This is a genomic window from Roseateles aquae (assembly GCF_032337115.1).
In the GTDB taxonomy this organism is placed as follows: Bacteria; Pseudomonadota; Gammaproteobacteria; order Burkholderiales; family Burkholderiaceae_C; genus Roseateles_C; species Roseateles_C aquae.
In genome coordinates this window covers 112662-225840 of record NZ_JAVXZY010000009.1, presented here as the reverse complement: position 1 = coordinate 225840, position 113179 = coordinate 112662, and the positions used below count along the sequence as shown (strand labels likewise).

94 protein-coding genes, 1 tRNA gene and 1 pseudogene (2 of these 96 only partly in view) are annotated in these 113179 nt (G+C 66.7%); 50 read left to right on the top strand and 46 right to left on the bottom strand.

Annotated features, from left to right (window positions below):
- The 7 genes in view from RQP53_RS19975 to RQP53_RS19945 are tightly spaced (at most 9 nt apart) and all read right to left on the bottom strand, a layout consistent with a single transcriptional unit that may run on beyond the window.
- Positions 1 to 664, bottom strand: the 5' portion of a protein-coding gene (locus tag RQP53_RS19975) for an ABC transporter ATP-binding protein (protein WP_315652448.1). The gene continues 380 nt to the left of window position 1, outside the view; 664 of the gene's 1044 nt are visible here — the first part of the coding sequence; its start codon is at positions 662 to 664; its stop codon lies beyond the left edge, outside the window.
- The gene (locus RQP53_RS19970; RefSeq protein WP_315652447.1) at positions 661 to 2028 is read right to left on the bottom strand and encodes a GH1 family beta-glucosidase; all 1368 of its coding nucleotides are present in this window, start codon (positions 2026 to 2028) and stop codon (positions 661 to 663) included. The genes RQP53_RS19975 and RQP53_RS19970 overlap by 4 nt, the downstream gene beginning before the upstream one ends.
- Positions 2029 to 2031: 3 nt before the next feature.
- Positions 2032 to 2943: a glycoside hydrolase family 16 protein gene (locus tag RQP53_RS19965; RefSeq protein ID WP_315652446.1), complete on the bottom strand. Its 912-nt coding sequence runs from the start codon at positions 2941 to 2943 to the stop codon at positions 2032 to 2034.
- 9 nt (positions 2944 to 2952) lie between these two features.
- Positions 2953 to 4305 carry a GH1 family beta-glucosidase gene (locus RQP53_RS19960; RefSeq protein WP_315652445.1) on the bottom strand — a complete coding sequence of 451 codons (1353 nt, stop codon included), beginning with the start codon at positions 4303 to 4305 and terminating at the stop codon, positions 2953 to 2955.
- A complete protein-coding gene (locus RQP53_RS19955; protein ID WP_315652444.1) occupies positions 4305 to 5207 on the bottom strand; it encodes a carbohydrate ABC transporter permease in 903 nt (300 codons plus the stop codon). Before RQP53_RS19955 ends, RQP53_RS19960 begins: the two co-directional genes overlap by 1 nt.
- Positions 5207 to 6103, bottom strand: coding sequence for a carbohydrate ABC transporter permease (locus RQP53_RS19950; RefSeq protein WP_315652443.1), 897 nt, complete (start codon positions 6101 to 6103; stop codon positions 5207 to 5209). Before RQP53_RS19950 ends, RQP53_RS19955 begins: the two co-directional genes overlap by 1 nt.
- Entirely contained in the window at positions 6100 to 7368 is a 1269-nt protein-coding gene (locus RQP53_RS19945; protein WP_315652442.1) for an ABC transporter substrate-binding protein, read from the bottom strand. The genes RQP53_RS19950 and RQP53_RS19945 overlap by 4 nt, the downstream gene beginning before the upstream one ends.
- Positions 7369 to 7525: 157 nt before the next feature.
- Between RQP53_RS19945 and RQP53_RS19940 the strand changes: the two genes are divergently transcribed.
- The 6 genes from RQP53_RS19940 (at position 7526) to glk (ending at position 15992) form a co-directional block, all read left to right on the top strand.
- Positions 7526 to 8608, top strand: a complete 1083-nt coding sequence (locus RQP53_RS19940) for a LacI family DNA-binding transcriptional regulator (RefSeq protein WP_315652441.1) — start codon at positions 7526 to 7528, stop codon at positions 8606 to 8608.
- Between the two features lie 158 nt (positions 8609 to 8766).
- Complete coding sequence (locus tag RQP53_RS19935) at positions 8767 to 11748, top strand: TonB-dependent receptor (protein ID WP_315652440.1); 2982 nt, start codon at positions 8767 to 8769, stop codon at positions 11746 to 11748.
- Positions 11749 to 11762: 14 nt separating this feature from the next.
- Entirely contained in the window at positions 11763 to 12464 is a 702-nt protein-coding gene (locus RQP53_RS19930) for a SapC family protein (protein WP_315652439.1), read from the top strand.
- The gene (locus RQP53_RS19925) at positions 12439 to 13455 is read left to right on the top strand and encodes a cupin-like domain-containing protein (RefSeq protein WP_315652438.1); all 1017 of its coding nucleotides are present in this window, start codon (positions 12439 to 12441) and stop codon (positions 13453 to 13455) included. The genes RQP53_RS19930 and RQP53_RS19925 overlap by 26 nt, the downstream gene beginning before the upstream one ends.
- Before the next feature lie 10 nt (positions 13456 to 13465).
- A complete protein-coding gene (locus tag RQP53_RS19920) occupies positions 13466 to 14980 on the top strand; it encodes a tryptophan halogenase family protein (protein WP_315652437.1) in 1515 nt (504 codons plus the stop codon).
- Positions 14981 to 15008: 28 nt separating this feature from the next.
- On the top strand, positions 15009 to 15992 hold the full coding sequence (glk, locus tag RQP53_RS19915; protein WP_315652436.1) for a glucokinase: 984 nt from the start codon (positions 15009 to 15011) through the stop codon (positions 15990 to 15992).
- Between the two features lie 3 nt (positions 15993 to 15995).
- Here glk and RQP53_RS19910 read toward each other — a convergent pair whose 3' ends face one another.
- From RQP53_RS19910 to hutU, 6 genes are all read right to left on the bottom strand, one after another.
- Entirely contained in the window at positions 15996 to 17084 is a 1089-nt protein-coding gene (locus tag RQP53_RS19910; RefSeq protein ID WP_315652435.1) for an ABC transporter substrate-binding protein, read from the bottom strand.
- Positions 17085 to 17138: 54 nt separating this feature from the next.
- Positions 17139 to 17924 carry an ABC transporter ATP-binding protein gene (locus RQP53_RS19905; protein WP_315652434.1) on the bottom strand — a complete coding sequence of 262 codons (786 nt, stop codon included), beginning with the start codon at positions 17922 to 17924 and terminating at the stop codon, positions 17139 to 17141.
- Positions 17921 to 18700 (bottom strand): ABC transporter permease, encoded by a 780-nt coding sequence (locus RQP53_RS19900; protein WP_315652433.1) that lies wholly within the window; start codon positions 18698 to 18700, stop codon positions 17921 to 17923. The genes RQP53_RS19905 and RQP53_RS19900 overlap by 4 nt, the downstream gene beginning before the upstream one ends.
- A gap of 13 nt (positions 18701 to 18713) precedes the next feature.
- Positions 18714 to 19670, bottom strand: a complete 957-nt coding sequence (locus RQP53_RS19895; protein WP_315652432.1) for an ABC transporter substrate-binding protein — start codon at positions 19668 to 19670, stop codon at positions 18714 to 18716.
- A 250-nt stretch (positions 19671 to 19920) separates the two neighbouring features.
- Positions 19921 to 21468 (bottom strand): histidine ammonia-lyase, encoded by a 1548-nt coding sequence (hutH, locus tag RQP53_RS19890; protein WP_315652431.1) that lies wholly within the window; start codon positions 21466 to 21468, stop codon positions 19921 to 19923.
- Positions 21469 to 21577: 109 nt separating this feature from the next.
- The gene (gene hutU / locus RQP53_RS19885) at positions 21578 to 23284 is read right to left on the bottom strand and encodes a urocanate hydratase (RefSeq protein ID WP_315652430.1); all 1707 of its coding nucleotides are present in this window, start codon (positions 23282 to 23284) and stop codon (positions 21578 to 21580) included.
- Positions 23285 to 23394: 110 nt separating this feature from the next.
- On the opposite strand from hutU, the gene hutC reads away from it, so the two are divergent.
- From hutC to RQP53_RS19855, 6 genes are all read left to right on the top strand, one after another.
- Positions 23395 to 24117, top strand: a complete 723-nt coding sequence (gene hutC / locus RQP53_RS19880; protein WP_315652429.1) for a histidine utilization transcriptional repressor HutC — start codon at positions 23395 to 23397, stop codon at positions 24115 to 24117.
- Entirely contained in the window at positions 24114 to 24662 is a 549-nt protein-coding gene (locus RQP53_RS19875; RefSeq protein ID WP_315652428.1) for a HutD/Ves family protein, read from the top strand. Before hutC ends, RQP53_RS19875 begins: the two co-directional genes overlap by 4 nt.
- Positions 24659 to 25864 carry an imidazolonepropionase gene (gene hutI, locus RQP53_RS19870; protein WP_315652427.1) on the top strand — a complete coding sequence of 402 codons (1206 nt, stop codon included), beginning with the start codon at positions 24659 to 24661 and terminating at the stop codon, positions 25862 to 25864. The genes RQP53_RS19875 and hutI overlap by 4 nt, the downstream gene beginning before the upstream one ends.
- 34 nt (positions 25865 to 25898) lie before the next feature.
- Positions 25899 to 26723, top strand: coding sequence for an N-formylglutamate deformylase (gene hutG / locus RQP53_RS19865; RefSeq protein WP_315652426.1), 825 nt, complete (start codon positions 25899 to 25901; stop codon positions 26721 to 26723).
- Entirely contained in the window at positions 26720 to 28108 is a 1389-nt protein-coding gene (locus RQP53_RS19860; RefSeq protein ID WP_315652425.1) for a formimidoylglutamate deiminase, read from the top strand. The genes hutG and RQP53_RS19860 overlap by 4 nt, the downstream gene beginning before the upstream one ends.
- Before the next feature lie 127 nt (positions 28109 to 28235).
- Complete coding sequence (locus tag RQP53_RS19855) at positions 28236 to 29792, top strand: methyl-accepting chemotaxis protein (RefSeq protein WP_315652424.1); 1557 nt, start codon at positions 28236 to 28238, stop codon at positions 29790 to 29792.
- A gap of 62 nt (positions 29793 to 29854) precedes the next feature.
- Here RQP53_RS19855 and RQP53_RS19850 read toward each other — a convergent pair whose 3' ends face one another.
- On the bottom strand, positions 29855 to 31531 hold the full coding sequence (locus RQP53_RS19850; protein WP_315652423.1) for a diguanylate cyclase: 1677 nt from the start codon (positions 31529 to 31531) through the stop codon (positions 29855 to 29857).
- Positions 31532 to 31627: 96 nt separating this feature from the next.
- On the bottom strand, positions 31628 to 33124 hold the full coding sequence (locus RQP53_RS19845; protein WP_315652422.1) for a S10 family peptidase: 1497 nt from the start codon (positions 33122 to 33124) through the stop codon (positions 31628 to 31630).
- A gap of 54 nt (positions 33125 to 33178) precedes the next feature.
- Here RQP53_RS19845 and RQP53_RS19840 point away from each other — a divergent pair, with 54 nt between their 5' ends.
- A complete protein-coding gene (locus tag RQP53_RS19840) occupies positions 33179 to 34009 on the top strand; it encodes a DUF429 domain-containing protein (RefSeq protein ID WP_315652421.1) in 831 nt (276 codons plus the stop codon).
- A 134-nt stretch (positions 34010 to 34143) separates the two neighbouring features.
- Here the strand turns inward: RQP53_RS19840 and rocF are convergent, their stop codons facing one another.
- The 4 genes from rocF to RQP53_RS19820 form a co-directional block, all read right to left on the bottom strand.
- Positions 34144 to 35064, bottom strand: coding sequence for an arginase (gene rocF / locus RQP53_RS19835; protein ID WP_315652420.1), 921 nt, complete (start codon positions 35062 to 35064; stop codon positions 34144 to 34146).
- Positions 35065 to 35099: 35 nt separating this feature from the next.
- Positions 35100 to 35978, bottom strand: a complete 879-nt coding sequence (locus RQP53_RS19830; RefSeq protein WP_315652419.1) for an LOG family protein — start codon at positions 35976 to 35978, stop codon at positions 35100 to 35102.
- Between the two features lie 62 nt (positions 35979 to 36040).
- The gene (locus RQP53_RS19825) at positions 36041 to 36796 is read right to left on the bottom strand and encodes a HesA/MoeB/ThiF family protein (protein ID WP_315652418.1); all 756 of its coding nucleotides are present in this window, start codon (positions 36794 to 36796) and stop codon (positions 36041 to 36043) included.
- Positions 36796 to 37758 carry a LysR family transcriptional regulator gene (locus RQP53_RS19820; protein WP_315652417.1) on the bottom strand — a complete coding sequence of 321 codons (963 nt, stop codon included), beginning with the start codon at positions 37756 to 37758 and terminating at the stop codon, positions 36796 to 36798. Before RQP53_RS19820 ends, RQP53_RS19825 begins: the two co-directional genes overlap by 1 nt.
- A 127-nt stretch (positions 37759 to 37885) precedes the next feature.
- Between RQP53_RS19820 and RQP53_RS19815 the strand changes: the two genes are divergently transcribed.
- Positions 37886 to 39067: an MFS transporter gene (locus RQP53_RS19815; protein WP_315652416.1), complete on the top strand. Its 1182-nt coding sequence runs from the start codon at positions 37886 to 37888 to the stop codon at positions 39065 to 39067.
- 85 nt (positions 39068 to 39152) lie between these two features.
- Here RQP53_RS19815 and RQP53_RS19810 read toward each other — a convergent pair whose 3' ends face one another.
- From RQP53_RS19810 to RQP53_RS19800, 3 genes are all read right to left on the bottom strand, one after another.
- Positions 39153 to 40586 carry a S41 family peptidase gene (locus RQP53_RS19810; protein WP_315652415.1) on the bottom strand — a complete coding sequence of 478 codons (1434 nt, stop codon included), beginning with the start codon at positions 40584 to 40586 and terminating at the stop codon, positions 39153 to 39155.
- 240 nt (positions 40587 to 40826) lie between these two features.
- Complete coding sequence (locus RQP53_RS19805; RefSeq protein ID WP_315652414.1) at positions 40827 to 42302, bottom strand: S53 family peptidase; 1476 nt, start codon at positions 42300 to 42302, stop codon at positions 40827 to 40829.
- 138 nt (positions 42303 to 42440) lie between these two features.
- Positions 42441 to 43250 carry an IclR family transcriptional regulator gene (locus tag RQP53_RS19800; protein WP_315652413.1) on the bottom strand — a complete coding sequence of 270 codons (810 nt, stop codon included), beginning with the start codon at positions 43248 to 43250 and terminating at the stop codon, positions 42441 to 42443.
- A gap of 103 nt (positions 43251 to 43353) precedes the next feature.
- Between RQP53_RS19800 and RQP53_RS19795 the strand changes: the two genes are divergently transcribed.
- From RQP53_RS19795 to ntrC, 10 genes and pseudogenes are all read left to right on the top strand, one after another.
- A complete protein-coding gene (locus tag RQP53_RS19795) occupies positions 43354 to 44166 on the top strand; it encodes a TIGR00266 family protein (protein WP_315652412.1) in 813 nt (270 codons plus the stop codon).
- Positions 44167 to 44328: 162 nt separating this feature from the next.
- Positions 44329 to 45333, top strand: coding sequence for a YncE family protein (locus RQP53_RS19790; RefSeq protein WP_491572051.1), 1005 nt, complete (start codon positions 44329 to 44331; stop codon positions 45331 to 45333).
- Positions 45330 to 46079, top strand: a pseudogene (locus RQP53_RS19785) (polysaccharide deacetylase family protein); the annotation flags it as partial. The gene RQP53_RS19790 and the pseudogene RQP53_RS19785, both read left to right, overlap by 4 nt.
- A gap of 167 nt (positions 46080 to 46246) precedes the next feature.
- On the top strand, positions 46247 to 47200 hold the full coding sequence (locus RQP53_RS19780; protein WP_315652409.1) for a sterol desaturase family protein: 954 nt from the start codon (positions 46247 to 46249) through the stop codon (positions 47198 to 47200).
- A gap of 78 nt (positions 47201 to 47278) precedes the next feature.
- Positions 47279 to 48181, top strand: coding sequence for an EI24 domain-containing protein (locus RQP53_RS19775; protein ID WP_315652408.1), 903 nt, complete (start codon positions 47279 to 47281; stop codon positions 48179 to 48181).
- Positions 48182 to 48214: 33 nt separating this feature from the next.
- Entirely contained in the window at positions 48215 to 49009 is a 795-nt protein-coding gene (locus RQP53_RS19770) for a competence/damage-inducible protein A (RefSeq protein WP_315652407.1), read from the top strand.
- Between the two features lie 270 nt (positions 49010 to 49279).
- Positions 49280 to 50695 (top strand): type I glutamate--ammonia ligase, encoded by a 1416-nt coding sequence (gene glnA / locus RQP53_RS19765; protein ID WP_315652406.1) that lies wholly within the window; start codon positions 49280 to 49282, stop codon positions 50693 to 50695.
- Positions 50696 to 50884: 189 nt separating this feature from the next.
- The gene (locus RQP53_RS19760) at positions 50885 to 51430 is read left to right on the top strand and encodes a hypothetical protein (protein WP_315652405.1); all 546 of its coding nucleotides are present in this window, start codon (positions 50885 to 50887) and stop codon (positions 51428 to 51430) included.
- 93 nt (positions 51431 to 51523) lie between these two features.
- Entirely contained in the window at positions 51524 to 52612 is a 1089-nt protein-coding gene (gene glnL, locus RQP53_RS19755; RefSeq protein ID WP_315652404.1) for a nitrogen regulation protein NR(II), read from the top strand.
- Between the two features lie 31 nt (positions 52613 to 52643).
- Complete coding sequence (gene ntrC, locus RQP53_RS19750) at positions 52644 to 54116, top strand: nitrogen regulation protein NR(I) (RefSeq protein ID WP_315652403.1); 1473 nt, start codon at positions 52644 to 52646, stop codon at positions 54114 to 54116.
- Positions 54117 to 54131: 15 nt separating this feature from the next.
- Here the strand turns inward: ntrC and RQP53_RS19745 are convergent, their stop codons facing one another.
- Positions 54132 to 55109: an MBL fold metallo-hydrolase gene (locus tag RQP53_RS19745; protein WP_315652402.1), complete on the bottom strand. Its 978-nt coding sequence runs from the start codon at positions 55107 to 55109 to the stop codon at positions 54132 to 54134.
- Between the two features lie 60 nt (positions 55110 to 55169).
- Between RQP53_RS19745 and def the strand changes: the two genes are divergently transcribed.
- Both def and RQP53_RS19735 read left to right on the top strand, forming a co-directional pair.
- Positions 55170 to 55709 carry a peptide deformylase gene (gene def / locus RQP53_RS19740; protein WP_315652401.1) on the top strand — a complete coding sequence of 180 codons (540 nt, stop codon included), beginning with the start codon at positions 55170 to 55172 and terminating at the stop codon, positions 55707 to 55709.
- 115 nt (positions 55710 to 55824) lie between these two features.
- Positions 55825 to 57930 carry a DUF6600 domain-containing protein gene (locus tag RQP53_RS19735; RefSeq protein WP_315652400.1) on the top strand — a complete coding sequence of 702 codons (2106 nt, stop codon included), beginning with the start codon at positions 55825 to 55827 and terminating at the stop codon, positions 57928 to 57930.
- Positions 57931 to 57994: 64 nt separating this feature from the next.
- On the opposite strand, the gene RQP53_RS19730 is transcribed toward RQP53_RS19735, so the two are convergent.
- A complete protein-coding gene (locus tag RQP53_RS19730) occupies positions 57995 to 58633 on the bottom strand; it encodes an arylesterase (RefSeq protein WP_434064129.1) in 639 nt (212 codons plus the stop codon).
- Between the two features lie 24 nt (positions 58634 to 58657).
- Between RQP53_RS19730 and RQP53_RS19725 the strand changes: the two genes are divergently transcribed.
- Positions 58658 to 59326 carry an ABC transporter ATP-binding protein gene (locus RQP53_RS19725; RefSeq protein WP_315652398.1) on the top strand — a complete coding sequence of 223 codons (669 nt, stop codon included), beginning with the start codon at positions 58658 to 58660 and terminating at the stop codon, positions 59324 to 59326.
- Between the two features lie 156 nt (positions 59327 to 59482).
- On the opposite strand, the gene RQP53_RS19720 is transcribed toward RQP53_RS19725, so the two are convergent.
- The 5 genes from RQP53_RS19720 to RQP53_RS19700 all read right to left on the bottom strand — a co-directional run bounded on the left by RQP53_RS19720 (position 59483) and on the right by RQP53_RS19700 (position 63349).
- Complete coding sequence (locus tag RQP53_RS19720) at positions 59483 to 60283, bottom strand: peptidylprolyl isomerase (RefSeq protein WP_315652397.1); 801 nt, start codon at positions 60281 to 60283, stop codon at positions 59483 to 59485.
- 121 nt (positions 60284 to 60404) lie between these two features.
- On the bottom strand, positions 60405 to 60680 hold the full coding sequence (locus tag RQP53_RS19715) for a BolA family protein (protein ID WP_315652396.1): 276 nt from the start codon (positions 60678 to 60680) through the stop codon (positions 60405 to 60407).
- Positions 60677 to 61333, bottom strand: a complete 657-nt coding sequence (locus RQP53_RS19710; protein ID WP_315652395.1) for a septation protein A — start codon at positions 61331 to 61333, stop codon at positions 60677 to 60679. The genes RQP53_RS19715 and RQP53_RS19710 overlap by 4 nt, the downstream gene beginning before the upstream one ends.
- A 34-nt stretch (positions 61334 to 61367) precedes the next feature.
- A complete protein-coding gene (gene msrB, locus RQP53_RS19705) occupies positions 61368 to 61787 on the bottom strand; it encodes a peptide-methionine (R)-S-oxide reductase MsrB (RefSeq protein WP_315652394.1) in 420 nt (139 codons plus the stop codon).
- The gene (locus RQP53_RS19700) at positions 61784 to 63349 is read right to left on the bottom strand and encodes a protein adenylyltransferase SelO (protein WP_315652393.1); all 1566 of its coding nucleotides are present in this window, start codon (positions 63347 to 63349) and stop codon (positions 61784 to 61786) included. The genes msrB and RQP53_RS19700 overlap by 4 nt, the downstream gene beginning before the upstream one ends.
- A gap of 113 nt (positions 63350 to 63462) precedes the next feature.
- Here RQP53_RS19700 and RQP53_RS19695 point away from each other — a divergent pair, with 113 nt between their 5' ends.
- The 6 genes from RQP53_RS19695 to RQP53_RS19670 all read left to right on the top strand — a co-directional run bounded on the left by RQP53_RS19695 (position 63463) and on the right by RQP53_RS19670 (position 70671).
- The gene (locus RQP53_RS19695; protein ID WP_315652392.1) at positions 63463 to 65121 is read left to right on the top strand and encodes a 3-(methylthio)propionyl-CoA ligase; all 1659 of its coding nucleotides are present in this window, start codon (positions 63463 to 63465) and stop codon (positions 65119 to 65121) included.
- Positions 65122 to 65286: 165 nt separating this feature from the next.
- A complete protein-coding gene (locus RQP53_RS19690) occupies positions 65287 to 66492 on the top strand; it encodes a branched-chain amino acid ABC transporter substrate-binding protein (protein WP_315652458.1) in 1206 nt (401 codons plus the stop codon).
- A gap of 314 nt (positions 66493 to 66806) precedes the next feature.
- Positions 66807 to 67766 carry a branched-chain amino acid ABC transporter permease gene (locus RQP53_RS19685; RefSeq protein WP_434064130.1) on the top strand — a complete coding sequence of 320 codons (960 nt, stop codon included), beginning with the start codon at positions 66807 to 66809 and terminating at the stop codon, positions 67764 to 67766.
- A gap of 123 nt (positions 67767 to 67889) precedes the next feature.
- The gene (locus RQP53_RS19680) at positions 67890 to 69197 is read left to right on the top strand and encodes a branched-chain amino acid ABC transporter permease (protein ID WP_315652390.1); all 1308 of its coding nucleotides are present in this window, start codon (positions 67890 to 67892) and stop codon (positions 69195 to 69197) included.
- A complete protein-coding gene (locus RQP53_RS19675) occupies positions 69194 to 69961 on the top strand; it encodes an ABC transporter ATP-binding protein (RefSeq protein ID WP_315652389.1) in 768 nt (255 codons plus the stop codon). Before RQP53_RS19680 ends, RQP53_RS19675 begins: the two co-directional genes overlap by 4 nt.
- Positions 69958 to 70671 carry an ABC transporter ATP-binding protein gene (locus RQP53_RS19670; RefSeq protein ID WP_434064128.1) on the top strand — a complete coding sequence of 238 codons (714 nt, stop codon included), beginning with the start codon at positions 69958 to 69960 and terminating at the stop codon, positions 70669 to 70671. Before RQP53_RS19675 ends, RQP53_RS19670 begins: the two co-directional genes overlap by 4 nt.
- Before the next feature lie 132 nt (positions 70672 to 70803).
- On the opposite strand, the gene RQP53_RS19665 is transcribed toward RQP53_RS19670, so the two are convergent.
- Positions 70804 to 71352 carry an NUDIX hydrolase gene (locus RQP53_RS19665; protein ID WP_315652388.1) on the bottom strand — a complete coding sequence of 183 codons (549 nt, stop codon included), beginning with the start codon at positions 71350 to 71352 and terminating at the stop codon, positions 70804 to 70806.
- A gap of 86 nt (positions 71353 to 71438) precedes the next feature.
- Here RQP53_RS19665 and maiA point away from each other — a divergent pair, with 86 nt between their 5' ends.
- Together maiA and pgeF are read left to right on the top strand one after the other, a co-directional pair.
- Positions 71439 to 72077: a maleylacetoacetate isomerase gene (gene maiA / locus RQP53_RS19660; RefSeq protein ID WP_315652387.1), complete on the top strand. Its 639-nt coding sequence runs from the start codon at positions 71439 to 71441 to the stop codon at positions 72075 to 72077.
- A gap of 8 nt (positions 72078 to 72085) precedes the next feature.
- A complete protein-coding gene (gene pgeF, locus RQP53_RS19655; protein WP_315652386.1) occupies positions 72086 to 72856 on the top strand; it encodes a peptidoglycan editing factor PgeF in 771 nt (256 codons plus the stop codon).
- On the opposite strand, the gene RQP53_RS19650 is transcribed toward pgeF, so the two are convergent.
- Positions 72788 to 73081 carry a hypothetical protein gene (locus RQP53_RS19650; protein ID WP_315652385.1) on the bottom strand — a complete coding sequence of 98 codons (294 nt, stop codon included), beginning with the start codon at positions 73079 to 73081 and terminating at the stop codon, positions 72788 to 72790. The genes pgeF and RQP53_RS19650 overlap by 69 nt on opposite strands.
- 118 nt (positions 73082 to 73199) lie before the next feature.
- Between RQP53_RS19650 and phaC the strand changes: the two genes are divergently transcribed.
- The 3 genes from phaC (at position 73200) to phbB (ending at position 77435) form a co-directional block, all read left to right on the top strand.
- Positions 73200 to 74948: a class I poly(R)-hydroxyalkanoic acid synthase gene (gene phaC / locus RQP53_RS19645; RefSeq protein ID WP_434064127.1), complete on the top strand. Its 1749-nt coding sequence runs from the start codon at positions 73200 to 73202 to the stop codon at positions 74946 to 74948.
- A 110-nt stretch (positions 74949 to 75058) separates the two neighbouring features.
- A complete protein-coding gene (locus tag RQP53_RS19640; protein ID WP_315652384.1) occupies positions 75059 to 76240 on the top strand; it encodes an acetyl-CoA C-acetyltransferase in 1182 nt (393 codons plus the stop codon).
- 457 nt (positions 76241 to 76697) lie between these two features.
- The gene (phbB, locus tag RQP53_RS19635; protein ID WP_315652383.1) at positions 76698 to 77435 is read left to right on the top strand and encodes an acetoacetyl-CoA reductase; all 738 of its coding nucleotides are present in this window, start codon (positions 76698 to 76700) and stop codon (positions 77433 to 77435) included.
- Between the two features lie 167 nt (positions 77436 to 77602).
- Here the strand turns inward: phbB and RQP53_RS19630 are convergent.
- The 5 genes from RQP53_RS19630 to RQP53_RS19610 form a co-directional block, all read right to left on the bottom strand.
- Positions 77603 to 77677 (bottom strand) — tRNA-Arg (locus RQP53_RS19630).
- A gap of 80 nt (positions 77678 to 77757) precedes the next feature.
- Entirely contained in the window at positions 77758 to 79329 is a 1572-nt protein-coding gene (locus RQP53_RS19625; protein ID WP_315652382.1) for an eCIS core domain-containing protein, read from the bottom strand.
- Positions 79330 to 79444: 115 nt separating this feature from the next.
- On the bottom strand, positions 79445 to 83722 hold the full coding sequence (locus RQP53_RS19620; RefSeq protein WP_315652381.1) for a translocation/assembly module TamB domain-containing protein: 4278 nt from the start codon (positions 83720 to 83722) through the stop codon (positions 79445 to 79447).
- A complete protein-coding gene (locus RQP53_RS19615; RefSeq protein ID WP_315652380.1) occupies positions 83719 to 85620 on the bottom strand; it encodes an autotransporter assembly complex protein TamA in 1902 nt (633 codons plus the stop codon). Before RQP53_RS19615 ends, RQP53_RS19620 begins: the two co-directional genes overlap by 4 nt.
- Positions 85617 to 86798: a vWA domain-containing protein gene (locus tag RQP53_RS19610; RefSeq protein ID WP_315652379.1), complete on the bottom strand. Its 1182-nt coding sequence runs from the start codon at positions 86796 to 86798 to the stop codon at positions 85617 to 85619. The genes RQP53_RS19615 and RQP53_RS19610 overlap by 4 nt, the downstream gene beginning before the upstream one ends.
- Positions 86799 to 86938: 140 nt before the next feature.
- On the opposite strand from RQP53_RS19610, the gene RQP53_RS19605 reads away from it, so the two are divergent.
- Positions 86939 to 88216 (top strand): sensor domain-containing phosphodiesterase, encoded by a 1278-nt coding sequence (locus tag RQP53_RS19605; protein WP_315652378.1) that lies wholly within the window; start codon positions 86939 to 86941, stop codon positions 88214 to 88216.
- A 1-nt stretch (position 88217) separates the two neighbouring features.
- Here the strand turns inward: RQP53_RS19605 and RQP53_RS19600 are convergent, their stop codons facing one another.
- From RQP53_RS19600 to RQP53_RS19585, 4 genes are read right to left on the bottom strand one after another with little or no spacing between them, the layout of a single operon-like run.
- On the bottom strand, positions 88218 to 90293 hold the full coding sequence (locus tag RQP53_RS19600) for a S9 family peptidase (RefSeq protein WP_315652377.1): 2076 nt from the start codon (positions 90291 to 90293) through the stop codon (positions 88218 to 88220).
- 36 nt (positions 90294 to 90329) lie between these two features.
- Entirely contained in the window at positions 90330 to 90929 is a 600-nt protein-coding gene (locus RQP53_RS19595; protein ID WP_315652376.1) for a GNAT family N-acetyltransferase, read from the bottom strand.
- Positions 90930 to 90949: 20 nt separating this feature from the next.
- A complete protein-coding gene (locus tag RQP53_RS19590) occupies positions 90950 to 91171 on the bottom strand; it encodes a hypothetical protein (RefSeq protein WP_315652375.1) in 222 nt (73 codons plus the stop codon).
- Positions 91171 to 92025, bottom strand: coding sequence for an AAA family ATPase (locus tag RQP53_RS19585; protein WP_315652374.1), 855 nt, complete (start codon positions 92023 to 92025; stop codon positions 91171 to 91173). The genes RQP53_RS19590 and RQP53_RS19585 overlap by 1 nt, the downstream gene beginning before the upstream one ends.
- Positions 92026 to 92111: 86 nt before the next feature.
- Here RQP53_RS19585 and RQP53_RS19580 point away from each other — a divergent pair, with 86 nt between their 5' ends.
- From RQP53_RS19580 to RQP53_RS19535, 10 genes are all read left to right on the top strand, one after another.
- Positions 92112 to 92756, top strand: coding sequence for a c-type cytochrome (locus RQP53_RS19580; protein ID WP_315652373.1), 645 nt, complete (start codon positions 92112 to 92114; stop codon positions 92754 to 92756).
- A gap of 139 nt (positions 92757 to 92895) precedes the next feature.
- Positions 92896 to 94134, top strand: coding sequence for a cyclic di-GMP phosphodiesterase (locus tag RQP53_RS19575; protein ID WP_315652372.1), 1239 nt, complete (start codon positions 92896 to 92898; stop codon positions 94132 to 94134).
- A gap of 92 nt (positions 94135 to 94226) precedes the next feature.
- Positions 94227 to 95798 (top strand): ABC transporter substrate-binding protein, encoded by a 1572-nt coding sequence (locus RQP53_RS19570; protein ID WP_315652371.1) that lies wholly within the window; start codon positions 94227 to 94229, stop codon positions 95796 to 95798.
- A gap of 131 nt (positions 95799 to 95929) precedes the next feature.
- Complete coding sequence (locus tag RQP53_RS19565; RefSeq protein ID WP_315652370.1) at positions 95930 to 97870, top strand: hypothetical protein; 1941 nt, start codon at positions 95930 to 95932, stop codon at positions 97868 to 97870.
- Between the two features lie 149 nt (positions 97871 to 98019).
- A complete protein-coding gene (locus tag RQP53_RS19560; protein WP_315652369.1) occupies positions 98020 to 98544 on the top strand; it encodes a hypothetical protein in 525 nt (174 codons plus the stop codon).
- Between the two features lie 118 nt (positions 98545 to 98662).
- A complete protein-coding gene (locus tag RQP53_RS19555) occupies positions 98663 to 100291 on the top strand; it encodes an FAD-binding oxidoreductase (protein WP_315652368.1) in 1629 nt (542 codons plus the stop codon).
- On the top strand, positions 100288 to 101928 hold the full coding sequence (locus RQP53_RS19550; RefSeq protein WP_315652367.1) for a glycerol-3-phosphate dehydrogenase/oxidase: 1641 nt from the start codon (positions 100288 to 100290) through the stop codon (positions 101926 to 101928). The genes RQP53_RS19555 and RQP53_RS19550 overlap by 4 nt, the downstream gene beginning before the upstream one ends.
- Positions 101925 to 103502: an FGGY-family carbohydrate kinase gene (locus RQP53_RS19545; protein ID WP_315652366.1), complete on the top strand. Its 1578-nt coding sequence runs from the start codon at positions 101925 to 101927 to the stop codon at positions 103500 to 103502. Before RQP53_RS19550 ends, RQP53_RS19545 begins: the two co-directional genes overlap by 4 nt.
- A 77-nt stretch (positions 103503 to 103579) precedes the next feature.
- Entirely contained in the window at positions 103580 to 104659 is a 1080-nt protein-coding gene (locus RQP53_RS19540; protein WP_315652365.1) for an AraC family transcriptional regulator, read from the top strand.
- Between the two features lie 86 nt (positions 104660 to 104745).
- Entirely contained in the window at positions 104746 to 105609 is an 864-nt protein-coding gene (locus RQP53_RS19535) for an urease accessory protein UreD (protein ID WP_315652364.1), read from the top strand.
- A gap of 13 nt (positions 105610 to 105622) precedes the next feature.
- Here the strand turns inward: RQP53_RS19535 and RQP53_RS19530 are convergent, their stop codons facing one another.
- The gene (locus RQP53_RS19530; RefSeq protein ID WP_315652363.1) at positions 105623 to 106855 is read right to left on the bottom strand and encodes an MFS transporter; all 1233 of its coding nucleotides are present in this window, start codon (positions 106853 to 106855) and stop codon (positions 105623 to 105625) included.
- Positions 106856 to 107000: 145 nt separating this feature from the next.
- Between RQP53_RS19530 and RQP53_RS19525 the strand changes: the two genes are divergently transcribed.
- Positions 107001 to 108122 carry a GGDEF domain-containing protein gene (locus RQP53_RS19525; protein ID WP_315652362.1) on the top strand — a complete coding sequence of 374 codons (1122 nt, stop codon included), beginning with the start codon at positions 107001 to 107003 and terminating at the stop codon, positions 108120 to 108122.
- A 35-nt stretch (positions 108123 to 108157) separates the two neighbouring features.
- On the opposite strand, the gene RQP53_RS19520 is transcribed toward RQP53_RS19525, so the two are convergent.
- From RQP53_RS19520 to urtB, 5 genes are all read right to left on the bottom strand, one after another.
- Positions 108158 to 110056, bottom strand: a complete 1899-nt coding sequence (locus RQP53_RS19520; protein WP_315652361.1) for a GGDEF domain-containing protein — start codon at positions 110054 to 110056, stop codon at positions 108158 to 108160.
- 196 nt (positions 110057 to 110252) lie between these two features.
- Positions 110253 to 110981 carry an urea ABC transporter ATP-binding subunit UrtE gene (urtE, locus tag RQP53_RS19515; protein WP_434064126.1) on the bottom strand — a complete coding sequence of 243 codons (729 nt, stop codon included), beginning with the start codon at positions 110979 to 110981 and terminating at the stop codon, positions 110253 to 110255.
- Between the two features lie 14 nt (positions 110982 to 110995).
- Positions 110996 to 111874, bottom strand: a complete 879-nt coding sequence (gene urtD / locus RQP53_RS19510) for an urea ABC transporter ATP-binding protein UrtD (RefSeq protein WP_315652360.1) — start codon at positions 111872 to 111874, stop codon at positions 110996 to 110998.
- A complete protein-coding gene (gene urtC / locus RQP53_RS19505) occupies positions 111871 to 112980 on the bottom strand; it encodes an urea ABC transporter permease subunit UrtC (protein ID WP_315652359.1) in 1110 nt (369 codons plus the stop codon). Before urtC ends, urtD begins: the two co-directional genes overlap by 4 nt.
- Positions 112977 to 113179, bottom strand: partial view of an urea ABC transporter permease subunit UrtB gene (gene urtB / locus RQP53_RS19500; protein WP_315652358.1) — the final stretch only. It continues 1411 nt past the right edge of the window; only the last 203 of its 1614 coding nucleotides appear in the window; the start codon falls outside the window, past its right edge — the gene reads right to left on this strand; the stop codon is at positions 112977 to 112979. The genes urtC and urtB overlap by 4 nt, the downstream gene beginning before the upstream one ends.

Genomic DNA, 113179 nt, shown 5'->3' with positions numbered 1-113179 from the left:
AGACCTCGGCCGGCGTGCCGATCTGCTGGATGGCGCCCTCGTGCATGACGACGATGCGGGTGGCCAGCGTCATCGCCTCGACCTGGTCGTGGGTGACGTAGATCATCGTGTTGCCCAGCCGCGCGTGCAGCTGCTTCAGCTCGCGGCGCAGCTCGGTGCGCAGCTTGGCGTCGAGGTTGGACAGCGGCTCGTCCAGCAAGAGCACGCCGGCCTCGCGCACCACCGCGCGGCCGATGGCCACGCGCTGGCGCTGGCCGCCGGAGAGCTGGGCCGGGCGGCGCTGTAGCAGGGCGTCGAGCTGCAGCATGGCGGCGGCGCGGGCGACGCGGCTGTCGATCTCGGCCTTGGGCAGGCCGGCCATCTTGAGCGGGAAGGCGAGGTTGTCGCGCACGCTCATATGCGGGTAGAGTGCATAACTCTGAAAAACCATGCCCACGCCGCGCTCACTGGGCTCGGCCTGGCTCATGTCTTGTTCGCCGATCAGGATGCGGCCGCCGCTGATCGGGTTCAAGCCCGCAATGCTGTGCAGCAGCGTCGACTTGCCACAGCCGGAAGGCCCGAGCAGCACGAGGAACTCGCCGGCCTGGACATCGAGATCGAGGTGTTGGATGACCTCATGGCCGCCAAAGCGGATGTTCAGGCCCTGGATGCAGACGCGGCTCAAGACATGACCCTTTCGGTACGGAGGAAGGAACGCAGCCACTCGCCGCTGGCCTTGAGCCGGCGTTGCTGGGTGGCGTAATCGACATGAACCAGGCCGAAGCGCTTGCCATAGCCTTCGGCCCACTCGAAATTGTCGAGCAGGCTCCAGACGAAATAGCCTTTCAACGGCACGCCCACGCGCAGGGCCTGGTGAGCGGCGGCGATATGGTCGGCCAGAAAGCGCTGGCGCTGCAGATCGGTGACGCGGCCATCCTGGCCCATCACATCCTCGTAGCAGGCGCCGTTCTCGGTCAGGTAGAGGGCGGGCGGCGCGTAGTCGCGTTGCACGCGCTCCAGCAGCTCGACCATGCCTTGCGCATCGACCGGCCAGCCCATCGCCGTGTGCGGGCCGTCGCCGCTCTCGATCACCTGGGTGCGCAGCGCGCCGCCCTCTGGCGCATCGGCCACGGTCTCGGGGAAGTAGTAGTTGACGCCGAGGAAATCGCAGGGGCTGGCGATGCGGCAGAGATCGCCGTCGACGATGCGCGGCGCCTCCTCGCCCAGCGCGCTCAGCACATCGTCCGGATAGCCCTTGCCGAACAGCGGGTCCAGGAACCAGCGGTTGCGCAGGCCGTCGTGGCGCACCGCGGCGGCCAGATCGGCGGGTCGGTTGCTGGCCGGGCGTATCGGGTGCAGGCTCAGCGTGATGCCGACCTTGGCGCTTGGTGCGGCGCTGCGCAGCGCGCGTACCGCTTCGCCATGGCTGACCAGCAGATGATGGCTGACCTGCATGGCGGCGCGGAAGTCGCGCAGGCCCGGCGCATGGACGCCGAGGTGGTGGCCCAGCATGGCCGTGCACCAGGGCTCGTTGTGGGTGATCCAGTGCTGAACGCGGTCGCCGAGCTGGTCGCCCATCACGCGGGCGAAATCGCTGAAGGCGCCAATGGTGGAGCGGTTCAGCCAGCCGCCTCGTTCCTGCAGCGCCTGCGGCAGATCCCAGTGGTAGAGCGTGGCCCAGGGCTGCAGGCCGCGCTTGAGCATGCCGTCCACCAGCCTGGAATAAAAGGCCAGGCCCTCGGGATTGGGGCGCGAACCAATGCCGTTAGGAAAGATGCGCGGCCAGGCGATCGAGAAGCGGTAGGCGCGGACGCCCAGCGCGGCGGCCAGGTCCAGGTCTTCCTCCCAGCGGTGGTAGTGATCGCAGGCCGGCTCGCCGCTGCTGCCATCGCGGATGGCGCCGGGCTGGCGGCAGAAGCGATCCCAGATTGACTCGCCACGGCCGCCATCGGCCGTGCCGCCTTCGATCTGGTAGGACGAGGTGGCGCAGCCCCAGAGGAAATCGGCGGGGAACTCGCGGCTGAACGGGGGCCTGACGGGGCTCAGCATGGCTCAGTTTTCCTTGTAGATGCGCACCCAATCGACCCGCATCTCGGCCGGGAAAACGGTGCTGGCATCGGGGCTGCCTGGCCAGTCGCCGCCGACGGCGAGGTTGAAGATCAGGAAGAAGGGGCGCTCGAAGACCCAAGGCGCGCCGGCCGGCAGCGAAGCCGGGGTGAGGCGGTGGTAGGGAATGCCGTCGATCTGCCAGATGATCTCGTTGGGGCGCTTGATCACGGTATAGACGTGATAGTCAGCGGCCAGCGGCGCAGGGGCCACATGGTTGTTGCCCAGGCCATGGGCGCCCGAGTAGCCGGGGCCGTGGGCCGTGCCGTAGGCGGTGTTGGGCGTGCGGCCGATGTTTTCCAGCACATCGATCTCGCCGGCTGCGGGCCAGGGGAGCTGATCCTCGCCCAGCGTCCAGAAGGCCGGCCAGATGCCTTGGCCGGCGGGGATCTGGATGCGCGCTTCCAGCTTGCCGTAGCTGAAGTTCACCTTGCCATTGCTCTTGATGCGGCCCGAGGCGAAGGCGCAGGGCTTGCCGTCCCAGCAGGGGCCGGGATTGACCGCGCGTTCGGCGCGCAGCAGCAGATGGCCCTGGCCATCGAGCGCGGCATTGCGCGGTGCGGCGGTGTAGTACTGCAGCTCGTGATTGCCCCAGCCCTCGGCTTCCTGGTTGCCGAGATCGTCGTTCCAGTAGGCGCGGTTGGGCGCGCTGCCGGCGGCGCCCTCGAACTCGTCGGACCAGACCAGGGTCCAGCTCGGGCTGGGCGTTGGAGTGGGACTGGGAGCGGGCGCCGGCACAGGGCTTGGCGCAGGGGCTGGAGCCGGTGCCGGGGTCGGCGCTGCAGTGGCGCCGCCACCACCGCAGCCGACCAGCAGGGCAGCCACGGCTGGCATCAAGCGCAAGAAGGTAATGCTCATGGCGACTCCTTACCGTTGACGCCACTGGCGCAGGAAATCGCGATACCAGAGCGCGCTGGCTTTGGGCGTGCGCACTTGGGTGGCGTAGTCGACATGGACGATGCCGAAGCGTTTGCTGTAGCCGAAGGCCCATTCGAAGTTGTCCATCAGGCTCCAGACCATATAGCCGTCCACCCGCACGCCGCGGCGCCGCGCCTCGGCGACGGCAGCGATATGGGTTTGCAGATAGTCGAGCCGGTCCAGATCCTGCACCACGCCGTTCTGCATGGCCTGATCGGGAAAGGCGCCGCCGTTCTCGGTGATGTAGAGCGGGGGCAGGTTCGGGTAGTCGGCGTGCATCTGGCAGAGGATGTCGGTCAGGCCCTCGGGGTAGATCTCCCAGTCCATGTCCGACACCGGCAGGCCTTCGGCGCGCGCATTCCAGTGGGCGCCGCTGGCGCTGACCACCTGGCGCGAGTAGTAGTTGATGCCCATATGGTCGATGGGCACGGCAATCGCCTGCAGATCGCCGTCGTGGATGGTCGGCGCGTCGGCGCCCAGCTCGGCGAGGATCTCGGCCGGGTACTGGCCGCGCATCACCGGGTCGCTGTACCAGCGGCGGAAGCGGGCGTCATAGAGGCGGGCGGCGGCGATGTCCGCCGGGTGGGCGGTGGCGGGCATGCTGGGGCCCATATTCAGCACGATGCCGAGGCTCTTGCAGCCGCCATCGGCGCGCATCGCCTGCACCGCCAGGCCATGGCTGAGCAGCAGATGGTGCGAGACCTGGGCCGCCAGCGCGCGGTTGCGCAGGCCCGGTGCATGCACGCCGGTCTCATGCCCCAGCGTCGCGGCGCACCAGGGCTCGTTGTGGGTCGACAGCGCGTAGAGCCGGTCGCCCAGATGCTTCTGCACATGGCGCGCGTAGTCAACGAAGTGGTGCACGGTATCGCGCATGGCCCAGCCGCCTTGGTCTTGCAGCGCCTGCGGCAGATCCCAGTGGTAGAGCGTGGCCACCGGCTTGATGCCGCGTTGCAGCAGGCCATCAACCAGACGCTCGTAGAAGCCGAGGCCGGCGGCGTTCCAGGCGCCCTGGCCCAGCGGCTGCACGCGCGGCCAGGCGATCGAGAAGCGGTAGCAGTTGACGCCCAGCGAGGCGATCAGGTCCAGATCCTGCTCCAGGCGCTGGAAGTGCTCGCAGGCGATGTCGCCATTGCTGCCATCGGAGATGGCGCCGGGCTGGCGGCAGAAGCGGTCCCAGATCGATTCGCCCCGGCCGTCGGCCTGGGTGGCACCTTCGATCTGGAAGCTGCTGGTGGCGGCGCCCCACAGAAAGCTGTTGGGGAAGTCGCCGGCTTGTGCGGTGGAGGAGAGGGCAGCGGTCATTATTTGACGGCGCCGGTGGTCAGGCCGGCGATCAGTTGACGGGAGGAAATCACAAACAGAACGATCAGCGGCAGCGTCGCAATGGCTGAGCCGGCCATGATGGCGCCCCACTCGGTGTTGACGGTGCTCTGCAGGCTGCGCAAAGCCAGCGGCAGCGTGTAGCTCTCGGCCTGGCGCAGCACCACCAGCGGGGCCATGAAGTTGTTCCAGGAGGCGATGAAGGTGATCAGCCCCAGCGTGCCCAGCGCCGGCCGCAGCAGCGGCAGGGCGATGCGCCAGTAGATGCCGAACTCGCTGCAGCCATCAATGCGCGCGGCCTTGAGCAATTCCACCGGCACCGAGGCGGCGGCGAATTGGCGCATCAGGTAGATGCCGAAGGCGCCGGCCGCGCCGGGGATGTAGAGCGCGCGGTGAGTGTCCAGCCAGCCCAGCGCATCCATCACCATGAAGTTAGGGATCATGGTCATGAAGGGCGGCACCAGCAGCGTGCCCATCACCAGCAGGAACAGCGGCTGCTTGAAGCGGAACTCCAGCAACGCAAAGGCATAGCCGGCCATTGAGCAGAACAGCAGCGTCAGCGCGGTGGACATCAGCGCCACATAGAGGCTCCAACCGAGATTGCGCCAGAAGGGAATGCGCGCGCTCAGCGTGGCCATGTTCTTGCCCAGCTCATCGCCAAACCACAGCGGCGGCGGCACATTGAAGATGGCCGCGTTGGACTGCGTGGCGAACACGAACATGAAGTAGAAGGGCGCCAGCATCAGCAGGGCACCACAGCCGACCAGCAGGTAGGCAAAGAGCCGGGATGCTTTCTTCCCAGCGGCGCCCGGGGATCCGGCTTTGCCGGTCCCACGGGCGCGCCCCCTTGAGGGGGCCTGCGAAGCAGGTACGGGGTGGGTCATCAGTGCTTTTCCTTGAAGGCTTTGTTGGTGACCCAGGTGAGCAGTGCCAGCAGCGCAAACAGCAGCCACGAGATCGCATTGGCGGCGCCGAAGTCGCTGAAGTCAAAGGCCAGGCGGTAGACGTACATGGCCACCGTCATTGCGGCCTGATCGGGGCCGCCGCGGCCGTTGGTGAGGATGAAGGGCTCCTCGAACAGCTGCATGCCGCCGATGATGGACAGCGTGATGCCGAACAGCATCATCGGCTTGAGCGCCGGCAGCGTGATGTAGCGGAAGCAGGACCAGGCACCGGCGCCATCGAGCCTGGCCGCCTGGTAGAGCTCGCGCGGAATCGTCTGCAGCGCGGCCAGGTAGAGCACCATATTGAAGCCCACGTAACGCCAGAACACCACCATGGCGACGGCCGGCTTCAGCGTCTGCGGCTGCCACAGCCAGTTGATAGCCTCGATGCCGAAGGCGGCCTGCAGCGCGGCGTTGATCAGGCCGTAGTCGGTCGACAGCAGCGAGGTGAACATCATCGCGATGGCCACTGTCGAGGTGATGTAGGGCAGGAAGTAGGCGGCCGCCACGCTATGGCCCCAGCGGCCGAAGGCGCGGTTGATGAACACCGCCAGCGGCAGCGCCACCAGGTGCTGGGGCAGGCCCGACACCACGGCCAGCCAGAAGGTGTTGCGCAGCGCCTTCCAGAACCAGACGTCACCCAGCACGAAGACGAAGTTCTCCAGCCCGGTGAAGCGCATCGCCTCCAGCCCGGCGGTGGGCTCCCAGCTCTGGAAGGCCATCCACAAGGAGAACAGCAGCGGGAACAGGCCGAACACCGCGAATAGCCCCAGGAAGGGCGCCAGCAGCAGATAGGGCACCCAGGCCCGCGGCAAGGTGAATGCTTTGGCTTTCATCGCGTGGCCCTGTGCAGCAGCAGCGCCTGGGCATCGCCCAGCGCCTCGGGAATGGCTTTGCCGTAGATCAGCACGTTGTCGAGCTCACCATTGACCACCTCCTCGGCGAACTTGTTCTGCCGGTGCAGCGGCCGCGCTGGAATGCGCCGCGCGGCGTCGCGCCACAGCTGGCGGGCGCGCTGGCCGCCGAGAAACTCGACCGGCTCGTCGAAGAAGGGATCGTCTTGCGCGGCGAGCAGGGCCGGGAAGGCGTCCTGGTTCTTGAAGGCATTGAGCTGCAGCTCGCGATTGACCGTCAGGTACTGGATCAGCGACCAGGCCAGCGCCTTCTTGGCCGGATCGGCGCGGCGCGGAATCGCGTAATAGGTGCCGCCGTAGCCGGCAAAGCTCTGCCCGGGCAGATGAGCGGCTCGCCACTGGCCGCGCGTGTTGGGCGCCACCACGGTGGCCATCTGGCTGGCCATCCAGGCGCCCGACAGCTCGGTGGCCAGCTTGCCGCGGCGCAGATGCTCGCTCCAGTCATTGCGCCAGGTGTCGACGATGGCGTCCAGCCCCAGGCGGCGCACCTTCTGGGCCAGCTCGAAGGCGCGCTGGAACACCGGGCTGGCAATGCTGGGACGGCCCTGCGGGTCGAAGTAGATGCTCTGCCCGGCCGGCGTGGTGGCGTAGAGCACGATGTCTTTCAGATAGCGGGCATGGGCCAGCAGATAGGCGCCGGTGCGCGCCTTCAGCTGCACGCCGGCCTGCACATAGGCTTCCCAGCTCTCGCTCAGATCGGCCAGCTTGAGGCCGGCGCGGTCGAGCAGATCGGTGCGGTAGAACATCGAGCCGGGGCCGATATCGGCCGGCAGTGCGACGACAGCGCCCTGGCTGTTGCGGGCCTGCTCGAAGGCAAAGGGCACGAAACGATCGCGCAGGGTCTCGGCTTGGTAGGGTGCGATGGACAGATCCTGCAGCCCGGCGCCCAGCGAGAAGCGGCCCATATACATGGTCTCCAGCGCGATCACATCGGGCAGGTGGCTGGCGCTGGCCGAGGACAGGGCCGTCGTCATCGCCGTGTGATGATCGTCGTACTGGCGGCTGATCACCTCCACCTCGATGCCGCCATGGGCCTGCTGCCACTCGGGCAGCGCGCGCTTGACGATCTGGTCGACCAGCGGGAAGGCGGCCACCACGAGCTTTCGCGGCTGGCTTTGCGCTTGGGCCGAACATGCCAGCGTGGACATGGCAGCGGCAAGCAGCTGGCGACGGCGGGTGTCTGGCATTGTCTCGTCTATTGTTGTTGAAAGCGCTTTCATAATTCTGCTTCCTGCGATTTGGATCACCAAGGCGCGTAAACCCTAGTGCGGCGCGGCATGCGGCGACTGCTTCACGGCGGATCGGCCCTCTACACTGGGAAGACACCGCGTCCAAGGACTATTCGTGCCTACAAAAACAGCAGCCAAGAAAGCGCCGTCAAAACCTGCCGAGCGCAGTGAACGCACGGAGCGCGCCGATCGTCCGTCTGGCGTCGTCACGCTGGAGCAGGTGGCCGCCCGTGCCGGCGTCTCGCCCAGCACAGTCTCACGCATTCTGAACGGCACGGCCACCGTCAGCGAGGTCAAGCGCGCCGCCGTCGACGAAGCGATACGCACGCTGGGCTTCCGTCCCAACCCGGTCGCTCGCGGCCTGGCCGGCGGGCGCACGATGAGCATCGGCGTGGTGACCCAGCGCATCAGCAGTCCCTTTTATGGCGAGGCGCTCAGCGGCATCGAGGTGGCGCTGGAGTCGGCCGGCTATGTGCCGCTGTTCGTCAGCGGCAACTGGAACGAGGCCGACGAGCGCAAGGCGATTGAGACCCTGCTGTCGCGCCGCGTCGATGGCGTGATCGTGCTGGCCGGCCGGCTGGACAACAAGGAGCTCGCCGCCCTGTCGGCCAGCGTGCCGATGGTGGTGGTGGGGCGGCAGCTGGCCGGCGAGCGGCTGTTCAGCTTCAGCTTCGACAACCGCGCCGGCGCCCGGCTGGCCACCGAGCATCTGATCTCGCTGGGCCATCGGCGCATTGCGCTGCTGCTCGGCGATCTGGTGCACGACGATGCGATCGACCGCCAGAGCGGCTATCTGGATGCGCTGGCCGCCGCCAATATTCCGGTCGACCCCGAACTGATCCTGCAGAGCGATTACACCGAGGCGGGTGGCATGCTGGCGGTCAGCCGGCTGATGGAGCGCGATGTGGCCTTCAGCGCCATCTTCAGCTCCAACGACCAGATGGCCTATGGCGCCATCCTGGGCCTGGCGCGGCGCAATCTGCGCGTGCCGGATGACGTTTCCATCGTCGGCTTCGACGATCTGATCATGTCGCGTTACACGATGCCGCCGCTCACTACCGTGCGCCACGCCGTCTATGAAACCGGCGCGCAGGCTGCCAGCGCCATGCTGGCCCTGCTGCAGGGCGAGAAGCCGCGGGTGCAGCTGGCTGCGCCGGAGCTGGTGATGCGCGAGTCGGCGCGCCGCGCCGTGCGCTGAATCGTCCAATCGGCAGTCCAAAACCGTTGCTCTGAACTCGCAACCTAGGGTCAAGCCTAATTTGAAAGCGCTTGCAAATGCGCGATTCTCCAAATCAATGAAAGCGCTTTCATGCGTTTCATTCGGCAGACCCTAAAAAATGCACCGGAGACAAGTTCATGAGAAATCCTCGACCCGTCACCCGTTTGTCACGTCTGGCAAGCGCCGCCGGCCTGCTGGTGGCCGGCTTGGGCGCGCAGGCGCAGCAAGCCGATGCCCCCGCCAGCAGTGCGCCAGGAGCCCAACTTGATGCGGTGGTTGTTACCGGCATTCGGCAGAGCCTGGAGACCTCGCTCAACCTGAAGCGCAATGCGCGCGGCCTGGTCGATGGCATCGTGGCCGAGGACATCGGCAAGTTCCCCGACGCCAACCTGGCCGAGTCGATGCAGCGCATCTCCGGGGTGTCGATCGACCGCAGCAATGGCGAGGGTTCCAAGATCACTGTGCGCGGTGTCGGCCCGGACTTCAATCTGGTGCTGCTCAACGGCCGACAGATGCCGGCGTCCAGCATTGGCAACACCTTTGCCTCGAACTCGCGCTCGTTCGACTTTGCCAATCTCGCGTCCGAAGGCGTGGCCGCGCTGGAGGTCTACAAGACCAGCCGCGCCGAAACGCCCACCGGCGGTATTGGTGCCACCATCAATATCAAGACCGCCCGTCCGCTGGACAGCAACCGGCGTGTCGCCAGCGTCGGTGTGAAGCTGGTCAGCGACGATTCCAACAAGCGCCTGCCCGAGATGAGCCGCGGCAGCCAGGTGACGCCCGAAGTCTCCGGCATCTACAGCGATGTGTTCGCCGATGGCCGCTTCGGCATTGCCCTGGTCGGCAGCGTGCAAAAGCGCAATGGTGGCTACAACCAGGCCGCCGTCGATGCCGGTTGGCGCACCTTCAAGGGCGATGAGCAGAACTGGGGCACGATCCCGCTGCCCGGCCAGCCGGGTGCCGACAAGATCGTCAACCGGCCCAAGCCCGGCGATCTCTATGTGGTGCCGCAGGAAATGCGCTACAGCCTGAATGCCTTCGAGCGCACCCGCACCAATGGCCAGCTCGTCATGCAGTTCAAGCCGATGGACAGCATGGTCGCCACGATGGACCACACCTATTCGGAAAACAAGGTCCATTCCAAGCGCCATGAGCTGTCAGCCTGGTTCAACTTCGGCCCGTCCGCCTCGAGCTGGAACGACGGCCCCATCGCCGCACCCAAGACCTATACCGAGCCCTATGCCTCGCCGGCCGACGTGGCCATGGCTGGCAGCATCTACGGCACCAAGAACAAGAATGAGTCCACCGGCCTGAACGTGGCGTGGAAGGCGTCCAAGGCACTGTCGTTCGAACTGGATGCCCACCATTCCACCGCCACCTCGGGCGCGGACAGCCCCTATGGCAGCAATTCCACGCTGGGCGTGTCGATGCAGAACCGTGCCAGCGCTACGGCCGACTTCACGCAGAAGTTTCCGGTCTTGAGCATCGACATCGCGGGCGATCCGGCCAAGGGTCCGAGCCTGATGCAGGTGACCGGTTCTTCGTTCCGCAACAGCTATATGCGCAACGAGATCGATCAGGCGCAGCTCAAGGGCAAGTACGTCATCAACGACAACTCGGGCCTGGACTTCGGCGTGGGTCTGACCAAGGTCAAGAACCGCACCGCCTATGCGGTGGTGGAGCAGGCCGACTGGGGCGGCCACAACACCCCGGCCGCCTACGACGACGCGCTGTGGAAGCCGGCGCAGCTGCAATCCTTCTTTGGCCATTCGATGGGTTCCAACGGCTCGGGCCTGTTCAACAACTTCTACCTTTGGGACTTCCAGGCCGTGCGCGCCGCCGCCATCAAGGCCGACGGCAGCGACAAGTGGTTTGTGCCCTCGTCCATCTTCACCGACGATCGTCGCACGCAAGAGAAATCGACCAGCGCCTTCCTGCAGTACACCAGGGACTGGGAGTGGGGCGTGCCGATGAATGTGGCCATGGGCCTGCGCTACGAGAGCACCACGGTCAATTCGCAAGCGCTGGTGCCCACGGTGACGGGCATCAGGTGGGTATCGGCCAATGAATTCAGCCTGGTCCGTGACACGCCATCCTTCACCTCGCTGACAGGCAAGTACAGCTATGTGCTGCCCAGCATCGACTGGGAGGCTGACATCAGCAGCAAGCTCAAGCTGCGCGCCAGCTATGGCGAGACCATCGGGCGTCCAGATTGGGGCGCCATCCAGGGGGGGGTGACGCTGAATGATTTCCGCGTCGACGGCGGTTCGGGTAGCCAGGGCAATCCGGCGCTGAAGCCGCTGTTGTCCAAGAACCTGGATTTCTCGGCCGAGTACTACTACGCCAAGAGCAGCTATGCCGCGCTCGGCGCCTTCCGCAAGAACATCAGCAACTTCATTGGCAGCAGCAGCCAGACGGTGGCGCCGGCCGGTTTGACCACGCCGATCGGTGGTCCGCTGTACAACGAGGCGATTGCCAAGAGTTGTGCCACCAAGGATGCGATGTGCATCCGCAACTACATCCTGAACACCTACAACGGCAGCAAGGGCGTCGTGAAGACGGGTGTTGACGGAGGGGGCAACGCGCTGGGCACCATCGCGGGGCAGCCAGGCGACCCGGCGGCCAGCTTCAAGGTGAGTCTGCCCACCAATGCGCGCAGCGACCACATCAATGGCGTCGAGTTCAATGTCCAGCACGCCTTCGGCAACAGCGGCTTTGGCGCAGCGGCCAACTACACCTGGGTGAAGTCGGGCCTGAAGTACGACAACGCCAACCTGACCGCACAGAACGCCTTGATCGGCCTGGGTGATTCGGCCAACCTGGTGGCCTTCTACGAGGACAACAAGTACAGCGTGCGGGTGGCCTACAACTGGCGCGCCGAGTTCCTCAGTGGCACCACCGCCGATGTGTTTGGCAGCGCCGGCCCGGCTTACACCGATGCCTATGGCCAGGTGGACCTCAGCTTGGGCTATAAATTCAACAAGAACCTGAGCCTCAACTTCGAAGCGCTCAATCTGAACGACGGCATCCAGCGCATCCACGGGCGCGCCAAGGAGCAGACCCAGTACTACACCCAGACCGGCCGTCGTTATATGTTGAACGCCCGTTACACCTTCTGAAGCCCGTAGAAGCCATGCGCGCTGCACTGCTTGACAACCTCAGCCACCGCGATTTGCGGCTGCAGACCCAGCTGAATCCCGATTGGGGTGATGCGGTCTCAGCCGTGCCCACGGTGCCGGCCGAATTCAGGCTGGTGCAGGCGCATTTCCCCATCGTCTTCCAGCAAAGCAGCGAGGCAGCGGGTTTTCAGCCGCTGGCCTTGCTGGGCCTGACCCGGCCGCGCAATGCCTTTCTGGGCGCGCAGGGCTGGGCAGCGGCCCATCTGCCCTGGGCGCTGGAACGCCAGCCCTTGCTGGTCGGGCGGGACGGTGAGGATTGGGTGGTGCATATCGACCTGGACAGCCCGCGCCTGAGCCTGCAAGAGGGCGAGCCGCTGTTTCTGCCGCATGGCGGGCAGTCGCTCGTGCTGGAGCGGCGGGTGTCGGTGCTGCAGGCGCTGCATGAGGGCTTGCAGTCGCTGCCCGACTTCATCGAGGCCTTGCTGCAGCACCAGCTGCTGGAACCGATGAGTCTGGACATCACGCAAGCCGATGGCCAGGTGCAGCGCTTGGCCGGCTATTACGTGATCGACGAAGACCGGCTGGAGGGCTTGTCGGGTGCGGCCGTGGCTGCGCTGCATGAGGCCGGCCACTGGATGCCGATCGCGATGGCCGCGGCTTCGCTGGCGCGGCTGCCCGAGCTGATCCAGCGTGAACAGCGCCTCGGCCATGCATGAACTGCGCTGCAGCCAGCCGGGTGAGGTGCCGGCGGGGCTGCTGACGGCCGACGAGCCCTGTGTCGTGCGCGGCCTGCTGGCGCACTGGCCCTTGGTGCAGGCGGCCCATCAGGGCGCCGCAGCGGCGGCCGCGGTCTTGCGCTCGCACTGGCGCGACGCCACCGTCGGCGTGTTCGAGATGGCGGCCGACACCGGCGGGCGCATTACCTACAACGCCGAGTTCAGCGGCTTCAACTTCGAGCGCCGGCTGATGCCTTTTGGCGCCGTGCTTGATCAACTACTGGCCTTGCAGCAAGCGCCGGCGCCTTCCTTTCTCTACATGGGCTCGACCAGCGTCGACAGCTGCCTGCCCGGCTTTTCATCAAGCCACCCGCTGCAGCTGGAGACGCTCGAGCCGCCGCTGGCCAGCCTCTGGCTCGGCAACCAGATCACCGTGCCGGCCCATCAGGACTGGCCCAGCAATCTGGCCTGCTGTGTCAGCGGCCGGCGCCGCTTTACCGTCTTTCCACCCGATGCGGTGGGCGATCTCTACATCGGCCCGCTGGACCTGACGCCGGCCGGCCAGCCCGTCAGTCTGGTCGATCCGCTGGCGCCGGACTGGCAGCAACACTTTCCCCGTTATGCACGGGCGCTGGAACGAGCCCAGGTCGTTGAGCTGGCGCCTGGCGACGCGCTCTACCTGCCCAGCCTGTGGTGGCACCGGGTCGAGGCCTTGGAGCCTTTCAGCGGCCTGATCAACTACTGGTGGCGCAAGAGCCCGGAATGGTCGGACTCGCCGAACACCGCCTTGTGGCTGGCCCTGGCCACCGTGCGCGATCTGCCGCCCGCCGAGCGGGCCGCCTGGCGCGCCTTGTTCGACCACTATGTGTTCGATGCCGATGCCCACACGGCGGCCCACATCCCCGAAGCGGCGCGCGGCCTGCTCGCGCCCTTCACCGAGGCCGGCATGCGCAGGATGCGTGCCTGGCTGCTGAAGAAACTGAACAGATGAGGTGCTCACCATGACGGTACAGCCCATGCATTCCGAACCGCGCCCGGTGCGCCGCGTCGTCATCGCCGGTGGCGGCACCGCCGGCTGGATGGTGGCCGCGCTGATGGGCAAGCTGATGGGCAAGCAGTTGGAGATCCGGCTGGTCGAGTCCGATGAGATCGGCACCGTCGGTGTTGGCGAGGCCACCATTCCGGCGCTGCACACCTTTCACGAGCTGCTGGGCCTGAACGAGGCCGAGTTCATGGCCGCCACCCAGGCCACCTTCAAGCTGGGCATCAAGTTCGAAGGCTGGAAGGCGCCGGGCGAGGACTACATCCACTCCTTCGGCATCACCGGCAAGGACCACTGGAGCGCTGGCTTCCAGCACTTCTGGCTGAAGGGGCGGCAACGGGGCCTGGCGGCGCCCTATGGCGACTATTGCCTGGAGCTGCGCGCGGCCGAGGAACAGCGCTTTGCGCACCTGCCGCAAAACGGCATGAACTACGCCTACCACCTCGATGCCACGCGCTACGCCCGCTTTCTGCGCGGCCTGGCCGAGGCCCATGGCGTGCGCCGCATCGAGGGCAAGATTGCCGCGGTGCTGCAGGCGCCCAGCGGCGATCTGGCGGCGCTGCAGATGAATGACGGCGCCCGCGTCGAGGGTGATCTCTTCATCGACTGCACCGGCTTTCGCGCGCTGCTGCTGGGCGAGACCCTGGGCGTGGGCTACGAGGACTGGAGCCACTGGCTGCCCTGCGACCGCGCCGTGGCCGTGCAGACCGCCTCGGTGCGCGAGGCGCCGCCCTATACCCGCTCGATCGCCCATGCCTTTGGCTGGCAGTGGCGCATTCCGCTGCAGCACCGGGTCGGCAACGGCCTGGTCTACAGCAGCAAGGAATTGGCCGATGCCGATGCGCCGGACCTGCTGCGCCGCCATGTCGAGGGCGAGCTGCTGACCGAGCCGCGCCTCCTGCGTTTCCAGCCCGGCCAGCGTCACCAGGTCTGGCATCGCAACTGCGTGGCCATGGGCCTGGCCAGCGGCTTCATCGAGCCGCTGGAGTCGACCAGCATCCACCTGATCCAGCGCGCCGCCATCCGGCTGATGCGGCTGTTCCCGGCCGGTGGCATTCGCGAGGTCGATGTGCGCGAGTTCAACCAGCAGACGACGGATGATCTGCAGCACATCCGCGACTTCATCATCCTGCACTACCACGTCACCGAGCGAGACGATTCGGCGCTGTGGAAGCATGTGCGCACGATGGCGGTGCCCGACAGCCTGCGCCATCGCATCGAGCTGTTCCGCGAAACCGGGCGGGTGTTCCGCCCGCTGGATCAGCTCTTCGCCGAGAACTCCTGGGTGCAGGTGATGATGGGCCAGGGCATCACGCCGCAGCACTACCACCCGGTCGCCGATCTGATGGGCGACGCGGAGCTGTCGCAGTTCCTCGGCAGCATCCGCGCGCAAGTCAGTCGGCAGCTGAACGGCCTGCCCTCGCATCAGGCCTATGTCGAACGCCTGTGCGCCCCGTACCGCGCCGCGGCCTGAGTTGCCCCGGTGCTTCTGAATTGCCACCATGCTGACCCCTGTTCCCGACGCTGACACCTTCCCCCGCCTGCTGGCCGATATCGGCGGCACCAATGTGCGCTTTGCCTGGGTGGCCGAGCCCGGCGCCGCGCTGACGGCCTGTGCCAACTACCGCTGTGCCGAGCAGCCGACGATAGGCGCCTCGATCGACGCCTATCTGCAGCAGCAGGGCCTGCCACGGCCGCGCGCGCTGGCCATCGGCATCGCCTACCCGATCAGCGGCGACGAGGTGCGCATGACCAACGGCGCCTGGACCTTCTCGATCAGCGCGCTGCAGCGCGAACTGGGCCTGAAGCGGCTCAGCGTCATCAACGACTTCGCCGCGCTGGCGCTGGGCATTCCCGATCTGCTGCCGACGCAGTTGCATGCGCTGGGCCCGGGCGAGGCGGTTGCAGGCTCGGCCATCGCGGTGCTGGGTGCCGGCACCGGCCTGGGCGTGGCCGGTCTGATGCCGCTGCCCGGTGGCGGCTGGTGGCCGGTCTCCGGCGAGGGCGGCCATGCCACGCTGGCCGGCCAGGATGAATTTGAAGACGCGGTGATTGCCAGGCTGCGCCAGCGCTTCGGTCATGTGTCGGCGGAGCGGGCGCTGTCCGGCCCGGGCCTGGTGAATCTCTACCAGGCCGGGGCCGAGTTGCAGGGCCAGCCCGCACCGGCGCTGGCGCCGGCCGAGGTGCTGAGCCGGGCCGAGCAGGGCGATGCGCTGGCCAGCCAGGCCATCCAGCTCTTTTGCGGTTTTCTGGGCAGCGTGGCCGGCAATCTGGCGCTGAGCTTTGGCGCGCGCGGCGGCGTCTACATCGGCGGCGGCGTCGCGCCGCGGCTGCTGAAGCCGCTGAGCAGCTCGGCCTTTCGCAGCCGCTTCGAGGCCAAGGGCCGGCTGAGCGGCTTTCTGCAGCCGATTCCCTGCTATGTGATCAATGCCGAGGTGTCGCCGGCGCTGGCTGGGGCGTCACGGGCGCTGGATCTGGGCTTGTAGGCATCAACGCAGCAGCGGCAGCGAATCGAAGGCATAGCGCTTGACGGCCGGGTTCAGCAGCTTGCTGTAGCGGCGGAAGTCCAGCTCCTTGATGCCCTCGCCGTAGCGGGCCAGATAGCGGCGCGCCTCGGCCTGGCCGAACTGCATGAACAGCGAGCGCTGCAGCGTCAGCCCCTCGTCCTGCGCGAAGTCGCGGCCGCCGTGCAGGTCGTAAAGCATCACGATGGCCCAGGCGCCGGCCAGAAAGTGGCCGCCGGCCAGGCTGCTCAACCGGCCATCGATCAGCGCCAGCATGGCCTCCTTGGAGGTGTTGATGCTGGCAAAGAAGAGGTCCTGGCCCGGCTTGCGGCCGGCGCGGCTGGCGGCGTCCATGGCGCCGAAGGCCATCAGGTCGCTGGCGGTCCAGATCATCCGCACGCCGGGATGGCGGGCCAGCAGGGCGCCGGCCTGCTGCTCGGCCAAATCACGGCGCCAATCGGCAAAGCTCTGCTGCAGCAGCTCGACCTCGGGGTGTTCGGCCAAGGCACGGCGCATGCCGTTGTTGCGCTGGATGGAGACGGGGGTGGAGCGATCGCCGTTGATGGCCAACAGCTGCAGTCGCTGCCCGGTCGAGCCGGCGGCGGCTTGGCGGATCAGCGTCTTCATTGTCAGGTAGCCGGCCTCCTCGGCTGGCGACTCGAGGCTGCCCATCAGCAGCGGCAGACCGCGCCGTGGCGCAAAGCGCTGGAGATCCTGCGGCAATAGGCCGTTGAATGCTGCAAAGCTCTTGATGCCCGCGCTGCCCAGGACCTGCGCCGATTGCACCAGCGTGCCTTTCTCGTTGACCAGGATGACGTAGTCGGGCCGCTGCGCCGGGGCGCGTGCGGCGATGTCCCGCGCCAGCTGCACCATGCGCTCGGGATCGCGTTCGGCAAACAGCTGCTCGAACTGCACGCCCAGGCTTTGCGCCGCGGCCTGCATCGCCTCGCCGGCCGTACGCCAAAAGGGCTCGTCATGGCGGCCCGGGTTGATGAAGGCTATGTTCAGCGCCAGACACAGCTGGGAGCAGCCGGCCAGCAGCAGGGCAATCAAGAGACGGATTGGCAAAGGCATGAGAGGGCTTGCCTGTCGGGTGGGCAGCCTGCGATCTTGCCCCGGAATGCCGACTCAGGCCAGCGCCGCGGCCAGCACTTCCGTGCGCAATTGCTCGGTCAGCTCGCGCTTCAGCGCGGCGAACTCGGGCGTGGTCTTCAGCGAATAGTGGCGCGGATGGGCAAAGGGCAGGGGCAGCTCGCACTTGATGCGGCCAGGCCGGGCGCTCATCACCGCGACGCGGCTGCCCATGAACAGCGCCTCGTCGATGTCATGGGTGACGAAGATCACCGTCGTGCGTTCGCGTTCCCACAGCGTCAGCAGCAGCTCCTGCATCAGCTCGCGGGTCTGGTGGTCGAGCGCGCCGAAGGGCTCGTCCATCAAGAGCATGCGCGGCCGGTTGGCCAGCGCGCGGGCCAGGGCGGTGCGCTGCTGCATGCCGCCGCTGAGCTGTTTGGGGTAGTGCTGGGCAAAGTTCTGCAAGCCGACCCGAGCCAGCCAGGCCTGCGCCTGCTCGATCTGCTCGGCGCGCGGCAGCCCGCGCTCGCGCAGGCCGAAGGCGACGTTGTCCAGCACCGTCAGCCAGGGGAACAGGGTGTAGCTCTGGAACACCATGCCGCGGTCGGCGCCGGGGCCGTTGACCGGCGCGCCATCGAGCAAGACCTGACCCTCGCTGGCCCGCTCCAGCCCGGCGACGATGCGCAGCAAGGTGCTCTTGCCACAGCCGGAGGGGCCGAGCAAGGTGAGGAAATCGTTCTCGGCGAGGTCCAGATTGGTGGATTGCAAGGCCTGGGTTGGGGTCTGGCCAGATACATGGAAGCGCCGCGCCACGCCGCGCAGGCTGAGGATGGGTGCTGTCATCGTGCAATCCATGCCCACGGAAAAAGCTTGCGATTCAGCGCCTTGAAGCCAAAGTCGCTCAAGAGGCCGATCAAGCCGATGACGATGATGCCGAAGATGATCTGGTCGGTGGCCAGCAGGGCCTGGCTGTCGGTGATCATGTGGCCGATGCCGCTGGAGGCGCCCACCAGCTCGGCGACGATCACATAGGTCCAGGCCCAGCCCAGCACCATGCGCAGGATCTCGGCGATCTCCGGCGCGGCGCCGGGGATCAGCACGCGGCGGATCAGGCCACGGTCGCTAACGCCCAGGGTGTAGGCCGCCTCGACCAGATCGCGCCGGCTGTTGCCCACCGCCACCGCGATCATCAGGACGAGCTGAAAGAAGCTGCCGATGAAGATCAGCGCCAGCTTCTGTGCCTCGCCAATGCCCGCCCAGAGGATCAGCAGCGGGATGAAGGCCGAGGCCGGCAGGTAGCGGGCGAAGGACACAAAGGGCTCGAAGAAGGCCTCGACGGCCTTGTAGGCGCCCATCAGCACGCCCAGCGGCAGGGCCAGGGCCGCGGCAATGGCAAAGCCGCCGAGCACGCGCCAGACCGTCATGCCGATGTCGGTGGCGAAGCCCTGCTCGGTGAGCAGCAGCCGGCCGGAGTTCAGCATCTGCCACGGGTCGGCGAGAAAGGTCTTGCTGACCACGCCGCCAAATGTCAGCGCCGACCACAGTGCGATGAAGAGCGCAAAGAAGGCCAGACCCAGCCAGAGCCGGGCCCGCGCCGAAACGGGCTGCAGCGGTTTCAAGGGCGGGCCGGCCTCAGGGGGCGATGAACTGCGTGGTGGCCAGCTTGCTCATGTCCGGCAGCTGCTTGATCACGCCCAGCTCCAGCAGCAGCTCGGCCGCTTCCTTGCTGAACTGCGCATGCTCGCCGGCAAAGAACTTCTGGTTGGCGGCACGGTCCTGCCAGCGCAGATAGGCCTGGCTCTTCTCGAAGGCCTCGCCGCTTTGCTTGACGTCGGCGCCCATGATCTCGAAGCTCTTCTTCGGGTCTTTCTTGATCAGCTCCAGCGCCTCGAAATAGGCCTCGGCCAGGCCGCGCGCGGCCTTGGGGTTCTCGGCCAGGAACTTGGGCGTGCAGCCAAAGGTGTCCATCACGACCGGATAGTCCAGCGTCGTGGCGATGATCTTGCCGGCCTCGGGTTTGGCGCGCACGCCGCTCAGGTAGGGCTCGTAGGTCATGCCGGCGTCGACCTCGCCGACGCCGGCGATGAAGGCATTGGCGGCGGCCTGCGGCTCCAGGTTGACGACCTTGACGTCCTTCACCGACAGGCCGTTCTTCTTGAGCATCCAGGCCAGCGTGAAATAGGGCGCGGTGCCGGGCGCACTGGCGGCGACGGTCTTGCCCTTCAGATCGGCGATCCTGGCAATGCCCGGCTTGACCACCATGCCATCAGCGCCATAGCTCTTGTCGAGCTGGAAGATCTGCGTCGTGGCCACGCCGTTGGCGTTCCAGACCACCCAGGTTTCGACCGTGGTGGCGGCGCACTGCACGTCGCCGGAGGCGATGGCCAGATGGCGGTCTTTCTGCGGGATCTTCTTCAGGCTGACATCCAGCCCCTGCTTTTTGAACAGGCCGGCCTCCTTGGCCAGCGTCAGCGGGGCGAAGCCGGTCCAGCCGGAGATGCCGATGGCGAGCTTCACATCGTCGGCACGGGCCGGGCCGATGAGGCTGGCCGCAGCCAAGGCGGCGATGGTGATCAGACGCTTGTTCATGCCTCGGGCACTCCGCTGAGATGGGAGCCCGATGATGTCGCGCGCCGGGCCGGGCACGGCTCGGTATTTATCCCGGGGCGCTATTGCCACGGACGCTATGCGATCAAGAGAAAACAGACCACAACGCCACGGAGACACAGAGGAATTCAAAGCCCGTTGGCTCAGCACTCGCTCTGTGTTTCCTCCGTGACTCCGTGTCTCTGTGGTCTGTTATTGCGTGTTGGCTTTCGGCCTTTGAGGCGCTTCAGGCTCAGGGCAGCACGACGATGCTGCCTTCGCGTTCGACCAGGGCCGCCAGCTCACCGGCAAAAACCAGCTCGGTGGCCGCTTCGATGCTGGGCGCCAGGTAGTGGTCGGTCGGCATGGCGGGGCAGGTCTTGCGCACCAGGGCGTGCACTTCCTCCAGCGCGGCCGAGCTCTTCAGCGGGCGCAGGAATTCGATGCCCTGGGCGGCGGCGAGCAGCTCGATGCCGATGATGTGGGCGGTGTTGTCCAGCATATTGCCCAGACGACGCGCGCCGAAGGTGGCCATGGAGACATGGTCTTCCTGGTTGGCGCTGGTCGGCAGGCTGTCGACGCTGGCCGGGTGGGCCAGGCTCTTGTTCTCGCTGGCCAGGGCGGCGGCGGTCACATGGGCGATCATGAAGCCCGAGTTCAGGCCGGCGTTCTCGGTCAGGAAGGGCGGCAGGCGCGACACGCCGGCATCGATCAGCATCGCGATGCGACGCTCGGCGATGGCGCCGACCTCGGCAATCGCGCAGGCCAGCGCATCGGCGGCCAGGGCCACCGGCTCGGCATGGAAGTTGCCGCCGGAGACCATATAGCTGGAGCCGTCCTCATGGGCAAAGACCAGCGGGTTGTCGGTCACCGCATTGGCTTCGCGCAGCAGCACATCGCGCACATAACGGGCCTGGTCCAGACAGGCGCCCATGACCTGCGGCTGGCAGCGCAGGCAATACGGGTCTTGCACGCGCTCGTCGCCTTCCTTGTGTGACTCGCGGATGGCGCTGCCGGCGAGGATCTGACGGTAGGCGCGTGCCGCCTCGATCTGGCCGGGCTGGCCACGCACCTCGTGGATGCGCGGGTCGAAGGGGCCGTCGCTGCCGCGGGCGGCGTCCAGGCTCAAGCTGCCGGAGACGATGGCCGAGGCATAGACCTGCTCAAAGCGGATCAGGCCCTCCAGCGCCAGCGCGGTGCTGGTCTGCGTGCCGTTGATCAGCGCCAGGCCTTCCTTTGCCTGCAGCACCAGCGGCGCGATGCCGTGTTTCTGCAGTTCGGGCAGGGCGGGCACGCGCTTGCCGTTGACCAGCATCTCGCCTTCGCCCAGCAGGGCCAGCGTCATGTGCGACAGCGGGGCCAGATCGCCCGAGGCGCCGACCGAGCCTTGCGCCGGCACATAGGGAATCAGGCCGGCGTTGAAGACGTCGAGCAGGCTTTGCACGACGACTTCACGGACGCCGGAATGGCCGCGCGCCAGCGAGGCGGCCTTGGTGGCCAGCATCAGGCGCACGACCTCGGGCTGCAGCGGCGCACCGACGCCTACGCAGTGCGAGCGGATCAGGTTGAACTGCAGCGTGGCCAGTTCTTCCTTGCTGATGCGCTTGGAAGCCAGCTTGCCAAAGCCGGTGTTGACGCCATAGACCGGCGCATCGCCGGCCGCCGCGGCCTGCACAACGGCGGCGCTGCGCTGGATGATGGCGGCGGCACTGCCATGCAGGCTCAGCGTGACGCCGCCGGCACGGATCTGGCGCAGCTGAGCCAGGGTCAGCTGGCCGGGGGTGATTTCGATAGTGGGCATAACTTGACTCAGTGTGGGGAGTAACCAAGCGGAGCCCGGGGATCCGGCTTTGCCGGGCCCTCGGGCTCGCCCCCTTTGAGGGGGCTCGCGAAGCGAGTAGGGGGTGGGCTTACTTGTCCAGCATCGGCATGTTCAGGCCGCGCTCGCGCGCCGCCGTCTTGGCGATCTCGTAGCCGGCATCGGCATGGCGCATCACGCCGGTGCCGGGGTCGTTGTAGAGCACGCGGGTCAGGCGCTTGTCGGCCGCTTCCGTGCCATCGCAGACGATGACCACACCGCTGTGCTGGCTGAAGCCCATGCCCACGCCGCCGCCGTGGTGCAGGCTCACCCAGGTGGCGCCGCCGGCGGTGTTCAAGAGGGCGTTCAGCAGCGGCCAGTCGGACACGGCGTCCGAGCCGTCCTGCATGCTCTCGGTCTCGCGATTCGGGCTGGCCACCGAGCCGCTGTCCAGGTGATCGCGGCCGATGACGATGGGCGCCTTCAGCTCACCCTTGCGCACCATCTCGTTGAAGGCCAGGCCGGCGATGTGGCGCTCGCCCAGGCCCAGCCAGCAGATGCGTGCCGGCAGGCCCTGGAAGGCGATGCGTTCCTTGGCCATGTCCAGCCAGCGGTGCACATGCGCGTGGTGGGGGAAGAGTTCCTTGATCTTGGCGTCGGTCTTGTAGATGTCTTCCGGGTCGCCGGAGAGTGCCACCCAGCGGAAGGGGCCACGGCCTTCGCAGAACTGCGGGCGCACATAGGCGGGCACGAAGCCGGGGAAGTCGAAGGCGTTCTTCACGCCTTGCTCCAGCGCGACCTGGCGGATGTTGTTGCCATAGTCGACGGTCGGGATGCCCATGGCCTGGAAGTCCAGCATGGCCTGCACATGGACGGCGCAGCCGCGGGCGGCGGCGGCCTTCAGATCGGCATGCTGGGCCGGGTCGGCCGCGGCGGCCTTCCATTGCTCGACCGTCCAGCCGGCCGGCAGATAGCCGTTGATCAGGTCGTGGGCGCTGGTCTGGTCGGTCACCAGATCGGGCTTGATGGCGGTGCCGGCCTTGGCGCGGCGCACCAGCTCGGGCAGGATCTCGGCGGCATTGCCCAAGAGCGCGATCGAGATGGCCTTGCCCTCGGCGGTGTACTTGGCAATGCGGGCCAGTGCGTCGTCCAGATCGGTGGCCTGCTCGTCGACATAGCGGGTCTTCAGGCGGAAGTCGATGCGCGACTGCTGGCACTCGATGTTCAGCGAGCAGGCGCCGGCAAAGGTGGCGGCCAGCGGCTGCGCGCCGCCCATGCCGCCGAGGCCGGCGGTCAGCACCCATTTGCCTTGGAGTGATCCACCATAGTGTTGGCGGCCGGCTTCTGCAAAGGTTTCATAGGTGCCTTGCACGATGCCCTGGGTGCCGATGTAGATCCAGCTGCCGGCCGTCATCTGGCCGTACATCATCAGGCCCTTGCGATCGAGCTCGTTGAAGTGCTCCCAGTTGGCCCAGTGCGGCACCAGATTCGAGTTGGCGATCAGCACGCGCGGCGCGTCGGCGTGGGTCTTGAACACGCCGACCGGCTTGCCCGACTGCACCAGCAGGGTCTCATCGGCCTCGAGCTTTTTGAGCGTGTCGAGGATGGCTTCGAAGCAGTCCCAGTTGCGCGCGGCCTTGCCGATGCCGCCGTAGACAACCAGCGCATCGGGGTTCTCTGCAACCACCGGGTCCAGATTGTTCTGGATCATCCGGTAGGCGGCCTCGGTCAGCCAGCTCTTGCAGCTGAGTTGGGTGCCGGTGGGGGCGCGCACGACGCGAGGGCCGGCGGGAACGTGGGCGGAGGTTGAGGCGGACATCGAAAGCTCCTGACGGGGTGGGGCAGGCCTGCCGGCAAGGGTGCCGGCGGGTGCAAAGTGGAGCGAACTCTAGTTGTCTATACAAGCTAAGTCAAGTACGATCCCAACCCATGGCGCGGAAATCCCCCAGCGGCCCAGAGCCGCAGTACCTGAAGGTGAAGAACCACTTGCGCGAAGGCATTGCCAGCGGGCGCTGGGTGCCGGGCGATCTGCTGCCCTCGGAGGCCGAGCTGGGCACGCAATTCGAGCTGAGCCGCATGACGGTCAACCGCGCCTTTCGCGAACTGCTGCAGGAAGGCATGATCGAGCGGGTGCAGGGGGTGGGCACTTTTGTGGCCCAGCTGCACCGGATTTCCTCGACGCTGACGGTTCGTGACGTGCATGACGAGATCGCCGAGCGCGGCCATCAGCACGAAGCGCGGGTGCACAGCCTGGCTGCCGTCAAGGCCAGCGCCGAGCAGGCGGCCAGCTTTGGATTGAAACCGGGGGTAACGCTGTTTCACAGCCTGATCGTGCATTTGGAAAATGGCGTCCCCATTCAATGTGAGGATCGCCTTGTGAACCCGGCTTGCGCGCCTGATTACCTCGGTCTGGATTTCAGCCAGACCACACCGACCCATTACCTGCTCGAAGCCGCTCCGCTGTCCGAGGCCAAGTACACGATTGAAGCCACGCTGCCTGGCGAGCTTGAAGCCAAGCTGCTGGGCATCGGCAAGCGCGAACCCTGCCTGATCGTCAAGCGGACGACGTACAGTCGGGGGCAGGCGGTGACCGCCGTGCGGCTCACCCACCCCGGATCGCGCTATCTGCTGCAGGGGAGTTTTCAGGCATGAGCTGGAGCATCATCAGTGCCGAGAACGTGGCGCCACAGGCCTGGCGCAATGGCGGTGGCCAGACTCGCGAGCTGCTGGCTTGGCCGCATGCGCATGACTGGGTGCTGCGGGTCAGCGTGGCCGATATCGAGGCCGATGGTCCGTTCTCGGTGTTCGAGGGCGTCGACCGCTGGTTTGCCGTGTTGCAGGGCGAGGGCGTACGGCTCTATGACTACGAGCTGCGCGTTGGCGATGAGCTGCTGCATTTCGACGGCAAGCTGGCCCCTGATTGCGAGCTGCTCGGCGGCACGACCCGCGACTTCAATCTGATGCACCGCCGCGGCAAGGGCACGCTTCGCGTCCAGCCGGCCACGCATGCGCTGCTGCCGCAGGCCGGTCAGGCCCAGTGGATCGGTTTGTTCACGGCCAAGGGCGGCTTGCTCGAGCATGGCGCGCGTGCCATGCCGCTGCGGCCCCTGAGCCTGGCCTGGTGCGAAGCGCCCGCCGCACAGTCCTGTATTTTTGAAGGCGAGGGCGCCGCCTGGTGGATGGAGTGGCTGCCATGATCAGTCTGTGGAACGACGCGCGCCTGGTCACCCTCGCTGGTGAGCAACCCTGGGGCCTGATCGAGCAGGGCGCCTTGCTGACCCGCGGTGAGCAGCTGCTCTGGGTCGGCCCGGCGGCCGAGGTGCCGGCCGAGCTCCTGCAACTGGTGCAAAAGCGCCACGAGCTGGGTGGTGCGGTCGTGACCCCGGGCCTGATCGACTGCCACACCCATCTGGTCTATGGCGGCCAGCGCGCCAACGAGTTCGAGATGCGCCTGCATGGCGCCAGCTATGAGGACATCAGCCGCGCCGGTGGCGGCATCCGCTCATCGGTGACGGCCACCCGCGAGGCCAGCGAGCACCAGCTCTATGCCCAGGCGGCGCACCGCGCCCAGGCCTTGATGAGCGAAGGCGTGACCACACTCGAAGTCAAGTCCGGCTACGGGCTCTCGCATGTGGCCGAGGCCAAGATGCTGCGCGTGGCGCGCAAGCTCTCGGCCCTGGGCCTGGATGTGCGCACCACCTATCTCGGCGCCCATGCGGTGCCGGCGGAATTCCTCGGTCGTCAGGACGAGTACATCGAGCAGGTCTGCCAATGGCTGCCGCAGCTCAAGCGTGATGGCCTGGTTGACGCCGTCGATGCCTTCTGCGAGGGCATAGGCTTCACCACGGCGCAGACGCGGCGTGTGTTCGAGGCGGCGTGCGCGCTCGGCCTGCCGGTCAAGCTGCATGCCGAGCAGCTGTCTGACCAGGGCGGCACCCAGCTGGCCTGCGAGTTCCAGGCGCTGTCCTGCGACCATCTGGAATACCTCAGCGAGGCCGGCATCGCGGCGATGAAGGCCAGCGGCACCGTGGCCGTGCTGCTGCCGGGGGCCTTCTACTTCCTGCGCGAGACCAAGCTGCCGCCGGTGCAGCAGCTGCGCGAGGCCGGCGTGCCCATGGCCATCTCCACCGATCACAACCCCGGCACCTCGCCAACGCTCTCGCTGCTCTTGATGCTGAACATGGCCTGCACGCTGTTCCGGCTGACGCCCGAGGAGGCGCTGCGCGGCGTGACCCAGCATGCGGCGGCAGCGCTGGGCCTGAAGGATCGCGGCCAGCTGATCGCCGGCCAGCGCGCCGATTTCTGCGTCTGGAACATTGCCCATCCGAATGAGCTGGCCTATTACTTTGGCCGCAATCCGCTGCGCCAGGTGGTGCGTGGCGGCCATGTGCGCGGCTGATGCCGTGTGCCCGACTTGCTAACTCCGATTGTCCATGTCTGCTGTCTTTCAATTGCGCCAGGGGCGCACCCCGCTGCTGATCAGCATGCCCCATGTGGGCTCGGCCATTCCTGAAGACCAGCAGCATCGCTACCAGCCGCGCGCGCTGGCCAGCGAGGACACCGACTGGCATCTGGAGCGGCTTTACGGCGGCCTGGCCGAGGAGCTCGGCGCCAGCCTGATCGTGCCGCATTACTCGCGCTATCTGATCGATCTGAACCGGCCGCCGGAAGACACGCCGATGTACCCCGGCGCCTCCAATACCGAGCTGTGCCCGACGCGCTTCTTCACCGGCGAGCCGCTTTATCTGGACGGCCAGGCCCCCGATCTGGCCGAGAAGCAGCGCCGCCGCGAGCAGTACTGGCTGCCCTACCACCGCGCGCTGACCGCCGAGATGAACCGGCTCACCAAGCTGTTCGGCTACGCGCTGCTGTTCGATGCGCACAGCATCCGCTCCGAGCTGCCCTGGCTGTTCGAAGGTCGGCTGCCCGATCTGAATCTGGGTACCGCCGACGGCAAGAGCTGCGATGCCGCCATCACCGCGGCGCTGGGCCAGGTGCAGGCGGCGCAGACGCGCTACAGCCAGGTCGTCAACGGCCGCTTCAAGGGCGGTTTCATCACCCGTCACTATGGCCAGCCGGATAAGGGCTGGCATGCCGTGCAACTGGAGATGTGCCAGTGCTGCTATATGAGCGAGCAGCCACCCTATGCCTATGACGAGGCACTGGCCGGCGAGGTGCAGCCGCTGCTGCGTGAACTGCTGAGCACGCTGCTGGACAGCAAGCCGACGCCAGCGGCGAAACCGGCTGCGTCAGCATGAGCGGCGCGGCCTTCTTTGCTACCCAGGCCTGGGTGGACGGCCGCTGGCAGCGCGATGTGCTGCTGGAAGTGGATGCTCGCGGCCATTGGGCGGCGATCACGCCCGGCCAGGCCTGCCCCGCGGGCGCGACCCGGCTGGAGGGGCCGGTGCTGCCCAGCCTGGTCGATGCCCACAGCCATGCCTTCCAGCGCGCCTTCGCCGGCCTGGCCGAGCAGCGCGACAGCGAACGCGATGATTTCTGGTCCTGGCGCGACCGCATGTATGGCGTGGCGCTGCGGCTGACGCCGGCTCAGCTGCAGGCGATTGCAGCGCAGCTCTACGCCGAGCTGCTGGTCGGCGGCTACACCCAGGTCTGTGAATTCCACTATCTGCAGCATCAGCCCGATGGCAGCGCCTATCCGGATGAGCTGGCCATGAGCTGGGCGCTGGCCGACGCGGCCGAACAGGCCGGCCTGGGCCTGACCATGCTGCCGGTGCTCTACGCCCATGCCGGCTTTACCCAGCCGGCCCTGCGCGACGATCAGCGCCGCTTCGCCACCGATGCCGACTGGGTCTGGCGCGCCAGCCAGCGCCTCAATGCCGCGGGCCGGCCGCTGCTCAATGCCGGCGTGGCCCTGCATTCGCTGCGTGCCGCTCATCGGGATGACATCGCGCGGCTGCAAGCGCTTCTCGGCGATGCGGACCTGCCCATCCACATCCATATCAGCGAGCAGCAGCAGGAGATTCGCGACTGCCTGGCGGCCACCGGTCAGCGGCCTATGCAGTGGCTGTGCCATGAAGCGCGGCCCGATGCGCGCTGGCATCTGGTCCATGCGACGCACAGCACCCGCGAGGAGATTGCCCAGGTGGCCGCCAGTGGCGCCAGCGTGGTGATCTGCCCCGGCACCGAGGGCAATCTTGGCGACGGCCTCTGCGATCTGCCCGGCTGGCTCGCTGCCGGCGTGCCGATCAGCCTGGGCTCTGACAGCCATGTGACGCGTGGCTGGGTCGAGGAGCTGCGCTGGCTGGAATACGGCCAGCGGCTTGGCCTGCAGCAGCGCAATGTGGCCGCGGCACCGGGCCGCCAGCCGTCGACGGCGGCGCGGCTGTTCGAGGCCTGTGTGCAGGGCAGTGCGGCGCCGGCCGGTTTCTCGTGCTGGGGGCTGAAGCCGGGTGCGCGGGCCGACTTCCTGGTGCTCGACCCGCAGGCCTCGGGCCTCTTGGGGCTGGTCGGCCTGCCAGGCGCGGCCCTGCTGGATGCCCTGGTGTTCGCCAGCCAGGGCGAGGCCTTGGCCGCCGTGCATGTGGCCGGAAAGCGACGCGTCGAGCGTGGCCGGCATGTGGAGGCGGAGTCCATCGCCAATGGCTTTTCTGCCTGCATGCGTCAGCTGTGGGGCAAGGACTGACCCCCTGCCGGCTGGTTGAACGAGCGCCCAGCCCTGGGGCTGCGCATTTTTGGAAATAGCCCTTCACAGCGCGCGGTCACACTGCTAGTCTTTGCGCCACCGATCAACCCGATTCTTTGGGGGTGGCATGCTGCAGTTGCGTGATTACACGATCCGGGCCCGTTTGTATCTGTTGGCCGCCCTGGCCATCGGGCTGATGCTGGTGATTGGCGGCAAGGGGCTGTTCAGCCTGGCCGAGGCGCGAGACAACTTTGCCCACTATGTCAACAACGATGTCGAATCGCTGACCCAGTTGGCCCATGTGCGTGCCGGCGTCGGCAATCTGCGTCGTTTCGAGAAAGACATCTTCATCAACCTGAGCGATGTCAAGGCGGTGGAGAAGTACCGCGGTGAATGGACCGAGACCTATGAGAAGGTACTCACCGGGCTGCAGAAAATCGAGGCGCTGAATATTGCCCCGGCGGTAAAACAGTTGCCGGCGGAAATGCGCAAAGAGCTGAGCAGCTATCGAGCCGGCTTTCTGCCGCTGGTGGATCAGGTGGCCAAGGGTGAGTTCGCCGATACCGGCGCGGCCAACAAGGCGATGAACCCGTTCAAGGGCTCGGTACGCAGCCTGGACGAGCAACTGGGCAAGATGACCGAGCTGGTCAACAAGCATTCGGACGAAGAGGTCGCCAAGCTCGCTGCCAGTGAGAAGCAGATCCGCATGGCCTTGACGCTGGTGATGCTGACCGGCGTTGGCGTCATTGCCGTCTACACCTTCTTCAACATCCGCTCGATCCTGGAGCCGCTAACCCGTGCCGTGGAAAGCTCGGAGCGGATGGCGCGCCAGGATCTGACCCAGAGCATCGATGTCCAGGGCAGCGACGAAACCGCGGCCATGATGCGCGGCGTGCAGGGCATGCAGCAGGCCATACGCGAGGTGGTGTCCGGCGTGCGCAATGCCACCGACAGCATCGCCACCGCCTCGGCCGAAGTGGCCACCGGCAGCCATGATCTGAGCCATCGCACCGAGCAGGCGGCCTCCAATCTGGAGGAAACCGCCTCGGCGATGGAGGAACTGACGGCCAGCGTCAAGCACAACGCCGCGTCGGCCAGTGAAGCGAATCGCCTCGCCGCCGAGGCGGCCGAGGTGGCGCAGCGCGGCGGGGCGGTCGTCAACGATGTGGTGTCGACGATGGACCGCATCAGCGCGTCCTCGCGCAAGATCAGCGACATCATTTCGGTGATCGATGGCATTGCCTTCCAGACCAATATCCTGGCGCTGAATGCCGCCGTCGAGGCGGCGCGGGCAGGTGAGCAGGGGCGCGGCTTTGCCGTTGTGGCCAGTGAGGTGCGCAGCCTTGCGCAACGCAGCGCCGAGGCTGCCAAGGAGATCAAGGGCCTGATCACCAGCAGCACCGAAAGCGTCGAGGCCGGCGCGGCCCTGGTCGCCAAGGCCGGCGACACCATGCAGGACATCATGAGCTCGATCGGCCGGGTCAGCCACATCGTCGGCGAGATCAGCCACGCCACCGCCGAACAGAGCACGGGTATCAATCAAATCGGCATGGCGATCAGCCAGCTCGATCAGATGACACAGCAGAACGCTGCGCTGGTGGAACAGTCGGCGGCGGCGGCACAAAGCCTGCAGCACCAAGCTGACGAACTGGCGCAAACGGTGGCGGTGTTCAAGATTGCTTGAGCGCCGCGGCCTGATGCTGCGGCCTGCCGCGCCTGCCGCAGTTGAGGCGGCGGCCTTTTCGCTCAGAGCGCTTCAACGCGGTTACGGCCGCTGCGCTTGGCGGCATAAAGGGCGTGGTCGGCGCGCTCGACCAGCAGCTTGAGTTGCTCTGGCGGCTCGCCACCGCTCAGCCCCAGGCTGACTGTGACCTGCAGGCCAGGGTGCAGCAGCGCCCAGTCGTGTTGTTCCACGGCCAGGCGCAGTCGCTCGCAAATCTCGAGTGCCCGCGCTGGCGGCGTGCCGACCAGCACCATCATGAATTCCTCGCCGCCGACCCGGGCCAGCAGATCGGCGCTGCGGGTGTTGCCGCGTAGCAGCTGGGCGAGCTCGCGCAGCACGTCGTCGCCGACGCCGTGGCCGAACTGGTCGTTCACCTGCTTGAAATGATCGACATCGAGCAAAGCCAGGCTGATGGTCTTGCCCTCCTGGCGCGCCCGCTCGAGCAGCAGCGGCAGCGCAAACTCGGCATGGCGGCGGTTGTGCAGGCCGGTCAGCACGTCTTCATGAGCGGCGCGGCCCCATTCCGCGGCCTGGTGGCGCAATTGTTCCTGCTCGCGTTCGAGCAGGCGGGCCCGTTCGCGCAGCCGGCGCGCATCGATCAGCGCATGTTCGGCGCGGGCATGGGCCTGTTCAACCTCCTGGCGGATCAGGATCACCTCGGTCTGTGAACTCATGGTGTCACGGGTGATCTGGCGCTCCAGATCGGCATGCTGCTCCAGATAGGCCAGCGCCTGCTCGAAGTCGCCGGCGGCCTTGCAGGTCTCGTACAGCGCGCGAATGACGATGCGGCGCAGCTTCGGTGGCAGCCGCTCCGCCGCATCGCGAAGCAGCGCTTGCAAGGCAGCGATGGCGGCTCGGCTGTCGCCGTCGGCCTTGAGCAGCAGGGCGCGCTGCGCCATCGCCTGCATGCCCAGAGCCATATAGCCCTGACGCAGGCAGATGGCCTGGTACTCGTCGATCAGCGGCGCTGCCGTCGCGGCCTCGCCGCCGCGCAGCAAGGCATCGCAGACATTGGACGCTGCGACGGCGATACGGAACTCGCTGCCCGATTCACGCGCCTCGGCCAGCGCCTGCTGCGACAGCGACATCGATTGCTGCAGCGCTTCCGTCAGTGCGTCGACATCGCCATTGCGACGCGCCTCGACCTCGGCCATCAAGGCGTAATAGGCCAGGTTGTTCAGGCAGGAAAAGCTCAGCTCGCTGTCGCCCAGCGTCTGCGCAATTTCGATCGCCTGCTGGGTGCTTTCGCGGGCCTGGGCGACGTTGTCGAGGCTGGAATAGGCAACACCCAGCCGATTCAGCGCCCAGGCTTCCTGGACACGATCCTGGGTCTGGCGGGCCGTGTGCAGGGCCTGCAGGGCCGCATCCAGGGCATCGCGGCCCATCAGCAGCTGGGCGTAGACATAGGCCAGCGAAATCAGCGCGTCGGCCAAGACGCTCGGCTTGTCCAGGCGCTGGCACAGAGCCACCGCCTCGCTGGCGCAGCGCACGCTGGCCTGCAGATTGCCCAGCCGCGGGTGCTGGTGGGCCAGCAGGGCCAACACCTGCGCGCGGGCCTCGCGCTCGCGCATCGGCAGGGCGGCCAGACAGGCATCGAGCTGGCTGACCGCTTCCAGATAGCGGCCGCGTCCGGCCAGCGCAGAGGCCAGCTTGATCGCGGCGTCAAACTCAGTGCGACTTGATCCCGTGCGTCGACTCATGAACCAGCCAAGCCTCAAGCATGGCCGAGCATCGGTCAGTCACGCGCTGTCGTCAAGCTGGCCGCTGATCGCATGTTGCGCGGCCGCGGTTGCGGCTCAGCTGGCGCGGACGAAGGCGCGCAGCTCGGCAGCCATGCGCACCAGCGAGGGCTGGTGAACATACATCATGTGGCCGCCCTCGAAATAGCTGACGCTGATGCGGTCCTGCAGGCTGTCGCGCAGACCCAGATGGCTGAGCGTGTAGTCGCCGGCGGCATGCGGTGTGGCGAGGTCGTAGTAGCCGCTGGCCACATAGACTCGCATCGAGGGGTTGGTGTGCATCGCGCGACGCAGCGATTCACCGGTGGCGATGTAGCGGTTCTCGAAGCCCTTCCAGGACCAGGTCTTCCACAGTGGCGCGTGCAGCAGATAGGGCGCGTCGGTCTGGTAACCGAGCTTTTCGCTGAGCAGGCGGTTGATGCCCGAGGCATAGGCACCGATCAGATTGTTCATGCTGGCATCCTCTTCCGGATGCTCGCCGCCATCGTCCTTGTCCAGGCCGAGGAAGCGGCTGTCCAGCCGGCCGACGGTTTGACCGCGCTCGCGCAGCAGTTCCTTGAAGAAGCGGAACTCCTCGACGCGCAGATTGCAGCGCTGCACGTAGTTCACCGACAGGCCGCTATAGAGCGCCAGCTGCTCGGCGATGCGCTGGCGTTCGTCCTTGCCAAGCCGCGAGCCCTTCATCAGCGCCAGCCAGTAGTCGCCGTGGGCAAAGGTCTCGGCGGCGGTGACCACCTGCTTCAGCGTCTTCTTCTGCAGTGCCGGCTGCAAGGCCTTGTGATACCAGGCGGTAGCCGCGTAGGTGGGCAGGTAGAGCGCATAGGGCAGTTCATTGCCGTGGTCGAAGGACAGGGTCTGGAAGTCCAGCGCCAGCGAGACCAGCATCAGTCCGTTCAGATGAATGTCGTGCTTTTCCTGCAAATGGCGCGATAGACCGGCGGCGCGCGTCGTGCCATAGCTCTCGCCGATCAGGTATTTCGGCGAGCCCCAACGGCCGTGGCGGGTGATGTAGAGGCGGATGAACTCGCCGACCGCATCGAGGTCGCGTTGGTAGTCGTGGAATTCGGCCACCTTCTCACCGTCGGCCACCCGCGAATGGCCGGTGCCTACCGGGTCGATGAAGACGAGGTCGGAATCACTCAGCAGGCTGTATTCGTTTTCGGTCAGCGCATAGGGTGGGGCGCCGCAATTGCCATGTTCGTCGCTGGCAATGCGATGTGGGCCGAGCAACCCCAGGTGCAGCCAGACCGAGCTGGAGCCGGGGCCGCCGTTGAAGCTGAAGGTTACAGGGCGCTGTTCGGGCTTCTTGACGCCGTCCAGCGTGTAGGCAATGAAGAATACGGTGGCGCGAGCCCGCTCGCCCTTGTGTTCGCCGTCCTTGGTGTCCAGTTCGCGCAGCACCAAGGTGCCACAAGTGGCACTGTAGTTCAGGGTTCGCTTGCCCAACTGCAGCTTGTGCTGCGTGGTGACCAGCTTTTCGATCGGCAGTGCCCTGTCGACGTTACTGACTTTGTCATTGTTCTTGGCGTCCGTCGGGCTGGTGTCTTGCGGCATGCTCGCTCCTGGATTTTTGTGCCGTAAAGTGTCCGAGTTTTTCAGACTTCAGGCATGCAATCTAGCGCCCCGCGCCACATCCCCCTCTTGCTGGGGCTTGACTTCAGCAGCGCGCCAAGCAAGCGCAAGCCTATCACCATGGCGTCCGGTCATCTGCGCGGGCAAGTGCTGGTGTTGCAGGGTGAGCGAAGCTTCGTCTCACTTGGCGATCTGGGTGAATTCCTGACGCAGACCGGTGAATGGTTATGCGCCTGCGACTTTCCCTTTGGACTGCCGCGCGAGCTGGTGCTGGCCCTGGGCTGGCCGCGGCAGTGGCCGGCCTTGATGGCCCACTATGCGGCGCTCAGCCGCGCCGAGATTCGCGCCCAGTTCGCCGCTTTCTGTGCGCCGCGGCCGGTTGGCGCCAAGTTCGCCCACCGTGCCTGCGACGGGCCGGCCGGCGCCTCGCCCAGCATGAAGTGGGTCAATCCGCCGGTGGCCTATATGTTGCATGCCGGCGTGCCCTTGCTGCTGGAAGCCGGTGCGCACCTGCCGGGTCTGCACGACGGTGACCGGCGGCGCGTGGCCCTGGAAGGCTACCCGGGCTTGCTGGCTCGTGAATTGATACAGCGGCGCAGCTACAAGAGCGACGATCGCAGCAAGCAGACCGAGGAACGGCTGATCGCCCGCAAGGATTTGATCGAGGCGCTGGAGCAGGGCCGCAGTCGCCTCGGCCTGCGCCTGAAGCTCAGTCATGCGCAGCGCGATGCGCTGGTCGACGATGCCAGCGGCGATCGCCTGGATGCCGTGCTCTGCCTGATGCAGGCCGCCTGGGCCTCGCAGCGGGAAGGCTACGGCCTGCCGGCCGAGATCGACCCACTGGAAGGCTGGATCGTCAGCGCCTGAGCGGACAGACTCTCGTCTGCCGCAGGCAGGGCAAACTTACTTCCTCATCAAGGTTGATTTGCCGTCTGCCGCAGGCAGGGCAAACTTACTTCCTCATCAAGGTTGATTTGCCGTCTGCCGCAGGCAGGGCAAACTTACTTCCTCATCAAGGTTGATTTGCCAAACAGCGACTCGATCAGATCCACCGCCAGCAGCGCCGTGCGGTTCTTCTCGTCCAGAGCCGGGTTCAGCTCCATCACGTCCAGCGAGGCCATGCGGCCGGTGTCGGCAATCATTTCCATGCACAGCTGGGCTTCGCGGTAGGTCGGGCCGCCGGGCACCGTGGTGCCAACGCCAGGGGCGATCGAGGGGTCGAGGAAATCGACATCGAAGCTGACGTGTAGGTGGGTGTTGGCATCCAGCGTGGCCAGTGCAAGCTCCATCGCATGGCGCATGCCCATCTCGTCGATATAGCGCATATCGAAGACTTCGAGTTCCTGCTCGTGGACGAAGCGCTTCTCACCGGCATCCACGCTGCGAATGCCGATCTGGCGCACCCACTTCGGGCTGATCGCCGGCACCTTGCCGCCGATCTCGATCAACTCCTTGGGGCCAAAGCCGCACAGACAGGCCACCGGCATGCCGTGGATATTGCCGCTGGGCGTCAGCTCGCTGGTGTTGAAGTCGGCATGGGCGTCGAGCCAGAGCACGCGCAGCTTCTTGCCGGTGTCGCGGCAGTGGCGGGCCACGGCCGAGATCGAGCCCAGGCCCAGGCAGTGGTCGCCGCCAAGCAGAATGGGCATGCGGCCCAGCTGCAGCTCGGCATAGACGGCGTCATGAACGGCCTGGTTCCATTGCACCACCTCGGGCAGATGGCGGTAGCCATTGACCGGCGGTTGCCAGGGGTTGGACGGGCCGCTGAGGTTGCCACGGTCGACCACGTCGACGCCATGGCTCTCCAGCGTGGCGCCGAGGTTGGCCACCCGCAGGGCCTCGGGGCCCATGCTGGCGCCACGGGCACCGGCACCAATGTCGGTGGGCGCGCCAATCAGGGAAACGGATCGCAGAGCAGTCATTGCAGGCCTCTTTCTTTTAGCTTTTGGTCAGTGATTCACTCGATGCCGGCATGGCCGGGATTCATGTCGTATTCGCTTTCGAGCAGGGCCCAGGCTTCCTCGGCCGTCTCGACGAAATGGAACAGCTGCTCGTCGCCGGGGCTGATCATGCCGGTCTCGACAAGCAGTTCGAAATTGATCAGCCGGCTCCAGAAATCGCGGCCGAACAGCAGGATGGGGCGGCGGCGGCATTTGCCGGTCTGCACCAAGGTCAGGGTCTCGAACAGTTCGTCCAGCGTGCCAAAGCCGCCGGGGAAGCAGGCCAGCGCGACCGAGCGCATCAGGAAGTGCATCTTGCGTAGCGCGAAGTAGTGGAAGCGGAAGCACAGCTCCGGTGTGATGTAGCGGTTGGGTGCCTGCTCATGCGGCAGCACGATGTTCAGGCCTATGCTCTTGCCGCCGGCTTCGTGGGCACCGCGATTGCCGGCTTCCATGATGCCAGGGCCGCCGCCGGTGACCACATAGATCGGGTTGTCGCGTTCTCGCGAGACCTGGGTGACGATGGTGGCGAACCGGCGCGCCTCCTCGTAATAGCGGCTCATCTGCTGCTGCATCTGCGCGCGCTTGAGCGCCACCGGATCAGTGCCGGCCGCGGCAACGGCTCGCGCGGCGGTTTCTGCGTCGGGCACACGGGCGCTGCCGAAGATGACGATGGTCGACTTGATGCCTTGCTCTTGCTGCAGCAGCTCGGGTTTGAGCAGTTCCAGCTGCATGCGCACCGGGCGCAGTTCTTCGCGCAGCAGGAAGTCGGTGTCGCTGAAGGCCAGCCGGTAGGCGCTGGGCTCTTCGAAGGCACTGCCCGCGGGCGCCGGTTTGTGGGCTTCCTCCTGGGCGCTGGGGAAGTTGCGGGCGGTCAGTTTGTTGCGCTTGGACATGGTTGTGATTCTCGTCGTTTCAGGGCCGGCGGGGCGGCGCGTGGGGGGGGCAGGGCGCAAACTCAGTTTGGCCGCCGGGCGCAGCAGCTGCAGCCTGGATCGCGTCCGAGGCGGACCTCGCTCCATTCCATCCGGCGGGCATCCAGCATCAGCAGCCGCCCGGCCAGGCTGTCGCCGACGCCGGCCAGCAGCTTCAGCGCCTCCGCCGCCTGCATGCTGCCGATGATGCCGACCAGCGGGGCAAAAACGCCCATGGTGGCGCAGCGCACTTCCTCGGGCGCCGCGTCGGGCGGAAACAGGCAGGCGTAGCAGGGCGCATCGGCGCGTCGGCTGTCGTAGACGCTGATCTGGCCATCAAAGCCGATGGCGGCCCCGGAAACCAGCGGGCGCTGATGGGCGACGCAGGCCGCATTGACGGCGTGGCGGGTGGCGAAGTTGTCGCTGCAATCGAGCACCACATCGGCGTCGGCCACCAGCGCCGGCAGGCTGGCGGCATCGACCCGCTGCGCCAGGGTCCTGACCTGCAGCCCCGGGTTGATCTCACGCATCGTTTGCGCGGCCGAGTCCACCTTGGCCATGCCGATGCGCGACTCGCGATGCGCAATCTGGCGTTGCAGATTGGTCAGGTCGACGCTGTCATGGTCGACCAGGGTGATCCGGCCGACGCCGGCCGTCGCCAGGTAAAGCGCCACCGGCGAGCCGAGGCCACCGGCGCCGATCACCAGTGCATGGGCAGCGAGCAGCCTTTGTTGGCCCTCGACACCGATATCGTCGAGCAGGATATGGCGCGAATAGCGCAGCAGTTGTTCGTCGTTCATCAGGTCGGGAGCATAGCGTCTGGGCCGCTGGCCTGAGCTTCGTCGCGGCCGAGACCGCTCAAGCCGGACAGGCTGTCGCGCATCGCGCTGATGAAATGGCGCAGCTTGGCCGTCTGGTAGCGCTGATAGGGGTAGAGCAGATGCACCGGCAAGGACTCGGCCTGCCAGCCTGGCAACAGGCACTGCAAGCTGCCATCGGCCAGATGTGGCTGTGCCATCCAGGCGGACATTGCGCACACGCCCAGGCCCTCGACAGCGGCGTGGCGCAGCGCGAACAGGCTGTCGGTGATCAGGCGCGGCCGCAGCGCCAGCTTGCAGGTTCGGCCCTCAGGATCGTGCAGTTGCAGCTCATGCCGGTAGTAGCTGCCCAGCGCCAGCCAGGGCCAGTCCGCCAGCGCGGCCGGATGCGACGGTGGCGTGCGGTCGGCCAGCAGTTCCGGTGCTGCCACGAGGATGCGCGGGACCTGACCGAGCTGCAGCGCCACCACCGACGGGTCGGTCACGGCGCCGACGCGGATCGCGCAGTCCAGATCGTGGCTGCTGAAGTTGGGCGCCTGGTCATTGAGCAGCCATTCGACGCTGAGCGCCGGCGCGCAGCGCAGCAGCGCCAGCAGCGGCCCCATCAGCTGCAACTGGCCCAGCGCGTGCGGCACCATCACCCGTAGCAGGCCCTCCGGTTCGTCCTGAGCGCCGCGCAGCTGCGCCTGCATCGCCGACCAATCCTCCAGCAGCAGCTTGGCGCGTTCATAGCACTGGCGGCCGGCTTCAGTCAGCCGCCAGGCATGGGTCGAACGCTGGGCCAGTTGCTGGCCAAGGCTGTGTTCCAGCGCCCGCAGCCGCCGGCTGACGGTCGGCTGGGTCGTGCCGAGCTGGCTGGCCGCGGCGGACAGGCTGCCGGCCTCGACGATGCGGACAAAGGTCTGCAGCAGGCCGAGGCGATCACCGGAAAGCGCTTCATTCATGCGCCAAGCGTATATCAATATTGCTATTGATCCTACTTCTATGAATTCCGTGTTCGAAAGACACTGCGCGGCAAGGCGGCATGGGCCGCCCATCGCCCCATCACAGGGCTGCATCGCAGGAAGTTCCATGACCACCAGCACCGTTTCGTCGGCACTGCCGACGCCCCCGCTGTCCGCCCCGCTGATCGCCCTGCTGGCCCTTGGGGCAGGGCTCTCGGTGGCCAGCCTGTACTACGCGCAGCCGATGCTGGCGCTGCTGGCCGGGCAGTTTCATGCCAGCAGCGCCGATATCGGACTGGTGCCGACGCTGACCCAGGCCGGCTATGCCGCCGGCCTGCTGCTGATGGCGCCGCTGGCCGACCGCTACGAACGCCGCCGCCTGATCATGGCCAAGGCGCTGGTGCTGACGCTGGCCCTGCTGCTCGCAGCGCTGGCGCCGCAGCTCTGGCTGCTGTGGCTGGCCAGTGGGCTGATCGGGCTGTCGGCCACGCTCGCGCAGGATCTGGTGCCGGTGGCCGCGATCCTGGCGCCGCCGCAGCGGCGGGGCCAATCGGTGGGCACGGTGATGACCGGATTGCTGCTGGGCATCCTGCTATCGCGGGTGATCAGCGGCAGCCTGGCTCAGCTCTGCGGCTGGCGAACTGTGTTTCTGTCGGCGGCGCTGAGCATCGCCATGCTTGCCGCGATGCTGTGGCGCGGCCTGCCGACGCTGCCGCCGAGCAGCCAGCTCAGCTACGGCCAGCTGCTGGCCAGTCTGCTTGAACTGTGGCGGCGCCATCCGGCGCTGCGCCGTGCGACGCTGGCCCAGGGCCTGCTGGCGGTGGCCTTCAGCGCCTTCTGGTCGACGCTGGCGCTGATGCTCAGCGAGCCGCCCTTGTCGTTGGGCAGCGCGGTCGCCGGCGGCTTTGGCCTGGTGGGCGCGGCCGGCGCGCTGGCCGCGCCGTTGGCCGGGCGGCTGGCCGATCGGCGCGGCCCGCCGGGCGTCATCCGGCTGGGCATGTGGCTGGTCCTGGGCGCTTTTGCTGCGATGGCCCTGGGGCCGCGCGAGCTGTGGCTGATCGCCGCGGCGGCGCTGGTCTTTGACCTGGGCTTTCAGGCCAGCCTGGTGTCGCACCAGAGCGTGGTCTTTGGGCTGGAGCCGCCTGCACGCAGCCGCCTCAACGCGATACTGATCGGCGGCATGTTCATGGGCATGAGCCTGGGCGCCTGGGGCGGCGGTGTGGCGATGGGGCAGTGGGGCTGGCAGGGCGTGTCTGGCCTGGCCCTCATCGCGACAGCGGGCGCGCTGGGTCTGCGTTTACGCTGCTGATCCGGCCGAGCCGACGAGCTTTCAAGTCTAAAAACAGCAAGGGCCCGCACTGCGGGCCCTTTGCATGGGAGTGGCTTTTGCGGGCTTACTCGGTCTTGGCCTCGGCCTTGCGCTCGATGGCCGTCTTGGACGCGATCACCGGCTTGCCCTTCAACTGGTTGAGGGCCTGGACCAGCGGGAAATCCTCGGCGCTGCCGAATTCAGGCAGCGGCTTGGGCGGCTCGTTCTTCTTGGCGTACTCGGCCTCCAGCTTCAGGCGGGCTTCTTCGCGGGCTTTCTCGCGGGCCTCGTCCTTTTGCTCGACGCCGTTGACCAGATGCTTTTCCAGATCGGCTTCGCGCATGCGCAGCGCCGCAAAGACGTTACCTTCGGCGGTTTCGTCGAGCATCACGTCGGGCACGATGCCCTTGGCCTGGATCGAGCGTCCACTGGGCGTGTAGTAGCGGGCTGTCGTGATCTTCAGCGCGGTTTCGGGGCTCAACTGGCGCACCGTCTGCACCGAGCCCTTGCCGAAGGTTTGCGCGCCCATGATCAGCGCGCGTTTGTGATCCTGCAGGGCGCCAGCAACGATCTCGCTGGCCGAGGCCGAGCCTTCGTTGACCAGCACCACCAGCGGCAGGTTCTTCAGCGCGGCCGGCAGCTTGCGCAGCGGGTCGCTGCCGCCGCGGCGCACGTAGTAATCGGGGCTGGCCTTGAAGCTGGCCTTGGATTCGGCGATCTGCCCGTTGGTCGACACCACCTCGACGTCCTTGGGCAGGAAAGCGGCGGCGATGGCCACGGCACCTTCGAGCAGGCCGCCCGGGTCGCTGCGCAGGTCCAGCACCAGACCCTTGATATGCGGATCCTGCTTGAACAGTTCTTCCAGCTTGGCGGCGAAATCGTCGACGGTGCGGTCCTGGAACTGGCTGACGCGAATCCAGGCATAGCCCGGTTCGACCAGCTTGGCGCGCACGCTTTGCACGCGGATCTCTTCGCGGACGATGGTGATCGGGAAGCTGCGGCTTTCGGCCTTGCGGTAAATCGTCAGCGCCACCTTGGTGTTCGGCTCGCCGCGCATGCGCTTGACCGCTTGATCCAGGCTCAGGCCCTTGACTGGGGTGTCGTCGATCTTGCTGATCAGGTCGCCGCTTTTGAGGCCGGCTCGGAAGGCAGGTGAGCCCTCAATCGGCGAGACGATCTTGACCAGACCGTCTTCCATGCCGATTTCAATGCCGACGCCGACGAACTTGCCGGTCGTGCCTTCGCGGAATTCCTTGAAGCTCTTCTTGTCGAAGAACTGGGAGTGGGGGTCAAGACCTGACACCATGCCGGCGATGGCATCGTTGATCAGCTTCTTCTCGTCGACTGGCTCAACGTAATCGGACTTGACCATGCCGAACACGGCGGCCAACTGCTGCATCTCGTCCAGCGGCAGCGGAGCCAGACTGGAGCGGGCATTGGCCTGCAGTTGCATCGTGGTCAGCGCTCCGGCCACGGCACCCAACGCCACCCAGCCTGCGACTTTCAGATTGACACCCATGATGCGAGTGATTCCTATCGATGTAATACGGCAATCGTTCAGTATCGAGAAAGATTGACACCAAACCCGCTTCGAGTATATGCCCGGGCCCCAGCTTCAGCGGGCGATGAGTCCCGGCTTTGCGGTGCAGATCAGGGCATTACCTGAGTCGATAGTAGGCAGCTGTGGCGCCAAAGGCGAAAGGCATGCAGGGGCGTGTGACGAACAGGTGTGACTTTGTGGCGGCTTTGGCCGCCGAACTCACAGCGCCGCCAGGTAGTTGATCAGCAGATCGGCATTGGGCGAGCCCAGGCCGGTGACCAAGTCGTAGCCGGAGCGGGTATTGCACAGCGCGCAGGTGCCGTTCTTGCCCGAAATGATGTCCTTGATCGTGCTGGTGTAGATGCCGGGGCGGCTGGCCACATTGTTGTAGAGGAAGGCCGGCAGGCCGTTGATTGCTGGCTTGCCGGCGGCGGCACGGGTCGCGTTGAGCACAGCGGCCAGCCCAGCCCATTGCGGAGCACCTGCGCTGGTGCCGCCGGCACCCATCCAGCCATTGCCACCGGTCTGGCTGTTCGGGCTCATATAGACATAGACGGCCGAGCTGGTGCTGGCGTTGTAGGCCACGTCGGGTACGGCACGGCGTGTGCCGGCCAGGGGTTTGGCAATGCTCTGCCAGCTGGGCGCCGCCACATAGGCGCTGACGCCACCGCCGCTGCCAGTCCAGCCCGATTCAACGCGCGGCAGGCCGCTTCCGCCAAGCACCGTGCCGCCGACTGCCAGCACATTGGCTGACACGGCCGGCCAGTTGACCTGGTAGCCGGCATCGCCACTGCTGGCGATATAGCTGACGCCGGGGGCGGTGAACAGGCTGTCGTAGCTGGACTGGCCGGAGAATTCGACGGCGCCAAAGCTCATCGACACCACATTGGCGCCGATCTTGCGGGCCAGGGCCAGCGCGCCTGCCATGCTGCTGGAGTTCGGGGCCTCGATCAGCACGATGCTGGCCATCGGGGCAATCGCATGGGCCCATTGCACATCAAGGGCAATCTCGGTGGCCCAGCCCTTGTCGACCGGCGGCGCCGCGGTGGTCGCATTGCCAGCGCTATTCGCATACAGCACCTGAAACTTGCACCCCGAGCCGGCGGCCGGCTTGGCGACCGGGCTGCCGCTGGCAATCATGGCGGCGGTGGTCGCCACCGTCGTGCAATTGGCCAGGCCAAACTTCTGCGAGAAGGTGGCCAGGTCGGCCGCGATCGTCGGGTTGTGGTAGGCGTTGACGATGGCGATCAGCTGACCCGAGCCCTGGCTGGCACCCTTGTTCAGGCTGGCCGCGGGCAGCTTGTCAAAACCGTAGAGCGCGCGGATCTGAGCCGGGCTGTAGAAGCTGGTCGTGGTCGTTGCCATCGGCTTGCTGGCGTCCAGGATCTGACGGCGGCTGCCGGGCAGATTGTCGGCCGTCAGACCGGCGGTGCTGACGTTCAGCAGGCTGGCGTCCATGCTGACGCTGGTCGGCGCCCGCAGCGCCGAGGCATTGCTGCCATTGGCATCGATGTCGTCCGGCGCTGGTGGCAGCACTGGCGTGAGGTGATAGCTGGGGCTGACCGTCGGTTCGAGCAGCGCTGTTGCCTGTGGGGTCGCATCGTTGGCGCCTGTGCCACCGCCACAGGCGCTCAAGAGCAGGGCGCAGGCGGCAGCGAGGCTGGCGTGGGGGGCGAGGCGGTACGGCAGGCTCATCACAACTCCAAACGCCGCCTGAATGCTGCGGCTTGGGCGGCATCTTGAGGCCTGGCGCTTGTTTTGAATCGACCCCCCTCAAACAGGGTGTTGAAAACTGCCGTTTTCTGAGCGCGGCTTGCCGCGCGGCCGTGCGACTCAGGTTTTCAGCTGCAGCAGGCGTGAGATCTGTTGCGCCGTGTCGAGCAGCTTGGGCAGGCAGCGTTCGACCAGTTCGTCGGCGGCATACCGGTTGACCTGGGCGCCGATATTGAGGGCGGCCACGGTCTCGCCGTGGCGGTCGACGATAGGCGCGGCAAGCGAGACCAGGCCTTCTTCCAGCTCCTGGTTGACGATGCACCAGCCCTGCTGGCGCACCTGCTCGATGCGGTGCTTCAGTTCATCGAGGCTGTTGACAGTGCGCGCCGTATAAGCCTGTAGCCGGACGCCAGCCAGCTGGTTTTGCAGCGCAAGAGGCGTGAGTCCGGCCAGCAGGACCCGCCCCATCGAGGTGCACCAGGCCGGCAGCCGGCTGCCCACGCCCAGATTGATGCTCATGATCTTGCGCGCCGGCACACGCAGCAGGTAGACGATGTCCTGCCCCTCCAGCACGGCCGCGGAACAGCTTTCGTGCAGCTCGCTGACCAGCTGCTGCATCAGCGGCTCGGCAAACTGCCACAGGGCCTGCGAGGACAAATAAGCAAAGCCCAGGTCGAGAATCTTGGGCGTCAGCTCGAACAGCCGGCCATCGGCACGCACATAGCCCAGGGTCTCCAGCGTCAGCAGGATGCGGCGGGCGCCGGCACGGGTCAGGCCGCAGCGCTTGGCCACCTCGGTCAAGGTCTGCCGCGGCGCCTCGGCACTGAAGCAGCGAATCACCGACAAGCCGCGCGCAAAGGACTGCACATAGCTGTCGCCCGGCTTCAGCCCGGCGCTGGTGTCCAAGGAAGGGGGCAGGTCTTGACTCATGCGCCGCAGTATAGGCAGCGGCAGCAAGGGGGCATCGTCAGGGACGGGTTGCGTCTTGGCTACCATGGGCGCCATTTTCACAACCCCAGCGGGAGAGTTCTAAATGGCGATGGATGTGGTCGACTACGAGATCAAGGGCGCCGAGATGCAGTTCGTCGAGGTCGAACTGGACCCCGGCGAGGCCGCCATTGGCGAAGCCGGCAGCATGATGTTCATGGACGCCGGCATCAGCATGGACACCATTTTTGGCGATGGTTCGGCGCAGCAAGGCGGTTTCCTGGGCAAGCTGTTGGGCGCTGGCAAGCGGCTGATCACCGGCGAATCGCTGTTCACGACGATTTACACCAACCAGGGCACGAGCAAGCTGCGCGTCGCCTTCGCCGCACCCTATCCGGGCAAGATCCTGCCGATGGATCTGCGCCAGTTGGGCGGTACGCTGATCTGCCAGAAGGATGCTTTTCTGTGCGCCGCCCGCGGGGTCTCGCTGGGCATTGCCGTGCAGCAAAAGCTCAGCACCGGCTTCTTCGGTGGCGAGGGCTTCATCATGCAGAAGCTGGATGGCGACGGCCTGGCCTTTGTCCATGCCGGCGGCACGGTGGTGCGGCGGACGCTGCAGCCGGGGCAGACCCTTTTGGTCGACACCGGCTGCGTGGTGGCCTACACGCCCAGCGTCAATTTCGAGATCCAGTACGTTGGCAAGATCAAGACGGCGCTGTTCGGCGGCGAGGGCCTGTTCCTGGCCAAGCTGACCGGCCCCGGCGAGGTCTGGCTGCAAAGCCTGCCGTTCTCGCGCCTGGCCTCGCGCATCTTTGCCGCGGCGCCACAGAACGGCGGCCGCAAGGAAGAGGGCTCGGTGCTGGGCGGTTTTGGTGCCGCGGGTCTGCTGGGTGGCCTGATTGGCGGTGACGACGAGTGATCACCGGCGAGAGGGCAGTTCCGAATACGCCCGGGCTTTGACCGACATCAGGGTGCGGCGGCCGGCTGGCATGGGCCGCCCCTCTACACTTGAGGCAATGTCGTGCGGCCCCGCCGGGGAACGCGCGGCCCAACGCATCAAGGACTGTCCCCCATGTTTGTTTTGAATTGGCGGCGCATGGCTGCCTGCGCGGCGCTGGCTGCCCTGCCGGCCCTGGCCCTGGCTGTTGAAGGCGGCGGTGCCACGCGTCCCGTCTTCGTGCTGAACTCGCTGGATGCTGACATCAGCGTGATCGACCCGGTCAGCTTCAAGCAGATCAAGCGCATTGCCACCGGCAAGGAACCGCACCACCTCTACCTGACGCCGGACGACAAGTCTATGGTCGTGGCCAATGCCCTGGGCGATTCGCTGACATTCATCGATCCGGTCACGGCCCAGGTGCAGCGCGTGCTGCATGGCATCACCGATCCCTATCACCTGCGCTTCTCGCCGGACATGAAGTGGTTCGTCACCGCTGGCAACCGGCTCGACCATGTGGCGCTGTACCGCTGGCAGCCGCAGAGCGCCGACAAGCCGCTGGAGTTGGTCAAGCGCATCCCGGCGCCGAAGACGCCCAGCCATCTGTTCATCGATTCGAAGAGCACGGTGCTCTATGTCAGCCTGCAGGACAGCGACGAGCTGATGGCTGTCGACCTGGCCACGCAGACGCCGCGCTGGAAGATTCCGGTCGGCAAGATGCCGGCCGACATCTTTCTGACACCGGACGACAAGACCCTTTTGGTGGCGCTCACCGGCGACAAGCTGGTCGAGTTCTACGATGTCAGCGGCAATGGTCCGGCCAAGCTGGTGAAGCGCTTGCCCACCGGCGATGGCGCGCACAGCTTCCGAGCCCTGGGCGACAAGCGCCATGTGCTGGTTAGCAACCGGGCCGGCAACACCATCAGCAAGATCGATTACAGCGCCTTCAATGTCGTCGAAACCTTCCATGCCCCCGGCGGTCCGGACGATATGGAGGTGCTGCCCGATGGCAAGACGCTGCTGGTGACCTCGCGCTGGGCGCGCAAGCTGACGATGATCGATCTGCAGAGCAAGAAGGTGCTCAAGCAGGTGGTCGTCGGCAAGTCGCCGCATGGCGTCTGGACCCTGGATCACATGCCGCGCCAGTGAAAGCCAAGCATGCCAGTCTGGCCGCGTTGTTCGCCCTGTCGGCGGCGCAGGCCTGCCAGCCGGGCGAGAAGCCGGTCTTTCTGACCTTTGACACCGGCCATATGGGCGTGGCGCCGCTGGTGGCCGAACTGCTCAAGCGTTATGACGCCCGCGCCACGTTTTTCATCGCCAACGAGCCCACGCTTTCTGACGGCCGCACGCTGGACGAGGAATGGGCGCCCTGGTGGCGGGCCCGCGCGGTCGAGGGGCACGACTTTGGCTCGCACACCTGGGACCACGACACCTGGGTCGAAGACCTGCCGGAGGGGCGGTTTCGCGTCAAGACCGGTGGCGGCATCGAGGTGCAGCGGCCGCGCGAGCTGACGGCGGCGCAGTACTGCGAAGGCCTGAACAAATCGGCCGAGCGTTTTCAGGCCATCACCGGCAAGGCGATGGCACCGATCTTTCGCGCGCCGGCCGGCAAGACCTCGCCGGCGCTGCTGGCGGTGGCCAAGGCCTGCGGCTACAGCCATGTGGGCTGGAGCGCCGCCGGATTTCTCGGCGACGAGCTGCCCAGCGAGCGCTACAGCAATGAACAGCTCTTGGCGCGCGCGCTGCGCGATATCAAGCCTGGCGATATCCTGATGGCCCATCTGGGCATCTGGTCGCGGCAGGACGCCTGGGCGCCGGCGGTGCTGGCGCCCTTGATGAAGGGCTTGAGCGAACGCGGCCTGTGTTTTGCGCCGCTGCGCGAGCATCCGCGCTATGCCAAGCTGATGAAAGAGCCGCTGGTGATCAAGCCCTACACGCCGCCGAGCACGCCGCTGCCGCCGCCCTGGAGCCCAGCGGCCAGCACGGTTTCGCCCGCACGTTCGGCCGCCAGCGCGCCGCCCCCACCCGTGACGCCGCCAGCGTCGCAAAGCCAACCCTGACGATGGAACTGCTCACCGATGCCTTTGCCGCTGCCCAGCAGTGGCTGTTCGAAATCCTGGTCCAGCCGCTGGTGTTTGGCGCGGGCCTGGGCAATCTGCTCGAAGAGGCCTTCGATGCAACCGGCTGGCTGCTCGTCGGCCTGCTGCAGATTGCGGTGATGCTGCTGCTGATACGCAGTCTGGAACGCTGGCGCCCGGTGGAGCCGCTGCAGGATCGCGAGGCGGTGCGTGTTGACGTGCTGTACACGCTGATCCACCGCCTGGGCCTGTTCCGCCTGGTGATGTTCTTCAGCCTGGATCCGATCTTCGACGCGATGTCCGGCGAGATGCGCCTGCTCGGTCTGCCGACCTGGCAGCTCGATACCCTCTGGCCCGGCGTCAGCGACCAGCCCTTGGTCAGCTTTGTGCTGTACCTGCTGGTCTTTGACCTGGCCAACTACTGGCTGCACCGCGCCCAGCATCAGTTCAACTGGTGGTGGGCGCTGCACTCGCTGCACCACAGCCAGCGGCAGATGACGATGTGGAGCGACAACCGCAACCACCTGCTCGACGATGTGCTGCGCGATGCCGCCTTTGTGCTGCTGGCGCGCTTCATCGGCGTCGGGCCGGGACAGTTCGTGGCGCTGATCGCGCTGTCGCAGCTGATGGAGAGCTTGCAGCACGCCAATCTGCGCGTCTGGTTCGGGCCGCTGTTCGAGCGGCTGATCGTCAGCCCGCGCTATCACCGGCTGCATCATGCGGTCGGCATCGGCCATGAGTCCGAGGGGCAGGGCACGCTGGGCGGCCATAACTTCGCGGTGCTGTTTCCGGTCTGGGACATCGTCTTTGGCACGGCCAATTTCGAGCGCCGCTGGGACGCCACCGGCGTGCGTGATCAGGTCGAGCAGGGCCGCGACTATGGCCGCGGTTTCTGGGCCCAGCAGTGGTTGGGGCTGCGCCGCTTGATCGGGCGCTGAGGCCCGCTTGATGCAGGTGGCGCGGCCGGTTGCTATGCTTGCGCCGCCTCGGTCTTGAGGCGCTCTGGGAAACCTTCCATGCTCAATGCCACCGGTCGCGTGCTCGACGCCTTCTGGCGCGCCGCCGTCTACTGCCTGCACCCGCGGGTGATGCTGCTGTCGCTGGCGCCGCTGTTGATCTGCGGGCTGGCAGCCGGTGTGTCCGGCTATTTCTTTTGGGAAGACGCGGTCGACGCGGTGCGCATCTCGCTGGAATCCTGGCGCCTGGTTGACACCGTGTTGGGCTGGCTGGCCCATGTGGGCCTGGGCAGCCTGCGCACGATGATTGCCCCCTTGATCGTGCTGGCGATTGCGATTCCGGTGGTGCTGCTCCTGAGCCTCCTGCTGGTGGCGCTGATGATGACGCCGGCGATGGTGCGCCTGGTCGCGCTGCGCCGTTTTCCGGCGCTGGAGCTGAAGCATGGCGGCTCGCTGCTGATGAGCGTGGCCTGGTCGATCGGCCACACGCTGCTGGCGCTGGCGCTGATCGTCCTGAGCATGCCGCTGTGGCTGGTGCCGCCGCTGATCCTGTTCATCCCGCCGCTGATCTGGGGCTGGCTGGGCTACCGGGTGTTTGCCTTCGATGTGCTCTCAGACCATGCCTCACCGCAGGAGCGCCGCCAACTGCTGTCCGAGCACAAGTTCCAGCTGCTGGCCATCGGCATGCTGACCGGCTATCTCGGCGCGGCGCCGGCCAGCATCCTCTTCATCTTCATCCCGGCGGCGCCTTTGCTGGCCGTGCCCGCAGTGTGGCTGTACACCCTGGTGTTTGCCTTCACCTCGCTGTGGTTTGCCCACTATGCGCTGGCGGCACTGAACGATTTGCGGCTGAGCCGTGTGGCCAGTTCGACTCTGATCGATGGCGTCGAGGTGCTGGAGCCTCTGGCCGGTTCGTCGGGTGACCCCGAGGGACGTGCCGTTCAGACGCTGCCGCCGGTATGAGCCTCAAGTTGAATGTCCAACTGAGTGCCTAGCATGAATGTCGGTCTGATCATCATTGGTGACGAAATCCTGTCCGGCAAGCGCCAGGACAAGCACCTGGCCCGCGTCATCGAACTGCTGGCCGCGCGCGGCATGAGCCTGAGCTGGGCGCATTACCTGGGCGACGATCGCGCCGCCATCAGCGCCGAGTTGCGCCAGGCCTTTGCCAGCGGCGATCTGGTCTTCAGCTGCGGCGGCATTGGCGCCACGCCTGACGACCACACCCGCCAGGCCGCTGCCGCGGCGCTGGGGCAAGACCTGACCCTGCATCCGGAAGCTCGCGAGCTGATCTGGCAGCGCGTCTGCGAGATGGCGCGTGAGCAGGGCCAGCAGGCCGACCCCGAACACCCGGATACCTTGCGCCGTTTTCAGATGGGCATGTTCCCGGCCGGCGCGCAGATCATCCCGAACCCCTACAACCGCATTCCCGGCTTCTACGTCGGCAGCGTCTACTTCGTGCCGGGTTTTCCGGTGATGGCGCATCCGATGATCGAGTGGGTGCTGGACCAGCGCCACGCCGATCTTCAGCGAGTCGTCGCCACCCGCGAGCGCTCGATGATTGTGCTGGGCGCGCTGGAGGCCACGCTCAGCCCGCTGATGGAGCGCATCGAGGCCGAGTTTCCCGGTATCAAGGTGTTCAGCCTGCCCAGCGTGGACCACCCGCAATGGGGCCGCCATATCGAACTGGGCGTCAAAGGTGAGGCCGAGGCCTTGGACCCGGCCTATCAGGCGCTCAAGGCGGGCCTCGTCCAATTTGGTGCATCCATAGGCACCGAACTGGTGCGATGATGGCCAAGGGTGTGCACTTGTCTGGTGCTGGCACCCGGCCTTGAGCTGACGCGCGTCATCGGCGCGCAAGCCCGCGCAGCGCATAATGCCCCGGCGCGACGCGGGCCCTGGGGCCCATGCACCGCGCTGGCGCTGGCAGGGCGCGACCGGTCTTAGGCTGGCACGCAAACTGCTTACGTTGTTGGTGCAAGTCGGCCCTGTGCGCAGTGGCCGGCGTCCGCCGAATTTGTTGTCAGATCCGTTCTACCCCGATCCGCTGAGGAGTGATTGATGGCCAAGACCGTCGCCGATGTGATGAGCATGGTGAAAGAAAACGAAGTCAAGTTTGTTGACTTCCGCTTCACCGACACCCGTGGCAAAGAGCAGCACGTTTCCGTGCCCGTGTCGCACTTCGATGAGGACAAGTTCTCCTCCGGTCACGCCTTCGACGGTTCGTCGATCGCCGGCTGGAAGGGCATCGAAGCCTCCGACATGCTGCTGATGCCGGACCCCAACACCGCCAATATCGACCCCTTCTTCGAAGAGCCGACGCTGATCCTAACCTGCGATGTGGTCGAGCCCAGCGATGGCAAGGCCTATGAGCGCGATCCGCGTTCGCTGGCCAAGCGCGCCGAAGCCTATCTGAAGTCCTCCGGCCTGGGCGACACCGCCTTCTTCGGCCCGGAACCCGAGTTCTTCATCTTCGACTCGATCCGCTGGAACGTCGACATGTCCGGCTGCTTCGTCAAGATCGACGCCGAAGAAGCTGCCTGGAACACCGGCAAGGAATACGACCACGGCAACCACGGCTACCGTCCGACCGTCAAGGGCGGCTACTTCCCCGTGCCGCCGGTCGATTCGGGCCAGGACATGCGCTCGGAAATGTGCCTGATCCTCGAACAACTGGGCATCCCGGTCGAGGTTCACCACCATGAAGTGGCCAACGCCGGCCAGATGGAAATCGGCACCAAGTTCAGCACCCTGGTGCAGCGCGCCGACTGGCTGCAACTGCAGAAGTACGTGATCCAGAACGTGGCCCATGCCTATGGCAAGACCGCCACCTTCATGCCCAAGCCCATCGTTGGCGACAACGGCTCCGGCATGCACGTGCACCAGTCGATCTGGAAGGACGGCAAGAACCTGTTCGCCGGCGACGGCTACGGCGGCCTGTCCGAGTTCGCGCTGTACTACATCGGCGGCATCATCAAGCATGCTCGTGCCCTGAACGCGCTGACCAACCCCGGCACGAACAGCTACAAGCGTCTGGTGCCCGGCTTCGAAGCCCCGGTCAAGCTGGCCTACTCGGCCCGCAACCGCTCGGCATCGATCCGCATTCCCTTCGTGTCCAACCCCAAGGGCCGTCGCATCGAGGCACGTTTCCCCGATCCTCTGATGAATCCGTATCTGGGCTTCTCGGCCCTGATGATGGCCGGTCTGGACGGCGTGGAAAACAAGATCCATCCGGGCGAAGCCGCCACCAAGGATCTGTACCACCTGCCGCCGGAAGAAGACGCGAAGGTGCCGACCGTTTGCCACAGCCTGGACCAGGCGCTGGAGTATCTGGACAAGGACCGCGCCTTCCTGACCAAGGGCGGCGTGTTCACCGACTCCTATCTGGATGCCTATATCGACCTGAAGATGCAGGAAGTGACCCGCTTCCGCATGACGACCCACCCGGTCGAGTTCGATATGTACTACACGCTGTGATGGCCTGCTGCGGCCTGCGTTCAAACCGCAAGCCGCAGGCCTCGCTCAGCCCGAAGGGACGGTCTTGGCCGTCCCTTTTTTCATGGCCGGCGCCACGGCGCTGCGGGGCCCTTGGCGCGCAGGCGCTTGGCCCGCACCGCCAATGCGCCACAATGCGCAACTGGAACAACAAGAGTCGCCCCACCGCCGATGTACCTCAGGCCCAGATCCCACGCCCGCCGCACCCGGCTCGGCCATGCGCTTTCGCTGGCTGCGCTGCTGGCGCTGCCGGCCATGGCGCAGACGCCCTCCGTCGTCTACCGCTGCCCGGGGCCGCCGGTGCTCTACACCGATGCCTTGTCGGCCAAGGAAGCCCAGGACAAGGGCTGCCGCACGATAGAGGGCACGCCCATCACCGTGTTGCAAGCGCCCAAGCCGCGCCCGGCGGGCAATGGTGCCGTGCCGGTGAAACCCGGTGCGGTGGAGGGCAAGCCCGGTGCTGAGGCCCGCGTTGACCCCAATCAGCAGCGCAGCCGCGACAGCGATCGCCGCAAGGTGCTGGAGAACGAGTTGCGCGAGGCCGAAGAGAAGCTCGCCGCGCTGCAGCGCGACTATGCCGGTGGCAATCCGGAGCGCCGTGGCGACGAGCGCAACTACCAGAAGTATCTGGATCGCGTGGCCGAGCTCAAGGCCAATATCGCTCGCCAGGAATCCGATATCCAGGCGATCAAGCGCGAGATCAGCAAGCTGCCCTGAGCCTGGCTGTGCCGCCTGGGGTCAGGTCTTGCCTGAGCGGGAACAAGGCTCAAGCCCGGGCGCGGCGCTGGCTTTCGCGTCGAGGACTGCGACATGAGTGACAAGGACGCCTCCGCCAACCTGCAGGCGCTGGACATGCTGGCCACCATGGTGGCCCTGGTGCGCCCCGATGGCAGCTGCCTGTTTGCCAATACCGCTTTCGAGACGGTGATGCAGCTGTCGCGCCGCGCCGTCGAGCGCAGCAATCTGATCGACTGGTTTGCCGATGCCGCGCGGCTGCGCGAGGCGATGGAAGGCGTGTCGCGCAATGCCTATTCGAGCAGCCGCTTCGATGCGCTGCTGCGCCGCGTCAGCCGGCCCGGCGAAGAGCCGTTGCCGGTGCATGTGATCGTCAGCCAGACCGACCGCCCTGATCAGCTGCTGGTCGAGCTGATCGAAAGCGCCCAGCAGGCCCGCCAGGATCGTGAGGAGCGCACGCTGGACCAGGTGCAGGCGACCAAGGAGCTGATCCGCAATCTGGCCCATGAAATCAAGAATCCGCTGGGCGGCCTGCGCGGCGCGGCCCAGCTGCTGCAGCTGGAGTTGCAGCCAACCGAGCTGGGCGCCGAGCTGTGCGAGTACACCGAGGTCATCATCCATGAGGCCGACCGGCTGCAGTCATTGGTTGACCGGCTGCTGGCGCCGCATCGCAAGGCCCAGGTGGTTGGCGATGTGAACATCCACGAAGTCTGCGAACGGGTGCGCTCGCTGGTGCTGGCCGAGTTCCCCAAGGGCCTGAAGGTGCTGCGCGACTACGACATCTCGCTGCCCGACTTCCGTGGCGACCGCGAGCAGCTGATACAGGCGGTGCTCAACATCGTCCAGAACGCTGCGCAAGCGCTGCAGGTCCGCATCAGCGACGGTGATGCCCAGATCACCTTGCGCACCCGGGTGGCCCGACAGGTGACGATTGGCAAGCAGCGCTGGCGCTTGGCATTGGAATTGCATGTCGAAGACAACGGCCCCGGTGTGCCGCCCGAAATCCGCGATCGCATCTTCTACCCCCTGGTCTCAGGGCGTGATGGTGGATCCGGGCTGGGGCTGACACTGTCGCAGACCATCGTGCAACAGCACCAAGGCATGATCGATTGCGATAGTGAACCGGGCCGGACCGATTTTCGAATCACCCTGCCTTTGCCCTGAGGCCACAAGCCCGGGCGAAGGGGAGCCATGCATGAAATCCATCTGGATTGTTGACGACGACCACTCGATTCGCTTTGTGCTGGAGAAGGCGCTCAGCCGCGAAGGGCTGCCGGTGCGCGCCTTCAGCAATGCCCGCGACCTGCTGGCGGCGCTGGACGAAGACAGTCCGCAGGTGCTGGTGTCCGACATCCGCATGCCCGGCGGTTCGGGCCTGGACCTGCTGGCCAAGGTCAAGGCGCGGCTGCCGCAGCTGCCGGTCATCATCATGACCGCCTACTCCGATCTGGACAGCGCCGTCTCGGCCTTCCAGGGCGGCGCCTTTGAATACCTGCCCAAGCCCTTTGATCTGTCGCGTGCGGTCGAGCTGATTCGCCGTGCCCAGGAGGAAAGCCTGCGCGAGGCGGTCGATCAGGACACCGCCGCGCAGGTGCCTGAGATGCTGGGCCAGGCACCGGCGATGCAGGACGTTTTCCGCGCCATCGGCCGGCTCAGCCAGAGCAACGTCACCGTACTGATCACCGGCGAGTCCGGCTCGGGCAAGGAGTTGGTGGCGCGCGCACTGCACAAGCACAGCCCGCGCGGCGAGGCCGGCAGCAACGGGCCTTTTGTGGCCATCAATACCGCGGCCATCCCCAAGGACCTGCTCGAGAGCGAACTGTTCGGCCATGAGCGCGGGGCCTTCACCGGCGCGCAGGCGACGCGGCGTGGCCGCTTCGAGCAGGCCGAGGGCGGCACGCTCTTCCTCGACGAAATCGGCGATATGCCGCTCGATTTGCAAACCCGTTTGTTGCGCGTCCTCTCCGACGGCCAGTACTACCGGGTCGGCGGCCACAGCCCGCTGCGCAGCAATGTGCGGGTGATAGCCGCTACTCACCAGAACCTTGAAGAACGGGTGCGCCAGGGTGCCTTCCGCGAGGATCTGTTCCACCGGCTGAACGTGATCCGGCTGCGCCTGCCGCCGCTGCGCGAGCGCCGTGAGGACATCCCGGTGCTGGCGCGCTACTTCCTGCAGCGCAGCGCCACCGAGCTGGGTGTCGAGGCCAAGCGTTTGTCCGAGGCGGCGCTGGCCCGCCTGGTCAGCTTTGATTTCCCGGGCAATGTGCGCCAGCTGGAAAACATCTGCCACTGGCTCAGCGTGATGGCGCCGACCCAGGTCGTCGAGGCCAAGGACCTGCCGCAGGAGTTGCTGGCCCAGCCGCTGGCGGCGGCCGAAGTCAGCCCGCCGCTGCCCTTGGGTGCCGCGCCGCTGGCGGCGCTGAGCCAGCCCATGGCCAGCGCCCCGGCCGGCGAAGGCTGGGTGCAGGAGATGGCCCGCGAGGCACGACGCCTGCTGCAGGCCGGCGAGCCCGATGTCTGGGAAGCGCTGACCCGTCGCTTCGAGGCCAGCCTGATCCTCACCGCCCTGGACGTGACCCGCGGGCGCCGCATCGAGGCGGCGCAAAAGCTGGGCATAGGCCGCAACACGATCACGCGCAAGATCCAGGAACTGGGCCTGGATCCCTGAGCAACGGCGCCTGCCTCAGCCGGCAGGCGGTGCCAGCTTGTCCATCCAGATGCCCAGGCCCTGGGCGTTCAGCTCCACGTCCATCGCCATCAGCGCGGCCATCTCGGCCTCGGTGAGCACGCTGCCGTGCTCTCCTGCACTGCGCAGGTACTGGGTCTGCAGGGCGCGCTTCAGCGCCTCGTGGCGATCAGTGCTGTCGCGCAGCGCCAGTGCTGCGCTGACCATCTGATCCACTTGCTGCAAGAGCTGGGCCGCCAGCATGCGCACCTCGGCCACGCTGTGGCCGACGCGGGCGAAGTGGGTCAGACAGAGACCTTCGGGCTGCAAGGCCAGCAGTCGCTCAATCGATTGGCGCAGTGCCTCTGGCTCAAACTGCACTGGCGTGCTGGTCGGCAGCATCCACGGCTGGCCGGCGGCATTGTCGAACTCGCGGTAGGAGAGGCCGAAGGTGTCGCCGGTGAAGACGCAGCGGCTCTGTTTGTCCCAGATGCAGTGGTGGTGGCGGGCATGGCCAGGGGTGTCGAGCAGCAGCAGCGGCCGGCCCGCCAGTTCGATGATCTGGCCATCGCTGCTGGCGCTGGCCCGCTCGGCCGCTACCGGCTGGAGCTCGCCGTACGAGCGCTGCATCTCGGCTTCGCCATAGACGGCCAGCGCGCCGGCCCACAGCGCGCTCGGGTCCAACATATGCCGGAGGCCGCGCGGATGAACGATCAGCTGGGCGCGGGGCAGGGCCTGCATCAAGAGGCCAACGCCGCCGGCATGGTCCAGATGGACATGGGTGGGGATCACGAAGTCGACCGCCTCGTGGCCCAGGCCCACGGCGTCCAGCGCCGCCAGCAGGCGTGGCACCGAATGATTGGTGCCGGTGTCGATGAAGGCCGCGCGACCCTGCTCGACGAGCAGGTAGGCCGCATCGAAATGCTCGCGCTGAAAGGCGGTATCGATCGCGTAGATGCCCGTGCCGAGGTCATGCACAAAGTCCGGCAAACCCATCGCTTGGTTCCTTTTGATGCTCCTGTACGATGCCTCGCACGATAGACCAAGAATCGAGTCATGGCCGTACGTGAAATTCTGAAGATGGGCGATCCGCGCCTGCTGCGTCAGGCGCAGCCGGTGCAGGGCTTCGATACGCCGGCGCTGCATGCGCTGCTGGCCGATATGTTCGACACCATGGTGGCCGCCAATGGCGCCGGTCTGGCCGCACCGCAGATCGGTGTCGATCTGCAGGTGGTGGTGTTCGGATTCGAGCGCCTGCAGCGCTACCCGAACGAAGCGTCGGTGCCGAAAACGGTGCTGATCAATCCCGTCATCACGCCGCTGAGCGAAAGCAGCGATGAAGAGGGTTGGGAGGGCTGCCTCTCCGTGCCGGGGCTGCGTGGCGTGGTGCCACGCTATGCCCGCATTCGCTACCAGGGCTTCGACCCCTATGGCGCGGTGATCGATCGCGAGGTGGAGGGCTTTCACGCCCGGGTGGTCCAGCATGAATGCGATCACCTGAACGGTGTGCTCTACCCGATGCGGGTCAAGGACTTCAGCCGCTTCGGTTTCACCGAGGTGCTCTTTCCCGATATGGGGGCTGACGCGGACGATTGAGCCTGAACAGGCGCTTCAGCCGCTTGCAGGCCTGGCGGCTGATCGAAATTAAGTTGACCGACCTGTGCACCAGCTCAGGGGCTGCGGCGTTGAACGCAGACCGAAGGAGGTCCGCATGGACGATGGCAACCGCAGCACCAGACTGAGCCGCAATCCCGCACACCGCAGCACCGGGCTGCGCCTGGCGATGGCGCTGCTGCTCAGCGTCTTCCTGAGCAGCGCCTGGGCCGACCCACCCGCCCGCGCCGGCCGCGTGGCCGAACTCAGCGGCGAGGCCTGGGTGTTCGATGCCGAGAACAAGGCCTGGCAGCCGCTGGCCCTCAACCAGACGATTGCCGAGGGCGACCGGCTGCGCAGCGAGCCCGGCGCACGGCTGGCGCTGCGCATTGGCTCGATCAGCCTGTGGCTGGACGGCCGCGGCGACCTGGAGTTCAGCCGGCTCGACGACGAGGGCGTCGAGCTGCTGCTTGAACGCGGCGCGCTGGGCCTGCGCCTGCGCAAGGCCGAACTCGCTCGCGAGCTCAGCGTTCGCACCCGCGAGGGCCGCTTCGCCTTCGAACAGGCCGGCCTGTACCGGATTGACCAGCTCGACCGCGGCACCCGTGCCGTCAATTGGGATGGCCGCCTGCGCTTTGATTCGCGTACCGAGCAGGCTGCGCCGGTCTGGCTGGCCGAGCGCGAGCAGGTCGAGTTCTGGTGGGCCAACGGCCCGCGTACCGAACGCCAGTCGCTGACGCCGGACGCCTTCGGTGATTGGCTGCTGGCGCAGAACCCCGCCGACACCGAGGTGCAGGCCTACCGCTATGTCTCGCCCGAGATGACCGGGGCCGAGGAATTGGATCGTTATGGCCGCTGGGAGACGGTGGCTGACTATGGCACCGTCTGGGTGCCACAGCAGGTCGCCGTGGACTGGGCGCCGTATCGCCACGGCCGCTGGGTCTGGACGCGGCATTGGGGCTGGAGCTGGGTCGATGAATCGCCCTGGGGCTTTGCGCCTTTCCACTATGGGCGTTGGGTCCATCACGTCGGCCGCTGGTGCTGGGTGCCGGGTCGCTATGTCGCACGGCCGGTGTACTCGCCGGCCTTGGTCGCCTGGGTCGGTGGGCCGGTCGTCAGCGTCGGGGTGAGCATCGGCCGCCGGCCGCCGCCGCCGCGCTATGGCTGGTATCCGCTGGCCCCGCGCGAAGTCTATGTGCCGACCTACCGCCACAGCCCCGCCTATGGGCAAAGAATCAACCACGACAGCCCGGCGCTGACCGTGCAGCGCCCGGGCCAGCTGCCAGTGCTGCCGCCGCATCGCAATCGCGACGTCGTCGGCGCCATCAGCGTGCTGCCGGTGCAGGGCTCTGGTCGACCGGTAGCCTTTACCGATCGCGACACGGTGCTCAAGCCGATCACGCAGGCACCGCAGCGCAGTGAACTGCCTTTGCAGACGGTACCCACCCGGGCGCAGCCGCCGGCCGATGCACCGCAGCGCGCCTGGAATCGCGGCGCTGAAGACAGACCGCGCCAGCCCGGTCAGCCGGCCTTCAATGCCTCTGGTGATTCGCAGGCGCCAGCTGGCCTGCCGACGCGCACGTCGCGTGACGGGCGTGATGGGCGTGATGGTGAGCGTGCGCCGCTGCCACCTGCCTTGCCGGGCCATGGTGCGCCGCTTGGCACGCCGCCTGGCGGAACCGGCGTCGTGCTGCCCAGCCTGCCGACGGTGCCAGCACCACAGCATGTGCCCACGCCCACTGTCGCTGCGCCGGTGCCGCCAGCCTGGCCGGCCACGCCGCCGCAAGAGTCCTCGCCGCAACGCCGGCTGCCCGAGCGTGGCAGTCCGACACTGGTCACGCCGCAGCCTAGCCCCATGTCTCTGCCTGCGCCGCAAAGCCAGCCGCAGCCCGCGCCGGTGGCGCCGGTGCAGCAACTGCCGGAGCGGCGCTGGGAGCGGCCGGCGGAGCGGAGTTTCGAGCGGGTTCCGGAGCGTGCGATGGAGCGGCAGCTTGAACGTCCAGTTGAACGTCCAGTTGAGCGCCACATCGAGCGCCCGGTAGAACGCCCGATAGAACGCACCGTCGAGCGAGCCCCCGAGCGGGCCGTGCCGGAACGTTCCCAGCAGCGCGCACCGGAACTGCCCCTGCGCCAATCGGCGCCGCCGCAACGCAGCGAGGAGCCGCGCGCGGCGCCCGGCCGCGGCAAGGATCGGGACGACAACCGGCGCCAGACCGATCGCTGAACGGCGAACGCTGAACACTGAACACGAGGGGAGGGCGCCTCGCACCCGCCCCCTGCTTGCTGTTTCAGAGCAGCGGTTTCAGTGCCGCCCAGATGTTGTCCAGCATCAGCGGGTGGGCCTTGGCCAGCGGATGGATGCGGTCGGGCTGGAACCAGGCGTCGGCATCGGGCCGATCGGCCACGCCGGCCAGCAGAAAAGGCGTCAGCGCGACCTTCTCCTGCCGGGCCAGCTCGCCATACAGCGCGGCAAACTCACGGCCGACCGGGCCGTAGTTGGGCGGCATCTGCATGCCGGCCAGCAGCACCTTGGCGCCAGCGGCCCGCCCGGCGCGGATCATCACCTCGAAGTTCTCGCGCGTCTGCTTCAGCGGCAGGCCGCGCAGGGCGTCGTTGCCGCCCAGCTCGATGATCAGATGGGTCGGCTGCTGGCTCTTGAGCAGCTCGGGCAGGCGTGAGCGGCCGCCGGCCGTGGTGTCGCCGCTGATGCTGGCATTGAACACCGTGGCGCTGATCTTCTGCTCGGCCAGACGTTGCTCCAGCAGCGCGACCCAGCCGCTGCCGCGTGTCAGGCCGTATTCGGCCGAGAGGCTGTCACCCAGCACCAGAATGCGCCGAGGCTGACTTGTGGCTGCGCTGGCAAGACCCGGCACCATCAGAGCCAGGGCGCTCAGGCTACAGTGCGCCATCCACGCGCGACGTCGCATTCCATTCACGGCAATCCCATCCTCATGTCAGAAACCATTGTTGAAGTCCAGCAGCTCGGCAAGACCGTGCGTGATGCCACCGGCGAGCTGACGATTCTGCATGACATCAGCTTCACCTTGCAGGCGCGGGAATCGGTGGCCATCGTTGGCGCCTCCGGTTCGGGCAAGAGCACGCTGCTGGCGCTGCTGGCGGGCCTGGATGTGCCCAGCCACGGCACGGTGACGCTGGCCGGCCAGAGCCTGTTTGCGCTGGACGAAGATGGCCGCGCCGCGCTGCGCGCCGCCCACATCGGCTTTGTCTTCCAGAGTTTCCAGCTGCTGGCTCATCTGAGCGCCTTGGAAAACGTGATGCTGCCGCTGGAGTTGCGCGGCATTCGCGAGGCTCGTCAGCTCGCCACGCAGATGTTGCAACGCGTGGGCCTGGGTGAGCGCCTGGGCCACTATCCGCGCGTGCTGTCCGGCGGCGAGCAGCAGCGCGTGGCGCTGGCCCGTGCCTTTGTGCAGAAGCCGGCGTTGCTGTTGGCTGACGAGCCGACCGGCAGCCTCGATTTCGCCACCGGCGCACAGGTGATGGCCCTGATGTTCGAGCTGAACCGCGAGATCGGCACCACACTGGTGCTGGTCACCCACGACCCCGCCATCGCCGCTCGTTGCGAGCGTCAGCTGCGCATCGAAGCCGGCCGCCTGGTCTGAGCAAGGCACAGAAAGCAAAAAACCCGCCGAAGCGGGTTCTCACAGCACCAACCGTCGCAGCGCACCGCCCATCCAGCGACGCCCGAGGCTCCGGCTCCGCCGGTCCTACGGGCGTGCCCCCGGATGGGGGCCGGCGCAGCCGGTAGGGGGCCAGCCTTAATTTGCGAACTTGTAGTCCGTCTTGGCCTTGGTCTTCAGTTCCTTCTGGAACTCGCCGACCTTCTGCTTTTCCAGGTTTTGCTTGATCTGTGCCTTGACGTCATCGAAGGCCGGGAACTGCGCGTCACGCGTGTCTTCCAGCTTGATGATGTGATAGCCGAATTGCGACTTCACCGGCTCTTGCGTGAACTCACCCTTCTTCAGCGCGATCATGGCCTTGCTGAATTCGGGCACGAAACCGGCCGGGTTGGCCCAGTCCAGGTCGCCACCGTTGGCGGCAGAGCCGGGGTCCTTGGAGTTCTTCGAGGCCAGGTCTTCGAACTTGGCGCCGCCATTGATCTGCTTGATCAGCGCCTTGGCGTCTTCTTCCTTCTCGACCAGGATGTGGCGAGCGCGGTACTCGGTGCCGCTGTTGGCAGCCTTGGCCTTGTCGTACTCGGCTTGCGCTTCAGCGTCGGTCACCGGGTTCTTGGCGCGGTAGTCTTCGATCAGGCCGCGGATCAGCAGCGATTGGCGAGCCAGCTCCAGCTGGGCCTTGAAATCCGCGCTGGCCGGGATGCCGCGCTTTTCGGCTTCCTGCATGAAGATTTCGCGCAGCACGACTTCGTCCTTGACCTGGGTTTCCAGCTCAGGGGTGCGCGGTTGGCCATTTTTGGTGACTTGGCTGATCAGCAGGTCAGCGCGTGCCTTGGGCACGGCCTTGCCATTCACCGTCGCGATGTTCTGTGCCTGGGCCGACAGGGGCGCCAGCGTGGCGGACAGGGCCGCGATGGCGGCGGTGAGCACAATCTTCTTCATGGACATTGGGCCTTTCAACAGACTCCACCGGCGACATCTAAAAACCGGGTTTGCGTTATGCACAAAAACAAGCGCCCCAACGAGAGCCGTTACGGGCGCTACAAGCTGACAACACCGATGCCTAGGGTTCTCCCGGGGCGCGGGCCTGAATCGCCAGCGCGTGAATTCCCCGCTGCATCAGCTCGGAAAGAGAATCATATACGAGGCGATGCCGGGCCACTCGGTGAAGGCCTGTAAAGCGCTCGCTGGTGATTTCCACCGTGTAGTGGCCGCCCTCGCGGGCGCCGGCGTGGCCGGCATGCTGGGCGCTGTCGTCCCGCACACTCAGGCTGCTAGGGTTGAGCGCGGCGCGCAGCCGGGCTTCGATCTCGGCCATCGAGGCGCGGGGGGCACTCATGGTTGCTTTTCCTCAGGCTTGGAGCCCTGTTCGGCCTCAAGCGGTGGCAGATGGCGGCTCATATAGAGGCCTTGCGCCAGCGTGAACAGCAGCACCAGGCCGGTGGTGCCGAAGACCTTGAAATTGGCCCAGGTCGAGGTCGTGAAGTTGTAGGCGACATAGAGATTGAGGAATCCCATCGCGCCGAAGAACAGCACCCAGGCCATGCTCAGCCGCGACCACACCGCCTCGGGCAACTGCATATCGGCGCCCAGCATGCTTTTGAGCAGATTTTTCTTCAACAGCTTGTCGCTGATCAGGAAGGTCAGCGCCATGCCCCAGTACAGGCCGCTGGGCTTCCACTTGATGAAGGTCTCGTTGTGAAACCAGATCGTTGCGCCGCCCAACACCACAACCAGCGCCAGGCTGATCCACAGCATCAGGTCGATCTTCTTGCCGCGCAGCTTGAGCACGGCGGCCTGGGTCAAGGTGGCGACCATCACCACCAGTGTGGCCAGCAGCACCGGCGCTTCCTCGGGGCCGACCTTGCCGCCCGAGACCATGAAGCCGAAGTGCTCGGTGGCGAAGGCCGCCGCCCAGTCCTTGGCGCCTTCCGCATACTTGAAGGTGGCAAAGAACAGGATCAGGGGCAGAAAATCGAGCAGCAGCTTCATCGGTCGCGTTCAGGCATGCCCCAAGGCGGAGGCCTCAGGTCTTGGGCGCGAAGTCTATCGCGGCGGAGTTGATGCAGAAGCGCTCGCCGGTGGGTTGCGGTCCGTCGGGGAACACATGGCCCAGGTGTGAGCCGCAGCGCTGGCAGCGCACCTCGACCCGCACCATGCCATGGCTCTGGTCGACGACGCGCTCGACCACCTCGCTGTTGATCGGCGCCCAGTAGCTGGGCCAGCCGCAGCCGGCATCGAACTTGGTCTCGGCCTCGAACAGTGGTGTGCCGCAGCCGACGCAGTTGTACTGGCCGCTCTGCCAGTGATCCCAGTACTTGCCGCTGAAGGCGCGCTCGGTGGCCGCATGGCGGGCCACCTGGTATTGCATTGTGTCCAGCTCGGCGCGCCATTCGGCATCGCTCTTCTGAACCGGGTAGGACGGGTCGTTGATGGGCTTGGTCATGATGAGCAGGAGACTTCCAGGTCTTGGGCCCAGTCGGGCGGGAAGCCGGCGTCGCCGGCCTGTTCGGGTTCGTCGAACGGGCGGCGCAAAACTTTCAGCAATCGCTGCACTTCATTGAAATCGCCGTCGCGGGCCTGGCGAATCGCCCCCTCGGCCAGATGGTTGCGCAGCACCACGGCCGGGTTGCTGGCCAGCATCCGCGCCTGGCGCTCGCCGTCCTGGCTGGCCTCGGCCTGCAAACGCTGGCGGTAGCGCAGGGCCCAGGCGTCAAAAGCGGCGCGGTCAATGAAGAGGTCGCGCAGCGCCTCGTTGACTGCACTGGCTTCATGAGCAAGCTCGAATCGGCTCAGCCGGCGATGGGCAATCGTGTAGTCGATCCTGTGGGCGGCCAGCAGACGCAGCCAGTCGTCGACCAGCTCGCGGTCGCTCTCCTGCTCACTGGCCAGACCCAGCTTGGCGCGCATCTGCGCCAGCATGGCCGCCGGAAAGACCTCGCGGTAGGGCTCCAGCGCCGCTAGCAGTTGCTCGCCGCCGGCCTCGCGCTCGGCTTCGCTCGAACCCGGCAGCAGCGGCAGCAGGGCCTGGGCCAGCGCATGCAGGTTCCAGAACGCGACATTGGGCTGGCGCGCATAGGCGTAGCGACCCTGACTGTCGGAATGGTTGCAGATGTGGCCGGGATTGAAGCCGTCCAGAAAGCCGAAGGGGCCATAGTCCAGCGTCAGGCCCAACATGGACATATTGTCGGTATTCATCACCCCATGGCAGAAGCCCACGGCCTGCCACTGCGCCAGCAGCTGGGCGGTCTGACGCGCGACTTTCTCCAGCAGGGCCACCACCGGCTGCGGCGCGGCCGCGCATTCAGGTGCATGGTGGGCGATGAAGTGCTCGGCCAGCTCTTGCAGGGCCTGATGCTGCTGGCTGTGGGAGAAGTGCTCGAAATGGCCGAAGCGGATGAAGCTGGGCGCCAGGCGGGTGACGATGGCGGCACTCTCCAGTTCCTCGCGGCGCACCGGATGCGGCGAGCCGGTGATGCACAAGGCCCGCGTCGTCGGAACGCCCAGTGCCGCCATGGCTTCGGAGCAAAGGAATTCGCGTATCGACGAGCGCAGCACGGCGCGCCCGTCGCCCATCCGTGAATAGGGTGTGCGGCCGGCGCCCTTGAGCTGCAGCTCCCAGCGCTGACCCTGGTGCTCCAGCTCGCCGATCTGCAGTGCGCGGCCATCGCCGAGCTGGCCGGCCCAGACGCCGAACTGGTGGCCGCTGTAGACGCTGGCCCAGGGCTGCACGGCGGCGGGCAGGGCATTGCCGCTGAGCAGCTGCAGGGCGCTGTCGGTCTGCCAGTCGGCGCCCAGGCCGAGCAGGGCGGCGCAGTCGGGGTTGGCTGCCACCCAGTGCGGATCACGCACCGGCTCGGGCATCACAGGGCTGATGAAGGCCTCGCCCAGTCGCGTGTAGCTGGCCGGTGCATCGGCGGACAGCTGTGCTGTCCAGTCGGTGCTGGCATGCTTTGGCGCTGCGTTATCAGCGAATTGCGGGCTCGCAAGACCCCTGTCGAAAACCATGAGAGTCAGTGTAACGAGGGTGACTTGTCGGCCCTGGGGGCAGGGTTAAGATGAACTGAGAGGGGTCTCTAATCGTCGTACCCGGCGACCCCCTACAAGACAGGAGACTGCGCATGGCCCTGATGGGACAGATGATGTCCATGCCCCTGCTGATTTCGTCCTTGATTCAGCATGCGGCCCGCCACTCGGGTGATACCGAGATCGTCAGCAAGCGGGTCGAAGGCGATCTGCACCGCTATACCTGGAAAGACGCCGAGCTGCGCTCGCGTCAGGCAGCCCAGGCCTTTGCCCGGCTGGGGCTCAAGGCCGGCGAACGCGTCGCCACCCTGGCCTGGAATGGCTACCGCCATCTGGAGATCTATTACGGCGCCTCTGGTTCCGAGCTGGTCTGCCACACCATCAACCCACGGCTGTTCCCCGAGCAGATTGCCTGGATTGCCAATGACGCGCAGGACGCGCTGCTGTGCTTTGACCTGAGCTTCCTGCCGCTGATCGAGAAGCTGGCGCCGCACTTGAGCACGCTGCGCCATCTGGTGCTGATGACCGACCGCGCCCACATGCCGGCGCAAACGTCGCTGCCCAACTTGCTCTGCTACGAAGAGCTGCTGGCCGCAGAAGATGGGCATTATGACTGGCCGCAGTTCGACGAGAACGCCGCCTCCAGCATCTGCTACACCTCGGGCACAACCGGCCATCCCAAGGGCGCCGTCTACAGCCACCGTTCCACCGTGCTGCACGCCTTTGCCTCGGCGCTGCCGGATGCGATGGATTGCTCGCGCAAGGATGTGATCCTGCCGGTGGTGCCAATGTTCCACGTCAATGCCTGGGGGCTGCCCTACAGCAGCGCCATCGTCGGCTGCAAGCTGGTGATGCCGGGGCCGCATCTGGATGGCAAATCGCTGTTCGAGCTGTTCGAGAGCGAGGGTGTGACCTTCAGCGCCGGCGTGCCCACCGTCTGGCTGGGGCTCTTGAATTACGTGGGCGCCAATCAGCTGAAGTTCAGCAGCTTCAAGCGCACGGTGATCGGCGGCTCGGCCTGCCCGCCGGCGATGCTGAAGACACTGATGGATGACTATGGCGTCGAGGTGATCCATGCCTGGGGCATGACCGAGTTGTCGCCGCTGGGTACCTTGTCTCGCCTGACCGCCAAGCAGCTCACCCTGCCGCAGGAGCAGCAGCGCCGGCTGCTGGAAAAGCAGGGCAAGGTGATCTATGGCGTCGATATGGACATCATCGACGACGAGGGTCAGGCCTTGCCTTGGGACGGTCAGAGCGCCGGCAATCTGGTTGTGCGTGGCCACTGGGTGATCAACAGCTATTTTGGCCAGCAGGGCTCGCCGCTGCAGCCGGTCCACGACGCAGCAGGCGTGGCCCAGGGCCAGTGGTTCCCGACCGGTGATGTGGCCACCATCGACGCCGATGGCTTCATGCAGATCACCGACCGCAGCAAGGACGTGATCAAGTCAGGCGGCGAATGGATCAGCTCCATCGATCTGGAGAATATCGCGATGGCCCATCCGGCCGTCCATGAGGCGGCGGCCATCTCGGCCCGCCACCCCAAATGGGATGAGCGGCCGCTGCTGGTGGTCGTCAAAAAGCCCGGTCAGGCGCTCAGCCGTGAGGAGATGCTGGCCTTCTATGAGGGCCGCATCGCCAAGTGGCAGATCCCGGACGATGTGGTCTTTGTTGATGAGATTCCGCACACCGCCACCGGCAAGATCCAGAAACTCAAGCTGCGCGAATTGTTCAAGGATCACTCATTGCCAAGTTAGCTATATCAGGCGATACCGCGCTGCAGCGCTGCCATCAGAGCCAAGCCTGCCGCTGTAAGAGCGCCACCCCCTTCACCCACCGCTGATTTGCACGCCTTAGTCAAAGCAATAAAGGAGACAACGATGCACAAGACCCAGCGAACCCCCGTAGCCACCAGCCTGGCAATGGCGACAGCCCTGCTGTTGAGCGCCGGCGCCGCCATGGCGCAGAAGGGCGAGACCGTCAAGATCGCCTGGATCGATCCGCTCTCCGGCCTGATGGGGCCGGTGGGGCAGAACCAGGTGAAGAGCTTCCAGTTCTTTGCCGAGAAGTTCAACAAGAGCAATCCGGCCGGCGTGAAATTCGAGATCGTGCCGATCGACAACAAGCTGAGCCCAGCCGAGTCGCTGAACGCGCTGAAGTCGGCCATCGATCAGGGCGTGCGCTACGTCACCCAGGGCAATGGCTCGGGTGTGGCGCTGGCACTGGTCGACGCCATCAACAAGCACAACGAGCGCAACCCAGGCAAGGAAATCCTGTTCCTGAACCACTCGGCCGTAGACCCGGACCTGACCAATAGCAAGTGCAGCTACTGGCACTTCCGCATGGATGCCGATACCTCGATGAAGATGGAGGCCATCACCACCTTCATGAAGGACCAGACCGATATCAAGAAGGTCTTCCTGCTGAACCAGAACTATGCGCACGGCCATCAGGTGGCCAAGTACGCCAAGGAGTTGCTGGCCCGCAAGCGGCCGGACATCCAGATCGTCGGCGAGGACCTGCACCCGATTGCCCAGGTGCGCGACTTCGCGCCCTATGTCGCCAAGATCAAGGCCAGCGGCGCCGACACGGTGATCACCGGCAACTGGGGGTCCGATCTCTCGCTGTTGATCAAGGCCGCCAACGAGGCCGGCTATACGGGCAAGTTCTTCACCTACTACGCCGGCGTCACCGGCACGCCGACGGCGATGGGCGCCTCGGGCGCCGACCGGGTCTACCAGATTGCCTACAACCACTACAACATGGGTGGGCAGGTCGGCGAGTGGACCAATGAGTACAAGAAGAAGTTCAACGACGACTTCTACACCGGCAGCATCATCCACATCTACACGCTGCTGGGCCAGGCCATGGCCAATGCCAAGAGCACCGATCCGCTCAAGGTGGCGGCGGCACTCGAAGGCCTGAGCGTCAAGAGCTTCAATGGCGAGGTGCAGATGCGCAAGACCGACCACCAGTTGCAGCAGACGCTGTACCTGTCGGTCTGGAAGAAGGCCGATGCGAAGTACCCCTACAGCCCGGAGAACACCGGCTACACGCTGGTGCCGGTGAAGACGTATGAGCCTTATGTCTCGTCGACGCCCACCTCCTGCCAAATGAAACGCCCCTGAATTTGGCGGCATCTGCCTGCTGCGCGGGCCGATCTGGTGCCTGTGGTGCTCGCCGTACGGGAGTACGGCTGCGCGCCTCGGCGCCACCTCCGACCGCTCGCGACGGCAGCTGCTCGCCAAATTCCCAGGCTGCTGCTCACGGTCACGAGCCTGTTGATGCACGCCGCGCCTGTCTGGCCCGGGTTTGAATCGATTTGGCTCCTGCGGACTCTGTGGCTCTGTGTCTCTGTGGTTTGCTTTCTTGTTCGGATCACCTTGTGGACCAAATCCTGATCAATCTGCTGAACGGCCTATCCTCGGGGCTGCTGCTGTTCATGCTCAGCTCGGGGCTGACGCTGATCTTCAGCATGATGGGTGTGCTGAACTTTGCCCATGCCAGCTTCTATATGGTGGGCGCCTATATCGCCTACAGCCTGGTCGGCCTGCTGGGCTTCTGGCCGGCGCTGCTGCTGGCGCCACTGGCGGTGGGGGTGTTGGGCGCGCTGTTCGAGCGGCTGGCGCTGCGACGGGTGCACAAGTTCGGGCATGTGGCCGAACTGCTGATCACCTTCGGCCTGTCTTATGTGGTGCTGGAGCTCGTGCAGCTGATCTGGGGGCGCACGGCGGTGCCGTTCACGCCGCCGCCCTCGCTGCAGGGCTCGGCCTTCACCTTTGTTCAGCATCCGCAGCTGGGCTTGTCGCTGGTGGCCGGAGCGGCGCCGGCCTCGCTGTGTGCGGCGGCGGCCTGCTCGACCTTCCCGCTGACGCGGCTGTTCATGATGGGCGTGGCGCTCCTGATGCTGCTGGCACTGTGGCTGATGCTGACGCGCACCCGCGTTGGCCTGGTGATCCAGGCGGCGCTGACGCACCCGGAGATGGTCGAGGCACTGGGGCACAACGTGCCGCGTGTTTTCATGCTGGTGTTCGGCAGCGGCTGCGCCCTGGCCGGGCTGGCCGGTGTGGTGGGCGGCGTCACCTTCGTCACCGAACCGAATATGGCGCTGACGGTGGGCTCCATCATCTTTGTCGTGGTGGTGGTCGGCGGAGTCGGTTCGCTGGCCGGGGCCTTCGTCGGTTCAATCCTGATCGGCCTGCTGCAGACACTGCCACTGACGATTGACGGCTCGCTGGCCAGCGCGCTGACGCAGGCCGGCCTCAAGATCACGCCCGACAGCTTTGGCTACCCGCTGCTGCGCCTGACCGTGGCCCAGGTGGCACCCATCCTGCCGTATCTGCTGATGGTGCTGATCCTGATCTTCCGCCCCAAGGGCTTGCTTGGCACACGGGAAGACTAGTGATGTCCCACCCCCTACGCGCTACGCGCGCCCCCTCAAGGGGGCAGGCCCGCAGGCCCGGCAAAGCCGGCGCCTCGGGCCTTGCTGGATCAGAAAGCGAGACGCGCCGTTGAGAGCTCCATCATGAATTCAATTCGCGCCAGCAGTGCGCACTTTCATTTCAAGCCCTGGAACGTCGGCCGCTGGCTGGTCTGGGGGCTGTATGCGCTGGCGCTGATGCTGGCGCCGCTGATCTGGACCAGCGGGCTGGCGCAGACCATGCTGATACAGGTGGGCATCGCCATCATTGCCTGCCTGGCCTACAACATCCTGCTGGGGCAGGGCGGCATGCTGAGCTTTGGCCATGCGGTCTACAGCGGCCTGGGTGCCTTTCTGGCCATCCACACGCTGAACCTGGCGGCCAGCGGCGCCTGGAGCATTCCGGTCAGCCTGGTGCCGCTGGTCGGCGGTGTGGCCGGCATGGTGTTCGCGGCGCTGCTGGGCTATGTGTCGACCAAGAAGGCCGGCACACCCTTCGCGATGATCACGCTGGGCATTGGCGAGCTGGTCTGGTCGATGTCGCTGATGCTGCCGGAGTTCTTTGGCGGTGAGGGCGGCATCTCCAGCAACCGCGTCATCGGCAAGCCGGTGCTGGGCATCAGCTTCGGGCCGCAGATCCAGGTCTACTACCTGGTAGCGGTCTACTGCTTTGTGTCGACGGCGGCGATGTTCGCGCTGACGCGCACGCCGCTGGGCCGCATGCTCAATGCCGTGCGCGACAACCCGGAGCGCGTTGAGTTCATCGGCTATGACACCCACTGGGTGCGCTTCATGGCCTTTGTGATCAGTGGCTTTTTCGCCGGCATTGCCGGCGGCCTGGGCGCGCTGAACAACGAGATTGTCACCGCCGAGGTGGTCGGGGCCATCCGTTCGGGCGGTTATCTGCTCTTCACCTTTCTTGGCGGCGCGGTGTTCTTCTTCGGGCCCATCATCGGTGCGGTGCTGATGGTCATTGCCGGCGTGCTGCTGTCGGAGCTGACCAAGGCCTGGCTGCTCTATCTGGGCCTCTTGTTCCTGTTCATGGTGATGTATGCGCCGGGCGGCTTCGCGGCGCTGATCATGATGAATCTGCGTGTGGCCGCCTTCGGCAAGCTGCGCCAGCTCTGGACCGCCTACTTGGCCCTGGCCGGCACCGGGCTGACCCTGCTGCTGGGCGCCGGGGCGATGGTGGAGATGGTGTTTCACCGCCAGCTCAACGAGGCGCTGGGCCCGGAGATGCGCTTTCTGGGCGCGACGCTGGACAGCGCTGCGGGGCATGTCTGGTTCGGGGCCGGCCTGGTGCTGGTGGTCGGCGCCGGCCTCTTTGAACTGGCGCGACGTCAGTTCAAGCTGGAGTGGGATCAGGTGCAGGAGGACATCGAGCGTGAGATCAAGCGCAGGGAGTCGCTATGAGCGCTGAATTCGCGCTGGAACTGCTGGACGTACGCAAGCGCTTCGGCAAGACCGAGATCATCCGCGGCGCCCGGCTGCAGGTGCGGCCCGGCGAACGGGTGGCGGTGATCGGCCCCAATGGCGCCGGCAAGAGCACGCTGTTCAATCTGATCAGCGGCCGCTTCGCGCCGAGCAGCGGCGAGATCCGCTTGCATGGTGAGCGCATAGCCGGGCGCAAGCCCTACGAGATCAACCGCCGTGGCCTGTCGCGCAGCTTCCAGGTCTCCAATCTGTTCACCCGGCTCTCGGTGTTCGAGAACATCCGCTGTGCGGTGCTCTGGAGCATGGGCTACCGCTACGCCTTCTGGAAATTCCTGGCCGATCTGGACGACGCCAATGACCGCGCCGACCAGGTGCTGGAGATGATCAAGCTGGACAAGCGCCGCGACGTGCTGGCGATGAACCTCACCTATGCCGAGGCCCGCGCGCTGGAGATCGGCATCACCATTGCCGGCGGCTCCAGCGTCATCCTGCTCGATGAGCCGACGGCCGGCATGAGCAAGAGCGAGACCACCCGCTTCATCCAGCTGATCCGCGAGGTGACCGTGGGCAAGACCCTGCTGACCGTGGAGCACGATATGGGCGTGGTGTTCGGCCTGGCCGACAAGATTGCCGTGCTGGTCTATGGCGAGGTGATCGCCTTTGATACGCCGGAAGCCGTGCGCGCCAATGCGCGGGTGCAGGAGGCCTATCTGGGCTCGGTGCTGGCGGAGGTGCATGCATGAGTGCCCAAGAACGCGTGCTCCGCCTGGACAACGTCCATGCCTTCTACGGCAAGAGCCATGTGCTGCATGGCGTCAGCATGGAGGTGCGGCCGGGCGAGATCGTCAGCCTCTTGGGCCGCAATGGCTCGGGCCGCTCGACGACGGTCAAGACCATCATGGGCCAGGTCGATGGCAGTGGCAGCATCCGTTTCGGCGCGGCCGAGCTGCTCGGCAAAAAAGCCTATGAAGTGGCCCAGCATGGCATTGGCTATGTGCCCGAGAACCGCGACATCTTCCCCAAGCTGACGGTTCATCAAAACCTGCTGCTGGGGCAGAAGTCCGGACAGAAGCAGGCGCGCTGGGGCTTTGAGGACATGTACCAGATGTTCCCGCGCCTGAAGGAGCGCCAGCACACCGAGGCCGGTGTGCTCTCAGGCGGCGAGCAGCAGATGCTGACGCTGTGCCGCACGCTGATGGGCGACCCCGATCTGATCATGATCGACGAGCCCACCGAGGGCCTGGCGCCCAAGATCGTCGAGCTGGTGGCCGAGTACCTGAAGGAGCTGAAGCGGCGCGGCATCGCGGTGCTGCTGGTCGAGCAGAAGCTGGCCATCGCGCTGGAGATCTCGGAGCGCTGCTATGTGATGGGCCATGGGCGCATCGTCTTCGAAGGGACGCCGGCGGAATTGCGGGCGAACAGCTATATCCGCAAGGAGTGGCTGGAGGTGTAGCGGCTGGCCCTGATGTGGAAAGCCAGACAAATGCAAACCACAGAGACATAGAGACACAGAGTTGGCTAGGGCCTTCAGGCTTTCTCTGTGTCTCCGTGTCTCTGTGGTTTGTTCCGGCTGTTCCGACCCCGCTCAGCCAACGTCCGCGCAGTGCAGCGCATAGGGGCGGCCGAGCCGGCGGTCCTCGAAGAAGCGCTGCAGCGTTTCGCGCACGGTGCGAAACGCCAGCTCGTCCCAAGGGATCTCGTGCTCGTGGAACAGCCGCGCTTCGATCGTCTCGGGGCCGGGGTTGAAGCGGTCCGACAGCAGCCGGGCGCGGTAGTACAGATGGATCTGACCGACCCGCACCACGTTCAGCACGCAGTACAGATCCTGCAGCTCGATCTCGGCGCCGGCCTCCTCGTCGGTCTCGCGGGCGGCGCCTTGGGCGCTGGTCTCACCCAGCTCCAGGAAGCCGGCCGGCAGCGTCCACATGCCATAGCGCGGCTCGATATTGCGCCGGCACAGAAGCACCTGCTCGCCATAGACGGGCAGGGTGCCGACCACATTGATCGGGTTTTCGTAGTGGATGCTGGCGCATGCGGTGCAGGTGGCGCGCTCGCGGTTGTCGTCGGGCGGCACCAGGTATTGCACCGGCGCGCCGCAGCTGGGGCAATGCTTGAAACGACGGGTCAGCAACATCGGGCCAGTGTAGCGGCCCCGTGGCATCATCGCGGGCTGAACCCTGCTGTGCCCCCACGCGTGGCGCAGCTCACCGAGACGACACCATGGAACTGTTCAACTACTTTCGCTCCTCTGCCTCCTACCGTGTGCGCATCGCACTGGCTCTGAAGGGCCTGGACTATGACTACCGCCCGGTGCATCTGGCCAAGAATGAACAGTTCAAAGAGTCCTACGCCGTGATTTCGCCCTCGCGCCTGGTGCCGCTGCTGCGTGACGGCGAGGCGGTGGTGACGCAGTCGATGGCCATCATCGAGTACCTGGATGAAACCCATCCCGAGCCGCCGCTGCTGCCCAAGAGCGCGCTGGATCGTGCCTATGTGCGGGCGCTGGCGCAGGACATCGCCTGCGAGATCCACCCGGTCAACAATCTGCGCGTGTTGCGCTATCTGAGCAAGGAACTGGGCGTCAGCGACGAGAACAAGGACCGTTGGTACCGCCACTGGGTCGAGACCGGCCTGGAAGTCGTCGAGCAGCGCCTGGCCCGCGAAGGCCGGGCAGGAAAGTTCTGCTTCGGCGACACCCCTGGCCTGGCCGACTGCGTGCTGGTGCCGCAGATCTTCAATGCCAAGCGCTTCAACGCCCGGCTCGACCATGTGCCGACGGTGATGAAGGTGTTCGAACACTGCATGGCCCACGAGGCCTTCAACAAGACCCAGCCCTCGGCCTGCCCGGACGCCGAGTGAATCAGCCGATGAGCGCCGATCCCGACTGGCTGCGCCCCGACTGGGCCGCGTCGCACTGTGAGGCCTTCATGACAACGCGGGCCGGTGGCGTCAGCCGCGGGCCCTATGCCAGCATGAATGTCGGCAGCGCTGTGCATGACGAGCCGGCCCTGGTGGCCGAGAACCGCGAGCGGGTGGCCCAGGCGCTGGGGGCGCCGCTGGTGTTCTTGAACCAGGTTCATGGCGCTGCGGTGCTGCGTCTGAAGCCCGAGCAGGCCTTGCCTGGCGCCAAGAGCTACAAGGCCGACGCCGCGGTCAGCAGCGATCCGCGCGTCGGCGTGGCCATTCAGGTGGCCGACTGCCTGCCGGTGCTGTTCGCTGCGCCGCGCGCGGTGGGCGGCGCCCATGCCGGCTGGCGCGGGCTGGCCGGCGGCGTGCTGGAAAACTCCATCGCAGCGCTGTGTGAGGCCAGCGACTGCCAGCCGCGCGACATCCAGGCCTGGCTGGGCGCCTGCATCGGTGCCGAGGCCTTCGAGGTCGGGGCCGAGGTGCTGCAGGCCTTTGGCCGCGAGCCAGTGCCGGGCCAGGATGCCGATGCCTTTGCCTACCGGCCTAACACCGCCGGTGAGCCGCGCTGGCGCGGCGATCTGCTGCGCCTGGCCCGCCAGCATCTGCACGAGGCCGGTGTGAGTCGCATCAGCGGCGGGCACTGGTGCACCGTCAGCGAGCCCTCACGGTTCTTTTCCTACCGGCGCGAGCGGCTCAGCGGCCGCATGGTCGCCGCCATCCGGCTGCGTTGAGGCGGCCACGGCCTCTGTTGCTTGCGCCTGCTCGGCCTGTTCTGCCTTTCGGCGCACCGCCCGGCGCGAGGGCGAGCCCAGCAGGTAAAGCATGATGGAAATCGGCAGCAGGCCGTAGAGCAAAAAGGTGAAGAAGGCGCCCAGCCAGCTCCCCTGGGTGCTGGTGCCCTCGGCCAGGGCCATCATCAGTGCCACATAGAGCCAGCCGATTGCAAGCAGATACATCTGAATCCAACAGTCATAAGAAGGTAAGTTTCCAAGGGTACAACAGCAGATGTGGCAAGCTCCTTGCCTGGCTCATTGGCTGAGCATGCAGTGAGCGTGTGAATGACCGAGGAAACTGATGAAGCAAAAGAGCAAGCCTGTCCTTCCTGATCCCCTGGCGCTTGGCAAGGCTGCCGAAGAAGCGGTGGAACAGGCGGTAGAGAAGGCCGGTGAGATGGCCTCCGAAATGGCTGCCGGCGTCGGTGAGGCCTGGAAGGTGTTCAGCGGCCTGCAGATTCCGGTGCAATCCTGGGCCCAGTTGCAGGCCGACTATGTGAAGCAGGCCAGCGCGCTGTGGAACGAAGCGGTCACGCAAAAGCCGGCCGAGGCCGCGCCCAAGTTGAAGGACCGCCGCTTTGCCGATCCGTCCTGGACCAGCAACCCGGCCTCCAGCTTCACCGCCCAGCTCTATCTGCTCAATGCGCAGACGCTGAACCGCATGGCCGAGCAGGTGCAGGGCGATGAGAAGACCCGCGCGCGCATCCGCTTTGCCGTCCAGCAGATGATCGACGCCGCGGCGCCGAGCAACTTCCTGGCGCTGAACCCCGAAGCGCAGCAGCTGGCCCTGCAAACCCAGGGCGAGAGCATTGCCAAGGGCATGCAGCTGCTGCTGGCCGACATCCAGCGCGGCCATGTCTCGCAGACCGACGAGCGTGCCTTTGAAGTCGGCAAGAACGTCGCCACCACCGCCGGCGATGTGGTGTTCGAGAACGAGTTCTTCCAGCTGATCGAATACAAGCCGCTGACCAAACAGGTGCACGAGCGGCCCTTCCTGATGGTGCCGCCCTGCATCAACAAGTTCTACATCCTTGACCTGCAGCCGGAGAACTCGCTGATCCGCTATGCGGTCGAGCAGGGCCATCGCACCTTTGTGGTCAGCTGGCGCAATCCGGACGAGAGCTGCGTGCACTGGACCTGGGATGACTACGTCGAAGGCGCCGCCATCCAGGCCATCCAGGTGGTGCAGGAGATTACGGGCAGCGAGCAGATCAACACGCTGGGCTTCTGCGTCGGCGGCACCATCCTGGCGACGGCGCTGGGCGTGCTCGCGGCACGTGGCGAGCAGCCGGCGGCTAGCGTCACGCTGCTGACCACGCTGATCGACTTCGCCAGTAACGGCGTGCTCGACCTCTTCGTCGATGAGCAATCGGTCAAGCTGCGCGATATGACGCTGGGCCCCGACGCGCCCAAGGGCCCGGGCCTCTTGAAGGGCCAGGAGTTGGCCACCACCTTCAGCTTCCTGCGCCCCAATGATCTGGTCTGGAACTATGTGGTCGGCAACTATCTGAAGGGTGAAGCCCCACCGGCCTTCGACCTGCTGTACTGGAACGGCGACTCGACCAATATGCCCGGCCCGATGTACTGCTGGTACCTGCGCCACACCTATCTGCAGAACGAGCTGAAGCTGCCCGGGCGGCTGACCGTCTGTGGCGAGAAGCTGGACCTGGGCAAGATCCAGGCGCCGGTCTATATCTACGGCTCGCGCGAAGACCATATCGTGCCCTGGGATGCCGCCTACCGTTCGACCCAGGTCTTCAAGGGCGAGAAGCGCTTTGTGCTCGGCGCCTCCGGCCATATCGCCGGCGTGATCAACCCGCCGGCCAAGGGCAAGCGCAGCCACTGGATCGGCAAGACGGCCGCGCTGCCGGCCGATCACAACAAATGGTTCGAAGGCGCGGTGGAACATCCAGGCAGCTGGTGGACCGACTGGTCGAACTGGCTGGGCCAGCATGCCGGCGAGAGCAAGCCCGCACCGAAGGCGCCGGGCAACCGCAAGTACAAGGCCATCGAGCCGGCACCGGGCCGCTACGTCAAGCAGAAAGCCTGAGTTGCTGATTGACACATCTTGCAGGCTCAGCGGCTGAGCCTGGCTCACGAGACTGCCATATTTGCCGCGCATAATACTGGTTAGCAAGCATTGACATCCTGGAGAACAGCATGACGACAGACATCGTGATCGTGGCCGCGGCGCGTACCGCCATTGGCAAGTTCGGCGGCACGCTCGCCAAGACGGCAGCGCCTGAACTCGGCGCCGCGGTGGTGCGCGATCTGCTGCGCCGCAGCGGCCTGGAAGGCGGCCAGATCGGCGAAGTCATCCTCGGTCAGGTGCTCACCGCAGGTTCGGGCCAGAACCCGGCGCGTCAGACGGTGATCAAGTCCGGCCTGCCCAAGGAAGTGCCGGCGATGACGATCAACAAGGTCTGCGGCTCTGGCCTGAAGGCGGTGATGCTGGCCGCGCAGGCGATTCGTGATGGCGATTCCGAGATCATCATTGCCGGTGGCCAGGAAAACATGAGCCTGGCACCGCATGTGCTGCCCGGCTCGCGCGACGGCCAGCGCATGGGCGACTGGAAGTTGGTCGACACCATGATCGTCGATGGCCTCTGGGACGTCTACAACCAGTACCACATGGGCATCACCGCCGAAAACGTGGCCAAGCAGTACAGCATCAGCCGCGAAGCCCAGGACGCACTGGCGCTGGCCTCGCAGCAAAAGGCCGCCGCGGCCCAGGATGCCGGCCGCTTCAAGGACGAGATCGTGCCCTTCAGCATTGCGCAGAAGAAGGGTGATCCCATCGTCTTCGAGGCCGACGAGTTCATCAACCGCAAGAGCACGGCCGAGGCCCTGGCCGGCCTGCGCCCGGCCTTTGACAAGGCCGGCAGCGTTACCGCCGGCAACGCCTCCGGTCTGAACGACGGCGCCGCTGGCCTGGTGCTGATGAGCGCCGCCAAGGCCGCCGCGCTGGGCCTCAAGCCGCTCGGCCGTATTGCCTCCTACGCCAGCGCCGGCCTGGACCCTGCCACCATGGGCATGGGCCCGGTGCCGGCCGCCCGCAAGGCGCTGGAGCGTGCCGGCTGGAAGGCTCAGGACCTGGACCTGCTGGAGATCAACGAAGCCTTCGCTGCCCAGGCCTGTGCCGTGCATCAGGAAATGGGCTGGGACCTGAGCAAGGTCAATGTCAACGGCGGCGCGATCGCGCTGGGCCACCCAATCGGCGCCTCCGGTGCACGCATCCTGGTGACACTGCTGCACGAGATGCAGCGCCGCGACGCCAAGAAGGGCATTGCCTCGCTGTGCATCGGCGGCGGCATGGGCGTGGCACTGACGATCGAGCGTTGAACTAGGGCCTGTTGACACTCCGTCTGCATGATGCGTTGCCTCACAAATCGCCGTGAACTAGGCGCAAAACGACGCCGGGGCCCTTTCCCCGGCGAGGCTTTGCAACGACGTGCACGGCGATTTGTGCGGCAACCCTCCGGGAGAGGGGCTCCAAGGGCCCCACTCGTTGTTGAACTCCTAGCCCAGGCGGCCAGCCTGGGCGTCGTCGTCCGCCTAGATTGGGGCCCTTGGAGCCTCTCTCGCACAGGCAGACGCAGTGTTAACAGGCCCTAACAAGGCTCGCGTGGTGAGCGACCGACGGGCCTAGGGGCAACCCCCTTGACCCCTTGGCGACAGCACGCGAGGCTAGGAACGCGTCTTCTGCATCAGATGAGTCTGCCGGTTTGGAGCGTGTGAGACGCGACGCTCGCCACGGCAGAAGCGAAGTACAGGCCATAGAGAGGCCAAGGAGATAAGCATGAGCCAGAAGATTGCCTACGTCACCGGCGGCATGGGTGGTATCGGCACCGCGATGTGCCAACGCCTGCACAAGGAAGGTTTCAAGGTTATCGCCGGCTGCGGCCCGAGCCGCGATTTCGACAAGTGGTTGAGCGAGCAGTCTGCGCTGGGCTACACCTTCTACGCCTCGGTCGGCAATGTGGCCGACTGGGATTCGACCGTGGCCGCCTTCGCCAAGGTCAAGGCCGAACATGGCCCGATCGATGTGCTGGTCAACAACGCCGGCATCACCCGTGACGGCATGTTCCGCAAGATGAGCCGCGCCGACTGGGATGCGGTGATCGACACCAACCTGAACTCGATGTTCAACGTCACCAAGCAGGTCATCGAAGACATGCTGGACCGGGGCTGGGGCCGCATCATCAACATCAGCTCGGTCAACGGCGAGAAGGGCCAGTTCGGCCAGACCAACTACTCGGCCGCCAAGGCCGGCATGCACGGCTTCACCATGGCCCTGGCCCAGGAAGTGGCCAGCAAGGGCGTGACGGTGAACACGGTGAGCCCGGGCTATATCGGCACCGATATGGTCAAGGCCATCCGCCCCGACGTGCTGGAAAAGATCGTCGCCACCATCCCCATCAAGCGCCTCGGCACCCCCGAAGAAATCGCCGCCATCGTCGCCTGGCTGGCCGGTGAAGACTCCGGCTTCACCACCGGCGCCGACTTCAGCTGCAACGGCGGCTTGCACATGGGGTGAATCAGGACAGCGGGCATCCTGAGGATGTCCGCTCGCCTGATTCACGACGCCGGCCTGCAAGCCGGCGTTCCTGTTTGCAGGCCTTGGAAGCCATTCCAAAGCAAAACGGCGCTCCATTGGAGCGCCGCAGCTTTTTCTGACCCTCGCACCAGCCTGCGTTGAAACGCTGGTCCCGCCGACAGGAATCGAACCTGTATTTGCCGCTTAGGAGGCGGCCGTTCTATCCATTGAACTACGGCGAGATGGGCAAAACAGCCGCGAATTCTAGCCGTGTTCGACGGCCCCTGAGTGCAGCCGCGCCTTGCCGTTCAGCAATGGGAGATCAGCGCGAGATCTGCGTGAAGTGATAGATGGCCTTGTCGCCAGCCCCTTCGACGCGGTCGTAGCGGAACTGCGCGCCGGGCATCGTCAGCCACTGCATCTTTTTGTCGTTGTCGTCGGTGCGGTGGCCGTAGTAGCGCCGTGCGTCAACCGGGTAGCCCTTGGTGAGTGTGATCATCATGTGCTTGCCGGCGTTGCTCGGCCGTTCGCCGCCGACGAAGATGAAGCCTTGCTCGGTATAGGTTTGGCCGACCACCAAGGCCGCCGGATCGGCCTCGCCACCTGGAAAGGTCTGCGCATAGCGTTCGCGGGTCACGGCCTCGGGCGTGGCCGTGGCCAGGCTGTCGCTGATCAGCGAGCTTTCGATCAGATGGTGCTTGGTGGCGCTGGCGTTGTCGGGCGCGCGTAGGGCCGTCTGGTAGCGCGGGTAGGTGTTGTCGATCAGCTTTTGCACGTTGTCAGAGTCTGAACCTGCCGGCGCGCCGTCTGGGCTGAGTTTGATCCGGTGCTGGTTGCGGAATTCGAAGTTGCGCTTCAGTTCGTCATAGCGGCGCGCACCCTCGGCGTTCAGCCGTTCCACGCCGCTCGGGGGTGTCTCGGTAAAACCGTTCTTGCGCAGCCAGGCGACAAAATCCGGCACCACCGCGTTGTGCTCGATTTGCCCGCCTTGCGCCTGCACGGCCGCCGCCAGGTTCGCGCCGGTGCCGAGAAAGGCATGGACCTCCTGCACCAAGGTCTGCATCGCGGTACGCCGGGTCAGCTCCTTGCCGGTCAGCACCGAGGCCGCCACCGTGGCCAGCCATTGCTCGACCAGCCTGGTGCCGTCGAGCAGGCTGAGTTGCTGCCGGCGCGTCAGCGTTGCCTTGCCGGCCAGCGGGGTCAGCAGGCCGTCGGCATTGCGCAGGCTTTCCGGGCGGCGGTGGAAGACGTGCAGGTCGGAGTCGGCGTGGTAGCCGGTCAGCGCGGTCTGCAAGTTGGCCGGCACAGCGTCGGCATCGCTAAGGCATTGGGCCACCGTGGATGCGGCTGGGCTCGTCTCGCCCTGTTGCAACTCAACGGCTGCAGCGCCGCTGGCTTGCAGAGCGCGTTGGCCCATCTGGTCGGCTTCGCGTTCCAGCTGCGGGTCGTCGTTGATCGCCCGACCGGCCAGTTGCGCGCTGGCGTTGACGCGGCCCTGGCGCTGTTGCACCAGGTGCCAGGCTTCGTGGGGCAGGTGGCGGTCCTGGCCGGGCGCCAGATGGATGTCGGCGCCCTGGGCGAAGGCGTGGGCCTGCAGCTGAGCCGGCTGCGTTGAATTGCGATGTACGCGGACATCGGCGAGGTCAATGCCGCTGAGTGAGGCAATGCCGCTGCGCAGTGGCAGTGGCAGCTGATCGGCACGCTGCGGCTCGCTGTGTGAGGGCGCCGGCGGCTGCTGGAGTTGAGCGATCTGGGCGCCTTGCGCCAGCTGCCTCGGGCTGTTTTGATGCGCTGATGCCGCTGCATCATTGCTTGCGCCTGGCGCAGCACGCATGGCGGCAAAGGCAGCGGGCTTGGCGTCCGTATGAAGGGCCTTGGCGGTTTGTCTCAGCATGGCGGTGGGGCGCCGGCTTGTCCAAGCGCTGCGGGAGCTGGGGCCAATACTAGCGGTGCCGCACCGGGCCGCCAATCAGCAAAATGCTGAGATGCGGTGGCGAGCGCTGATCAGCTCACTCCCAGCGCCATTGCCAGATCAGCTCCAGCGCGTTGTCGTCGCCTGATTGGGCGCGCAGCGTGAAGCGCTGGGCGATGCGGTAGATCAGCTGCCAGCTGCCGGTGGTGGCGTTGATGCCGCGTTCATAGCCGAGGTACCAGCGGCGCGACAGCTGCTTGCCCAGGCGCACCACGGTGCCGCGGGTGTCGTCCTCGCCGCCCTGGCGGACCGAGAGCTCGTCAAGGCCGAGGTTCTTCATTAGCTTGCCGGAGCTGCTTTCGCCCTCGCCGGTCAGCAGGGCCAGCGCGGCGCGCTGCAAGAGCGCGGTATCGGCGCGGCCCAGGCCATCGGGGGCCCGGCCCATCACCAGCCAGGACAGCTTGTCGGTCTCCGGCAGCTCGGGCTCGGAGAAGAGCTTGATGCGCGGCGCCTGTGCGGTGCCGGTCAGTGTGACGCCCACCCGCACATCGGTGTTCGGCCGCACCGCCAGCACATCGAGGCGTGGGTTGTCGACCGCGCCCGCGAAGCTGATCTCGCCACGCTCAATCTCCAGCTTCTGACCGTAGGCATCGTAGGTGCCGCCGACAGTACGCAGCTTGCCCTCGAGCCTTTGTGCGCCATCCTGCTGGTTGAAACTCAGCTGTCCCTGCAGCCGGGTGTCCAGGCCGCGGCCGCGCAGCTTGAGCTGCTCGCCCAGATCGAGGGCCAGCTGCACATGAACCTTGACCGGATCGTCGTTGCTGCTCGCCGCCTCGGCCACTGCCTGCTCTGGCCGCTGAACCTTGACGTCATCGTCAAGGCTGGGCGCATCGCCGCGCGAGAAATCGATCAGGCCTTCGTCGACACGCAGCTTGCCGTCGATGTCGAACTGGCGATTGCCGCCGCGCACATGGACCTCGCCACTGGTGAGCAGCCGGCGGTCGACCCGCTTGAGCAGGGCAAAGCGGTCGGCCCGTAGTTGCAGGTCCAGTGCCGGCGTGCCGCCAGCGGGCATCTGCAGGCGGCCCTGACCGCTGATCTGGCCATCGCCGCCGCGCAGCCGCAGCTGCTCCAGCTGCATCAAGCCGGGTTGCAGCGTCAGCAGGAATTCGCCGCCCTGCATGTCCACGCCCTGCAGCGGATTGCGCAGCTCGATGCGTTGGCCGCTGGCGCGGCCGGTGATGCTGCGCGCGCCCAGTGTGCCGCCAAAGCTCAGGCCGGCCTGCAGCTCACCACCAAGCCGCCAGCCGGCCGGCACCCAGGCGCCCCAGGTGGACAGATTGGCGACATTGGCCTGCAGCACCCCTTCGAGCGGTGCATTGGCTGACGGCCAGGGCGCGGCCGGATCGCCGCGCACCACCAGCGAGCCGCCCAGGCCGCCGAGATTGCTGCCGGCCAGCGCCTGGGTGAAGCTCCAGACGCCGTTGTCGGCGTTGAGGGCCAGGCGCAGCTCGCTCAGGCCCAGCGCCTGGACGCCGCGCTCTTCGGTGACGCTCAAGTCGCCACGCTGGCGTTGCAGCAGCAATTCCAGCTGGGTGCGCGGCGTGCTGCTGAGCCGCAGGCGGCCGCCAACAACCAGATCGCCACCCCAGCCGAAATCGGGCTGCCAGAAGGCCAGCAGCGGTGCCACGGCCAGCGGCTCGAGTTCGACATCGGCCTGCAGCTGGGCCGCGTCGTCGCGGCTGCGTCCGGCCTGCCAGAACAGCTGCTGCCAATGCAGCGCCGCATTGCCGGCCAGTGTCAAGCGGCCTGGCGCGAGCGAGAGCCGCCCGAGGCCTGTCTCACGGCTCCAGCGCAGCTGCAGGGCCAGGTCTTGCGCCTTCAGCCAGACCTCGGCCGGGACTGCAGGCCTGCCGCCGCTGGCCGGCTGGGGCTGCGAGCCGGCCTGCAGGCGCAGCGCGCTGGCCTGCCAGTTCAGCGGCGCGCCATCTTGCCAGGCCTGCCAGGGGGCGCGGTCCAGGCTGCCGGCCAAGCCCAGTTGCAGCTGGGCCAGCAGGGCCTGTGCCGGCTGGCTGGCGTCCTTCATCAAGGCGCGCGCAGCCCAGGCCGGCAGCGGCAGCCGGCCCTGGCTTTGCAGGCTGAGGCGGTGCCTGGCCCAGGAACCGTCGAGCTTGAACTCGGCGTGCGGGACGGTCTGTGCACCGAGCTTGAGCTGATCCACGCTGGCCTGCAGCAGCAGCGGAGCGTCGAGGCGGGAGTCGGCCTGCCAGGCCAGACTGCTCTTGGCCAGGCGCAGCGGTGCCGCTGCCTTGCTGGCTTGCAGCAGCAGCTCGCTGGCACTGCCGGTGGCCGTGCTGTTGAACTGCCAGAGCTTGCCGGTGCGTTGTGCCTGGGCCTGGACCTGCAGCTCGGCCGCACCGGCCAGCTGGGCCTCGGGCAGGGCCAGGCGCAGCAAGGGCTGCAGACGGTCCAGCTGGGCGGCCTGCAGCTTCAGATCGAGACGCGGTGCTTCGCTGTCGGCGCCTTGCAGCTCGGCCTTCAGCGTGTTGTTCGCCACTTGCAGCTGGCCTTGCACGCTGGCTCGCTGCTGATTGCCGCCGGCGTCGCGCTGGTAGTGCAGCTCACCGGCCAGCGCTTGGCCGGCGAGCAGGCCGGGCAGCAGGCGCAGCGTGGCCTGGCCGCTGGGCCAGCTTGCTGCGCTCCTGCCTGGCTGGCCCGGCGCCTGTTGCAGGTCGAGCGCCAACTGGGCGTTGAGCTGGTTATTGCGCGGGCTGGCGCCGGTGGTGGCCTTGCTGCTGCCGGGCACGACGGCGGGCATGACGGAGGCCTGCAGGAACAGCGTCGGGTCGAATTCCTTCAGCTCAGCACTGCCACTGGCATGCCAGCCGCCCTGAGCCTCGCGCAAGACCTGGCCCTGCAGCGCAGCGCTGGCACTGCCGGCCTGCAGCCGCGCCTCGCTGACCAGCAGCTGCCGGCCCTGCAGGCTGGCGCGCAGCTGGAGCTGCAGCTGGCGCGCCGCCGCAGGCAGGTCCTGGCGCTGCAGCTCGGCGCTGAGCTGGGCTTGCATCTCCAAGGGGGCGTTGCCGCCCAGCTTAGCCTGCTGAGCCTGCAACTGGCCTCGGATGCGCATCGGTGCCGCGCGGCCGTCAAGGGCGGCGGGCTGTACCTCATGCAGCGTGGCCTTGAGCCGGTCGCCGCTTGAGGTGCCAGCGGCGAGCTGCAGCTGGCCCTCGGCGCTCAGGCTGCCGCCGGCTTGCGCGGCGCTGCCCAGCTCGGCCTGCAGCTGCTCGATGCGCAGGCGCTGTCCGGCCAGCAGCTCCAGGGTCGTGTGCAGGCGCTGTACCGGCAGCTTGCCCTGGTCCCAGCGGCCGGCCGCACTGTTGCTGAGCTGCAGCTCCAGCCGCATCGGCTTGTCCGCCGCTGTGGCTTGCAGGTTGGCGCGGCCGCTGAGCCGTGTTTGTGGCCAGTGCGGGTGAAGTGCAGCCAGGTCGAAGTTGTTGGCCTGCGCGCTCAGCGCGGCCAGCGGCCAGGGCGCAAAGGGCCGCAGCTGGGCCTGCGCCTGCAGGCTCTGGCCGGCGGCCTGCAGGCGCAGCTGGGCCGCGGCATTGAGCAGCGGGCCTTGCAGCTGCAGCCGGGCCTGCCAGGGCAGCGGCGGCTGATCGTCGAGCGCTGACAGCGGCGTGTTGGGGCCCTGCAGCTTCAGCTCGGCTTGCAGCTGCATCTCGCCGCCCGTCTGCACGCGCGCATCGCCCTGCAGCTGCAGCTGTTGCCAGCGCAGGCCATGCAGCTGGACGCGGTGCTCGCGGCCGCCATCGGCGCTGAGCGCCAGCGTGGCATCGAGCTGTTCCAGGCGCAGCTGGTCGAGGGAGGGGAGCAAGAGCTCGGTAATTTGCAAGCGGCCAAGCTGCAGTCCCAGCGGCAGCTGCACATCGCTGGGCGGCGGGCTCGCCGCATCGCTGCCGACCCAGCTGACACTGAGCCGGTCGGCACGCAGGCTGTCGGCGATCACATCACCCCAGAGCTGCGGTGAAGCATTCCAGGCCAGCCGCAGGCCTTGCCAGCGCAGACCGCTGACGCTGACGCGCGTGCCATCGCTGCCCAGCCAGTTCAGCTGACGAGCGCTGAAGTCGCCGAGCAGGCTGCCGGCCGGCGCATCAACCTCCAGGCCCGGCACCCGGGCCAGCAGCCAGCGCGAGCCGGCTTCGCTGCCCAAGGCCCAGTAGGCGGCCAGGCCCAGGCCGGCCAGCAGGGCGGGCACGGCCAGCGTGCCCAAAAGCAGCGCGCGGCCGGCGCGGCGTCGCGGCGTGGGCGCCGTGGTGTCGCTTGGCGACGGCTCTGCATCGGCCTTGGCAGGATCGTTCGGCAATTGATTCACAAGGCGATCCCGACGCTGAAATGAACCCGCCACTGCCCGGTGGCCTGGCCGCGGGCGAGGTCAACACGCAGCGGCCCCACCGGGCTGCGCCAGCGCACGCCGGCGCCCCAGCCATAGACGGGCTTGAGCTCGCGCAGGCTGTTCGCCGCCTGGCCAGCATCGATGAACACCGCGCCCCAGACGCTGGGCAGGGCCAGGCTGATCGGCCGAGCCAGCTCCATGCTGCCGGTCCAGACCACGCGGCCCCCTATGGTGTTGCCCTTCGCATCCACTGGGCCCAGGCTGCGATAGCCATAGCCGCGCACCGAATCGTCGCCACCGGCCTGGAACAGCAGCCTGTTGGGCAGGCCGGTGTTGGCGCCGGCAAACAGCTTGCCAAACTCGCTGCGCAAGCTGCCATACCAATGCTCGCCAATCGGCTGATACCAGCCCAGCTTGAGCTGGGTGCGGGCAAAGGCGCCGCTGTCCTTGATGCTGTTGTCGGCGCGGCCGGCACCCAGCAGCAGCAGGGCGGTGTAGCCGTCTTCGGGCAGCAAGGGGTTGTCGACGCGGCGACGTATCCACTGGCCGTTGACGGACCAGGCGCCGCCGGTCACGGTGCCCTGGTCGGTCAGCTCGCGCGAGCGCAGCAGCTCCAAATAGAGCATGCGCTCGTCGTGCTGGGTCTCGCGCAGCCGGCCCAGGCGGCTGCTCAGGCTGGTCACATTGCCGTCGGCGGAAAGGTCTTTCTGCCACTGCAGCGAGGCGAAATTGCGCTGCATATCGGGCTGCGGATGGGAGCTCAGCTCCAGCTCGGCATTGCGCAGCAGATGGCCCAGATCGAGCTTGCCGCGGGCACGCACGGGCAGGCCCAGCGGCAGCCGGTTGACGTATTCCAGCGTGACTCTTTCGCCGCTGTTGGCGAAATAGCCGACGCCGGTGGTGGCCTGCTGGCGTGGCGCTTCCTTCAGGCGCACCCGCACCGGCACCGCGTCGGCCAGCGCCGCATCCGGCACGATGTCGACCACGGCGCTGTCGAACAGCTGGGTACGCAGCAGCCGTTCCTGGTAGTCCAGCAGCAGCTGCTCGGTCAGTGGCTGGCCGGGCTGGAAGCCGGCCAGGCGGCGCACGCTCTCGGCCGGTTGCAGCTGCAGGCCTTCGATCTGCAGCTCACCGAGCCTGAACAGCGGGCCGCTGTCAAGCAGCAGGCGCAGTTCGGCGAGGTTGTCGGCCGCCTCGATGCGCGCCTCGCTGGCAGACCAGCGGGCCAGCGGATAGCCCATCGCACGGGCATGGGCCAGGGCCTGGCTCTTGGCTTCTGACCAGGCACTTTGGCTGAATGCGGCGCCGGGCTTGAGCGACCAGCGCTCGCGCAGCTCGGCGCGCAGCGCCGCGGCGCCGGGAACGGAAGCCTCTGCGTGGCTTGGCGGCTCGCTGCTGGCGGGGGCATCGGCGGGCGCCAGGGCGCCGGCGAAGTCGAGCTGCAGCGCCTGCACCAGCGTGCGCGGCCCTGGGTCGACCTGCAGCGTCAGGCTCAGCGGCCGCTCGGCTGAGCCATCGCCGTCCCGCATGATCTGCACCTGGGCGTTGAAATAGCCCTCGGTTTCCAGCAGCGCGCGGGCCTGGGCCGGCGCGGCGGCGCTGAGGCGGTCCAGCTCGACCAGGCTCAAGCGCTCGGCGCCCTCGAGGTACTGGAAGCGGGCCAGGTCCATGTGCTTTTGCAGCAGCTCGCGCAAGGCCGATGGCGATTTCACCTCCAGCGCATAGGCGGGCTTGCCCTGGGGCGGCTTGCTGACCGCGGCGATCAGCTGATTGGGCGCATCGAAGACTTTGCTGATGCTGGCGCAGCCGCTCAATCCAAGCGTCAGCAGCAGGGCCAGCAGCGGCAGTGCGCCGCAGCGCCCGGTGTGTTTCCTCATTTGCTCAGCAATCGCATCGCGCTTTCGAGCCCGGCGATGGACAGCGGGAACATCTTCTGGTGTACCAGTTGCTGGATCAGCGCGATGCTTTGCCGGTACTGCCAGACCCCTTGCGGTTCCGGGTTGATCCAGGCGTGCTTGGGAAAGGCGTTGAGCAGGCGCTGCAGCCACTCGGCGCCGGCCTCCTCGTTGTTGTACTCGACGCTGCCGCCGGGCTGCAGGATCTCGTAAGGGCTCATCGTCGCGTCGCCGATGAAGATCAGCTTGTAGTCCTTGTTGTACTTGCGGATGACGTCCCAGGTGGGCGTCTTCTCGGCATAGCGGCGCCGATTGTTCTTCCAGACGAAGTCGTAGACGCAGTTGTGGAAGTAATAGAACTCCAGGTGCTTGAACTCGGTCTTGGCGGCCGAGAACAGCTCCTCGACGCGGTGGATGTGTTCGTCCATCGTGCCGCCCACGTCCATCAGCAGCAGCACCTTGACCTTGTTGTGCCGCTCCGGCTGCATGCGGATGTCGAGCAGGCCGGCATTGGCCGCGGTCTTGTGGATGGTGTCGTCGAGATTGAGCTCCAGCTCCGAACCCTCGCGGGCAAAGCGGCGCAGCCGGCGCAGCGCCACCTTGATGTTGCGGGTGCCGAGTTCGAGGTTGTCGTCGTAGTCGCGGTAGGCGCGCTGCTCCCAGACCTTGACGGCGCTTTTATTGCCACCCTTGCCGCCGATGCGTATGCCTTGCGGGTTGTAGCCGCTGTTGCCGAAGGGGCTGGTGCCGCCGGTGCCTATCCAGCGGTTGCCGCCCTCATGGCGCTCCTTCTGTTCCTCGAAACGTTTTTTCAGCGTTTCCATCAGCTCGTCCCAGCCCATCTTCTCGATGGCGGCCTTTTGCTCAGGCGTCAGTTCCAGTTCCAGATGCTGGCGCAGCCATTCCAGCGGCACGTCCTGGCTGAAGTCGGTCAGCATCTCCACGCCCTTGAAGTAGGCGCCGAAGGCACGGTCGAACTTGTCAAACTGCGCTTCGTCCTTGACCAGGCAGGTGCGGGCCAGGAAGTAGAACTTGTCAATGGTCGGGCCGCCTTCGTCGGCGATCACGCCCTGGCGCAGCGCGCCCAGCAGGCTCAGGAATTCCTGCACCGAAACCTGCAGTTTGGCGGCACGCAGCGTGTAAAAAAACTTGATCAGCATGAGCGAGGCCTGAATCCTGAGCGGCTGCGGCCGATTATCCATGGTGGATGTCGCATATTGCACGGACGGCGGGGCAATCTGAGCCTGGCCAAGCCGTGTCATGCGCGTAGCATGGTGGCGCAAATCCCCTGGGGGTGCGGATGGATGTCGAAGTCGAGCAGATGCTCAAGGCGCTGTACGGTGCCATCTCCGAAGAAGAGGGGCGCTGGCTGGCCCGCTACCGGGGCCAGGTCTTGCGCAGCCACTTTCAGCCCATCTACAGCTTTCCGCATCGACGCCCGGTCGGCTACGAGGGCTTGATCCGGGTGTTTTCGGAGAGCGGCCAGCCGCTGTCGCCGGTGGCGGCTTTTGAGCAGGTCGGCAATTTCCAGGAACAGGTGATGCTGGATCGGCTGTGCCGCCTGCTGCATGTGCACAACTTCGTGGCGCAGCAGGTGCCCGATTGCTGGCTGTTTCTGAACATCCACCCGGCGGTCTTCGTCCACGCCTCGCAGCAGGCGGAGATGCTGGCCACGGCGGTGAACGTTGTTCATCAGCTGGGTTTGCCCATGCACCGCCTGGTCTTCGAAGTGACCGAAGACGTGATGGCGCAGGATCAAAAGTTCGAGGCCGCGGTGGAGAGTGCCCGCTCGACCGGCTGCCTGCTGGCCCTTGATGATTTCGGTGCCGGCCACTCGAACTTCGATCGGGTCTGGCGGATCAAGCCGGAGATCGTCAAGCTCGACCGCGGGCTCTTGCAGCGGGCCATGGCCTCTTCGCGCATCGCCCGGGTGCTGACGCAGATGGTGTCCTTGCTGCACGAATGCGGCGCTGTGGTGCTGCTGGAAGGCGTGGAAACGCGCGACGAAGCGCATCTGGCGCTGGATGCCGACGTCGATCTGGTGCAGGGCTTTGCCTTTGGCCGGCCGCAGGCCGATCTGGCGCCGGCCGGGACGGTCAGCCCGGTGCTGGAGAGCATCTGGGACATGTTCGACGAGCGCCACCTGGCCGGCCGCGAGGCCTATGACGAGCGCATCGCACCGTTTCGCACCGCAATGGCCTTGGCGCTGCAGCCACTGCAGCAAGGCAGAAGCCTGCGCGACGCCTGCGATGCGCTGCTGCGCCTGCAGAACACCCAGCTCTGTTACCTGCTGGACGAGCATGGCCGGGAGCTGGGCGAACGGGTGTCGCCGGCGGGCGCGCAGTTCCCGGCCGAATTGCGCTTTGCGCCGCTCGACCGCGCCGGCGACGCCCGCTGGGCCCGGCGTCCTTACTTCCGCCGCGCGATCGATTCGGTCGGCGAGGTGCAGGTGACGCGGCCCTATCTGAGCCTGCATGGCGCCCGAATGTGCATCACGCTGTCGCTGGCCTTCTGGCAGGACGGCCGGCTGCGTGTGCTCTGCGCCGATGTCGACTGGGGCCAGGTCGATCCCGGCTGAGTCAGCGTCGACGCGCTGCCGGCTTTTTCGTTGCTGCGGCCTGGCGGGCGCCGGCACGTTTGGGCTTGCCCTGGTGCGCCTGCAGCCAGGCGAAGAACTCCTGGTACCAGAGCTGGCTATTGGCCGGCTTCAGCACCCAGTGGTTTTCGTCCGGGAACCAGAGCAGCCGCGCATCGACGCCGCGCGCCTTCAGCGTGTTGTAGTAGGCCAGGCCCTGGGCATCGGGCACGCGGTAGTCCTTGGCGCCGTGGATCACCAGCGTGGGCGTCTGCATGTGCTGGGCGAAGCTGTGCGGGCTTTGCGAGGCCACTTTGGCCGGATCGTCCCAGTACCAGGCGCCGAGTTCGCGGGCATGCCAGTTGTAGGCATCGTCGGCAAACATGGCCTGCCAGTCGTAGCAGCCGGCATGGCAGACATAGGCCTGGTAGCGCCCCGGTGCCACATGACCATTCATCCAGGCCACCATATAGCCGCCATAGGAGCCGCCGGTGGCGTAGAGGCGCGTCGGGTCGATGAAGGGCTTTTGGAGCAGCCAGTCGGTGGCCGCCTCGATGTCCTGCAGCTCCAGTTCGCCCCAGCGGTGGGTGATGGCGTCGAGGAAGGCGTGGCCAAAGCTCGATGAGCCGTGATAGTTGACGCAGGCGACCACATAGCCTTCGGCCGCAAAGACCTGGTGGTTCCAGCGGAAGTGCCAGGAATCACCAAACGCCGTGTGCGGCCCGCCATGGATCACATGCATCAGCGGGTATTTGCGCCGTGGGTCGAAGTCAGGCGGGTAGATCAGCCACATCTGCACGCCATCGCCCTGGGCGCCTTCGAACCAGACTTCCTCGTGACGCGAGAAACGGTGCTGCGCCATCAGCGCGTCATTGAAGTGCTCGATACGGCGGCTGCGGCCTTCATCGGCCTCGCCCTCCTGCTCGACGACCGAGATCCGCGGCGGATGCTGGACGCCGTCGTGCTGCACGACGAGCGTGCCGGCCTGCAGCGCAAAGGCGCCGGCATGGCCGCCCTCGAACAACACGAAGGCGGCGCAGGTCTTCACATCGAAGCGCCAGAGGTGGCGGCGGCCGCGGTCCTCGGCGCAGAAGAGCAGGCCGAGGTCATCCTCATCCCAGCGCAGCGGCGCCTCGACGACATGGTCCCAGTCCTCCGACAGCACGGCCCAGTGGCCATGGGTGTCCAGCACCGCGAGCTGGCGCGGCATGGTGTGCTTGCGGCCCTGCTCGCTGGCCAGAAAGGCCAGATGCTGGCCGGCGTGGCTGTAGACGGGCGTGCTGAAGTCCCAGTCATCGTCCTGCAGCAGCGGGCGGATCGCGCCGCCGCGCAGCTCGATCTCGGCCAGCGCGTGGCGGTTGCTGATGCGTTTCTCGGCCGCCAGGTCGCAGGCGAAGACGATGCGCCGGCCGTCGGGCGAGATGTCGAAACAGTCGGCGTTCGGGTCGGTGCGGGTCAGCTCATAGCCGCTGCCTTCGAACAAATCGCGCACCTTGCCGCTGGCGATGTCCAGCACATGCAGATGCGGCACCCGGCCCATGGGCACGTGGTGGTCCCAGTAGCGGTACAGCGCCTCCGAGGTGACGTAGCCGCTGCTCTTTCTCGCCTTGAACTCGCGCAGCGCCCGCGCCTGGGCCGCGCTGCCGCGCAGCTCGGGCCAGACCCAGGAAATGAAGGCAATGCGCTTGCCATCGGGAAACCACTTGAAGGCCTCGACGCCGGTGGCCACGACGGCCGCACGGCGCGCCTCGCCGCCATCGGGCGGGATCAGGTAGAGCTGGCTTTCCTCGTCGCGTTCGCCCTGCTGTTCGCGTTTGGCGATGAAGGCGATCAGGTCGCCGCGCGGGCTCCATTGCGGGGCGGCATCCTTGTCGCCGGCCTGGGTCAGTGCGCGCGGCTCGCCGCCCAAGGTCGACAAGAGCCACAGCGAGGCGCTGCTGCTGTTCTTCTCCATGTCGTAGCGGGTGCTGGCCACGACGGCCTGGGCGCCGTCCGGCGACAGGCTGGGCGCGCCCACGCGCTCGATGTGCCACAGCGCCTCGACATCAAAGCGGGCAGTGGCTTTCTTCTGGCTCGCCATCGGCGGCTCCTTGTGAGGCAGAAAACGGGGCAGCGGTCAGCGCGGCTTGTCGAGCTGGAACTGCAGATGGCTCTTGACGGCCGGCCATTCAAAGGCGGTGATGCTGTAGACGCAGCTGTCGCGCAGCGTGCCGTCGCTGGCGCGCAAGTGGGCGCGCAGGACGCCGTCCAGCTGCGCGCCGAGGCGTTCGATGGCCCGGCGGCTCTGGTGGTTCATCCGGTGGGTGCGGAACTCGACGGCGCTGCAGCCCAGCTGCTCGAAAGCGTGCTGCAGCAGCATCAGCTTGCATTCGGTATTCAGCCCGCTGCGCTGCACACGGCGGGCATACCAGGTCGAGCCGATCTCGACCCGCGGCGTCGCGTGGTCGATGTTCATATACGTTGTCATGCCGGCGATCCGGCCCTCGGCATCAAAGACGGTGAAGGGCAGCATGCTGCCGGCGGCATGCAGGGCCAGCCGGCGCTCGATCTCGGCGGCCATGCGCTCGGGCGCGGCGACGCTGGTGTACCAGAGCCGGTGCAGCTCGCCGTCGGCGGCGGCGGCCTGCAGGCCGTCCAGGTGTTCGGGGCGCAAAGGCTGCAGGCTGGCATGCCGGCCTTGCAGGCTGACCCAGGCGGACAGGGGAGAGGTGCTCATCGCTTGGGTGTTGGCCTTGTTCAAACGGGCTTGATCAGCAGCCGGCGCATCAGCCAACGTGCAACGCCGGCGACCACCAGCATCAGCGCCAGGCCGGCAATCTGCGGCAGCGCCCAGCCGGGCGTGTTGATGAAATCCAGGCCGAGCAGGGCGGCCAGCTGCCAGCCGGCCAGCGCACCGCCGACAAAGCCGATCGCGTCGGCCAGGCCCTCGCGCAGCGCGGCTTCGATGGGCTTGTCCATCAGCGGTTGCGCTGCTGCATGAAGACCAGCTTCTCGAACAGGGTCAGGTCTTGCTCGTTCTTCAGCAGAGCGCCCACCAGCGGCGGGATCGCCACTTTTTCGTCCTTGCTCTGCAGTGCCTCGGTCGAGATGTCTTCGGCGACCAGCAGCTTCAGCCAGTCCAGCAACTCCGAGGTGCTGGGCTTCTTCTTCAGCCCCGGCAGATTGCGCACCTCGAAGAAGGTCTTCATCGCCGCGGCCAGCAGTTCCTTCTTGATGCCGGGGAAGTGCACATCGACGATGCGTTGCATCGTCTCGGCCTCGGGGAACTTGATGTAGTGGAAGAAGCAGCGGCGCAGGAAGGCGTCGGGCAGCTCTTTCTCGTTGTTCGAGGTGATGAAGACCAGCGGGCGATGGCGGGCCTTGATCAGCTGGCGGGTCTCGTAGACATAGAACTCCATGCGATCAAGTTCGCGTAGCAGATCGTTGGGGAACTCGATATCGGCCTTGTCGATCTCGTCGATCAGCAGGGCCACCGGCTGATCGGCCTCGAAAGCCTGCCAGAGCACGCCCTTGACGATGTAGTTCTCGATCTGACGGACCTTGTCCGAGCCTTCGATAGCGGCCAGCTGGCTGTCGCGCAGGCGGCTGACGGCGTCGTACTCATACAGGCCCTGCTGTGCCTTGGTCGTGCTTTTGATGTGCCATTGCAACAGTGGCAGGCCCAGGCTTTGAGCGACTTGCTCGGCCAGCATGGTCTTGCCGGTGCCGGGTTCGCCCTTGACCAGCAGCGGTCTTTGCAGGGCGATGGCCGCATTGACGGCCAGTTTCAGATCGTCGGTGGCGACGTACTGCGAGGAACCTGCAAACTTCATGGGCTGGATCAAGGTCTGTACTGGGTCGGGCCAGTATAAGGTGGTGCCTATAATGCGCCCCGGTGTCAGATCAAGACTTCGGGATCATGAAAAAACTTCTGCATATCGCCCTCGCTCTCGCCGCTACCGCTGTTGCCAGCCTGGCGCAGGCTCAGGACATCAAGGCCGGTGAGACCAAGATTGCCATGTGCATCGGCTGCCACGGCATCCCGGGCTATCAGGCCACCTTTCCCGAAGTGCACAAGGTGCCGATGATTGCTGGCCAGAACGCCAAGTACATCGCCTCCGCGCTGACGGCCTACGCCAAGGGCGAGCGCAAGCACCCGACGATGCGTGGCATCGCCCAGTCGCTGAGCGACCAGGACATCGCCGACATCTCCGCCTTCTACGAACAGCAGGCCAAGGCCCCGGCCGCGCCCGAGGCGGCCGCAGCGGCCAGCGCCCAGGTGCAGGAATTGCTGACCAAGGGCGCTTGCGCGTCCTGCCACGGGGCCAACTTCAGCAAACCGATCGACGGCGCCTACCCCAAGCTGGCCGGTCAGCATGCCGACTATCTGTATGTGGCGCTGAAGGCTTACCAGACCACCGACAAGGCCTATGTCGGCCGTGGCAACGCCATCATGGCCGGTCAGGTCAAGCAGTTCAGCCACGATGAGTTGAAGGCACTGGCCAAGTATCTGGCTTCGCTGCCCGGCGAACTGCGCACCGTGCCGCAAAGCAAGATGCGCTGAAACGCCGCAATCTGATCAGATTGTGAGAAAAGCCGCCTTCGGGGCGGCTTTTTTGCGTCTGTTTGCGCTTTCATCGGCGGGCTTCAGCCTCGATACTCGGGCGATATACAGGCTGCCGGCTTTTCCTTCGCAAGCGTCCATGCTCAAGAAGATTCCGACTTACGACGTGACCCTGGGCATGTACCTCCAGTCCATGGAGGGGTCGTGGTTGTCCCATCCCTTCTGGAAGACCAAGTTCGTGCTGCGTGAGCAGTCCGATCTGGACGCGCTGCTGAAGAGCGGGGTGCCGGCCGTCTGGATCGATGTCAGCAAGGGTTCCGACGTTCAGCCCAAGGAACCCTTGGTACCCGTGGTGGAACTGCCGCCGGCACCGGCGCCAGCGCCCGAGCCGCCCCCGCCGGTGCTGCCTGCCGAGCCGCTGCCGAGCAAGGCCTCATTGAAAGACGAGATGGGCCGCGCGGCGCAAATCGTCAACCGTTCGCGTCAGGCGGTGATGAATCTGTTCGGCGAGGCGCGTCTGGGCAAGGCGATTGCGGCCGAGGGCTGCCTGCCGCTGGTCGAGGACGTGGCCAATTCGGTCTCGCGCAACCCGTCGGCGCTGATCAGCCTGGCGCGTCTCAAGACCAAGGACGACTACACCTATATGCACTCGGTGGCCGTTTGCGCGCTGATGGTGTCGCTGTCGCGCCAGCTGGGGCTCAACGAAGCGCAGACCCGCGAGGCGGGGCTGGCCGGACTTTTGCATGATGTCGGCAAGATGGCCATGCCCCTCGAGGTGCTGAACAAGCCGGGCCAGCTGACCGATGCCGAGTTCGACATCATGCGTTCGCATCCGGTGCGCGGCCACGACATGCTGCTCGAAGGCTCGGGGGTGCCCGATGGGGCGCTCGATGTCTGCCTGCACCATCACGAGAAGATCGATGGCAGCGGCTATCCGAAGAAGCTCAAGGGCGAGCAGCTCAGCCTGCTGGCCAAGATGGGCGCGGTCTGCGATGTCTATGACGCCATCACCTCGACGCGGCCCTACAAGGCGGCCTGGGATCCGGCCGGCTCCATCCAGCGCATGGCGCAGTGGGCCGGCCATTTCGATCCTGCGGTGTTCCAGGCCTTTGTGAAAAGCGTGGGCATTTATCCGGTCGGCACCTTGGTGAAGCTGCATTCGGGCCGGCTGGCCGTCGTCGTTGACCAAAGCCCGGTCAAGCTGACCTCGCCGCTGGTGCGGGTGTTTTTCTCGACCAAGTCGCAGATGCCCATACCCACCGAGCTGCTCGATCTGAGCCTGCCCAACTGCAATGACCGCATCGTCTCGCGCGAAAGCCCGGAAGACTGGAAGTTCGCCCATCTGGACGATCTCTGGATGAAGCCAGGCGGCCGCTGAGCCGGCCCAGCCGCCTGAGGCTAAACACTAGCCCCGCGGCAGCGAGCGCTGCCTACACTCGCGCTGTGCTTCCCCTGCCGAGGACCTATTCGATGAAACGATGGCTGTTGCTGGCTGTTTGCGGCCTGGCGCTGGGCCTGGCCCAGGCGCAAACATTGCGCTGGTCCAGCCAGGGGGATCCGCAGACCATGGATCCGCATTCGCAGAACGAGCTGATGACCAATATGGCCAATGGCCAGGTCTATGAGCGTTTGGTCAGCCGTGACAAGCAGCTGCGCATCGTGCCGGGTCTGGCTGCCGAGTGGACGCAGCTGTCGCCGCTGCTGTGGCGATTTAAGTTGCGCCAGGGCGTCAAGTTCCACGATGGCTCGCCGTTCACGGCGGATGACGTGGTCTTCTCGCTGCAACGCGCCCGTGACGCCAATTCGCAGGTGGCCGTCTATGCCAACGCGCTGGGCACGCCGCGCAAGATCGACGACTACACGGTGGAGTTGCAGCTGAGCGCGTTCAACCCCATCGTGCTGCAGCATCTGGACCTGATGTGGATGATGAGCAAGCGCTGGTGCGAGCAGCACCGTGCGCTGCGGCCGCTGGACTTCAAGAATCGCGAGGAGGGCTACACCAGCCTGCATGCCAATGGCACGGGCCCCTACAAGCTGGTCAGTCGCCAGCCCGGGATCAAGACCGTCTACGAACGCAATCCGCACTGGTGGGGCAGCTTTGAAGGCAATGTGCAGGAGGTCGTCTACACGCCGATCACCAACGACGCGACGCGCCTGGCTGCGCTGGTGTCCGGCGAGATCGATCTGGTGCTGGATCCGGCGCCGCGCGATGTGCCGCGGCTGCGTAACACGCCAGGTGTGCGTGTTTATGAAGGCCCCGAGAACCGCATCATCTTCATTGGCATGGACCAGATGCGCGACAAGCTGCTGCATGCCAAGGTGCCTGGTGACAAGAATCCGTTCAAGGACATCCGCGTGCGCCGGGCCATGTACCAGGCCATCGACATCGAGGCGATCCGGCAGAAGCTGATGAATGGCATGAGCATGCCCACCGGCGGCCTGACTTCTTCGCCGCTGGGCGCCTACAGCGATGCAGCGCTGGAGGCACGGCTGCCGCTGGATGTTGCCGGTGCGCGCAAATTGATGGCCGAGGCTGGCTATGCCGATGGCTTTGAAGTGACGCTGGACTGCCCGAACAACCGCTATATCAACGACGAGTCGATCTGCTTGGCACTGGCCAGCATGTGGTCGCAGCTGAAGATCAAGGTACGGGTCAATGCGATGCCACGGGTCTTGTACTTCCCCAAGCTGGAGAAGTACGACACCAGCCTCTTCATGCTGGGCTGGGGCGGTGCCATCACCGATGCCGAGACGACGATGACCGCCGTGTTGCGCAACCGGGGCGACAAGGGCATCGGTTCCTACAACTACGGCCTGGTCATCAACGATCGCTTTGACCAGCTGGCCGCCCAGTCCAGCGTCGAGCCCGACCCGAAGAAGCGCGAGCAGTTGATCAAGACCGCGCTGGCCGAGTACCGCGAGCAGGTTCACCTGATTCCGTTGCACCGGCAGATGATTCCGTGGGCAGCGCGCGAGACGGTGACGCCGACACACCGGGCCGACAACTGGCTCGAGTTTGCCTGGGTGCAGATCAAGCGCTGAGGCGCCGGACAAGGCTGCGGTGCTGGTCTGGATTTGGCCGGCTTCGCCGCCGCTTCATCGGGCATTGACCGGGCTGGCCCTGGCCGACACTGCGGGCAACGGCCTGTTGAAGGGCCTGCCGAGGCCATGTCATGTCATTTCGCTTTGCCCCCGACCCCGCTCGATATCTCACTGTTCTTGCTCCGCTGGGCCTGAGCTTGTTGCTGGCTGCGTGCGGCAGCGGCGGCGGCGGCAGCGCGGATACCACCACGCCCGGCTTCAGCACCGAGCCCAAGCTCAGCGGCGTGCTGGCGGTGGGCTCGCCATTGCTGGGCGCGCAAGTGAGCGTCGTTGATGGCACGGGCGCCGCCGTGGGCAGTGCCACCGCGCATCCGGTCGACGGCAGCTACAGCCTGACGCTGACGACCAAGACACCGACCGCGCCGCTGCTGGTGCAAGCCCGCGGCATGGACGCCGCTGGCAATATGCAGGTGCTGCACTCGGTAGCGCCGGTGCTGGCTGCCACCATGGTGGCCAACGTCACCACGCTGAGCAATGCCAGTCTGGCCATGCAGCTGGGCACCGATCCGGCGACCGTCTTCGCCGCTGCCAAGACCAGCGCCAGCACCATCACCGGCTTGACGGCGCTGACGCCGGCCGCGGATTTCCTGAAGACGCTGATCAAGAACAACCTGACCGACGTCAAGATCACCACGCCGGCCTCGCTCGACCTGTTCAACGACGCCGGTTTCAGCGCCACCAAGGGGGCCCAGGATCTGCTGCTCGAGGGCCTGCGGGTCCATCTGGTGCACAACACCAAGGGTGCAGAGGAACTGCATCTGAGCAACAAGCTGCTGCCCAGCAGCGCGCCCGAGGTGGTGGTGGACCTGGCCACGGCCAAGACCGAGCTGGCCAAGACCACCGACGCCGCACCGGCCAATGCGATCACCTCGACGCTCAAGGGCACGACCAGCGCCACCGCGACCATGCTCTTGCTGGGCAATCTCGATGACTTGAGCGCAGCCCTGAACAAGCTGATCGCGACGGGGCTGACGGCAACGACGGCTGCGGCCTCGCCGCTGGTCAGCGGCTACGACACCTACAACGGGCGCAACAAAGGCACGCTGGCCATACTGCTGGCCGATCTGGCCAGCAAGAACCGCCAATTCGGCCGCTGGCAGCTGACCGGTTGCGCCGACGACACGCTGGCCACCGGCGGCAGCTGCAGCCGGGTGCTGGTGTCGGCACCCATCACCGACAGCAGCGGTGCCGTCGTCGAGATCTACAACGACGCGGTCAAGTACACCAAGGCACCCGCTGCTGGTGTGCCGAACTGGTCGCTGATCGGCAATGGCAAGCCGCTGGAATTTGCGATTCATCCCTTGCTGTGGACCGAGTTCGCGGCCGACGGCGCGGTCAGTGCGAGCCTGCCGCTCAATCCGATACCCGGCGTGCAGGTGCTGCTGGGCTCCTACAATGCCGACTCGCCACCGGTCAAGCAGCTGGACAGCGCGACGGTGCAGACCCCGGGTGGCTTCAGCATGGCGCTGGCCCAGTGCACCTTGAACTACCTCTGCCTCTCTGCCACGCCAGGCAGCACCAGCACGGCGGCCAGCGGTGGCGCCGGCGATCATGTGCTGCGCCGTGGCACGCTCGGCTGGATTGGCGCCGCCGATGTGCTCAAGGGGGCCAAGTACATCGCCTCCTACACCCTGGCCGGCGCCGCGGTGACACGCAATGCCTGGTTGCGCGCCGATGTGCCGGTCGACTACCTGCCTGGACGCTTCCCGACACTCGATGGGGTCAGCGCGACAGCGCCGCTGAAGGGCAGCAACCTGCTGTTGGGCATGACGGTCAACTGGGCGGCCTGGGCCAAGGCCAATCCCGATCAGCGCCTGATCAGCCTGCGCAGCGTCATCAGCGATGACAGCAGCGCCCCGCAGATCATCGACCACACGGTGCCGCTGCCGCCCAGCACCACGCTGGTCCTGCCGGCGCCCAGCCTGTCCGTCCTGCCCAGCAAGTACGAGCTGTGGCTGGGCTCGCAGGACTCGCAAGGCCACCGTTACCTGAGCAAGTACAGCTTGCAGTAGCTCAAGTTTTGCATTCAGAAACACGCTGGCAACGATAGGCCGGTGTGGCTGCGCGATAATCGCACGGTCGCCGAGACTGTGCCGGCGGCGTTGTTTCGTGAGCATGAATTCGCCCTTGGGGTGGCGTGCCCGGCCGTTGGAAACCACTCATGACGTTGCTAGCGCTAAAGGTTCACTCGCCACGCAAAGTTGATTCAAAGCTGAAGCGACTGTTGCGGGAGTTGGGGTTGCCGGCAAGTGAAGTTCTTTCGCTGCCATTCACCGAACCATCCGACTTCATGCCGGAGGCCGCCAACTGCCACTTCAATGTTCTGGCGCAGGTCAAACTCGCTGGCGGTCGCGCGGTTCACGGTTGGATTCTTGCTGAGGATAGAAAGCAAGATTTTGTCGAGGCTGTGTTCCATTCCGTTTGGCAGCCTGTGGCCGGCCCATTGCGGGACCTCACGCCTCGGTCCTTGCCAGAGGCCAAGATTCTGTTCGTGCCGGATCCGCGCCGGCGCTTGGTCTTGACCACTGAATCTGATCGACCAGCTATCCTCACCTACGAGAACTTTCGCATGCATGAGGGGCGTGCCCTGGCCCCGCTGCGCCAAGTTCGCCTGCCGGTCTGCTCGACACTGATTGCGCGTTTTGAGCTTTGGCCCTGGCAAGATCAGAGTGCAAATGTTGCCTGATTGAGGCTTACGTGTTGAGCTGGCGCATTGCCACAATGCCGCCGTCGCCATCGCACAAGCCAGAACACCCGTCGACTCCTAAGCTTGTCGCAAGTTTTTCTTGCGATGGGGAATGGCCGTGCGACGTTGGAATGGTTGGGGTGACGACAGCATAGAAACCGCGCTGCAGCCAGGCGCTTTGGCCTTTTTGCATCAGCAGATCGGCGCCACGGCGGCGCCCAGCGATGCAGCCTTGGCGGCCGTGCTGGCGCAGCTGCCGCCGTCGCGGCTGCCACCGCATCCGCAGGTCAGCACCGACGCCGAGGCGCGGCTGCGCGCCAGCTTTGGCCAAAGCCTGGGCGACTGGCTGCGCCTGCGCTTTGGCCGCATCGGCGCGGTCAGCGATGGGGTGGCCTGGCCGGAGAGTTCGGCCCAGGTGCGCGAGCTGCTGGACTGGGCAAGTGAGGTCGGTGCCATCGTGATCCCCTGCGGCGGCGCCACCAGCGTGGTCGGCCACCTGAGCCCGCCAGAAGACCCTCGACCGGTGCTGACGCTGATGATGGGCCGGATGCGCAAGCTCCTGAGCCTGGACAGCACGGCCCAGCTGGCGCGCTTTGAGGCCGGCGTGCTCGGCCCCGATCTGGAAGCCCAGCTGCGCGCCCAGGGCTGGATGCTGGGCCACTATCCGCAGAGCTTTGAATACGCCAGCCTGGGCGGCTGGGTGGTGACCCGCTCCTCGGGCCAGCAGTCGGCCCGCTATGGCCGCATCGAGCAGCTGTTTGCCGGCGGCCGCCTGGAAACACCGCGCGGCACGCTGCAGATCCCAACGCTGCCGGCCTCGGCCGCCGGGCCCGATCTGCGTGAATGGGTGCTGGGCTCCGAGGGACGGCTGGGTGTGCTGACCGAGGCCACCGTGCGCATCAGCCGGCTGCCCGAGCGTGAAGAATTCATCGGCGTCTTCCTGCCGTCCTGGCAGGCCGGCGAAGCGGCGGTGCGGGCGCTGGCCCAGGCGCGGCTGGGTCTGTCGATGATGCGCCTGGCGAACCCGGTGGAGACTTTGACGACGCTGCGCCTGGCCGGGCATGAGGCCCAGATCGCCTGGCTGGAGCGTTATCTCGCCTGGCGTGGCTGCGGCGAAGGCAAGGTGCTGCTGATGCTGGGCTTCAGCGGCGGTGCGCGCCAGCTGCGGGCCATGCAGGCGCTGGCACGGCCGATCTTGAAAGCGCAGGGCGGCGTCTCCACCGGCACGCTGCTGGGCAAGAAATGGGCGGCCAATCGTTTCAAGGGCGTCTATCTGCGCAATGCCTTGTGGGCCCAGGGCTATGCGGTCGACACCATGGAAACGGCGGTCGACTGGTCGCGCGTGCCGGCGATGATGGCGGCGATGGAGAGCGCCGGGCGCGAGGCCTTGGCCGGCTTCGGTGAGCGCTGCCATGCCTATACCCATCTCTCCCATGTGTATGCGCAGGGCTCCAGCGTCTACACCACTTTTGTGTTCCGCATCGGCGGCGACTTTGACAGCGCCATGGCCCGCTGGAAGGCATTGAAGCAGGGGGTTAGCCAGGCCATCGTCAACCAGGGCGGCACGATCTCGCACCAGCACGGCGTGGGCAAGGACCATGCCGCCTACCTGGGGGCCGAGAAGGGCGCCACCGGCATGGCCGCCCTGCAGGCCATGGTCGATCACTTCGACCCGCAGGGCCTGCTGGCCTCGGGCAATCTGCTGCCGCCAGCGACGCCGGCCCAGCCGGGGCGGAGCGGGCGATGAAGCGCGAGCAGGCGCTGGACGGCCTGCGCGCTGCCGGCATGGCCCAGCCCTTTGATGTGCTGGTCATCGGTGGCGGCATTGCCGGCGCCGGTGTGGCGCTGGAGGCGGCGCGGGCCGGCGCGCGGGTGGCGCTGGTCGAGGCGCGCGATTTCGCCAGCGGCACGTCCTCGCGCTCATCCAAGCTGGTCCATGGCGGCCTGCGCTATCTGGCCCAGGGGCAGTTCGGCCTGACGCGTCAATCGCTGCGCGAGCGCAATGCGCTGCTGCGCGACGCCGCCGGCCTGGTGGCGCCGCTGCGCTTTCTGCTGCCGGTGCGCGAGGGCGACAAGAACGGCCGCGCGCTGCTGGGCCTGGGCCTGCTGGCCTACGATGTCTTGGCCCGTTCACGCAGCCGCGTCTGGCTGGGCCTGGAGGCCTTGCTGCAGCGCTCGCCGTGGCTGGGCCGCAGCGGCCTGCGCGGGGGCTGGAGCTATCTGGACGCGCAGACCGACGACGCCCGCCTGGTGCTGCGCGCGCTGGCCGAGGCGCGCAGCCACGGCGCGCTGACGCTCAACCACCTGGCCGTCGAATCGCTGTCTCGTGGCGAGCAGGGCCAGGTCAGCGGCGCGCTGCTGCGCGATGCGATCAGTGGCGAGCGGCTGGCCGTGGCGGCCCGCTGCGTGATCAATGCCACCGGCGCCTGGGCCGATGGCCTGCGCCAGCAGCAAGGGCTCAGCCCGCGGCTGCGGCCGCTGCGCGGCAGCCATCTGCTGCTGCCGGCCTGGGCCTTGCCGGTCTCGGAAGCGGTGGCCTTTGCGCATCCCGACGACGGCCGGCCGGTGTTCGCGCTGCCCTGGCTGGGCGCCACGCTGGTGGGCACCACCGATCTGGATCACCGCGAGTCGCTGGACCGCGAGCCCGGCATCAGCCGCGCCGAGTTCGACTATCTGCTGCGCGCCTTGCAGCATCAGTTCCCCAGCCTGGATCTCGGCGAGCAGCAGGTGCTGTCGACCTGGTCGGGCGTGCGCCCGGTGCTGGCTTCGGGGCAAGACCTGGCCCCATCGGAAGAAACGCGCGAGCATTTCATCGCCGAGGAGGCCGGGCTGATCACCGTCACCGGCGGCAAGCTGACAACCTTCCGCGCCAGCGCGCTGCAGGCCCTGCGCCTGGCCTCGCGCCGGGTGCCGGCGCTGGCCATGCTGACGGCGCTGGATGGTCCCTCGACGGCGCCGGTATTCGCCGCTGCCACGCTGGCCACCCGGCGCCGCCTGCTGCAGGACCGCCGGCTCGGTGCCGCACTGGCACAGCGCTGGCTGGATCTGTATGGCGAGCAGGCGCTGGCCTTGCAGGCCCTGGTCGATGAGCGCGGCGCGGCCGAGTTGCAGCCGCTGGGCCCGCCGGCGCCGAGCCGGCCGGTCTGGGGCGAGCTGCGCCATGCCTGCCGCAGCGAAGCGGTTGAGCATCTCGACGATCTGCTCTTGCGCCGCAGCCGCTTGGGCCTGCTGATGCCCGAGGGCGCGGCCGAGCTGCTGCCGCGCCTGCGGCTGCTCTGCGCCGAGGAACTGCACTGGAGCGACAGCCGCTGGGCGCTGGAGGCGCAGCGCTACCAGGACTGCATCCGGCGCTGCTATGGTGTGCCCCCGGAGGACAGGACATGAGTGCAGGGCAACACACGGGCGGGCGCGGCGACGAGCTGCTGCTGGCGATCGACTGCGGCACGCAGAGCGTGCGAGCGCTGCTGATCGATGCGCGGGGGCAGATCGTGGCCAAGTGCCAGCAGGCCTTCGACGACTACCAGAGCCATCAGGAAGGCTGGCTGGAGCACGACGCCGAGGGCTTCTGGACAGCGGCCAGCGCCGTCTGTCGCGGCCTCTGGGTTCAGCACGCAGCCTTGAAATCCGCCGTCAAGGGCGTGGTCGTGACCACGCAGCGCGGCACGGTGGTGCCCGTTGATGCGGCCGGTCAGGCGTTGCGCCCCTTCATCATCTGGCTGGACCAGCGCCGCGCGCTGAAGCGGCCTCGCTTTTCGCTGCCCTGGCAGATCGCCTTCAAGGCGGCCGGCGTCGGCCGCACGCTGGACTATTTCAGCCGCGAGGCGGAGATCAACTGGATCGCCGAGAACGAGCCCGAGCTGCATGGCCGCATCCACAAGCTGCTGCTGGTCTCGGGCTGGCTGAACTACAAGCTGACCGGCCGCTATGCCGATTCGGTCGGCTCGCAGGTGGGCTATCTGCCCTTTGATTTCAAACGCCAGACCTGGGCCGCGTCCTGGGACTGGAAATGGCAGGCGCTGGCGGTGCGGCGCGAGCAGCTGCCGGAACTTGTCCCTGTCGGCAGCCCCATCGGTGGCCTGACGCGCGCGGCCGCCGCGGCCACCGGCCTGGATGAGGGCCTGCCGGTGATTGCCGCGGCGGCGGACAAGGCCTGCGAGATCCTCGGAGCCGGTGCCATCACGCCCGATATCGGCGCGCTGTCTTACGGCACCACCGCCACCATCGACATCACCACGCCACGCTATATCGAGGCCACGCCCTTTGTGCCGCCCTATCCGGCGGTGCTGCCCGGCCAGTACAACAGCGAGGTGCAGATCTTCCGCGGCTACTGGATGGTCAGCTGGTTCAAGGAACAGTTCGGTCATCCCGAGCGCGAGGCGGCGCTGGGTGAGGGCGTGGCGCCCGAGGCGCTGTTCGATCGCCTGGTCGCCGCGGTGCCACCGGGCAGCCAGGGCCTGATGCTGCAGCCCTACTGGACGCCAGGCATACGCCAGCCGGGGCCCGACGCCCGCGGTGCGGTGATCGGCTTCTCCGACGTGCACACCCGCGCCCACCTCTACCGCGCCATCCTCGAAGGCCTGGCCTATGCGCTGCGCGAGGGGCTGGAGAAGATCGAGGCCAAGAGCCGGGTGCGGGTGCGCTCGCTGCGCGTGTCGGGCGGCGGCTCGCAGTCTGATGCGGCCATGCAGCTGACGGCCGATATCTTCCAGCTGCCCACGGCGCGGCCGCACACCTACGAGACCTCGGGCCTGGGTGCGGCGATCGCCGGCGCGGTCGGCCTCGGCTTGCATCGCGACTTTCCGACCGCGGTGGCGGCGATGACGCGGCTGGGCCGCAGCTTCGAGCCCGATGCCGGCCATGCGGCGCTGTACGAGCAGCTCTATCAGCGCGTCTACAAGAAGATGTATGCGCGGCTGGAACCGCTCTACACCGAGCTGCAGCAGATCCTGCAGCGCTGAGCTGCGGCCGGAGCTCAGCGGCCACCCGCGCATTGCACCTGATTGGCAGGGGCAGGGCGCTCCGGCACACTGCCGGCATGTCGTTTGCTGTCAGCAGTCCCGCCGCCCTGTCCCTTCCTCATCCGCTGCCGCCGCTGGGGCGGGCCCGCGTCGTCGGCGCCTATGCCAAGACGGCGGTCGACACCGCCCGCGAGCTGGGCGCCGATCTGGCCCGGCTGGGCCAGGCCTGCGGTCTGGCCGATCTGCAGCAGGCGCTGCCCGAGAACGTGCCGGTGGAGCGCTACATCGCCCTGCTCGATGCGGCCGCCACGCAGCTGAACGAGCCCTTCTTTGGCCTGCAGGTCGGCCGGCGCATGCGGCTCTCCACTTTCGCCAGCTATGGCCTGGTGCTGTGCACCTGCCCGACGCTGCGCAGCGCCGCCGAGCAGACCCGCCGCTTTGAATCGCTGGCCCATGACCTCGGTCGCAGCGAAATCGTCGAGGCCGATGGCGTGGCGCATTACCGCTGGCATTCGCCCTGGCTGGACCGTCCCGGCGGCCGCCATCTGAGCGAGAGCGTGATGGTCGGCATCCAGACCTTTGTGCACTGGCTGGCCGGTACCGAGTTGCCGGTGCTGGGCCTGAGCTTTGTCCATGCGCCGCCCGAGGGCGTGCCCCTGGAGGTCTACAGCCAAGGCCTGGGGGCGCCGGTGCGTTTCAATGCCACGGTGACCGAAGCCAGCTTCCCGGCCGCGCTGCTGGATGCGCCGCTGGCCAATGCCGACACCAGCCTGTTCGCCCAGCTGGCACAGACCGCCGAGCAGCGCCTCGCCGCCCGCCAGCGTGAAGCCAGCGAAGCCCCGATTGCCCAGGCGGTGCGCGAGCGCATTCAGGCCCAGCTGATGCACGACCGTGCCCGGCTGCCCGAGGTGGCCGAGGCGCTGGCCCTGAGCCCGCGCAGCCTGCAGCGCAAGCTGGCCGAGGCCGGCCTGAGTTTCAGCGCGCTCTTGGACGAGACCCGGCGCGAGCTGGCCTGCGCCTATCTGCGCGACGCCAGCCTGTCGCTGACCGAGATCGCCTTTCTGCTCGGCTTTGGCGAGCAGAGCAATTTCAACCATGCCTTCCGCGCCTGGTTCAACACCACGCCGGCGGCCTGGCGCGAGCGCCAGGGACGCTGAATTGGCATGGGCGGCGCGGATCTTGCATGCGCTTGAGCGATGAATCCACAGCCCTCAAGACCTGACCCTGGATCGGCGGCGCAGCCATGAGCTGGCAGGCCCGCTTACAGTTGGACTACGCACTGGAACAGGGGCGCTGCGTTGCCCGCCATGTCCACGAAGGACCGTTGCGCGTGCTCAAAAGTCTCTACCCGGAGGGCGACGCGATCTGCCACAACGTGCTGGTCCATCCGCCTGGCGGCCTGGTCGGCGGCGATTACCTGGACCTGAGCGTCACCGTCGGCGCCGGCGCCCACGGCCTGCTGACTACGCCAGGCGCGACCCGCTTCTACCGCAGCGAAGGCGCCACGGCAACGCAGCGCCTGCACGCCACGGTGGCCAAAGGCGGCCGCCTGGAATGGCTGCCGCTGGAGGCGATCGCCTACCCCGGCTGCCGGGCCCATAGCGAGGCCCGCTTTGCGCTCGCGCCGGGTGCCGAGCTGCTGGCCTGGGACATCACCGCGCTGGGCCTGCCACAGGCCGGCGCGCCGTTTGAGCGCGGCGAGTTCTCCCAGCATCTGGAGCTGCAGGGCGCCTGGCTGGAGCGCGGCCGGCTGCGTGCTGACGATGGCCTGCTGCTCGACGGCGCGCTGGGGCTTGCCGGCCGCCGCTGCATGGCCAGCCTGGTGTTCGCGGCCGGCACGGCGATCTCGCGCGAACGCCGCGAACGGGCGCTGGACGCCGCCCGGGCACTGATCTCGGCCGCTGAGGGTCAGGTCTTGCCTGAGGCGGGCCCGCCAGGCCTCCCGCTGATGGCCGGCGTCAGCGCCGCCCATCCGCAAGTGCTGGTGCTGCGCGCACTCGCGCCGCTGACCGAAGCCAGCTTTGCGCTGCTGCGCAGCTGCTGGGCCCTGTGGCGCAAGGAACTCTGGGGCCTGGACGGCCAGCCACCGCGCATCTGGGCGATGTGAGAGTGGCGCGGGCTCAATGCGCCGAAAGCTCGCGCTGTACCCGCCAGGCCAGCGGCAGGGTCAGCAGCAAGAGGGCGGCCAGGGCTTGCTGTGCCGGCATGACGCCCCAGGCATCGCCGATGGCCCCGAGAACAATCGGAGCGATCGCGCTGCTGCCGATCACGCCGGTGTAAAACAGAGAAAACGCACGGGTGCGCGCCGCCGGGCTGACCAGCTCCGGCACGCTGCCGTAGAGCACCGAGGAGGTGCCGTTCAGCGCCACGCCCAGCAGCGGCAGCAGTGCCATCAGCGGCTGCAAGGGCAGGGCCAGCAGGGCCAGCATCAGCAGCGCGGTGGCCGTTTCGGTGAGCCAGACGGTCTTCATCATGCCAAGGCGCTGGCCCAGCCAGCCGCAGACCAGCTTGCCGGCTGCGCCACCGATGAAGAGCAGCGTCAGCGCCAGGCCGATGCCGGCCGTGCCGGCGCCCTTGGTCTGCAGGATGAAGGGCAGAAAGGTCAGAAAACCCATGCGCACCGCACTGTCGATCACGCCGGTGGCCAGCAAGGCGCGAAAGCCGCCGCTGTGCAGCGCGGCCAGTTCAGCAGCGCTGGGGGTGGTGGCACTGGCGGACACGCCGGCCGCGCCGGCTGGGCCGCGCGCCTCGGCGGGCAGCAGCCAGGCCAGCAGGGCGGCCGCAGCCAGACCGAACAGCCCTACGGCACTGACGGTGCTCTGCCAGGACCATGAGGCCAGCAGCAGCGCCACAGCGGCGGGTAGCGCCATCTTGCCCAGATCGCCGGCAAAGTTGTAGCGCGCCAGTGCGCGGCGCGAGCCGGCGGCATCGCCCTGATAGGCGTCGGCGACCAGGGCCGAGGCCAGCGGATGCTGGGTGCTGGCGCCGGCGCCGCCCAGTGCGAGTGCCAGCATCAAGGTCATGAGACCACCACTTTGCCCGGCCAGCAGATAGGCCAGCCCGGCCAGCGCGGTGCCGCCGACCAGCAGCGCCTTGCGCCCCCAGCGCTCGGCCCAGTGGCCTGCCTGCAGCTGCAGGCCGGCCATGCAGCCGGCATAGAGGCCGCGCATGAGCCCGGTCATCGCATAGCTGAGCGCGAACTGGCTTTGCCACAGCGGCAGCAGCACGTAGATCAGATCGGTCAGGCCATCGTGCACCGCATGGGCACTGCTGGCGGCCCAGCCAACCCGCTGGCGCTCGCGGCTGCTCGCAGTGGGAGCTGATGCTGGGGTGGAGGCGGAGAAGCTGCTCATGAAGGCGTGGGGCTGACCAGCATCAAGTGTAGACAGGCCCCGCCGTGCACTTGTGCCGCGGACTCTGAAAGCCCGCTACAGTGTGCGCAAAGCAAAACAGCCCGTCCGCCGCGAACGCCGAGAACGCCGATAACGATAAAGAGACATGCTGAACCCCGATCAGCTCCAGGCCGAGAACCAGCAACTGCGTCGCCAGCTCGACAGCCTGCTGCGCGAGGCGCGCGCCAATGAAGACAAGATGCAGCGCTTCGAGCTGCTGGAGCACCGCTTGATCGCCGCACGCTCGCTGGCCGAGCTGGTGCGGCTGCTGCTGGTGGAATACAAGCTGGCCTTTGATATCGATGCGGTCTCGCTCTGTCTGGTCGATGCCGAGCGCGAGGCGGCCCGCTTGCTGGAGCTGGAGCCCGCCGATATCGCGCAGGGCGGCATCTTTGAAGGTCTGGCGCTGCTGGACGATGCCCAGCCCTTGCAAGCGCTGTTCGGCGAGCAGCCTCGCCCCTGGCTGGGACTGTTCCAGGCCGAGCGCCATCGCAGCGGCTTTTGCGGCGACACCGCCGGGCTGAAGTCGGTGGCCCTGCTGCCCTTGCTGCGCCATGGCGAGCTGATCGGCAGCCTGCAGTTCGGCAGTCGCGATGCGGCCCGCTACGAGCCCAGTGCCGGTACCAAGTTTCTGGAGCGCCTGGCCGGGCTGATCGCCGTCTGCCTGGACAGCGCACTGAACCAGGAGCGGCTCAAGCAGGCTGGCATCACCGATGCCCTGACAGGCGTTCACAATCGCCGTTATTTTGAACACCGCTGCCAGATCGAGATCAGCGAAGCGCGCCGCTACCGCCACCCGCTGGCCTGCATGTTCCTGGACATCGATCACTTCAAGCGCATCAACGACCAATACGGCCATGCGGCCGGCGATGCGGTGTTGCGACGTGTCGGCCAGCTGATTCGCAGCCAGATGCGCGCCGGCGACACCATCGCGCGCTACGGCGGCGAGGAGTTCGTGCTGCTACTGCCGCGTTGTCCGCTCGGCCATGCCCGCGACATCGCCGAGCGCATTCGTGGCGCCATCTCCGAGAGGCCCTTGGCAGCCAGCTCCTCACAGCAGGTGGCCGTGACGGCCTCGCTGGGCCTGGCCATGTTGGCGCCACAGGCAGCCAGCTCGGCGGCCGATGCGTCCGGATCGGCGCTGGCCGCGCAGCTGGTGGCCCAGGCCGACCGGGCGCTCTACCAGGCCAAGGAGGCCGGCCGCAATCGCGTGGTGATGGCCGACTGAGTCGCCGCCGGCGCAGCTTGAAGTCAGCTTGAAACTCAGGCTGGCAGGGCCCCGCCCGGCACGCTGTCCAGGCCGCCCAGCTGGCTGGCCAGCTCGCTGCGGTTGCGGCCCTTGTGCTTGGCCTCGTAGAGCGCGGTGTCGGCCCGCTGAAGCAACTCATCGGCGCCCAGGCCGGGCATCCAGCTGGCCACGCCGATGCTGGCCGTCACCGGCCAGCCAGGCACCACGCTCAGCTCGGCCTCCATCTGGGCGCGCAGCCGCTCGGCCAGCTGCAGGGCTGCGGCCTCGCCGGTGTGCGGCAGCAGCAGCAGGAATTCCTCGCCGCCCACGCGGCCGGCCAGATCCTCCTGGCGCAGGGTCTGGCGGAACAGCCTGGCAACGTCCTTGAGCACGCGATCGCCGCAGGCATGGCCCTGGCTGTCGTTGATCTTCTTGAAATTGTCCAGATCGACCGAGAGCAGCGCCAGCTGCAGCTGGTAGCGGCGCGCCCGCTCGATCTCGGCCTCCAACAGCTGCAGCACGCGGCGGCGGTTGTAGAGCCCGGTCAGGCCATCGTGCTGGGCCAGGCGGCGGGTCGTCAGATAGAGCCGGCCCAGCGCGATCAGGGCGGCCAACAGCAGCGCGGTCAGCCCGGCCAGCACGCCAAAGGCCCAGCGCAGCCGGCTTTGGCCGCTTTGCTGCAGTTGCAGGCGCTCGTTGAGGCGCTCGTTCTCCAGCTTCTGGCGGTCGGTTTCGAACTGCTCGCGCAGCGCTCCGGTCTGGCTGACCAGTTCGAGGCGGGCCATTTTTTGCAGCGCACTGTAGGCGCGACTCATTTCCTGGAAGGCCTGTGCAGGCTGGCCATTGGCGGCCAGCGCCTCGGCATAGGTGTTCAGTGCGTCCGACTGCAGGCTGGCGCTGTCGGTGGCCTGCGCCAGGTCGACGGCGCGTCGGGTCGTCAGCACCGCTTCTGCCAATTGACCGACCTGGGCCAGCTGAGCGCCCAGATGGGTCAAGGCGTTGATGACATCGGCTTGCGCATGCAGCCCTTCGCGCAGTGCCAGCGCCTGGCGATAGGGCGCGATGGCAGCACGCGCCTGACCATCGCGACTCAGGAAAAAGCCCTGCAGCAGCAAGGCGTCGGCTTCGCCGTGCTGATCGTCGCTGAGGCGGAACTGCGCCAGCGCGGCACTCAGCTGCTCGAAGGCCTGGGGCCGGCCGCCGGTCATGTTCAGCATCTGGGCCACACCCATGCGCGCCCGGGCCTGGGTGTGCTGGGCCCAGTCCGGCGCCGTGCGCAGGGCTTCCTGGTAGTAGAGCAGGCCCTGCTGGTAGTCGCGCATATCGAGCTGGATGGCCGCCAGCTGCATATAGGCCAGCGCTGCCCGGTTCTGCTGTTCGCCACCGGCCTCGCCCCTGAGCGCCCGCTTGATCAGCTCGCCCAGCGCCTGGGTGGCAGCATCGCGCTGACCGAGGGCGGCATCGACGGCGGCCAGCGCCAGCACCGCCCGATCGCGCTGCTCGGGCTCGTTGATCTGTACCAGGCGTTCGCGCAGCGATGCCAGCGCGCGTGCGGCCTGCGCCGCCTGGCCTTCCGACAAGGCGATGCGTGCGGCGGTGATCTGCTGATCGATGCGCAGCGCGGCGTCCTGGCTCAGCTCGGCATCGGCCTGCTGGCGCTTCAGCAGGGCCTGCAAGTCGGCGAAGCGGCCGTATTGCTGCAACAGCCTCAGCTCCTGGCGTGCGGCGGCGATGCGGCGCTCGGCGCTGTCGGCCAGACTCTGCTCCCGGGCCACCGCGCGGGCCGCCTGGGTGTAGGAGGACTGCATCAGCTGCAGCAGTGCATCGGGGGAATCGGTCGCGTCGGGGCGAGAGCTTGCAGCGGCCGTGGCGTTGCCCAGCAGGCCGGCTGCCAGGGCACAGATCAGCAACAGTCTTTTGCCCGCTTCGCTCACCACGACTCCTTGAGCGCCGACGTCGGTCTGCTAGCAGACCAAAGCGATGGCAAGTCTGGCGCCTGTTGTCGATATTAGGGCAGATGCGGGCCGCTCAGTGGGATGAATAGCAGCCCATGCGGGGCCGATTCCCGGCGATGGGCGTGATTTTTTCCCGCTGTTGCACTGTGCTGGTGCAGGCCCTCCCGGGTGCGAATCAGATGCTGACGCGCTGGCGCACGCCGCGAGCTGCCATCTCGCTGCCGCTGCCGCGATCGATCACCGCGCCACGCTCCATCACCAGGTAGTCGTCGGCCAGTTCCTCGGCGAAGTCGTAGTACTGCTCGCACAGCAGCACGGCGATCGGCTGGCACCCACGGCCCAGCTCCAGGCCTTCGCGGGCCAGCAGTCGGATGGCGCGGCCGATGTCCTTGATGATGCTGGGCTGTATGCCCTCGGTCGGCTCGTCAAGGATCAGCAGCTGGGGCGCGGCACAGAGTGCGCGGGCGATGGCCAGTTGCTGCTGCTGGCCGCCGGAGAGGTCGCCGCCGTGGCGCGATTTCATCTGCGCCAGCACCGGAAACAGCTCGTAGAGCGCCGCCGGAATCGGCGTGCCGCCGGGACGGCTGGCCAGGCCCATCTGCAGGTTTTCCTCGACCGTTAGCCGGGCAAAGATCTCGCGGCCTTGCGGCACATAGCCGATGCCGGCGCGGGCCCGCTCGTGCGGGCTGGCTCGGCTGATGTCGCGGCCTTGGAACTGGATGCTGCCCTGCTTGATCGGGATCAGGCCCATCAAGGCCTTGAGCAGCGTGGTCTTGCCGACGCCGTTGCGGCCCAGCAGCACCGTGATGCGGCCGGCCGCGGCGCTCAGCGAGACCTCGCGCAGGATGTGCGAGCCGCCGTAGAACTGCTGGATCTGGCGGGCTTCAAGCAGGGGCTGGCTCATGGTGCTTTTCTCCATCAACGTCCTAGATAGACCTCGATCACCCGCTCGTCGGCCTGCACCTGCGCCAGCGGCCCCTGGGCCAGCACCGCCCCTTCGCTGAGCACGGTGACGGTGCCCTGGCTGCCGGCGATGCGGGCGATGAAGCTCATATCGTGCTCGACCACCATCAGCGAATGCCGGCCCTGAAGCGACAGGAACAACTCCGCTGTGCGCTCGGTTTCCTGATCGGTCATGCCGGCCACCGGCTCGTCCAGCAAGAGCAGCTTGGGGTCCTGCACCAGCAGCATGCCGATCTCCAGCCACTGCTTCTGGCCATGGCTCAAGAGCCCGGCCGGGCGCTGCCACTGGTCTTGCAGCTGGATCAGCGTCAGCACCTCGGCCAGACGATCACGCTGCGCCCCGCCGAGCCGGTGCCACAGCGCCGCCGCGACGCCGCGCGGCCCCTGCAGCGCCAGCTCCAGGTTCTCGAACACGCTGAGCGCCTCGAACACCGTGGGCTTCTGGAACTTGCGGCCTATGCCCAGCTGGGCGATCTCGGCCTCGCTGTGGCGCCGCAGATCGATGGTCGAGCCGAAGAAGACCTGGCCGCGGTCGGGCCGCGTCTTGCCGGTGATGATGTCCATCATCGTCGTCTTGCCGGCGCCATTGGGCCCGATGATGCAGCGCAACTCGCCGGGCGCGATGTCCAGACTCAGGCCCTGGATGGCATGGAAACCGTCGAAGCTGACGTGCACGTCTTCCAGGTAGAGGATGCGGCCATGGGCCAGATCGAGGCTGCCGGGCTGATGCACCCGGCCATAGCCAGCCGCGCGGCCGCCGGAGGCCTGCTCGGGCAGCTGCGGCTGACGCCGCGCCAGGCGCTCGTGGCCGGCTTCCATCAGCTCGGGGGTCATGTCTTGCCTCCGCGGCGCAGCGTCAGCCGCGCCTGCAGCTGCCGCGCCAGCCCGGCCAGGCCCTCGGGCAGGAACAGCGTCACCGCGATGAACAAGGCGCCCAGCAGATAGAGCCAGATCTCGGGGGCGACGACGGTCAGCCAGCTCTTCGCGCCGTTGACGGCAAAGGCACCGGCCACCGGCCCGAGCAGGCTGCCGCGGCCGCCGACGGCGGCCCAGACGGCGATCTCGATCGAGTTGGCCACGCTCATCTCGCTGGGGTTGATGATGCCCACCTGCGGCACATAGAGCGCGCCGGCCAAGCCGCAGAGCAGGGCCGACAGCGTCCAGACGCTGAGCTTGTAGGGCAGCGGCGAGTAGCCGCAGAACATCAGCCTCGATTCGGCATCGCGCAGCGCCTGCAGCACGCGGCCGAACTTGCTTTGCACCAGCCAGCGCGACAGCAGCAGCGCGCCCAGCAGGGCCAGGCCGCTGAGCACGAACAGGCCCATGCGCATCTCGCGGGTGGCAATCGCATGGCCGGCGATGCGCTTGAAATCGGTGAAGCCGTTGTTGCCGCCAAAGCCGGTCTCGTTGCGAAAGAACAGCAGCATCGCCGCGTAGGTCATGGCCTGGGTGATGATGGAGAAGTAGACGCCCTTGATGCGCGAGCGAAACGCGAACCAGCCAAACACAAAGGCGACCAGGCCGGGCAGGGCCAGCACCAGGATCAACGTGGCGGGCAGGCTGTCGCTGAAGTACCAGTGCCAGGGCAGCGCCTTCCAGTCTAGAAAGACCATGAAGTCGGGCAGCTCGCTCTGGTATTGGCCCTCGCGGCCGATCTGGCGCATCAGATACATGCCCATCGCATAGCCACCGAGCGCGAAGTAGAGCCCGTGGCCCAGCGAGAGGATGCCGCCGAAGCCCCAGATCAGGTCCATGGCCAGCGCGCAGATGGCGTAGCACATGATCTTGCCCAGCAGGGCTACCGCGTAGTCGCTCAGATGCAAGACCTGACCCTCGCTGACCCAGAGATTCAGCAGTGGCGCCACGCCGCAGACCAGCAGCAGGGCAAGCACGAAAGCGGCCCAGCCGCGCGGCGTGAGCAATGGGCTGGCGGTATTCATGTGCGCCCCTTGGCGGCAAAGATGCCTTGCGGCCGTTTCTGGATGAAGACGATGATGAAGATCAGCACGGCGATCTTGGCCAGCACCGCGCCGACCATGCCTTCCAGCGCCTTGTTGGCCAGGCCCAGGCCCAGGGCCGCATAGACACTGCCGGCCAGCTGGCCGACGCCACCGAGCACAACGACCATGAAGGCGTCGA

What these genes read in the sequence shown, in the direction of transcription:
- hutI (WP_315652427.1), top strand. Translation starts at nt 24,659, where the DNA reads ATGATCAGTCTGTGGAACGACGCGCGCCTGGTCACCCTCGCTGGTGAG.
- RQP53_RS19910 (WP_315652435.1), bottom strand. Translation starts at nt 17,084, where the DNA reads ATGCCTTTGCCAATCCGTCTCTTGATTGCCCTGCTGCTGGCCGGCTGC.
- RQP53_RS19570 (WP_315652371.1), top strand. Translation starts at nt 94,227, where the DNA reads ATGAAACGATGGCTGTTGCTGGCTGTTTGCGGCCTGGCGCTGGGCCTG.
- RQP53_RS19965 (WP_315652446.1), bottom strand. Translation starts at nt 2,943, where the DNA reads ATGAGCATTACCTTCTTGCGCTTGATGCCAGCCGTGGCTGCCCTGCTG.
- RQP53_RS19610 (WP_315652379.1), bottom strand. Translation starts at nt 86,798, where the DNA reads ATGCTGATCAAGTTTTTTTACACGCTGCGTGCCGCCAAACTGCAGGTT.
- RQP53_RS19950 (WP_315652443.1), bottom strand. Translation starts at nt 6,103, where the DNA reads ATGAAAGCCAAAGCATTCACCTTGCCGCGGGCCTGGGTGCCCTATCTG.
- RQP53_RS19715 (WP_315652396.1), bottom strand. Translation starts at nt 60,680, where the DNA reads ATGAGTGCCCCCCGCGCCTCGATGGCCGAGATCGAAGCCCGGCTGCGC.
- RQP53_RS19855 (WP_315652424.1), top strand. Translation starts at nt 28,236, where the DNA reads ATGCTGCAGTTGCGTGATTACACGATCCGGGCCCGTTTGTATCTGTTG.
- phbB (WP_315652383.1), top strand. Translation starts at nt 76,698, where the DNA reads ATGAGCCAGAAGATTGCCTACGTCACCGGCGGCATGGGTGGTATCGGC.
- RQP53_RS19685 (WP_434064130.1), top strand. Translation starts at nt 66,807, where the DNA reads ATGCTCAGCTCGGGGCTGACGCTGATCTTCAGCATGATGGGTGTGCTG.
- glnL (WP_315652404.1), top strand. Translation starts at nt 51,524, where the DNA reads ATGAGTGACAAGGACGCCTCCGCCAACCTGCAGGCGCTGGACATGCTG.
- RQP53_RS19590 (WP_315652375.1), bottom strand. Translation starts at nt 91,171, where the DNA reads ATGGACAAGCCCATCGAAGCCGCGCTGCGCGAGGGCCTGGCCGACGCG.
- hutU (WP_315652430.1), bottom strand. Translation starts at nt 23,284, where the DNA reads ATGTCCGCCTCAACCTCCGCCCACGTTCCCGCCGGCCCTCGCGTCGTG.
- RQP53_RS19525 (WP_315652362.1), top strand. Translation starts at nt 107,001, where the DNA reads ATGCTGAACCCCGATCAGCTCCAGGCCGAGAACCAGCAACTGCGTCGC.
- ntrC (WP_315652403.1), top strand. Translation starts at nt 52,644, where the DNA reads ATGAAATCCATCTGGATTGTTGACGACGACCACTCGATTCGCTTTGTG.
- RQP53_RS19720 (WP_315652397.1), bottom strand. Translation starts at nt 60,283, where the DNA reads ATGAAGAAGATTGTGCTCACCGCCGCCATCGCGGCCCTGTCCGCCACG.
- RQP53_RS19795 (WP_315652412.1), top strand. Translation starts at nt 43,354, where the DNA reads ATGGCGATGGATGTGGTCGACTACGAGATCAAGGGCGCCGAGATGCAG.
- RQP53_RS19585 (WP_315652374.1), bottom strand. Translation starts at nt 92,025, where the DNA reads ATGAAGTTTGCAGGTTCCTCGCAGTACGTCGCCACCGACGATCTGAAA.
- RQP53_RS19545 (WP_315652366.1), top strand. Translation starts at nt 101,925, where the DNA reads ATGAGTGCAGGGCAACACACGGGCGGGCGCGGCGACGAGCTGCTGCTG.
- urtC (WP_315652359.1), bottom strand. Translation starts at nt 112,980, where the DNA reads ATGAATACCGCCAGCCCATTGCTCACGCCGCGCGGCTGGGCCGCTTTC.
- RQP53_RS19745 (WP_315652402.1), bottom strand. Translation starts at nt 55,109, where the DNA reads ATGGGTTTGCCGGACTTTGTGCATGACCTCGGCACGGGCATCTACGCG.
- urtD (WP_315652360.1), bottom strand. Translation starts at nt 111,874, where the DNA reads ATGACCCCCGAGCTGATGGAAGCCGGCCACGAGCGCCTGGCGCGGCGT.
- RQP53_RS19895 (WP_315652432.1), bottom strand. Translation starts at nt 19,670, where the DNA reads ATGAACAAGCGTCTGATCACCATCGCCGCCTTGGCTGCGGCCAGCCTC.
- RQP53_RS19930 (WP_315652439.1), top strand. Translation starts at nt 11,763, where the DNA reads ATGCGCGCTGCACTGCTTGACAACCTCAGCCACCGCGATTTGCGGCTG.
- RQP53_RS19670 (WP_434064128.1), top strand. Translation starts at nt 69,958, where the DNA reads ATGAGTGCCCAAGAACGCGTGCTCCGCCTGGACAACGTCCATGCCTTC.
- RQP53_RS19960 (WP_315652445.1), bottom strand. Translation starts at nt 4,305, where the DNA reads ATGACCGCTGCCCTCTCCTCCACCGCACAAGCCGGCGACTTCCCCAAC.
- RQP53_RS19675 (WP_315652389.1), top strand. Translation starts at nt 69,194, where the DNA reads ATGAGCGCTGAATTCGCGCTGGAACTGCTGGACGTACGCAAGCGCTTC.
- RQP53_RS19850 (WP_315652423.1), bottom strand. Translation starts at nt 31,531, where the DNA reads ATGAGTCGACGCACGGGATCAAGTCGCACTGAGTTTGACGCCGCGATC.
- RQP53_RS19710 (WP_315652395.1), bottom strand. Translation starts at nt 61,333, where the DNA reads ATGAAGCTGCTGCTCGATTTTCTGCCCCTGATCCTGTTCTTTGCCACC.
- RQP53_RS19735 (WP_315652400.1), top strand. Translation starts at nt 55,825, where the DNA reads ATGGACGATGGCAACCGCAGCACCAGACTGAGCCGCAATCCCGCACAC.
- urtE (WP_434064126.1), bottom strand. Translation starts at nt 110,981, where the DNA reads ATGAGCCAGCCCCTGCTTGAAGCCCGCCAGATCCAGCAGTTCTACGGC.
- rocF (WP_315652420.1), bottom strand. Translation starts at nt 35,064, where the DNA reads ATGACTGCTCTGCGATCCGTTTCCCTGATTGGCGCGCCCACCGACATT.
- RQP53_RS19920 (WP_315652437.1), top strand. Translation starts at nt 13,466, where the DNA reads ATGACGGTACAGCCCATGCATTCCGAACCGCGCCCGGTGCGCCGCGTC.
- RQP53_RS19665 (WP_315652388.1), bottom strand. Translation starts at nt 71,352, where the DNA reads ATGTTGCTGACCCGTCGTTTCAAGCATTGCCCCAGCTGCGGCGCGCCG.
- RQP53_RS19945 (WP_315652442.1), bottom strand. Translation starts at nt 7,368, where the DNA reads ATGCCAGACACCCGCCGTCGCCAGCTGCTTGCCGCTGCCATGTCCACG.
- hutG (WP_315652426.1), top strand. Translation starts at nt 25,899, where the DNA reads ATGTCTGCTGTCTTTCAATTGCGCCAGGGGCGCACCCCGCTGCTGATC.
- RQP53_RS19840 (WP_315652421.1), top strand. Translation starts at nt 33,179, where the DNA reads ATGCAATCTAGCGCCCCGCGCCACATCCCCCTCTTGCTGGGGCTTGAC.
- RQP53_RS19695 (WP_315652392.1), top strand. Translation starts at nt 63,463, where the DNA reads ATGGCCCTGATGGGACAGATGATGTCCATGCCCCTGCTGATTTCGTCC.
- RQP53_RS19845 (WP_315652422.1), bottom strand. Translation starts at nt 33,124, where the DNA reads ATGCCGCAAGACACCAGCCCGACGGACGCCAAGAACAATGACAAAGTC.
- RQP53_RS19640 (WP_315652384.1), top strand. Translation starts at nt 75,059, where the DNA reads ATGACGACAGACATCGTGATCGTGGCCGCGGCGCGTACCGCCATTGGC.
- RQP53_RS19680 (WP_315652390.1), top strand. Translation starts at nt 67,890, where the DNA reads ATGAATTCAATTCGCGCCAGCAGTGCGCACTTTCATTTCAAGCCCTGG.
- RQP53_RS19560 (WP_315652369.1), top strand. Translation starts at nt 98,020, where the DNA reads ATGACGTTGCTAGCGCTAAAGGTTCACTCGCCACGCAAAGTTGATTCA.
- RQP53_RS19905 (WP_315652434.1), bottom strand. Translation starts at nt 17,924, where the DNA reads ATGACAGCACCCATCCTCAGCCTGCGCGGCGTGGCGCGGCGCTTCCAT.
- RQP53_RS19820 (WP_315652417.1), bottom strand. Translation starts at nt 37,758, where the DNA reads ATGAATGAAGCGCTTTCCGGTGATCGCCTCGGCCTGCTGCAGACCTTT.
- RQP53_RS19730 (WP_434064129.1), bottom strand. Translation starts at nt 58,633, where the DNA reads ATGCGACGTCGCGCGTGGATGGCGCACTGTAGCCTGAGCGCCCTGGCT.
- def (WP_315652401.1), top strand. Translation starts at nt 55,170, where the DNA reads ATGGCCGTACGTGAAATTCTGAAGATGGGCGATCCGCGCCTGCTGCGT.
- RQP53_RS19830 (WP_315652419.1), bottom strand. Translation starts at nt 35,978, where the DNA reads ATGTCCAAGCGCAACAAACTGACCGCCCGCAACTTCCCCAGCGCCCAG.
- RQP53_RS19535 (WP_315652364.1), top strand. Translation starts at nt 104,746, where the DNA reads ATGAGCTGGCAGGCCCGCTTACAGTTGGACTACGCACTGGAACAGGGG.
- RQP53_RS19725 (WP_315652398.1), top strand. Translation starts at nt 58,658, where the DNA reads ATGTCAGAAACCATTGTTGAAGTCCAGCAGCTCGGCAAGACCGTGCGT.
- RQP53_RS19825 (WP_315652418.1), bottom strand. Translation starts at nt 36,796, where the DNA reads ATGAACGACGAACAACTGCTGCGCTATTCGCGCCATATCCTGCTCGAC.
- maiA (WP_315652387.1), top strand. Translation starts at nt 71,439, where the DNA reads ATGGAACTGTTCAACTACTTTCGCTCCTCTGCCTCCTACCGTGTGCGC.
- RQP53_RS19580 (WP_315652373.1), top strand. Translation starts at nt 92,112, where the DNA reads ATGAAAAAACTTCTGCATATCGCCCTCGCTCTCGCCGCTACCGCTGTT.
- RQP53_RS19605 (WP_315652378.1), top strand. Translation starts at nt 86,939, where the DNA reads ATGGATGTCGAAGTCGAGCAGATGCTCAAGGCGCTGTACGGTGCCATC.
- RQP53_RS19970 (WP_315652447.1), bottom strand. Translation starts at nt 2,028, where the DNA reads ATGCTGAGCCCCGTCAGGCCCCCGTTCAGCCGCGAGTTCCCCGCCGAT.
- RQP53_RS19860 (WP_315652425.1), top strand. Translation starts at nt 26,720, where the DNA reads ATGAGCGGCGCGGCCTTCTTTGCTACCCAGGCCTGGGTGGACGGCCGC.
- RQP53_RS19650 (WP_315652385.1), bottom strand. Translation starts at nt 73,081, where the DNA reads ATGTATCTGCTTGCAATCGGCTGGCTCTATGTGGCACTGATGATGGCC.
- RQP53_RS19955 (WP_315652444.1), bottom strand. Translation starts at nt 5,207, where the DNA reads ATGACCCACCCCGTACCTGCTTCGCAGGCCCCCTCAAGGGGGCGCGCC.
- RQP53_RS19770 (WP_315652407.1), top strand. Translation starts at nt 48,215, where the DNA reads ATGAATGTCGGTCTGATCATCATTGGTGACGAAATCCTGTCCGGCAAG.
- phaC (WP_434064127.1), top strand. Translation starts at nt 73,200, where the DNA reads ATGAAGCAAAAGAGCAAGCCTGTCCTTCCTGATCCCCTGGCGCTTGGC.
- RQP53_RS19875 (WP_315652428.1), top strand. Translation starts at nt 24,114, where the DNA reads ATGAGCTGGAGCATCATCAGTGCCGAGAACGTGGCGCCACAGGCCTGG.
- glk (WP_315652436.1), top strand. Translation starts at nt 15,009, where the DNA reads ATGCTGACCCCTGTTCCCGACGCTGACACCTTCCCCCGCCTGCTGGCC.
- glnA (WP_315652406.1), top strand. Translation starts at nt 49,280, where the DNA reads ATGGCCAAGACCGTCGCCGATGTGATGAGCATGGTGAAAGAAAACGAA.
- RQP53_RS19805 (WP_315652414.1), bottom strand. Translation starts at nt 42,302, where the DNA reads ATGAGCCTGCCGTACCGCCTCGCCCCCCACGCCAGCCTCGCTGCCGCC.
- RQP53_RS19775 (WP_315652408.1), top strand. Translation starts at nt 47,279, where the DNA reads ATGCTCAATGCCACCGGTCGCGTGCTCGACGCCTTCTGGCGCGCCGCC.
- RQP53_RS19540 (WP_315652365.1), top strand. Translation starts at nt 103,580, where the DNA reads ATGTCGTTTGCTGTCAGCAGTCCCGCCGCCCTGTCCCTTCCTCATCCG.
- RQP53_RS19815 (WP_315652416.1), top strand. Translation starts at nt 37,886, where the DNA reads ATGACCACCAGCACCGTTTCGTCGGCACTGCCGACGCCCCCGCTGTCC.
- RQP53_RS19700 (WP_315652393.1), bottom strand. Translation starts at nt 63,349, where the DNA reads ATGGTTTTCGACAGGGGTCTTGCGAGCCCGCAATTCGCTGATAACGCA.
- hutH (WP_315652431.1), bottom strand. Translation starts at nt 21,468, where the DNA reads ATGCCCACTATCGAAATCACCCCCGGCCAGCTGACCCTGGCTCAGCTG.
- RQP53_RS19530 (WP_315652363.1), bottom strand. Translation starts at nt 106,855, where the DNA reads ATGAGCAGCTTCTCCGCCTCCACCCCAGCATCAGCTCCCACTGCGAGC.
- RQP53_RS19575 (WP_315652372.1), top strand. Translation starts at nt 92,896, where the DNA reads ATGCTCAAGAAGATTCCGACTTACGACGTGACCCTGGGCATGTACCTC.
- RQP53_RS19565 (WP_315652370.1), top strand. Translation starts at nt 95,930, where the DNA reads ATGTCATTTCGCTTTGCCCCCGACCCCGCTCGATATCTCACTGTTCTT.
- RQP53_RS19600 (WP_315652377.1), bottom strand. Translation starts at nt 90,293, where the DNA reads ATGGCGAGCCAGAAGAAAGCCACTGCCCGCTTTGATGTCGAGGCGCTG.
- RQP53_RS19625 (WP_315652382.1), bottom strand. Translation starts at nt 79,329, where the DNA reads ATGCTGAGACAAACCGCCAAGGCCCTTCATACGGACGCCAAGCCCGCT.
- RQP53_RS19550 (WP_315652367.1), top strand. Translation starts at nt 100,288, where the DNA reads ATGAAGCGCGAGCAGGCGCTGGACGGCCTGCGCGCTGCCGGCATGGCC.
- RQP53_RS19810 (WP_315652415.1), bottom strand. Translation starts at nt 40,586, where the DNA reads ATGGGTGTCAATCTGAAAGTCGCAGGCTGGGTGGCGTTGGGTGCCGTG.
- RQP53_RS19780 (WP_315652409.1), top strand. Translation starts at nt 46,247, where the DNA reads ATGGAACTGCTCACCGATGCCTTTGCCGCTGCCCAGCAGTGGCTGTTC.
- RQP53_RS19615 (WP_315652380.1), bottom strand. Translation starts at nt 85,620, where the DNA reads ATGAGGAAACACACCGGGCGCTGCGGCGCACTGCCGCTGCTGGCCCTG.
- RQP53_RS19935 (WP_315652440.1), top strand. Translation starts at nt 8,767, where the DNA reads ATGAGAAATCCTCGACCCGTCACCCGTTTGTCACGTCTGGCAAGCGCC.
- RQP53_RS19800 (WP_315652413.1), bottom strand. Translation starts at nt 43,250, where the DNA reads ATGAGTCAAGACCTGCCCCCTTCCTTGGACACCAGCGCCGGGCTGAAG.
- pgeF (WP_315652386.1), top strand. Translation starts at nt 72,086, where the DNA reads ATGAGCGCCGATCCCGACTGGCTGCGCCCCGACTGGGCCGCGTCGCAC.
- RQP53_RS19760 (WP_315652405.1), top strand. Translation starts at nt 50,885, where the DNA reads ATGTACCTCAGGCCCAGATCCCACGCCCGCCGCACCCGGCTCGGCCAT.
- RQP53_RS19690 (WP_315652458.1), top strand. Translation starts at nt 65,287, where the DNA reads ATGGCGACAGCCCTGCTGTTGAGCGCCGGCGCCGCCATGGCGCAGAAG.
- hutC (WP_315652429.1), top strand. Translation starts at nt 23,395, where the DNA reads ATGGCGCGGAAATCCCCCAGCGGCCCAGAGCCGCAGTACCTGAAGGTG.
- msrB (WP_315652394.1), bottom strand. Translation starts at nt 61,787, where the DNA reads ATGACCAAGCCCATCAACGACCCGTCCTACCCGGTTCAGAAGAGCGAT.
- RQP53_RS19595 (WP_315652376.1), bottom strand. Translation starts at nt 90,929, where the DNA reads ATGAGCACCTCTCCCCTGTCCGCCTGGGTCAGCCTGCAAGGCCGGCAT.